This window comes from Psychrobacter sp. ANT_H3, assembly GCF_027919975.1.
Classification (GTDB): domain Bacteria; phylum Pseudomonadota; class Gammaproteobacteria; order Pseudomonadales; family Moraxellaceae; genus Psychrobacter; species Psychrobacter maritimus.
This window is the reverse complement of the sequence record NZ_JAQISM010000019.1, coordinates 57,672-143,638: the sequence shown is the minus strand read 5'-3', so window position 1 is coordinate 143,638 and position 85,967 is coordinate 57,672. Positions and strand designations below refer to the sequence as shown.

92 protein-coding genes, 1 tRNA gene and 1 pseudogene are annotated in these 85,967 nt (G+C 42.8%); 19 read left to right on the top strand and 75 right to left on the bottom strand.

What is annotated here, in order from left to right:
* Positions 1–251: 251 nt before the first annotated feature.
* From PG901_RS10705 to PG901_RS10695, 3 genes are all read right to left on the bottom strand, one after another.
* Positions 252–803 (bottom strand): hypothetical protein, encoded by a 552-nt coding sequence (locus PG901_RS10705; protein ID WP_271134393.1) that lies wholly within the window; start codon positions 801–803, stop codon positions 252–254.
* A 290-nt stretch (positions 804–1,093) separates the two neighbouring features.
* On the bottom strand, positions 1,094–2,041 hold the full coding sequence (gene pssA / locus PG901_RS10700) for a CDP-diacylglycerol--serine O-phosphatidyltransferase (protein WP_227671075.1): 948 nt from the start codon (positions 2,039–2,041) through the stop codon (positions 1,094–1,096).
* 10 nt (positions 2,042–2,051) lie between these two features.
* Complete coding sequence (locus PG901_RS10695) at positions 2,052–2,927, bottom strand: 23S rRNA (adenine(2030)-N(6))-methyltransferase RlmJ (RefSeq protein ID WP_201562574.1); 876 nt, start codon at positions 2,925–2,927, stop codon at positions 2,052–2,054.
* 140 nt (positions 2,928–3,067) lie between these two features.
* Between PG901_RS10695 and PG901_RS10690 the strand changes: the two genes are divergently transcribed.
* The 3 genes from PG901_RS10690 to dapE all read left to right on the top strand — a co-directional run bounded on the left by PG901_RS10690 (position 3,068) and on the right by dapE (position 5,652).
* The gene (locus tag PG901_RS10690) at positions 3,068–3,823 is read left to right on the top strand and encodes a 2OG-Fe(II) oxygenase (RefSeq protein ID WP_271134392.1); all 756 of its coding nucleotides are present in this window, start codon (positions 3,068–3,070) and stop codon (positions 3,821–3,823) included.
* 57 nt (positions 3,824–3,880) lie between these two features.
* Positions 3,881–4,345 (top strand): hypothetical protein, encoded by a 465-nt coding sequence (locus PG901_RS10685; protein ID WP_271134391.1) that lies wholly within the window; start codon positions 3,881–3,883, stop codon positions 4,343–4,345.
* A 107-nt stretch (positions 4,346–4,452) separates the two neighbouring features.
* Complete coding sequence (gene dapE / locus PG901_RS10680; RefSeq protein WP_271134390.1) at positions 4,453–5,652, top strand: succinyl-diaminopimelate desuccinylase; 1,200 nt, start codon at positions 4,453–4,455, stop codon at positions 5,650–5,652.
* Positions 5,653–5,802: 150 nt separating this feature from the next.
* Here dapE and PG901_RS10675 read toward each other — a convergent pair whose 3' ends face one another.
* From PG901_RS10675 to PG901_RS10645, 7 genes are all read right to left on the bottom strand, one after another.
* Positions 5,803–6,018 carry a hypothetical protein gene (locus PG901_RS10675; protein ID WP_201619975.1) on the bottom strand — a complete coding sequence of 72 codons (216 nt, stop codon included), beginning with the start codon at positions 6,016–6,018 and terminating at the stop codon, positions 5,803–5,805.
* 187 nt (positions 6,019–6,205) lie between these two features.
* Positions 6,206–6,706, bottom strand: a complete 501-nt coding sequence (locus PG901_RS10670; RefSeq protein WP_201562586.1) for a GyrI-like domain-containing protein — start codon at positions 6,704–6,706, stop codon at positions 6,206–6,208.
* Positions 6,707–6,783: 77 nt separating this feature from the next.
* A complete protein-coding gene (iscX, locus tag PG901_RS10665; RefSeq protein WP_011279849.1) occupies positions 6,784–6,993 on the bottom strand; it encodes a Fe-S cluster assembly protein IscX in 210 nt (69 codons plus the stop codon).
* 174 nt (positions 6,994–7,167) lie between these two features.
* Entirely contained in the window at positions 7,168–7,707 is a 540-nt protein-coding gene (locus tag PG901_RS10660) for an acyl-CoA thioesterase (protein WP_201630038.1), read from the bottom strand.
* 154 nt (positions 7,708–7,861) lie between these two features.
* Entirely contained in the window at positions 7,862–9,259 is a 1,398-nt protein-coding gene (locus tag PG901_RS10655) for an NAD(P)(+) transhydrogenase (Re/Si-specific) subunit beta (protein WP_372830299.1), read from the bottom strand.
* Entirely contained in the window at positions 9,256–9,603 is a 348-nt protein-coding gene (locus PG901_RS10650) for a proton-translocating transhydrogenase family protein (protein ID WP_201625636.1), read from the bottom strand. Before PG901_RS10650 ends, PG901_RS10655 begins: the two co-directional genes overlap by 4 nt.
* Before the next feature lie 116 nt (positions 9,604–9,719).
* Complete coding sequence (locus PG901_RS10645; protein ID WP_271134389.1) at positions 9,720–10,877, bottom strand: NAD(P) transhydrogenase subunit alpha; 1,158 nt, start codon at positions 10,875–10,877, stop codon at positions 9,720–9,722.
* 500 nt (positions 10,878–11,377) lie between these two features.
* On the opposite strand from PG901_RS10645, the gene yaaA reads away from it, so the two are divergent.
* Positions 11,378–12,178, top strand: a complete 801-nt coding sequence (gene yaaA, locus PG901_RS10640; protein ID WP_271134388.1) for a peroxide stress protein YaaA — start codon at positions 11,378–11,380, stop codon at positions 12,176–12,178.
* Positions 12,179–12,299: 121 nt separating this feature from the next.
* Here yaaA and PG901_RS10635 read toward each other — a convergent pair whose 3' ends face one another.
* The 3 genes from PG901_RS10635 to PG901_RS10625 form a co-directional block, all read right to left on the bottom strand.
* Positions 12,300–13,913, bottom strand: coding sequence for a glucosamine inositolphosphorylceramide transferase family protein (locus PG901_RS10635; RefSeq protein WP_271134387.1), 1,614 nt, complete (start codon positions 13,911–13,913; stop codon positions 12,300–12,302).
* Positions 13,914–14,451: 538 nt separating this feature from the next.
* On the bottom strand, positions 14,452–16,101 hold the full coding sequence (groL, locus tag PG901_RS10630) for a chaperonin GroEL (RefSeq protein ID WP_271134386.1): 1,650 nt from the start codon (positions 16,099–16,101) through the stop codon (positions 14,452–14,454).
* A gap of 127 nt (positions 16,102–16,228) precedes the next feature.
* Complete coding sequence (locus tag PG901_RS10625) at positions 16,229–16,519, bottom strand: co-chaperone GroES (protein WP_010196840.1); 291 nt, start codon at positions 16,517–16,519, stop codon at positions 16,229–16,231.
* A 603-nt stretch (positions 16,520–17,122) separates the two neighbouring features.
* On the opposite strand from PG901_RS10625, the gene PG901_RS10620 reads away from it, so the two are divergent.
* Positions 17,123–17,893, top strand: a complete 771-nt coding sequence (locus PG901_RS10620; RefSeq protein ID WP_201619969.1) for a DUF3108 domain-containing protein — start codon at positions 17,123–17,125, stop codon at positions 17,891–17,893.
* A 121-nt stretch (positions 17,894–18,014) separates the two neighbouring features.
* Here the strand turns inward: PG901_RS10620 and PG901_RS10615 are convergent, their stop codons facing one another.
* Together PG901_RS10615 and wrbA are read right to left on the bottom strand one after the other, a co-directional pair.
* Positions 18,015–18,512 carry a hypothetical protein gene (locus PG901_RS10615; protein ID WP_271134385.1) on the bottom strand — a complete coding sequence of 166 codons (498 nt, stop codon included), beginning with the start codon at positions 18,510–18,512 and terminating at the stop codon, positions 18,015–18,017.
* Between the two features lie 69 nt (positions 18,513–18,581).
* Positions 18,582–19,199, bottom strand: a complete 618-nt coding sequence (gene wrbA, locus PG901_RS10610; RefSeq protein ID WP_271134384.1) for an NAD(P)H:quinone oxidoreductase — start codon at positions 19,197–19,199, stop codon at positions 18,582–18,584.
* 418 nt (positions 19,200–19,617) lie between these two features.
* Here wrbA and PG901_RS10605 point away from each other — a divergent pair, with 418 nt between their 5' ends.
* From PG901_RS10605 to PG901_RS10595, 3 genes are all read left to right on the top strand, one after another.
* Positions 19,618–21,177, top strand: coding sequence for a YihY/virulence factor BrkB family protein (locus tag PG901_RS10605; protein WP_271134383.1), 1,560 nt, complete (start codon positions 19,618–19,620; stop codon positions 21,175–21,177).
* A gap of 262 nt (positions 21,178–21,439) precedes the next feature.
* Entirely contained in the window at positions 21,440–23,077 is a 1,638-nt protein-coding gene (locus tag PG901_RS10600; RefSeq protein WP_271134382.1) for a DUF2254 domain-containing protein, read from the top strand.
* A 163-nt stretch (positions 23,078–23,240) separates the two neighbouring features.
* Positions 23,241–24,515, top strand: coding sequence for a cation:proton antiporter (locus PG901_RS10595; RefSeq protein WP_201562608.1), 1,275 nt, complete (start codon positions 23,241–23,243; stop codon positions 24,513–24,515).
* Positions 24,516–24,633: 118 nt separating this feature from the next.
* Here PG901_RS10595 and PG901_RS10590 read toward each other — a convergent pair whose 3' ends face one another.
* From PG901_RS10590 to PG901_RS10580, 3 genes are read right to left on the bottom strand one after another with little or no spacing between them, the layout of a single operon-like run.
* Positions 24,634–25,191: a DUF2127 domain-containing protein gene (locus PG901_RS10590; protein ID WP_271134381.1), complete on the bottom strand. Its 558-nt coding sequence runs from the start codon at positions 25,189–25,191 to the stop codon at positions 24,634–24,636.
* Complete coding sequence (locus tag PG901_RS10585) at positions 25,184–26,395, bottom strand: dihydroorotase (RefSeq protein ID WP_442966889.1); 1,212 nt, start codon at positions 26,393–26,395, stop codon at positions 25,184–25,186. The genes PG901_RS10590 and PG901_RS10585 overlap by 8 nt, the downstream gene beginning before the upstream one ends.
* Positions 26,396–26,455: 60 nt before the next feature.
* On the bottom strand, positions 26,456–27,529 hold the full coding sequence (locus PG901_RS10580; protein ID WP_201619961.1) for an aspartate carbamoyltransferase catalytic subunit: 1,074 nt from the start codon (positions 27,527–27,529) through the stop codon (positions 26,456–26,458).
* Between the two features lie 428 nt (positions 27,530–27,957).
* Here PG901_RS10580 and PG901_RS10575 point away from each other — a divergent pair, with 428 nt between their 5' ends.
* A complete protein-coding gene (locus tag PG901_RS10575) occupies positions 27,958–28,941 on the top strand; it encodes a class 1 fructose-bisphosphatase (RefSeq protein WP_201624022.1) in 984 nt (327 codons plus the stop codon).
* 114 nt (positions 28,942–29,055) lie between these two features.
* Complete coding sequence (locus tag PG901_RS10570) at positions 29,056–29,850, top strand: TrmH family RNA methyltransferase (protein WP_271134380.1); 795 nt, start codon at positions 29,056–29,058, stop codon at positions 29,848–29,850.
* Between the two features lie 112 nt (positions 29,851–29,962).
* On the opposite strand, the gene PG901_RS10565 is transcribed toward PG901_RS10570, so the two are convergent.
* The 8 genes from PG901_RS10565 to PG901_RS10530 form a co-directional block, all read right to left on the bottom strand.
* Complete coding sequence (locus tag PG901_RS10565; RefSeq protein ID WP_271134379.1) at positions 29,963–31,171, bottom strand: cupin-like domain-containing protein; 1,209 nt, start codon at positions 31,169–31,171, stop codon at positions 29,963–29,965.
* Positions 31,172–31,502: 331 nt separating this feature from the next.
* The gene (locus PG901_RS10560; RefSeq protein WP_201619957.1) at positions 31,503–32,435 is read right to left on the bottom strand and encodes an electron transfer flavoprotein subunit alpha/FixB family protein; all 933 of its coding nucleotides are present in this window, start codon (positions 32,433–32,435) and stop codon (positions 31,503–31,505) included.
* Between the two features lie 139 nt (positions 32,436–32,574).
* On the bottom strand, positions 32,575–33,324 hold the full coding sequence (locus tag PG901_RS10555; RefSeq protein WP_201562624.1) for an electron transfer flavoprotein subunit beta/FixA family protein: 750 nt from the start codon (positions 33,322–33,324) through the stop codon (positions 32,575–32,577).
* An 848-nt stretch (positions 33,325–34,172) separates the two neighbouring features.
* A complete protein-coding gene (locus PG901_RS10550; RefSeq protein ID WP_057758834.1) occupies positions 34,173–34,385 on the bottom strand; it encodes a cold-shock protein in 213 nt (70 codons plus the stop codon).
* A gap of 368 nt (positions 34,386–34,753) precedes the next feature.
* Positions 34,754–35,179: a hypothetical protein gene (locus tag PG901_RS10545; protein WP_271134378.1), complete on the bottom strand. Its 426-nt coding sequence runs from the start codon at positions 35,177–35,179 to the stop codon at positions 34,754–34,756.
* 266 nt (positions 35,180–35,445) lie between these two features.
* Positions 35,446–36,462, bottom strand: coding sequence for a ketol-acid reductoisomerase (gene ilvC, locus PG901_RS10540; protein WP_201562628.1), 1,017 nt, complete (start codon positions 36,460–36,462; stop codon positions 35,446–35,448).
* Between the two features lie 163 nt (positions 36,463–36,625).
* Entirely contained in the window at positions 36,626–37,123 is a 498-nt protein-coding gene (ilvN, locus tag PG901_RS10535) for an acetolactate synthase small subunit (protein WP_183621152.1), read from the bottom strand.
* Complete coding sequence (locus PG901_RS10530; protein ID WP_201562782.1) at positions 37,123–38,955, bottom strand: acetolactate synthase 3 large subunit; 1,833 nt, start codon at positions 38,953–38,955, stop codon at positions 37,123–37,125. Before PG901_RS10530 ends, ilvN begins: the two co-directional genes overlap by 1 nt.
* Before the next feature lie 844 nt (positions 38,956–39,799).
* On the opposite strand from PG901_RS10530, the gene PG901_RS10525 reads away from it, so the two are divergent.
* Positions 39,800–40,300, top strand: a complete 501-nt coding sequence (locus PG901_RS10525; protein WP_201562632.1) for a DUF4124 domain-containing protein — start codon at positions 39,800–39,802, stop codon at positions 40,298–40,300.
* A 57-nt stretch (positions 40,301–40,357) separates the two neighbouring features.
* On the opposite strand, the gene PG901_RS10520 is transcribed toward PG901_RS10525, so the two are convergent.
* Positions 40,358–42,151 carry an NAD(P)H-hydrate dehydratase gene (locus PG901_RS10520; RefSeq protein ID WP_271134377.1) on the bottom strand — a complete coding sequence of 598 codons (1,794 nt, stop codon included), beginning with the start codon at positions 42,149–42,151 and terminating at the stop codon, positions 40,358–40,360.
* Between the two features lie 193 nt (positions 42,152–42,344).
* Between PG901_RS10520 and queG the strand changes: the two genes are divergently transcribed.
* Positions 42,345–43,592 carry a tRNA epoxyqueuosine(34) reductase QueG gene (gene queG / locus PG901_RS10515; protein ID WP_271134376.1) on the top strand — a complete coding sequence of 416 codons (1,248 nt, stop codon included), beginning with the start codon at positions 42,345–42,347 and terminating at the stop codon, positions 43,590–43,592.
* Between the two features lie 117 nt (positions 43,593–43,709).
* On the opposite strand, the gene lysM is transcribed toward queG, so the two are convergent.
* The 6 genes from lysM to PG901_RS10485 all read right to left on the bottom strand — a co-directional run bounded on the left by lysM (position 43,710) and on the right by PG901_RS10485 (position 48,297).
* Positions 43,710–44,219: a peptidoglycan-binding protein LysM gene (lysM, locus tag PG901_RS10510; protein ID WP_201562638.1), complete on the bottom strand. Its 510-nt coding sequence runs from the start codon at positions 44,217–44,219 to the stop codon at positions 43,710–43,712.
* Positions 44,220–44,559: 340 nt separating this feature from the next.
* On the bottom strand, positions 44,560–44,796 hold the full coding sequence (gene acpP / locus PG901_RS10505) for an acyl carrier protein (protein WP_025652201.1): 237 nt from the start codon (positions 44,794–44,796) through the stop codon (positions 44,560–44,562).
* Positions 44,797–45,079: 283 nt separating this feature from the next.
* On the bottom strand, positions 45,080–45,814 hold the full coding sequence (gene fabG / locus PG901_RS10500) for a 3-oxoacyl-ACP reductase FabG (RefSeq protein ID WP_265088596.1): 735 nt from the start codon (positions 45,812–45,814) through the stop codon (positions 45,080–45,082).
* The gene (fabD, locus tag PG901_RS10495) at positions 45,805–46,773 is read right to left on the bottom strand and encodes an ACP S-malonyltransferase (protein WP_271134375.1); all 969 of its coding nucleotides are present in this window, start codon (positions 46,771–46,773) and stop codon (positions 45,805–45,807) included. Before fabD ends, fabG begins: the two co-directional genes overlap by 10 nt.
* A 419-nt stretch (positions 46,774–47,192) precedes the next feature.
* Entirely contained in the window at positions 47,193–47,375 is a 183-nt protein-coding gene (gene rpmF / locus PG901_RS10490) for a 50S ribosomal protein L32 (RefSeq protein ID WP_079691010.1), read from the bottom strand.
* A 328-nt stretch (positions 47,376–47,703) separates the two neighbouring features.
* Positions 47,704–48,297 (bottom strand): YceD family protein, encoded by a 594-nt coding sequence (locus PG901_RS10485; protein WP_271134374.1) that lies wholly within the window; start codon positions 48,295–48,297, stop codon positions 47,704–47,706.
* Positions 48,298–48,548: 251 nt separating this feature from the next.
* Between PG901_RS10485 and PG901_RS10480 the strand changes: the two genes are divergently transcribed.
* Both PG901_RS10480 and PG901_RS10475 read left to right on the top strand, forming a co-directional pair.
* Complete coding sequence (locus PG901_RS10480) at positions 48,549–49,292, top strand: elongation factor P hydroxylase (RefSeq protein WP_271134373.1); 744 nt, start codon at positions 48,549–48,551, stop codon at positions 49,290–49,292.
* 284 nt (positions 49,293–49,576) lie between these two features.
* A complete protein-coding gene (locus tag PG901_RS10475; protein ID WP_201619949.1) occupies positions 49,577–50,197 on the top strand; it encodes an L-threonylcarbamoyladenylate synthase in 621 nt (206 codons plus the stop codon).
* 84 nt (positions 50,198–50,281) lie between these two features.
* Here the strand turns inward: PG901_RS10475 and rplQ are convergent, their stop codons facing one another.
* The 34 genes and pseudogenes from rplQ to PG901_RS10305 form a co-directional block, all read right to left on the bottom strand.
* Positions 50,282–50,641, bottom strand: coding sequence for a 50S ribosomal protein L17 (gene rplQ / locus PG901_RS10470; protein WP_183621142.1), 360 nt, complete (start codon positions 50,639–50,641; stop codon positions 50,282–50,284).
* A gap of 19 nt (positions 50,642–50,660) precedes the next feature.
* On the bottom strand, positions 50,661–51,668 hold the full coding sequence (locus tag PG901_RS10465; RefSeq protein ID WP_068408445.1) for a DNA-directed RNA polymerase subunit alpha: 1,008 nt from the start codon (positions 51,666–51,668) through the stop codon (positions 50,661–50,663).
* 81 nt (positions 51,669–51,749) lie between these two features.
* Positions 51,750–52,391, bottom strand: coding sequence for a 30S ribosomal protein S4 (rpsD, locus tag PG901_RS10460; RefSeq protein ID WP_011279807.1), 642 nt, complete (start codon positions 52,389–52,391; stop codon positions 51,750–51,752).
* A gap of 48 nt (positions 52,392–52,439) precedes the next feature.
* Entirely contained in the window at positions 52,440–52,829 is a 390-nt protein-coding gene (gene rpsK, locus PG901_RS10455; RefSeq protein WP_010196728.1) for a 30S ribosomal protein S11, read from the bottom strand.
* 20 nt (positions 52,830–52,849) lie between these two features.
* On the bottom strand, positions 52,850–53,206 hold the full coding sequence (gene rpsM, locus PG901_RS10450) for a 30S ribosomal protein S13 (RefSeq protein WP_021813384.1): 357 nt from the start codon (positions 53,204–53,206) through the stop codon (positions 52,850–52,852).
* A complete protein-coding gene (locus PG901_RS10445; RefSeq protein WP_201624038.1) occupies positions 53,185–53,394 on the bottom strand; it encodes a hypothetical protein in 210 nt (69 codons plus the stop codon). The genes rpsM and PG901_RS10445 overlap by 22 nt, the downstream gene beginning before the upstream one ends.
* 66 nt (positions 53,395–53,460) lie before the next feature.
* On the bottom strand, positions 53,461–53,577 hold the full coding sequence (gene rpmJ / locus PG901_RS10440) for a 50S ribosomal protein L36 (protein WP_010196721.1): 117 nt from the start codon (positions 53,575–53,577) through the stop codon (positions 53,461–53,463).
* Positions 53,578–53,609: 32 nt separating this feature from the next.
* Positions 53,610–54,941, bottom strand: a complete 1,332-nt coding sequence (gene secY, locus PG901_RS10435) for a preprotein translocase subunit SecY (RefSeq protein ID WP_201629504.1) — start codon at positions 54,939–54,941, stop codon at positions 53,610–53,612.
* 19 nt (positions 54,942–54,960) lie between these two features.
* Positions 54,961–55,401 carry a 50S ribosomal protein L15 gene (gene rplO, locus PG901_RS10430; protein ID WP_068034621.1) on the bottom strand — a complete coding sequence of 147 codons (441 nt, stop codon included), beginning with the start codon at positions 55,399–55,401 and terminating at the stop codon, positions 54,961–54,963.
* Entirely contained in the window at positions 55,401–55,580 is a 180-nt protein-coding gene (gene rpmD, locus PG901_RS10425; protein WP_068408453.1) for a 50S ribosomal protein L30, read from the bottom strand. Before rpmD ends, rplO begins: the two co-directional genes overlap by 1 nt.
* Before the next feature lie 20 nt (positions 55,581–55,600).
* Positions 55,601–56,116 (bottom strand): 30S ribosomal protein S5, encoded by a 516-nt coding sequence (gene rpsE / locus PG901_RS10420; protein ID WP_010196711.1) that lies wholly within the window; start codon positions 56,114–56,116, stop codon positions 55,601–55,603.
* A 2-nt stretch (positions 56,117–56,118) separates the two neighbouring features.
* A complete protein-coding gene (gene rplR / locus PG901_RS10415) occupies positions 56,119–56,469 on the bottom strand; it encodes a 50S ribosomal protein L18 (RefSeq protein ID WP_149490924.1) in 351 nt (116 codons plus the stop codon).
* An 11-nt stretch (positions 56,470–56,480) separates the two neighbouring features.
* Positions 56,481–57,014, bottom strand: a complete 534-nt coding sequence (gene rplF, locus PG901_RS10410; RefSeq protein ID WP_183621140.1) for a 50S ribosomal protein L6 — start codon at positions 57,012–57,014, stop codon at positions 56,481–56,483.
* Between the two features lie 224 nt (positions 57,015–57,238).
* On the bottom strand, positions 57,239–57,637 hold the full coding sequence (rpsH, locus tag PG901_RS10405; protein WP_201562649.1) for a 30S ribosomal protein S8: 399 nt from the start codon (positions 57,635–57,637) through the stop codon (positions 57,239–57,241).
* 11 nt (positions 57,638–57,648) lie between these two features.
* Complete coding sequence (gene rpsN, locus PG901_RS10400) at positions 57,649–57,954, bottom strand: 30S ribosomal protein S14 (protein WP_011279798.1); 306 nt, start codon at positions 57,952–57,954, stop codon at positions 57,649–57,651.
* 12 nt (positions 57,955–57,966) lie between these two features.
* Positions 57,967–58,503 carry a 50S ribosomal protein L5 gene (rplE, locus tag PG901_RS10395; protein ID WP_102077550.1) on the bottom strand — a complete coding sequence of 179 codons (537 nt, stop codon included), beginning with the start codon at positions 58,501–58,503 and terminating at the stop codon, positions 57,967–57,969.
* A 21-nt stretch (positions 58,504–58,524) separates the two neighbouring features.
* Complete coding sequence (gene rplX, locus PG901_RS10390) at positions 58,525–58,842, bottom strand: 50S ribosomal protein L24 (RefSeq protein WP_011279796.1); 318 nt, start codon at positions 58,840–58,842, stop codon at positions 58,525–58,527.
* An 8-nt stretch (positions 58,843–58,850) separates the two neighbouring features.
* The gene (rplN, locus tag PG901_RS10385; protein ID WP_010196702.1) at positions 58,851–59,219 is read right to left on the bottom strand and encodes a 50S ribosomal protein L14; all 369 of its coding nucleotides are present in this window, start codon (positions 59,217–59,219) and stop codon (positions 58,851–58,853) included.
* Positions 59,220–59,400: 181 nt separating this feature from the next.
* Positions 59,401–59,676, bottom strand: coding sequence for a 30S ribosomal protein S17 (rpsQ, locus tag PG901_RS10380; protein WP_201562651.1), 276 nt, complete (start codon positions 59,674–59,676; stop codon positions 59,401–59,403).
* Positions 59,673–59,870 (bottom strand): 50S ribosomal protein L29, encoded by a 198-nt coding sequence (gene rpmC / locus PG901_RS10375; protein ID WP_011279794.1) that lies wholly within the window; start codon positions 59,868–59,870, stop codon positions 59,673–59,675. The genes rpsQ and rpmC overlap by 4 nt, the downstream gene beginning before the upstream one ends.
* Positions 59,870–60,283, bottom strand: coding sequence for a 50S ribosomal protein L16 (gene rplP / locus PG901_RS10370; protein ID WP_183621137.1), 414 nt, complete (start codon positions 60,281–60,283; stop codon positions 59,870–59,872). The genes rpmC and rplP overlap by 1 nt, the downstream gene beginning before the upstream one ends.
* Positions 60,223–61,015: pseudogene (rpsC, locus tag PG901_RS10365) on the bottom strand (30S ribosomal protein S3). The gene rplP and the pseudogene rpsC overlap by 61 nt, the downstream one beginning before the upstream one ends.
* Positions 61,016–61,018: 3 nt before the next feature.
* Positions 61,019–61,348, bottom strand: a complete 330-nt coding sequence (gene rplV, locus PG901_RS10360) for a 50S ribosomal protein L22 (RefSeq protein WP_068408473.1) — start codon at positions 61,346–61,348, stop codon at positions 61,019–61,021.
* A gap of 10 nt (positions 61,349–61,358) precedes the next feature.
* Complete coding sequence (gene rpsS / locus PG901_RS10355) at positions 61,359–61,634, bottom strand: 30S ribosomal protein S19 (RefSeq protein ID WP_021813372.1); 276 nt, start codon at positions 61,632–61,634, stop codon at positions 61,359–61,361.
* Positions 61,635–61,646: 12 nt separating this feature from the next.
* Positions 61,647–62,474, bottom strand: coding sequence for a 50S ribosomal protein L2 (rplB, locus tag PG901_RS10350; RefSeq protein ID WP_149490928.1), 828 nt, complete (start codon positions 62,472–62,474; stop codon positions 61,647–61,649).
* 11 nt (positions 62,475–62,485) lie between these two features.
* Entirely contained in the window at positions 62,486–62,836 is a 351-nt protein-coding gene (rplW, locus tag PG901_RS10345) for a 50S ribosomal protein L23 (RefSeq protein ID WP_183621135.1), read from the bottom strand.
* The gene (rplD, locus tag PG901_RS10340) at positions 62,833–63,435 is read right to left on the bottom strand and encodes a 50S ribosomal protein L4 (protein WP_149490930.1); all 603 of its coding nucleotides are present in this window, start codon (positions 63,433–63,435) and stop codon (positions 62,833–62,835) included. The genes rplW and rplD overlap by 4 nt, the downstream gene beginning before the upstream one ends.
* A 14-nt stretch (positions 63,436–63,449) precedes the next feature.
* Positions 63,450–64,088, bottom strand: coding sequence for a 50S ribosomal protein L3 (gene rplC / locus PG901_RS10335; protein ID WP_201562653.1), 639 nt, complete (start codon positions 64,086–64,088; stop codon positions 63,450–63,452).
* Positions 64,089–64,136: 48 nt separating this feature from the next.
* Positions 64,137–64,448, bottom strand: a complete 312-nt coding sequence (gene rpsJ, locus PG901_RS10330) for a 30S ribosomal protein S10 (protein ID WP_010196670.1) — start codon at positions 64,446–64,448, stop codon at positions 64,137–64,139.
* A 434-nt stretch (positions 64,449–64,882) separates the two neighbouring features.
* Complete coding sequence (locus PG901_RS10325) at positions 64,883–66,475, bottom strand: Rne/Rng family ribonuclease (protein WP_271134372.1); 1,593 nt, start codon at positions 66,473–66,475, stop codon at positions 64,883–64,885.
* 119 nt (positions 66,476–66,594) lie between these two features.
* Positions 66,595–67,329 carry a Maf family protein gene (locus PG901_RS10320; RefSeq protein ID WP_271134371.1) on the bottom strand — a complete coding sequence of 245 codons (735 nt, stop codon included), beginning with the start codon at positions 67,327–67,329 and terminating at the stop codon, positions 66,595–66,597.
* A 63-nt stretch (positions 67,330–67,392) separates the two neighbouring features.
* Positions 67,393–67,878 carry a rod shape-determining protein MreD gene (mreD, locus tag PG901_RS10315; protein WP_201619945.1) on the bottom strand — a complete coding sequence of 162 codons (486 nt, stop codon included), beginning with the start codon at positions 67,876–67,878 and terminating at the stop codon, positions 67,393–67,395.
* A gap of 177 nt (positions 67,879–68,055) precedes the next feature.
* Complete coding sequence (gene mreC / locus PG901_RS10310) at positions 68,056–68,919, bottom strand: rod shape-determining protein MreC (protein WP_271134370.1); 864 nt, start codon at positions 68,917–68,919, stop codon at positions 68,056–68,058.
* 572 nt (positions 68,920–69,491) lie between these two features.
* Positions 69,492–70,529 carry a rod shape-determining protein gene (locus tag PG901_RS10305; RefSeq protein ID WP_201562784.1) on the bottom strand — a complete coding sequence of 346 codons (1,038 nt, stop codon included), beginning with the start codon at positions 70,527–70,529 and terminating at the stop codon, positions 69,492–69,494.
* Positions 70,530–71,469: 940 nt separating this feature from the next.
* Between PG901_RS10305 and gatC the strand changes: the two genes are divergently transcribed.
* The 4 genes from gatC (at position 71,470) to PG901_RS10285 (ending at position 75,073) form a co-directional block, all read left to right on the top strand.
* Complete coding sequence (gene gatC / locus PG901_RS10300) at positions 71,470–71,784, top strand: Asp-tRNA(Asn)/Glu-tRNA(Gln) amidotransferase subunit GatC (protein ID WP_183621128.1); 315 nt, start codon at positions 71,470–71,472, stop codon at positions 71,782–71,784.
* Between the two features lie 69 nt (positions 71,785–71,853).
* Positions 71,854–73,356 carry an Asp-tRNA(Asn)/Glu-tRNA(Gln) amidotransferase subunit GatA gene (gatA, locus tag PG901_RS10295; RefSeq protein WP_271134369.1) on the top strand — a complete coding sequence of 501 codons (1,503 nt, stop codon included), beginning with the start codon at positions 71,854–71,856 and terminating at the stop codon, positions 73,354–73,356.
* Complete coding sequence (gene gatB / locus PG901_RS10290; protein WP_271134368.1) at positions 73,356–74,882, top strand: Asp-tRNA(Asn)/Glu-tRNA(Gln) amidotransferase subunit GatB; 1,527 nt, start codon at positions 73,356–73,358, stop codon at positions 74,880–74,882. The genes gatA and gatB overlap by 1 nt, the downstream gene beginning before the upstream one ends.
* A gap of 114 nt (positions 74,883–74,996) precedes the next feature.
* Positions 74,997–75,073 (top strand) — tRNA-Pro (locus PG901_RS10285).
* Between the two features lie 81 nt (positions 75,074–75,154).
* Here the strand turns inward: PG901_RS10285 and PG901_RS10280 are convergent.
* Complete coding sequence (locus PG901_RS10280) at positions 75,155–75,457, bottom strand: monooxygenase (RefSeq protein WP_271134367.1); 303 nt, start codon at positions 75,455–75,457, stop codon at positions 75,155–75,157.
* 141 nt (positions 75,458–75,598) lie between these two features.
* On the opposite strand from PG901_RS10280, the gene PG901_RS10275 reads away from it, so the two are divergent.
* Entirely contained in the window at positions 75,599–76,555 is a 957-nt protein-coding gene (locus tag PG901_RS10275; protein ID WP_271134366.1) for a DUF1853 family protein, read from the top strand.
* Between the two features lie 66 nt (positions 76,556–76,621).
* Here the strand turns inward: PG901_RS10275 and PG901_RS10270 are convergent, their stop codons facing one another.
* From PG901_RS10270 to trpA, 7 genes are all read right to left on the bottom strand, one after another.
* On the bottom strand, positions 76,622–77,908 hold the full coding sequence (locus PG901_RS10270) for a hypothetical protein (protein ID WP_201562688.1): 1,287 nt from the start codon (positions 77,906–77,908) through the stop codon (positions 76,622–76,624).
* A gap of 92 nt (positions 77,909–78,000) precedes the next feature.
* Positions 78,001–79,461, bottom strand: coding sequence for a hypothetical protein (locus tag PG901_RS10265; RefSeq protein ID WP_271134365.1), 1,461 nt, complete (start codon positions 79,459–79,461; stop codon positions 78,001–78,003).
* 254 nt (positions 79,462–79,715) lie between these two features.
* Complete coding sequence (locus PG901_RS10260; RefSeq protein WP_271134364.1) at positions 79,716–80,246, bottom strand: DUF2726 domain-containing protein; 531 nt, start codon at positions 80,244–80,246, stop codon at positions 79,716–79,718.
* 328 nt (positions 80,247–80,574) lie between these two features.
* On the bottom strand, positions 80,575–81,783 hold the full coding sequence (locus PG901_RS10255) for an SPOR and LysM peptidoglycan-binding domain-containing protein (protein ID WP_271134363.1): 1,209 nt from the start codon (positions 81,781–81,783) through the stop codon (positions 80,575–80,577).
* 336 nt (positions 81,784–82,119) lie between these two features.
* The gene (folC, locus tag PG901_RS10250; protein ID WP_271134362.1) at positions 82,120–83,529 is read right to left on the bottom strand and encodes a bifunctional tetrahydrofolate synthase/dihydrofolate synthase; all 1,410 of its coding nucleotides are present in this window, start codon (positions 83,527–83,529) and stop codon (positions 82,120–82,122) included.
* Positions 83,530–83,830: 301 nt separating this feature from the next.
* Positions 83,831–84,784 (bottom strand): acetyl-CoA carboxylase, carboxyltransferase subunit beta, encoded by a 954-nt coding sequence (gene accD, locus PG901_RS10245; protein WP_271134361.1) that lies wholly within the window; start codon positions 84,782–84,784, stop codon positions 83,831–83,833.
* Positions 84,785–85,105: 321 nt separating this feature from the next.
* A complete protein-coding gene (gene trpA / locus PG901_RS10240) occupies positions 85,106–85,930 on the bottom strand; it encodes a tryptophan synthase subunit alpha (RefSeq protein ID WP_271134360.1) in 825 nt (274 codons plus the stop codon).
* Positions 85,931–85,967 lie beyond the last annotated feature (37 nt).

The window sequence follows — 85,967 nt, the reverse complement described above, 5'->3', positions numbered from 1 at the left end:
TTTGTTAAGTCAAGAAGTAAATTATTTTATTTTAAACTAGGTTAATCTAAAATGAATTTGCTCGGTTGGATGATTAAGTAGTAGCTTGGTTAAAACCCGCTATTGTTAATCAGTGGTAATCCACTTCCCAATCCGCCTTCCCTTGCGACTGGGTGGCATTATACGCGCTTTGATGTGAGGGTCAAGGGGGAATAGTGGTTTATTTCTGATTTTTTGATAATGCTAAATCTATCTCTCAATCCAAGACGCTATTAAGGGCAAAGATTCTTCGTCCATTTCCCTGCTTTGGTACCGCGAACGCATTGATATTGCACACCATACTGAACCCAATGCCAACTTAATTCAGATGGCGTACCTTTTAAGGTAAAGCTAATACGATAACGTTCTGCGCTAACACTATCATCCATGAGACCTGAACGGGTAATGACAACAACGGCTGTCTTGGGCTGGGCTTTTGATGGATAGAAGAAAGTTTGCGCCAAATCATAATCCGCAGACACCTCATTAATACTGCTATTGATGAGTTTGAGCTTTTCAAGACCACAAGAGATCAGCCCTGTTTTAATAGGACACGGCGCTGATGCATAAGTCACTGCGCGGCCATTAACGCTTAAATGCTTAAAGTTGGCTGGATTTGCAGCTTCAGCCCGAGATATGGGACTTATTGAGTTGCTAGTATTGGCATGTGAAGAGGCCGGAACCAATGATAATGAAAATAAAGCACTCGCTATCAAACCTCTTATCAAGTGTGTTGAGGTATTTGAGACCGGCAATAGATGATTAAAACTATTTAAGTGCAGCATAATAACCTCGACGTTTATTATCAAATAGCGTTATAAAAAGGCTAGTCATATAATGTTTATATAGCTATACCATACAATAACATATTAAAATTATTTAATAATAACTCCAACCATGTGTTATTTGTGTCTTTTTATTATAACCATCTCAGTTGTTATGATTATCTCTATTAGAGCCGTATATTGGTATGCAACTCACCACCCTAGCACGCAAATAAAAACCGCCTATTAAAAAATAAGCGGTTCGTATGTGCATGTCTTAAGCTAACATCTACTATAAAGCAATCATAGCGTTAACTGGTGGCTTTGCTTTTTAGCGTAGTAAAGATACCTGATAACGCATAGATGATACCAATGGCTAAGATGCCCACAGGGATATCATATAAGATGATACTCATGACCAATACGCCAATGATAAGCACCACAAAAGGTACTTTCTTCTTGTCGAACTCTTTAAAGCTATAATATTTGACGTTACTGACCATCAATAAACCACAGATAACGACCCACGCGGCAAATAAGAACATGACGGCAGTATCGTATTGTCCGATCCATTCGTTATGATCGACCGCAACCATCACCGCCGCCGTAACCAAGATAGCGGCAAGCGGACTTGCCAAACCGACAAAGTATTTTTTATCGACAATGCCAACTTGAACGTTAAAACGCGCGAGGCGGAAAGCGGCACAGGCAGTAAAGACAAACGCACACCCTAACCCGACACGACCTAAAGGTTCTAAAGCAAAGCTATAAATCAAAATGGCAGGTGCAACGCCAAAGGCCAGCATATCGGCAAGTGAATCATACTGCTCGCCAAAAGGGCTTTGCGCATTCAGCATACGCGCGACCCGCCCGTCAGCGCCATCAAGAATGGCGGATAAGAAAATCGCCAGTGATGCTTTATAAAACTCGCCTTGGGTACTGGCTAAAATAGAATAAAAACCCGATAGTAACGATAAGGTTGTGATGAGATTGGGCGCTAAATACACACCGCGACTGACCACGCGCTTGCCTTCTGCAACTTCTGCTTCAATCACCTCAAAGGTTAAGCCATCATAATTGTCATTATCCGCGAGACGAATATTGAACTCATGCTCATCGACAAAAGGCGGCTGAGTGGCGGCGCTATCTTGTAATAGTGGCTCTTTTACCAAACCGTCATTCATAACTTTATCAGTTACTAGACTGCTCTTGGCAAGGCCATCCTTTGCAATGCTACTTGATGATTGATCAGTCGTCATAACGATATCCTTATTCGCCAACCAGCCAGCGCACATTGGTGGCACTGTCTGCAGACAAGTCTGGCGCATCTTCAACTTTTAATACCGGCTGTAAGAAACGTAATATCTCACGCGCATGATTGTCAAACTGCCAAGGCGGATTGATAACCAGTAGACCTGTACCGTTCAGACCGACAGCGATATCATTAGGATAGATATTGAGCTCGCAGACCAATTGACGTCTCATCTCAGTACGCTTAAGCTTTTTATAGAACAGCTCAACCGCTTCGATATTTTTAATCGGATACCATAACGCATAAGTGCCTTGTGGCCATTTCTCATAAGAGGCGACCAATAGATTAATCAGACGGGTAAAGTCTTTATGCTCTTGCTCGTAAGGAGGATCAAGGAAAATCAGACCGCGCTTCTCTTTTGGCGGAATAACGGCAGCGATACCTTCAAAGGCATTGCGATGATGAATACCAATCGGCAATTTATGCAGCTGATAATTTAAGGCATCATATTCGCTGGCTTTGGCTTCAAACGCTTCACCGCGTACGCCCGCATCAGGATTTTTTTCAACATGATGGGCAATCCACCACGGCGAGCCGGGATAAACTTTTTTGTCATAAGTGAAACGGGCTTGCTTAATGCCTTCCATATAGTCTTTGACTGCCGTCGGTGCTTTTTCGACATCAGCTTTTACTAAGGCCTGGATACCACCTTTGGCTTCACCTGTTTTGCGCGCCTCTTCACTGCCGAGCGAATACAGTCCACGACCGCCATAAGCATCCAGCACATAAAAAGGTTTGTTTTTTTGCCCCAATTGATTCAGTAGTTGTACCAATAAAATGTGTTTAACGACATCGGCAAAGTTACCAGCGTGATAGGCGTGTTTATAATTCATAAGATCAAAAGTTTAAATAAGAAAAATTGCATCTATGGTAGCATAGACAGGGTAAAAGATAACGATGGTTTTGGTAAAAAGGCATGGATTGGCTGTGTATTGACAGCGAATGGCATGTTTATTGATAACGGCGAGACAAAATGACGCAGATTATTAGCAATCTTGAGGTGACAAAGCTAGTCGTCGATAATCCGATTGGACAGGATAATCCACCATTACTGTTTGCGCATAATGGCGACGATAACCAAAAGCCGCCGACTCAGCACGTATTAGCGTTATCCGACTTTGATATCGATTGGCAAAATAAGCTGACCGATGAACAGTTGGATAAGTTTGTAGATGATGGTTGGATGATTATTGACGGGGTGTTTGAGAATAAAGCACTATTAGCCTTGCAATCCGAGAGCGGTTTTATTGAGTATCGTGACGCAGAGTTGACGGCTGGCATTCGGGTCAGCGATATTCGCGGTGACCGCATCCGCTGGATTACGGAAAACTTCTTTGCCGGATATTATTATCTGCAAAGTATCAATGCGCTTGCTGCTTTATTCAATCAAAGCTTGTTTGCTGGTATTCGCCATAGTGAAGCACATTACGCTTGTTATCCGGTGGGTTTTGGCTATCAATGGCATAGCGACAATCCGGCTGGGCGTGATGAGCGCGTTATCTCGGCGGTGCTTTATCTTAATGATGATTGGAGCGATAGTGACGGTGGCGCTTTAGAAATTGTCGATAAGCATGGCATTCATCATAATGTCATGCCTGTTGCCAATCGACTGGTCATATTTGATAGTGACCTACAACATCAGGTGCAAATTGCTCATCGTCAGCGTTATTCTATCGCGACTTGGATGCGCCGTGATGGTCTGGTGCCTTTTGTTGAAGATAATATTTAACATTCATCAGCTATTACTTTTACTTTAAATAAGTCTTGTTAATTAAGGATAATGACAATGCATAAAACCTTATTTAGAAGCTTACTCTTACTTGTTATGTTCCCTCTAATTGTGAGCTGCGAGACGCTTAATCATCAAGCCGCTACTCAACAACACAATGAGTTATTTTTTACCTATTATTTGCCAAAATCCACTCCTGAAAAACCTCTAATAATTAATCCGACCGCTATTACTACTGAATTCAAATATGAAGATGGGTGTCTACTTGCATTTGATGGAAGCAGATGGATGACACCTGTATTTCCCGAAGGACATGCAACTTTTGATAGTCAGAATAAGACTTTAAAACTATTAGGAACAAGTTATAAAATGGGTGATGTCATTTCTGCAGGTGGCTATGTGCGCGCTTACAACCGTGACAAAGTTAAAAATTATAGTAATACGCCAGCCGAAAAGTGCATTACAGAGTATCTAGCAATATATTACGGCGATTATGAGAAAATTTACTTGGATAAAAACTAAAGTTATTTTGAGCATCAGAGTTGATAAACATCAGCATTAGATAAATCTTATAAAAATAAGCCAGATGTTATCACAAGAAATAGTAAATCAACTTATCTAGGACTGTCATGAGTTTAGAAAATAATAGTAAAACCCATCAACAACAAACTTTAGAATTGAGTATCGCCCTACTTGAGCGTCCTTCGGTCACACCAGATGATGATGGCTGCCAAGATATACTATCAGAGCGCCTGCAACAAGCAGGGTTTAACTGTGAGTTTATGTATTACGGTGATAGACAGGCAAAAGGCGAACAAGCGGAAGTCAAAAACCTTTGGGCGCGCCGTGGCACCACTGATCCCGTTATTTGTTTTGCTGGTCATACCGACGTTGTACCAACGGGCGATGAGAACAATTGGACCTATCCGCCATTTACGCCAACCATTGCCGATGGTTATTTATGGGCGCGCGGTGCAGCTGACATGAAAACCGGTATTGCAGCCTTTACCGTTGCCGCCGAGCGTTTTGTCGCCAATCATCCTGAGCACAATGGCTCTATTGCTTTTTTAATCACCTCAGATGAAGAAGGTCCGTCCATCAATGGCACGGTTAAAGTCATTGAAACCTTGGAGGCACGAAATGAGAAAATCACCTATTGCCTCGTTGGTGAGCCATCAAGTACCGACACCCTTGGCGATATCATTAAAAATGGTCGCCGCGGCTCATTGGGTGCAGAGCTTACCGTCACTGGTAAACAAGGTCATGTTGCCTACCCGCATTTAGCTTGCAATCCGATACATGCAACGATGGCAGCTTTAGCGGATCTGACAGCAGCGACTTGGGATAATGGTAATGACTACTTCCCTGCGACTTCCCTGCAAATCTCTAATATCAATGGCGGTACGGGCGCGACCAACGTCATTCCTGAAACGCTAAAGGTTGTCTTTAATTTCCGCTTTTCTACAGAAACAAACGCAGATGAGCTAAAAGCAAAAACCCATGCTATCTTTGATAAATATTTTGAGAACAGCAAAGCCAGTTATGATATTCATTGGAAATTATCCGGTCAGCCATTTTTAACCCCTGAAGGCAAACTCGTATCAGCCTGCCAGCAAGCGATTAAATCTGTAACCGATGTTGATACCACGTTATCTACATCAGGCGGCACCTCAGATGGACGCTTTATCGCGCCAACAGGTGCGCAAGTGGTTGAGCTTGGCGTGCGTAATGCCACGATTCATCAGGTCGATGAAAAAGTAGAAATAGATGACTTGGGGAAATTGGCACAGATTTATGAAGGGATTTTAGAGAATTTGTTGTTGGATTAATCATAAGTGATAAAAACAAAAAAGCGCCATCCGAGTTAGATTTGGCGCTTTTTTATTATGATTTTTAACTAAATAAACATTAAACCGCGTAATAGCTTAGAGTCTTAGCTAAGTAATCAATAAATCGGCAGTAGTCATTTAGATTTTGCTTTATTCAACTCTCTTTTCAATCATACTTCTGATTTTATCTTGAATATGCTGTACTTCCTGCTTAAATACCTCGATTTGCTGGCTCATTTCTATTGCTCTTTCTAAGTCCGGCGTTACCACATCTGTTCTAAACTCTTCTATCATCGCCATTCTTTTTCGCAAGGAATTTTGTATGATGCCCAACTCATAAGTAGAAAAAACTGGGTCGTCGCTCATTTTATATCCCTTAATATAAGGCTAGAGGGAATTGATGGAAATTTTCCAATCGTGAAATAAGAGAGCTCAATATACGGCAACGAAATAGATTATTAGTATAATTTTGGTAAACTCATTCTTAAGTAAACAGCGGCGACAGCAATCAGCATTATAAAAACTATCGCCTTAATGTTTTTACTTTCAGGCTTTACTCAATACCAATATAGAGATCTACTTGCCCATACTCTAAGTTGCCACCGATATAATGCTCAAAATCAACATTGTACGTTCGTACATGCTCACAGCTTCGGTCATTAAAATAGGTCCACGCCTTCTCCCAAGCGTTCATCACGGTGTTGGGCATTCTGCCTTCTTCAGAAAATACCAAATACTTACCTGCAGGAATATCTACGCTGACTAGAGTGCCATTCTTAGCACTAGCGCTATTATCTGACTGTTCTTGCTCGCTATCTACTTTCCAACCGGCCACAACATCAAAAGCACCGACCAAGTCATCGCTCTCATAGTTATGATAGATACCGTAAATATCTTCGCCTTCAGGAAGATTGCCCGCATGATTTTGATAAAACTTTTGCCATAAGCGACCTAACTTGGCTGTTTCGTGGCTAATTTCAGCATTATTGGTAGTGCGAACGCTAATGCCTTTGCACGCTATCGCTTCGGGTAGCTCTTTGATTTCTGATGTCATAATGCGGCCTATCCTATATATTGATGCTGTTTTGTGTTTAAAAAAATATTTAATAAGATTAACGTTGCAGTGTGCATCTAATCTGCTTCATCAATCCAGTTCATCTGAATGGCTTCTAAGATACCTTCATTTGAGCGCTGCGGGTCATCATCAAAGCCTTCAAGCTCAGTCACCCAGCGATGCAAGTCAGTAAAGCGAATATACTGTGGGTCGGTTTCTGGGAATTTCTCATAAAGCTCGATCGCGATATCTAAGCTGTCTGTCCATTTTAATTTCTGCGGGGTCATAGTAGCTCCTTAACTTATCATTATTTTATAAATGTCATCGAATTGAGGGTCATTTAAGCTGATTATTTGCTTGACGATTTTCTTGACCATTTCATAAGCCCTATCGTAGCAAAATTCGCCAGCTGATTATAGACAAGTTCGTTATAGAGCCTTTGTTGATTTAGCTTATTTTCTCTATTTAGCAAATTCAGAAGATTTAATCGCTACTTGATGCTGATTCCAAGAATCAATGACCTCATTTGTCTGCTCACCTGTCATATCCAATACCTCTGGCGCACACTTACCTTTTTTATTGGTCAATACAAACTTGGTCATACCAACGCCCATCAACTGACTTTTTACAAAGAAGCGCGTTTCAAAATAGACGTATTTTTTATCCCAACCGACAAGCGTACTATTTACCGTCATCTTACTCAGAAATTTAATCTCTTTCAGATAGACCATTTCTTGCATGGCAATAATCCAGCCGAGATTTTTAATATCCTTTTGATGACAGCACGCCATCAGCCATTTAGTGATATTTAACTCTATAAAAGATAAGTAGCGATAATTGGGCAGATGATCACGAAAGCCCATGTCATGTGGCAATACTCGATAGTGGCGCACAATTGGTGCGGACAAAGTTTCGACACTTAAATTTTCGCTAACCGCTTGCTGTTTAAGCTGCTGCTTTAATAAGCTGACCATAATAAAAAAACGTATCAACATGTTCATAAGGAAATCTCTTCACTATTATTATTTATTAATCATGATTGCATATAGTTGAATATAAATACTGGCTACCTTAACGCAAAAAAAGCCACCTCAGTGACTTTTTTATGGCAAAGCTTAGATTTAGTAATTTATATCTAAAAACCGACTTTAAAAATTAATGCGCACCATTGATACTACGCACCATCTCTTCAACCATTTTCTTAGCATCGCCAAAAATCATCATGGTTTTGTCCATATAGAACAAGCTGTTATCAAGACCTGCATAACCAGTATTCATCGAACGCTTGATGACCATTACGGTTTGCGCTTTGGTAACATCTAGAATCGGCATACCAAAGATTGGCGACGATGGATCATCTTTTGCAGATGGATTGACGACGTCATTGGCACCAATCACTAAGACCACATCGGTACTGGCGAAATCGGAGTTAATCTCATCCATCTCAAGAATATCATCATACGGTACATCGGCTTCCGCCAAGAGTACGTTCATGTGTCCTGGCATACGACCAGCAACTGGATGAATGGCAAAACGCACATTAACGCCTTCGTCTTTTAATAGCTCGTATAATTCTTTGACCGCGTTTTGTGCACGGCCCTGCGCCATACCGTAACCCGGTACAATGACCACACTACTGGCATTGGCCATAAGAAAGCCTGCATCTTCTGCTGAGCCTGCTTTGTAGTTCTTTGGTGCGCCATCATCGCCGCCTGCAGCAGCAGCTGTCGTACCCATACCGCCAAACAAGACATTAAGCAATGAGCGGTTCATGGCTTTACACATGATATAAGATAAAATCGCACCTGATGAACCGACGAGCGAACCTGCGATAATGAGCATCGAGTTGCCAAGGGTAAAACCAATACCGGCTGCCGCCCAACCTGAGAATGAGTTCAATAGTGACACAACCACTGGCATATCGCCGCCACCGATTGGGGCAATCCACATCCAACCAAAGATGACTGCTATCACTGCCATTGCATAAAATGCTGGCAACGAATCGGTCATAAAGTAGACGATACCAAAACCAATCATGGCAATAAATAACAGCGCCTGTACCGGTTTGACCCAGCTACCAACCAAGGTCTTCGCCCAGCTTTTCGCAGCCAGTTTACCAAAGGCAAAAACAGACGCTGAAAAAGTAATCGCACCGATAAAGCAACCGATAAACAATTCAACACGAGCAACCGCGCCATGCTGTTGTTCAGTATGCAGTACCGTTGCTAAGGCAATCGCTACCGCTGCCAAACCAACAAATGAATGCATCAAAGCCACGGTTTCTGGCATTTGGGTCATGGCGACGGTTTTTGCTTTCCACATACCGACGATAGCACCTAATACCATCGCACCGATGATTAACCATAGCACAGGGCCTTCCGCTAAGAAGAATGTCGTTGCTACCGCAATCGCCATCGCCACCATACCAAAGCGGTTACCGCGAATAGCGGTTTTTGGACTAGATAAACCACGTAAGGTTAAGACAAAAAGAATGGCACCGATTAAGTAGAACCAATCTGCATTTGCTGCAATCATATTTGTTAAATCGCTCATGCATCGCCTCCACTTTCAGTCGTCCCAGTTTCAAGAGCGGCTGCTTTCTTTACTTTAGGTTTAAACATTGCAAGCATACGTTCCGTCACAGCAAAACCACCGAAGATATTGATACTGGCTAAAAATACCGCAAAGGCACCTAGCAAACTGGTCGGCGTAAACATCGAACCATCGATAGTAACGGTCTGTAGCATCGCACCGACGATGACAATACTTGATAAAGCGTTGGTGACCGCCATCAATGGTGTATGTAATGCAGGGGTAACGCCCCAAACGACGTAGTATCCGACAAAAATAGCGAGCACAAATACGGTAAAAATCGCTACAAACGGTGTGCTACTCATGGCCGCACCGGCTGGCGCTGCAGCTAAAATAGTGGCAATCATCTAATCCTCCTAAAATTTTGTTCGTGTCTGGCAAATGTAGGGTAATGAGGTAGTCGAGACTTGATGTTCAAGGCTTAGCGTTTAGCAAGGCGTACTTGCTTGTCATGTGTCACTGCTAACGCCCCTTGAATCTCATCATTCATATCTAAATTTAGTGCCAGTGTATTTACTGAAGCGTCGTCTGTAGCTGCAGGAGCAATTAAAGTGGTGATAAAATTGACAAGGTTATTGGCATATAAGTCTGAAGACTGCGCTGCCAGTTGCGATGGAATATTGGCCGCACCAACGATACGCACGCCATTTGCCGTGGTAATGGTTTCATCTGGCACACTGCCTTCGACGTTACCACCGGTACCAGCTGCCATATCAATCAGCACTGAGCCTGCTTTCATTTTGGCAAGCGTCGCCCCGTGCACCAAACGCGGTGCGTTACGACCAGGAATTTGCGCTGTGGTGATAACGATATCAGCATTGCTTAATGCCTTGTCAACCACTGCTGCTTGATCTTTGACGTATTGCTCTGATGGTGTCCACGCATAACCACCTGTAGACTTAGCTGTTTCTGCTTCCTCTGCACTCATCGGCACATCAAGCCACTTACCACCTAAGGATTCTACTTGCTCACGAGCGGTCGGACGTAAATCACTTGCTTCAACGACAGCGCCTAAACGCTTAGCCGTTGCAATCGCTTGCAAGCCTGCAACGCCGACACCTAAGATGACCACTTTGGCAGGTTTAACCGTACCAGCTGAGGTCATAAACATTGGGAACGGACGCGAATATTCGTTGGCGGCTAGCAATACTGCTTTATAACCGGCAAGGTTGGCTTGCGAGGACAAAACGTCCATATTTTGTGCGCGTGACAAAGTACGTGGCAATAACTCCATCGCAAAGGCAGTCGCGCCTTTTGCCGCATAAGTATCTAGCTGGCTATTGCGATATGGGTCCAGCATCCCGATAACCACTTGACCGGCCGTTAAATGCTCAGTTACCGCCGCTGGCAAGTCGTTGACCGTGGTAATAATTTGAGACTGGTTAACGACCTCGGTACTACTATTGGCAATGTCAGCACCCGCCGCTTGATACAGCTCATCAGCATAATATGCTGCTTGACCTGCACCTGACTGAATGACGACTTCAAACCCTAGCTTACGTAATTTTTTTACCGCGTCAGGGGTTAGCGCTACCCGACTTTCACTTGCGCTATCTGCACTAATAACACCGATTCTCATACCGTCTCCTTACTTACGTCTAATGACTATACTCACGTCTAATGACTACCTTTTAACACCCTCAACGCACATTTAAAAAGCACAGGGGACAAAAAATCTTTGGTCATGGTTGGTTTAACACTTAAGACCAAAGATTATCAATTTAATAAATGATGACGCCTTTGCCATCATGCCTTTTTATTATAGAGATATCGTCTGCTAACTTTCATTGTCTAATGATGACCCACAAGTAAAATAAAAAGTTAGGCATTTACACCATCATCATAACTTTTATTGTTATATTAAAAACTTTTATTTTTTCCAAAAGCGCGCAAAGCCTGTAAGCTATTAGCTCTGAGCCAACGCATAAATTGTTTTAATATTTGACATATGTCTACGATGACGCTTAAAAATACAAAACAGCTACGACTAAGTCAAGATAAAATACTGTCTACCGTATAATAAGAAAACTTGACACTTAATTAGAACGCCCTTTAACTCATTATAAATAAGGAATAACCATGTATTTTTTACTTTCCCCTGCTAAATCTCTTAATGAGAAAGATGCAGTACCAGTCAATCTTGGCAATTACTATAGTCAGCCCGAGCTGATTGAGCACTCGCAAGTGCTAATGAAAAACTTAAAAGCAAAAGAGCCGATTGATTTGCAAGAGCTGATGAGCATCTCTGACGATTTGGCGCAGCTGAATGCTAAGCGTAATCAAGACTGGGCTTGGAGTGAGAATGAACCCTTTACGGATGACAACGCCAAACCGGCGGGCTATTTATTCGATGGTGATGTTTATAGCGGTCTTGATATGTATCACATGGACAAAGAAACCGCTATTTACGTCAATGAACATTTGGGTATTTTGTCAGGGCTTTATGGCGTGCTAAAACCGCTCGATTTAATCCAACCCTATCGCCTAGAGATGGGCACCAAGCTAAAAAATGAGCGCGGAGATAATCTCTATGAATTTTGGGGCGAGGCAGTGACAGACACTATCAATGCACGCATGGCGGATAGTGATGATAAAGTCTTGGTTAACCTTGCTTCTAATGAGTATTTTAAGGTAATAAAAAAGAAAGCGCTAAATGCTGAAATTATCACACCACGATTTGAAGATGAGAAAAATGGTCAATATAAAGTGATTAGCTTTTATGCCAAAAAGGCCCGTGGACTGATGGTGAAATATGCTGCTGATAATAAATTGACCAATGCGGAACAATTAAAGCAGTTTGATTTGGCGGGCTATTATTATGTCGATGAGTTGTCTGATGATAAAACGTGGACGTTTAGACGGGAGGAAGCAAGTCAGTAGTTTTTAAAACAATATCTAATTTGCATAAAAAAACCCCGATAGGCTCATAGGCTCATAGGCTTTGGCTTATCGGGGTTTTTTGACAAAGAATTATCACAGCTGCCATAAGATTTCTTAATAACTATACGGTAAAGCGAAACCTATCTCTTGAAACATCAAGTACGACAGTTTGATCATAGATATTATAAGTATGGAGACGATCGATATCAGTTGCCCAATTGGGTTCAATATAACGCACAAAGGTTTCTTTATAGGATATCGGCGTCAAATCTTCTACTAAGTATAAAGCTATCCTACGTCCGTACCTAATTGTACAGTCCTGGGCAGTACGAAACAACTGACCATTTTTCCGAAATAGTGCTCCTGCTAATCGTGATCCACGTACATCAATCTTGATAGGTGCAAGCGGATGGAGTGTCCAATCATCCGACATTAACTTGTCAGAAATATAAATCTGCAACTCTAAACCCGCTGTAATTTCTGATAGTGAACCATGAGTCGTGAAAAGATACCATAGTCCATTGTGTTTAATAACTGCACTATCTAATGCTTTCACCCCAACAACCAACTTATGAACCTTCTCCCACTTGTGAGGAAAGTTTGTCGCTTTCAATAGGTTAATGCAATTGGTCTCTGCAGCTTCTGGAATCATATATATTACATTGTTGTACTTAAATACATTAGGAAAGCTCAAATGAACGCTAATACCTAAATTTGTCGGTCCCGAATCAATAACTTGATTGCTTTCATTCAGTTCTACCCATTCTATACGACCTATATTTTCTTTGTAATTTAAGCTTTCAAAGAATATATAGCGCCTTGAGTCTTGTTCAATATAAAAAGGATCCGCCCAAAAGCATCCTTTTTCAGGTAATAGCTCCGTATATGTTTGTATTGATTGATCAACAGAGCCAATAAAAATACTCCATTGACTTAGATAAGAAATTTTATAAAATATTTCCACAGCATAATACTTTAAATAACCCGTCAAATGCCTTATAGCAGTTAAATATTTAGTGGTCTTATAGTTTGTACAGTCGTCAATTGAATCAGCAAATTTTTCACTCTCGACTCCAATATTATTGTTATGGAAATAACAATACAATATTGATGCTAGAACCCCATTTAATTTATGCTCAGTTAAGTTATAGTTCAAATAGAACAAAGTACAATAACCTCTCCCCACAACTTTGTCACCATCAAGGGAATCACTTAATAGGTGTAGACTAACTACGCTATGATCCCATCGTTCGGCAAACTGCCAATACAATGCTGGTTCACCTCGTTTTATGGTTTCGTCACCATAATGAAAAGAAAGAATACCTTTTTTTGTAATACCTAAGACTTTCTCAGTTAAGTTCTGGAAACCAATATTAAGAAGGTAATCTAGATCTGCTGCTCCAAGTTTCTCAATAACTGAGTCTTCAATCTCGTCAGTAGACTGATACTGTTTTGGTGTTGATATAATGATAGGTATCTTGCCGTTAGCTACCAAATCATGGATAGAATAACCCTTAACATCACTTTTAGTACGAGAAAGGAAAGAGAATATTCGTTGATTAATAAATGGAATAACCTCTGTTACATTAGATATGATAGATTTTGGTTTTACACTTCGTCGAACAGCGATACAAACCTCAACGATACCCTCATCAACTAGAAGTTTTAATGGTTCAAACATGTGCCATGCTAATGTTTCATCTTCTATTAGAATTCCAAGCCTAGTTTTTTTCATCTTTATCGCCTTAAATTGCACACAAGCTGTTGTAGCTATTAACCTACAGCACATGCCCAACTATTCCCTTGAATAAATTTTAAGTCCATTTAACCTATATTCTAATACTAGCATATAGTTAAAGAAATTTTATATACTTAAAAACTTATATAATTTTCGAATAGATTTACTCTACTCTAATAGTCTTTTAATTTTTAAACGATATAACATACGTTAAAGATTATGAGGTTAATAGAAGCGACTCAACCTAGATAACAGTTCAATATTTACCATAACTGTAAATCCTTACTCGGCACTATCAACTTGGGATATCTCAATCCATTTATAGCCTATTATCTAAATTAATTAGGCTACTACAACCAGACACAAAAAAGCCCTGCTATCTTAACGACAACAGAGCTTTCGGTAGTTCAAACACTTTTACAGAAATACTTACACTTCTGGCGAGAAGTATCTTATAGATTGACTAAAAAAGTACGGTTATTCAATTAAAGCAACCGAGGTCAATAACATCATACAAATTTAGTCGAGGCATAAATTACATCATGCCGCCCATTCCACCCATACCGCCCATGCCACCAGCACCGCCCATGCCAGCCATACCATCATCACCTTGCGGTAAATCAGTAATCATGACTTCAGTAGTAAGCATGAGGCCTGCTACAGAAGCGGCGTTTTCTAGTGCTGAACGAGCAACTTTCGCTGGATCAAGGATACCCATCTCTAGCATGTCGCCGTATTCGCCAGAAGCTGCGTTGTAACCGTAGTTACCGCTACCGCTCTTCACTTCGTTAACCACAACTGAGGCTTCTTCGCCAGAGTTGGTGACGATTTGACGTAATGGGGCTTCCATTGCGCGACGTAAGATATTGATACCAGCGTTTTGGTCATCGTTATCGCCACGTAGCTCAGACAATGCATTCATCGCACGAACTAGGGCAACACCGCCACCAGGGACAACGCCTTCTTCAACCGCTGCACGAGTCGCATGTAGCGCATCATCAACACGGTCTTTCTTCTCTTTCATTTCAGTTTCAGTCGCCGCGCCAACTTTGATAACGGCAACGCCGCCAGCAAGTTTCGCCATACGCTCTTGAAGCTTCTCTTTATCATAGTCAGACGTTGATTCTTCAGCTTGACGTCTGATAGATTCAACACGGTTTTCGATGTCAGCTTTGTTACCAGCGCCATCAACGATAACGGTGTTTTCTTTACCGACAGTGACTTTCTTGGCTGTACCCAATTGCTCAAGGGTCGCAGTTTCTAGGCTTAGGCCAATCTCTTCAGAGATAACCGTACCGCCAGTTAGTGTTGCAATATCTTCTAGCATGGCTTTACGACGATCGCCAAAACCTGGTGCTTTAACCGCACAAGTTTTTAAGCCGCCACGCATGTTGTTTACAACTAATGTTGCCAATGCTTCGTTTTCAACGTCTTCAGCAATGATTAGCAACGGTTTGCTTTGCTGCATCACTTGCTCAAGTAATGGCACGATTTCACGGATATTACTGATTTTTTTATCAACAAGCAAGATATATGGGTTTTCGAATTCTGCGGTTAAGCTGTCTTGCTTATTAGCAAAGTACGGGCTGATATAACCACGGTCAAACTGCATACCTTCAACAACTTCCAAGGTATCTTCAAAACTTGAACCTTCTTCAACAGTGATAACGCCTTGCTTACCGACTCTTTCCATCGCTTGTGCAATCAGTTCGCCAATTTTGGTGTCTGAGTTCGCAGAGATAGAACCAACTTGGGCAATCGCTTTTGAATCATCAGCTGGCGTTGATAGCAAATGGATTTGCTCAACAGCAGCGCGTACTGCTTTATCGATACCGCGTTTTAGATCCATTGGGTTCATGCCAGCGGCAACAGATTTCATGCCTTCTTGCAAGATTGACTGAGCCAATACAGTAGCAGTCGTTGTACCATCACCAGCAACATCGTTGGTACGGCTAGCAACTTCACGAACCAATTGCGCGCCCATGTTTTCAAATTTGTTTTCAAGCTCGATTTCTTTGGCAACTGAAACACCATCTTTAGTGATGGTAGGTGCGCCAAATGATTTATCGATAACCACGTTACGACCTTTAGGGCCTAAGGTTACTTTTACCGCATTTGCTAGAACGTTTACGCCGTCCATCATTTGTTTACGGGCATCAATGCCGAATTTTACGTCTTTTGCCATGTTAAATTACTCCACTATTATAAGTATGAGAATGCAATTAAATGTTTCAAAGAAATTTTTTATAAATGCTCTTGAGGTATAAATGGTGTCAGCTAAAAATAATTAGCTAAAATTGCCTTGTGGACAATTAGCCTTCTAGCACACCCAATACATCAGATTCTTTCATAATCAATAGCTCTTCGCCGTCAACTTTTACCGTTTGACCAGCATATTGACCGAACAAGACTTTATCGCCAGCTTTTACATCTAACGCGCGAGTTTCACCGTTGTCACGAATCTGACCGTTACCGGTTGCTAGCACTTCACCTTGTGAAGGTTTTTCTTGAGCAGAACCAGGAAGTAAGATACCACCCGCAGTTTTTGTTTCTTCTTCTATACGGCGGACGACAATACGGTCATGTAAAGGACGAATGTTCATCGATATGACTCCAAAATTTGGTTATTAAAAGTAAGGGTTTATTTGAATTAATGATCTCAATACCAAGTTCTATCAGAATGTCTGCTTAAAAACAGCATCTTTAAGATAAGCTTTGAGCTTGTATCAAAAAGTGGGGGCAAGGTGAGTTCGGTTCAAGTGTAAAGACCAAAAATTTACAAGAATTTTGCACATTGTCGCTTATTCAGTCAGTAATGATGTTTTAAAAAAATCATTTGATTGAATTGCACGCTATTAAAGGCCTCAGCATTGCTCAAAAACATCGGATTTACTATCGAATAGTGGCTGTAAATGCAAGCGGTGAGACGTGAGTGCATTTTGGTTATTGCTATCTATTACATTTACGCCGTCTTACTAGGATTACAGCAAGTTACTGCGCCTGTTTTATTTAGCAAAACCAGCAACATTAACTACATTAGCCAAACGCTTGATTCTGTCGCTGCCCTTGAAAATGTAACAGAGTATGACCATATATAAGACTGAGCACATAACAAGACCTATAAATAAAAGCTAACAGTCAAACAAAAGACAATATTTATAAATAAAAGCTGATAACACAGCCTGAAACCAAATTAAGGAATATCCATGAGTTTTTTATTAAACAATAAACAATCCCTAGCAACCGATTCTAATAACCCGAAACGCAGCCCATCTAAATTTTTTACCGCCTTAACCACTGGGGCGAGCATTGCTGCAATTGGAGCTTTAAGTATGACCGCACCTACCCTTGCCAGCGCCAAAAACATTGAACCATCAAGCGCCAATTACAGCTTTACTGTTGAAGACAAATACAAAGGGACAGCTACGCGTACGTTAAATAAAGCCGGTAATACGTGGAAATATAACGTCAATGCCCGGGTAGCCGGTGTCGCAAGTGCCGCGCAAGATAGTACCTTTAGCATTAACGGCAATAATGTCGTTCCAACCCAAGCAAGCACTACTTATAAGCTATTGGGTGTTGGTCGTACCCATAAACTGGACTTTAATCCAAGCAGTAAAAAGGTAGTGAGTAACTATCGCGGCAAATCAACGACCATGAATATGGCGCAGCAAGCCTTTGATGATTTGAGCCTTGAGGTGCAAATTCGCCAAGACTTGTTAAATGGTAAATTCTCTGGCAACTATTACATGGCGAAAAAAGACAAAGTAGAAAAAACGCCGTTTAAAAAATCAGGTAATACTAAAATTACCGTGCCAGCGGGTACCTTTGACACCGTGCGTGTCGACCGTGTCCATGATGACAACAGCCGCTCGACCAGTTTTTGGTTGGCGCCAAGCTTAGATTATCTGCCGGTTAAAGTCAGCCAGATTAACGACGGTAAAAAGATGGATTTAGAATTAACCAAGGTTAATTAAGCTATCACTTCTTAATTAATAGTTAACGTAAAAAAAGCGGCACTCTAAATGGAGTGCCGCTTTTTTGCTATCAATGTTGCTATCAATATAGGTTACAACAATACAAGATGCCAAGACTCATCTAGCGAGAACGTGGTTGCTTAACGACATTATTCATTGATGGCAGGCGCTTTAGTAGGATAAATAACCAAACGTTGATTGCCAGCAATAGCACAAAATCAAGTAGATATACCACTATCTCAGCCCAACTACTGCCATAGATGCGCGTAAACAGCACCACACCGCTCGCGCCGAGATAAACCAAGGTAAACATACTACCTATTAATAGCGCATAAGGCGAACGCCCACGTAATACCGATGGCGTCAAGACAAACGCCGGCACCAACCATAGCGCTTGCCAAGCAATACCGCCGATAATATCTGGATTACTGGGATTAAAGACACTGATTAAAATCGGCAGCGCCAATAATCTAAAAACCAGCCATACCAACCACGTCACCATCAAACGCTGACGAATAGGCGTTATCGGTTTTTGCGCCTTCACAGCATTGGCAGCCTGAGGTGTTTTTTTTGTAGGCGTTTGAATGTTATTGTCCTGATTGGAGCGATTATTAGCCATGAGAGATATTTATTTCCTAATTGATAGCAGCAAGCAGCAATAGTTAGAGGTCAATTAACTAGACAGCAATTAACGATTCCAATTGGCTTGGGCTAAGGCAGAAGCCGTAATCGCCAAACGACGCCCTTGAGCAATCGCCAGTTCACGCTCATCTGCTGATACAGGCTGATCATGTAAAGCACCGCTGACATGGCTTGCGCCATAAGGTGAGCCACCGCCACGGGTACGATTTAGGGCAGGCTCAGCATAAGGGACGCCCACAATCATCATGCCATGGTGCAATAGCGGCATCATCATGGTCAGCAAGGTCGTCTCTTGCCCGCCATGCATCGAACCGGTGGCGGTAAAGACGGCTGCTGGTTTGTTTTGTAGATTGCCTGCTAGCCAAAGCGTCACGGTATTGTCCCAAAAATATTTCATGGGTGCTGCCATATTACCAAAGTGCGTCGGACTACCAAGCGCCAGACCGCTACAGTCTTTTAAATCCTCCATGGTGCAATAAAGGTCGCCTTCATCAGGAATGGCAGGCTTACTTGCCGTGGTTTCAGGCGCGACTGTCGGCACCGTACGAATACGCGCCGTCATGCCAGCGTCTTCAATACCTTGGGCGATGGCATATGCTAATGTCTTAGTCGTACCATAATTTGAATAATAAAGCACCAAAACATAAGGGGTGGTCTGACTCATTAGCAAAACTTCCTTCTAAAATCATTGACGTTGTTATTTGCGCTATGTGTTATTTCAACTATATATGGCAGACAACAACCATTATAAATAGATGTGCACATTATGCCCGAGTCATTCACTGACATGCAAACAAAGCGCACTTAACACTCTAGTTTAAGTGCTGTTATATATAATCCATACTAATTGAATCGATTATGGTTATGACGGAGAACAGTGATGAATTTTTCTGGCTTGCTGTGCCTACGCAGACAGAGGCTGCAAAACATTCATCCCTGTTCTACTGCATCGTTTTTATATTTAATCCACTATAGAATGATATGAAAGTCGCTTAAATGCATTTCGACACAATTAAGCGGCAGATTCTCAATGCCCATTTTTGCTACACTATTCGCACTCTTATCCGCGTTAAATGGTCGTCATGGAAAACTTATTAAAAAAAATCCCTTTTTTACACCAAAGCTGGTTTCAATTTCTGCGTTTTTTGACGCGGCATTTTTTTGAAGATAATTGCCAACAAAAAGCCGCGTCGCTGACCTATACGACCTTATTATCCATTGTACCTATCCTAACGGTACTCCTGATGATTTTATCCTCTGTTCCAGCCTTGGCATCCGTCAGAGCGCAGATTTATGAGGTCATTTATAGCAATTTGCTGCCACAATCGAGCTTACAGGTCAGTAAATATATCAATACCTTTGCTGAGCAATCGTCAAATCTAACCATTATCGGCGCGATGGTTTTATTCTTTACCACCATCATGACCTTGACGACCATTGAGCGCGCTTTTAACCAAATATGGCGGGTAGAAAACCGCTCTGGTGGTATGAAAAGTATGCTGCGCTATTGGACCATCGTCACGTTAGGACCGTTAGTACTGGGTACGGCATTTCTTGCTTCAAGCGCAGTACAAAGCCTAAGTTTTTTAAACCGACAAATTGCTGGTTATGGTATCGATTGGTCGTTTTGGGTACAAGTCGTTTCCTTTACCATCACGGTAGCCGGCTTTATCAGTATGTATTGGTTTATTCCAAAAGCACGTGTCCCTGCAAAAAATGCCGCCATTGCCGGTGTATTTGTCGCCATTATCTTTGAGCTAATGAAGAATCTTTTTGGTACGGTGATGGCAAACTTTACCAGCTATGAAGTCATTTATGGTGCGTTTGCAGCACTACCAATTTTCTTATTATGGATATATCTGTCGTGGAATTTGATTTTATTGGGTGTTGAGATTAGCTATACCTTGACTATTTTTGAGACCGAAGAGGTCTATCCGCGTCACCCGCTCTTAAGCTTGCTCGATATGTTAAACCTCGTTTATACCCACCATCTAAAAGGCGAAGCGGTGAGCGAACAAGCATTGCGCAATGTCTTGGGGCGCAAAGAGCTGCCAAAATGGTATACCTACCTTAATTATCTACAAGACAGCAACTTGATTACCATGACGGAAGAAGAAGATTATGTGCTGAAAAAAGATTTGAGCAAAATGACTTTGTGGGACTTTTATCGCACCCTACCATATCCCTTGCCTATCAAAGATGAGCTTGATGAGATGAGCCCAGAAGACCAAAAACCGTGGCTAAGCTTGTTGGTCAATCGCTTTGAAAATACAGAAGCCTATGCCAAGCAGCAATTAAATATGCCGTTAAATACTATTTTTGCTCATAGTGAACCGCGAAAAAAATCAGCGGAAAACGAAGCCGATTTAGCTAAAAAAGAGCGCTCTAAACTCTTTCGAAAATCTAGCGCTGCTGATCCTAATCACTTATCTCAGGAAAATAAAGGAAGTAATGACGTCACGCCACGTTTTGAGCCGGTCGCTTATGATAAAGACAGCGACATAGAGTATGACGAGCATAATAATGAAATTATCCTTCCTAAAGATGTTGATATTGATAGTGACAAAGTGAATGCTGACAGCAGGCACGCTACCAATAGAAGCGATATCATTACTGAAGCGGATAATCCTACAGCAAATTAGCTCAATATAACTTTACTTATAACCGTAATGAGACATAAATAAGCCCCTACATATAGGGGCTTATTTTTTACTAAATTTTTAATCTTTATGGCTTATATGGTAAGGTAATTTACTTTTAAGAGATTTTATTAGCCAAATAGAATCCCTACTTGTTAATAACGATGGGATTATTCTTAGGTCGATTTCTAGGTCATTTGTGGAGCGCATTAAATTGGATAAACACCCTGAGAATGGCTGGCTTAAATCTGCATGGCTTACACTCATGCATAGATTAAAGCAATTTACCCAGCTCTGGTCGCTACAGACGCTGACCGATTTGCCTGAGCGCCTAAGAAATATATGGCAGCAACTTATTGGCTCTTATTGGTTTATTCCAACTGCTTGTGTGGTGGTAGGTATTTTACTGGCGCCTATATTGGTCACGATTGATGAACATTTCGACCGCGAGACGGTCAGAGAAATTACCTTTGCCTTTACGGGTGATGACGATGCCGCCCGCGCTATTATGACCACCATTGCCGGTGCCGTACTCGGTGTCGCTGGGACTACTTTTTCGATTACGATTGCCGTGTTATCGATGGCGTCTTCACAATTTGGCCCCAGATTGCTACGTAATTTTTTGACCGATACCCCCAATCAGTTTGTCTTAGGTGCGTTTATTGGCACTTTTAGCTATAGTTTATTGGTGTTAAAAGCGATTCATAAATATGATGTTGGTTTTGGGGTGCCGCAATTGGCGGTAACCTTTGCCATTATCATGGCGATTATTTGCGCGTTATTATTGGTGTATTTCGTGCAGCATATGGTACATGCGATTCAGGCATCGCATGTGATTCAAGGCGCAAGTAATGAGGCGATTAAAAATATTCACTACTGGTATAAAGACCGCTGCGATATTGAGCATCAACGTGACGTTAAACATCATGACGTCGAACAATTTCATACTTGGCCTGCCACGCCGATTTATCCACCGTGCTCAGGCTATTTGCAGCAAATTTATCTAGAGTCACTGATCACCTTGACCCAAGATTATGGCGGCGTGGTGCACATGAACACCAATCTTGGTGATTTTGTCACTGATAGAAATATTATTGGCTATTTTTATCAGCGTCCAGCCGACCATTCAGACAATCGCCATCAAACCAATACGCCAAATCTGGCTATCGTCCCGCGTGCGCCTGATGGGCTGTTCTGGCAACGCTTTGCTGGCTGTATACGTATTGAGCAACGCTTAAGCCACCCCAACGATATCGCTTATAGCTTAGGACAAATGACTGAAATCGCTGTACGCGCCCTCTCACCAGGGATTAATGATCCAAAAACAGCGGTCAACTGTGTGCAGTCTTTGACCGCTTGTTTAAGCATTATGATGCGTCGTCAGCCACCGAGCCCCTATCACTTCTATACATCAAGCCCAGATAATTCGACCTCAAATCAATCAACGTCAAAGCAATTAACGTCAAATAAACCTGCACCAGATAAAACAAACTCAGACAACAGCAATATTGAAAGCATAAACAATAAACCACGCGTCGCCATATTGGCCGTTGTGACTCATACCCCTAAAATATCCGACTTTATCGATGCATCGCTTGGCGAGATACGCCGTTACGCAACCGCAGATTTGATGGTATTAAAGGCGCTTTGTCAGGCATTGGTAGATCTCAATTATGCTAAAGTTAATAACGCCCAGCAGCAAACGCTACTACATGAGCTGACATTGATTGAACGTGCGGGACAAGACAATCTCAGCTATCAAGAATTGGTCGACGACTTAAGCGCCATGTGCCAACAAGCTAAGCAATTTATTCTCGATGATGATGCCCAGCATCAATACTTTGCTTATGTCCCTAAGTTTGATGCTCATATTCGTAAAGTGCTACAAGCGCAATCAAGGTAATCCCTAAAACAAGTTGCACTACTAAAACAAGTTGCACTACTAAAAATAAGTTTGCTATTCACAACTAGCATGCAAGCGCGAAAATAACTAAAATAAAAACCCAGTCAATCTTTATAAGTTCTAATCTTAGGACGATTTTTTATCATTATTTGAGACCTTTTTTATGGCTCCTACCAGCAGCTTGACCATACTAGAAATCAGCGCTATTTTTTTATCGATTACCGCCTTACTGACTTACGTAAATCATCGATTTATCGGTCTGCCAACGACTATTGGCGTGATGGTTATCTCCATTTTACTATCTATCGGTGCGATATTTTTGGGCTTTTTAGGTTTTGATGAGCTGATTGATTACGAAGTGAGTTTATTGGAGCAGCTTGATTTTACCGAAGTCTTATTAGACGGCATGCTGTCTATGTTGTTATTTGCCGGAGCGCTACACGTCAATATTGGCGATTTAAAACGTTATAAATTGCCCATTGGTATCCTTGCTTGTATTGGCACGATCGTATCGGCGCTATTAATTGCCGCTGCGCTATACTTTATGCTGCCGCTATTTGGTTTTGGGCTGCCGTTTTTGTGGTGCTTACTATTTGGTGCTTTGATATCACCGACCGATCCTATCGCCGTCATGGGTATTTTGGCATCGGCAGGCGCGCCAAAAAGTATTGAAACCGTCATTGCTGGTGAGTCATTATTTAATGATGGTATCGGCGTGGTTATTTTCGTGCTGCTGCTCGGTATTTTATCGAGCGGCGATATCCCAACGGCCAATTATGTCGCCCATACCTTAGCCGTTGAAGCCGGTGGCGGTATTGTCTTTGGTTTGATACTCGGCGGCATATTATATTATTTAATAAAAAGCATCGATAGTTATCAAGAGGAAGTATTATTGACGCTGGCAGGCGTAATAGGTGGTTATGCACTCGCCAGCCATTGGCATTTATCAGGTCCACTTGCGATGGTAATGATGGGGTTAATGGTTGGTAATCGCGGACGGGCACTGGCAATGAGCGATAAAACGCGCCATTATATCGACCTATTTTGGGAATTAATTGATGAGATTCTCAATGCTATTTTATTTGTGTTAATTGGTTTAGAGGTGGTGATGATAGCTTATTCGGGCAATTTGTTTATCGCCGCTGGTTTGACCATTGTTATTGCTCTACTTGCGCGCTTTATCGTGGTAGGTATGACCACCAAAACCTTTCACCGTCAGCTTGATTTACCGACAGGCGCGTGGAAAGTGCTGACATGGGGCGGATTACGTGGCGGTATCTCAGTTGCTCTGGTCTTGCAGCTGCCGGCAGGCAGCGAGCGTGATATTTTATTGGCGCTGACTTATGCGGTGGTGATATTCTCTATCTTGGTGCAAGGTTTGAGCGTCGGTAAAGTCGCCAAAAGTATTCGCACTGATGAGCCAGTAGCAGAAATATAGGCTTTAAAGAGTATTGATTTAGGCGTTTTAGTAAAATAAAAGCCAGTATAAGTATCATCGCTTATACTGGCTTTTTTAGGTCTATGGAACGCGTTTATTCATTTTTATAGCAGCCTAGTTATATCAAACCTTTGCGCTTCATATTACGATAAACCACGATCACAATAATAATATTGGATAGTAAGAGAGCAAGCTTAAACCAATCAAACGGGCTTGCAAACAGATAATAAAGCTCGATAGGAATAAATATCCCGTAGCCTAACACCCCAAACCAATATGCCCACGTTCTGTCTTGCCATAGACCATAGGCTTCAAGAAAGCGTAGACTGGCATAAGCAAAAATCAACAATAAAAATACTGGCCAATTTTTGCTTGCCTGCTGAGCAATGCGCACCGCACTATCAACTTGCGGTGCCAGTAGCTGTCCAAAGCTCTGTTGCCAAGAAGCGGTCGCTGTCGTAAGCCAATGCTCAAAGTCAGTATGCCATGACCATAAAGCTCCCGCCCCTAATAGCGCACCAACACCTTTGACCACCTCATATATTGCGACCGCTTTAATAGATTCGCTAGAGGTACTAGCACTACTGTGCGGTTTATGCTGCTGGCTGGTTAAATTTCGGTCGTTATCCTTCGAGGATGGTTGCAGATTATCATCCTGTCGGGGCAAGTTAGCCAAAGAAAGTCTCCACAACGCGGCCTTGCAATTGCTGATTAAAGAATGGCGTATTTTTACCATTTGACAGCATGGATTCTGTGGTCACTTGCCATTCGATATTTGGATCGACCAATACTGCGCCGCCGATACTTTCATACTGATCATTAATACCAGCAATTTTTGCTGGATTGAGGCATATTTTATCGACCAGCTGCTCAAGCGTTAGTACTTCATCACGTACCAACTGACATGCCAGCGCCATAAAGGTATCAAAGTTTGAGATACCGGGCGTACTCTCAGCAAAGGGTGCTTTTTTAGCGGTACTATTTAGCGGCTCATGATGGCTACAAATCGCATCAATGGTGCCATCTGTTAGCCCGCGGCGGATAGCTTGCTGATCGGTATTACTACGCAGCGGTGGTAGCACATAAGCTTGGGCATTAAAGCCTTTTAGATTATCATCGGTTAAATACAGCTGATGCATCGCCACATCACAAGTCACCGGCAGCCCTTTATCCTTTGCCCAACGCATCAGCTCAATCGAAGACTTACAAGATAACTGGCTAAAATGTGCTGCAATACCCGTTTCTTCCACCATCAATAACTGTGTTGATAAGGCGACGGTTTCAGCAATCCAAGGAATCCCTTGCAGACCATGATATGAGGCGATATAACCTTCATGTGCCACCCCATCACCAGACAAACTTGGCTCATCAGGATAAAAGAACACTTTCATATTAAAAGTAGCCGCATATTCCAAGGTACGCAGTAATACTAGGTCATTGCGAAAAGGTCGACGCGCATTAGATACCGCGATACAGCCGCCTTTTTTAAGCCCAGCGATATTTGATGGGCGCTCGCCTTCTAAGCCTGCGGTCAACGCACCTAAAATATGCAAATAAATACCGCCATCACCAAGCGCCCGCTCACGCAAGCCTTTTAACAGCGAGCCGTTTTCTAAAATAGGATTGGTATCAGGCGGAATCACCACATGCAAAAAACCATTGCCACGGGCAGCGCGTCCTTCTGACTCTAACGTACCGTGTTGTTGTTGTCCCGGTTCACGTAGGCGCGCGCACAAATCAACCAAAGGTGGTAGCAGCCACATCTCACCGCCCGCTGCAACTGCAGCTAATTTATCTGTTGCCCCGCTTGGTAGTGCGTCTTTAAATGCTTGAGGAAGATGGTTAATTATCGGTGCATCCGTATTTAACATAGTGGTCATGAGCGTTATTACCGTATCAATAAAATGGGATAAATAAATATAAAACAGCGCAGCAGAGGATTATTTACTTGCGGCTTGATGGGCGCGCTGACCTTCCATTGCCAGTGACAAGACCGCCATACGAATAGCGATACCGTTATTTACCTGCTTTAAAATCACAGACTGCGCCCCATCGGCGACGCTTGAGGCAATCTCAACACCGCGGTTCATCGGCCCTGGGTGCATCACCAAGGCGTCAGGTTTAGCCAGCGCCAGCCGCTCAGGCGTAATACCATAGTGCTTATAATACTCACTCGACGACGCCAGTAGCGGCGAGCCGATACGCTCATTTTGTATTCTTAATCCCATAATGACATCACAGTCCGTGACACAGTCATTCATATTTTCATACACTTGTACGCCAAAACGCTCAATACCTTTAGGTAACAAGGTACGCGGCGCGCAGACGCGAATGTCTTTCACGCCTAACGTTTGCAGGGCACTGATATCAGAGCGTGCGACCCGTGAATGCTTAATATCACCAACGATAGCCACTGACAATTCTTCAAATGGGCGCGGCGCTTCACGGTGAATGGTCAGCATATCGAGCATCCCTTGGGTTGGATGCGCATGCCAGCCATCACCGCCATTGATAATAGCAATATCCGGCGTCACTTCGGTTGCCATAAAATGGGCCGCGCCTGACGCTGAATGCCGTACCACAAAGATGTCTGCCGTCATCGCTTGCAGATTCCACAGCGTATCGCGCAAGCTTTCGCCTTTTTTGGTACTAGAGCGTTCGATATCGATGTTTAACACATTGGCACCAAGACGCTTTTCAGCGACTTCAAAGGTTGTACGGGTACGCGTTGACGGTTCAAAAAATAAATTCATCACCGTATAGCCTTCGAGCTCAGGACGGTTAATCAGCTGCCCATTTTCATCAAAAAACGTCTCAGCTTTGGCAATAATTGCCTGCAACTGCGCCTTATTAAGCCCTTCTACCCCTAAGAAATGGCGAATGCTACCATCGTTATTAAGCTGCGGAAGACTTAACGAGCTATTAAGCTTTTGATGAATGGTATCAGGGTCGAATTTAGCGTAATCCGTTGGCGAGACGGTCTGGGTTGAGCGACTATCGATAGAATTTGACATAATGGCAGGTCTTTATTGTTGGTTTATATGATTTGCTAAGCATCATTGATGCATTTTTTGGCGATTTATGGTCGATAAGCACAGAGACAAGGACATTTTGGCACTTATTTGCTACAATTTACCCCAGTGGCAGTGATAGACATAACACCGCAAAAAACAGCATTTGTCATCTTCTTGGGTAATAGCCATAGACCTGTCATAACCATCATTAAAATCCGCTTATCCAAACGATAAATAAATAATAATAGCGCTAGTGTAGCTGATTTTGTGGTCAGGACAAAGATGCCGTGTGGGGTATTTAAAAATTTACCAGATTTAAGGGCATTAAGTACGAGCTAAAATATTTCTCAAACGCTCATTTGTTCTTTAAATTTACCAGCCTTTATTTTAAATCATATTCATTTCAATAGCCTTTATCAGGAAGCATTATGACAACCTTAGCAAACTATCTAAACGCTCATGCAAGCAACCCTGCACTCAATGACGTGATTACTACCGTGACTGATGTCGGTAAGACCATCTCACAGTTATTAAGAAAAGGGGCGCTTGCAGATATCTTGGGTGAAGCGGGCAATCAAAACGTCCAAGGTGAAGAGCAGAAAAAACTCGACGTGTTGGCTAATGATTTATTATTAGACGCTTTGGCAAAAAACAGCCATTGTGCGGGCGTCGCTTCAGAAGAGCTCGACGATGCCACCCCTGCTAATGCCGATGGCAGTTTATTGGTATTGTTTGACCCGCTTGATGGTTCATCAAATATCGATATTAATATGGCCGTCGGTACCATCTTCTCTATCCTACCGTACCAACGCCAAGGTCAAACCAGTGAGAATAGCGACTTCTTACAAGCGGGCAACCAACAGCTAGCCGCCGGTTATTTGCTATATGGCACCTCTACGGTATTGGCGCTGACTATTACTGATAATGTTGTGATGTTTAGCTTAGACCCTGATACCAATGACTATGTGCTGATAGAAGAAAATGTCACCATCGATGCTGATACCAGCGAATACGCTATCAATGCTTCAAACTATCGTTACTGGCGCGCGCCGATGCAACAATATATCGACGAGCTCATCGCTGGCAAAACTGGTGTTCGTGGCCGCGATTTTAATACACGATGGGTGGCGGCGATGGTCGGTGATGTGCATCGTATTTTATGTCGCGGCGGGCTTTTCACTTATCCTTTTGATACTAAAGACGCCAATAAAGCGGGCAAGCTACGCCTTATGTATGAAGCCAATCCGATGAGCTTGTTGATTGAGCGTGCTGGCGGCGCTGCTACTGACGCGGTCAATCGTATCTTGGATATAGCACCAACCGATATTCACCAACGTGTCCCTGTGGTACTTGGTAGCAAAAACGAAGTCGAGTATGTTAAAAACCTACATGTAAATTATACTGATAAATAATTCAGCCGCGCCAATCTGCTAACCGTCATTATAAAGCGATATAATCGATATACCTTATATTGATAGGCCTTATAATGACGGTTTAAACTTTTTATTTTTTCTAAGCGATCCATTATGGTAGCAAATCCCACCGAGCTTATTACCTCAGATAAAAATACGACCGTCAAGCTTGTCAAAGGGTTATTAACGCAAGCGCGCCAACGCAAAAAGCAAGGTCAAACCGTCATTGAGGGTGTGCATCTAATCGATGCGGCGCTGCGTAGCGATTACCCGTTCGTGCAAATACTCCTTGCAGACTCAGCGCATCAGCATCCTGAGGTTCAGCAGATTTTGACGCGACTGCCAACCTACACGCCTATTTTGACTTTGTCAGATGCCCTGTATGAGAGTATTCGTAGTTTAGGTACGGGTATCGACATTATGGCGCTGATTACTATACCAACGCCCAGCTTAGCGGCCATTAGTGACGATTGTCTTATTCTTAATGATGTACAAGATAACGGTAATGTTGGCACGCTGTTGCGCACTGCCGCCGCAGTTGGCATACGTAATATCCTATGTACCAGTGGTACCGCGCAAGCATGGTCACCAAAGACGCTCAGAGCAGGTATGGGCGCACAGTTTGCCCTAACCATTTATGAAGATCTCAGTGTGCAAGATATTTTGGATTATGTGCAAACGCCGCTATTTGCGACCAGCTCGCATACAGATACCGTCATTTATCAACACGATTTAAAGCAACCTATTGCTTGGATTATGGGGCATGAAGGCCAAGGCGTATGTGATGAGCTGATGCAGTGCGCCACCCCTATCGCTCTACCGCAGCCTAATGGCCAAGAAAGTCTTAATGTCGCCATTGCTGGCTCATTATGCTTATATGAGACGCTGCGCCAGAGAAAATATACTTAGCATTAATGTTGGATATATTGATAAGCACTTATTAAAAAATGACTGATAGCACTATTTTGCGTTATCAGTCATTTTTAGTTTAAGAGTAAGCTCGGTTTTTTAATCCTGCCTCTCAACTCTGTGCTTTTTTAAAGCTTTCAGCATAGTTATTTGGTGCATTAAAGTTGGTGAAGCTGATGCTAATAGATTTATCCAGCCCTTCTACGCAATGCCACCACCCAATAGGAATAAATAACGCATCACCTGCATCAATAGTAACTTCAACTGGGGTCACATGCTGCATCAATGGATGTTTTTTCAAATCAAAATTGGGAAAATCTACTTCACTATACACGTGCAAATCATTATAGAGCCAAGGCACTTGCCAAGCTGGAATCAAAGTAACCTTCTTAGAGCCATACACTTGAACCAACATATTGTTAGTCAAGTCATGATGTAGCGGCGTAAAAGTACCTTTGGGTCCCATCCAAAAATACGTACTAAAGGCTGCATCACTGTCTAAAAGCTGGCGGTAGCCCTCACCAAAATCACCGATATCATCAAGTGCTGGTCTGATGGCTTCAACGTTTTGTTGCGTATTATTGGCAGTCATATAATAGTTATTACTTTCACCGTCATTTTCTATCATATTGACAAATTCAGACATCAGCATCGATTTGCGATACTTATCAGAATGCCGCTCAAAAAGCGTATCATTTTCGCGATCGAACTGCACCTCAATTTTTGCATCCCCTAAAACCTCAGCAAAGTATTGTGGACTCCACTTTTTAAGAGCAGGCCAATGATCAATGCCTTTTTTAAGTACTACAGGCTTGTGCTTACTATAATAATCTCTAATAAAGGTCTCAAACGCTGGCGTATCGATGACATCGAGCTGTTGGTTGTAACCGGCATCCAATCTAGCCAAGTGATCACAAGTTTCAAGTAGCCATTCTCGCTTTTTTAGCGTTTTGGCAGCCTTTATACCCGCTCGCAAATAGGGACTTTTTAAAGCCGTCTGTACCTCTAGGGCAATCTCTGCCTCACTAAATCCCTGCTGCACCAATACGTTCGCGATACTGCTTTTGCTCGTTCCCTCAAGTAGATTAGTAGCGACCCATTCTTTCCAATTATTCGGCAGCCTACGAATGGGTTGCTTGCTGTCATTCGCCACTGGCTCTAACTCGTCATTGAGAGCGGCTTTGATCTGAGCATCTGAAAAGCGATTGCTCTTTAATGTCTCAATGATTGTCTCTGTTTGAACACCGCGTATTATATTCGTCGCGACCCACTCATGCCATTCTTGAGGTAAGTGTACTGCCGCGTTTAATCCTGCACTCATTAGTATCTCCTAATCCCTTATGTACTAATTCATTGGTCTATAGCATCCAGTTATGAGTAGCCTCTCACGAGAATATATTCATAACAATCACCTGACTATCACTTAGCCCGCGGGCGCTATGATAAAGCTATTTATCCAAAATCCTGCTAAATTGATAGACTAAATTTTAGTCTATCATAGTGGATAGGCTAATAGAATCAAAATTAAATGTCGAAGTATAGACCGTTATGAGGATTTGAATTTTTACATAAAAAAAGCCTCCGATTCATTGAACCGAAGGCCTTCAAAACTCTCATAGATTAAGCAATATAAAATACTTAACCGTTAAGAACTAAATCTTGCTAGTCAGCTCAGGTAACGCTTCAAACAAATCAGCTTCTAAGAAGTAATCAGCAACGCTAGCGATGGGCGCTTCTGGGTCATTATTGATAGCAACGATGACTTTAGAATCTTTCATACCAGCCAAATGCTGAATAGCGCCTGAGATACCAGCCGCGATATAAAGCTGCGGTGCCACGATTTTACCCGTTTGACCGACCTGCATATCGTTTGGTACATAGCCTGCGTCAACAGCAGCACGTGATGCACCAACAGCAGCACCAAGCTTGTCAGCTAATGGTTCAATGTATTTAGTGAAGTTTTCACCATTTGCTAGGGCACGACCACCAGAAACAACGATGCCTGCTGAAGTTAATTCAGGACGGTCAGATTTGGCCATCTCTTCATTAACAAAGCTTGCTTTACCAGTCTCTTGTACGTTGTCGATAGTTTCAACAGTCGCTGAACCACCTTCACTTGCTACTGGGTCAAACGCTGTGGTACGTACTGTCATAACGACTTTATCTTCTGTGGTCTTAACCGTTGCCGTGGCATTACCTGCATAGATAGGACGCTCAAACGTTTGCGCGTCTACTACAGCTGAGATTTCTGACAACATGCTCACGTCAAGTAAAGCTGCCACACGTGGCATAAAGTTCTTACCAGTGGTGGTAGCAGGTGCAAGGATATGGCTATAATCACCAGCAATATCAGCAACCAATAGTGCAACGTTACCAGCCAATTGATGCTCATAAGCGGCATTGTCTGCTAATAATACTTTAGTCACGCCTGCGGCTTTAGCGGCTTCATCAGCTACCGCTTGTGCGCCACTACCCGCCACCAATACATGGACATCATCGCCCATTTGTTTAGCAGCAGCGATCGTGTTTAAAGTTGCCTTTTTTAGACTGGCATTGTCATGTTCTGCATATACCAAAATTGCCATTGTTTTTGTCCTTTATTTATTCGTATCATCTATTCATGCGGTTGTTTGTGTACAGCGTTATTTATCCATTTAGCTTAAATATTAAACTACTCAGACCTCATAACGTTGCACAGGATATGCCGTAACAAAGTATTAACAATTAAATAACTTTTGCTTCATTTCTTAGCTTATCGACCAACTCGTCAACTGAACCCACTTTGATACCAGCTTTACGCTCAGCAGGTGGCACGACTTTGATAATTTCTTGCTTAGATGCCATATCAACACCAAAATCAGCAGGCGTTTTCTCATCAAGTGGCTTTTTCTTCGCTTTCATGATGTTAGGCAATTTAGCATAACGTGGCTCATTCAAACGTAAGTCAGTGGTAATAACCGCTGGTAGGTCAAGCGCTAGAGTCTGTAAACCACCGTCGATTTCACGAGTGACATTTACTTTACCGCCATCAACTTTCACTTCTGACGCAAACGTACCCTGACCGATACCCATCAATGCCGCTAGCATCTGACCGGTTTGGTTATTATCATCATCAATAGCTTGCTTACCCAACAGGATAATATCGGTAGATTCAGCCTCTGCGATACTTTTTAGGATTTTAGCGATTTGTAGTGGATAAGGTTTTGCGTCAGTCACTACCAAGACACCACGGTCAGCACCCAATGCTAAAGCGGCACGAATCTGCTCTTGTGACTCTTTTGGACCAATTGATGCCACAATGATTTCATCAATCACGCCCGCCTCTTTTAGACGAACCGCTTCTTCAACAGCAATTTCATCAAAAGGGTTGATTGACATTTTAGTGTTAGATAAATCTACGCCAGAATTATCAGCTTTTACACGAACTTTTACGTTGTAATCAATGACACGCTTGACCGCTACTAATGCTTTCATACGTTCCTCGTTTATTAATGTTATGAATTAAAAATTGCCAGTTAAGAACCAGGGGTTCATCTTTTTCAAACTGTTGTTCAAATCGTCGTTCAAAATACCACTAAAGGTTATTACTACAGTAACAGAAATTTTAACTAAACACTCATAAGCCAATCACCAAAAGTGTCTTGGCATAATACTTGCTTTTTACCAATAATCAAAATTTAAAAGTAAAATATTAAAACCTGTTAAAGCTAAGCCAACCGTAATTATCAGACCCATCTATCTTGCGTGAGCACAGTGCTAAGGTCAAGGCAACGCCGTGAATAATGCGTCATAAATTTGTCACCACTGTTGCAAAAAGCGTCTATAAGCACATAAATGAACCATTTATCTTATTAAAAGCCGTCAGCAGTACAATATTTATCATGCTTTCTATGCTTTACGAATCACTTAACTGGATAATTATCTCTTGATTTAAGCTTCTATTACATTTAAAACCTACTATAGTCAGTCCTAAATAAAATAAGTACAAGTATTATAATGCGCTACTGGTATTCATTTTCCTTGCTTGCTGTGCCTACGCAGACAGAGGCTGCGCAAACTTAATACCAGTAGCTCTGTGTTCATTTTACAGCGGATCGCCTATATTGTATTTAAAATCAATGAGAACAAGCTTAGTGATATTAAATATTTAGTCTATTTTCTTAGAAAAATTGCATAAAAAAAGCAACCTGATGAGAGGTTGCTTTTTTTTAAAGTCTAAACAGTATTTTTATTGTTTTAACAAACAAAGGAATCAATGCTTATTAATAATCTTTCGCTATTAAGTAAACTGATAAATCAGTATGACTCAATAATCAGTAAGATTAGATAGCTTCGATTTGCTCAGCTTGTGGGCCTTTTTTGCCATCACCTAAGATGAAAGACACTTTTTGGCCTTCGGCTAGAGTTTTGAAACCGTTACCTTGGATAGCGCTGTAGTGAGCGAATACGTCTTGTCCGCCATTGTCTTGAGCGATAAAACCAAAACCTTTAGCTTCATTAAACCACTTTACAGTGCCTTCAACTTTATCTGACATAAATTTTCCTAACTCTTTAACTGTTGGCGAGACGTGTGTCATCACCGATTAATTGATATATACTCAAGTATTTTCTGCTGAATGCGTCGGCTTAAACCCTTGATATATCTAGAAGATATACTATCTGTTCTTGCCTCAAATCCTCTGAGTACAAGCTGATTATAACAGCTTTTCTCAACTGCAACAGGTTAAATTACTTTTTTTTGTAAATAATTCACTTCTTATGTAAAGGGAATGGTTAGGATGACGTTAATCTATCTAAGCTATTGATTTTCATAACTATTTGTTGTTATTTAGCAAACTATAACGAACACTCATCACGTTTTTCTTAATGATAAAATTAATAAATTAACTATTTAACTCGATATCTATTGCGGTAACGGTAGCCATGGTGACGATAATACCAGTAGACATAGAGCAAAAAATATCAAGGAAAACGATTGGCTATAAGCGATGTACTTAGCTGGAACCACCAAGTCTTTCGGTGAATCGGGTATGCCTTTACGTTTGAGTAGCCGTGTGCCGTATATCCAGCCATAAATAGTATAGATACTATAAGCAACCGGAACTGCGAGCGCTAATGGCGCTAGATCGATGACATATAAGGCAACTGTCGAGACAAAAAACCAAGCGCTATCAATCAAGGAGCTGATTTGGAAAAATTTTGACTTTGGCAACTTACCCTGATTGCTTTTGAGCATCTCCCCCTCTATCCATATCAAAACAGCCACGATAGCGCTCAGAGTAATATATGCGAATTGCGGCGTTAGCCAGTTAGGATTTGGTATTTGCACAACAGACAACCTGTAATCAAGAAAAAATAAGAATAAGAAGCGACATGAAATAACGCTTTAAATAAGACAAAGTCATTGATAAAAATGATGAAGGCTGTCTATATGAGGCAGAGATGATGCGTTTTCAACCAATATTAAAGCAATTGACATGAAAACCTTACTTAGCTTATTGAAATAATAGCTATTAAAAAACCCGTGCCATCAAGTGATAGCACGGGTTTTAAATTCTAGATGAGCGATTAATTACCTAATCGCTCACTAGCCAATTAGTTTTTGTCTTTATCGATGATTTTGTTGCCGCCAATCCAAGGCATCATGCCGCGCAATTTAGCACCAGTCACTTCAATTTGATGCTCAGCGTTGTTACGACGACGTGCAGTCATTGATGGGTAGTTGGTTGCGCCTTCACTGATGAACATTTTTGCGTATTCGCCAGATTGGATGCGTTTTAGCGCATTACGCATGGCTTCACGTGATTGCTCATTGATCACTTCAGGACCAGTCACATATTCGCCGTATTCAGCGTTATTACTAATTGAGTAGTTCATGTCAGCGATGCCGCCTTCATACATGAGGTCTACGATAAGCTTTAGCTCATGTAAGCACTCAAAGTAAGCCATTTCTGGTGCGTAGCCTGCTTCTGTTAGGGTTTCAAAGCCCATTTTTACTAGCTCAACAGCGCCGCCACAAAGTACCGCTTGCTCACCAAATAAGTCAGTTTCAGTTTCATCTTTAAACGTGGTTTCGATGATACCTGAACGACCACCACCAACACCAGCAGCATAAGACAAGGCTAACTGCTTAGCCTGACCTGATGCGTCTTGATAGATAGCGATCAAATCTGGGATACCGCCGCCTTTGGTAAATTCTGAGCGTACAGTATGGCCTGGTGCTTTAGGCGCAACCATAATAACGTCAAGATCGCTACGTGGAACGACTTGGTTATAATGAATCGCAAAACCATGAGCGAAAGCCAATGTTGCACCTTCTTTGATATTTGGTTCAATCTCATTTTGATAGAGCTCTTTTTGGAACTCATCAGGTGTCAAAATCATAATGACGTCAGCAGCTTTTACCGCTTCTTCTACTTCCGCAACTTTTAGACCAGCGTTTTCCGCTTTTTTCCATGAGCCAGAGTTGGCACGTAGACCAACGGTCACATCGACGTCTGAATCTTGTAGGTTAAGTGCGTGTGCATGGCCTTGTGAACCGTAACCGATAATAGCAACTTTTTTGCCTTGGATAATCGATAGATCACAGTCTTTATCATAATAAACGTTCATAAGTAGAGTCCTTTTCCTCAATCATGGCGGGCCATGGATAAATAAACGCCTAGATTACAGTCACTGTCGTAAAGTGATTTGCCATATAAGCGCTATGTTAAGTGTTGAATAAATAAGTTTAAAATACCAAGCTTAAAACCGTATATTTTGCAATAAACGCTGATTATAAGCTTAGCGTTTTTTCGCCGCGTGCAATACCAATCACACCCGAACGCACGACTTCCATGATACGTTCGCGGCCAATCACATCGATAAAGCCGTCAAGCTTGGCTTTGTCACCGACGATTTGAATGGTATAAAGGTTTGAATTTACATCAACGATTTGTGCGCGGAAAATATCTGCACTACGTTTAATCTCTTCACGTACACCGCCTGTCGCTCGTACTTTGATTAGCATAAGCTCGCGTTCAACGTGTACGTTATCTGATAGATTAAGCACTTTAACCACTTCAATCAATTTATGCAATTGCTTGGTGATTTGTTCAATTTTTTCAGGTGACGTAATAGTGGTTAACGTTAAGCGAGAAATACTCGGATCGTCTGTTGGGGCAACGTTCAAAGTTTCGATGTTGTAGCCACGTTGAGAGAACAAACCAACCACTCGCGACAACGAACCCGCTTCGTTTTCCATCAATACCGAAATCAGATGTTGTTGTTGCATTAGGTACGCTCCCCTTTTGTTAACCACATATCACGCATCGCTTGCCCAGCGATTTGCATCGGATACACATGCTCGTTACGATCGACATAAACGTCGATAAATACCAATTTATCTGTCATGGCCATGGCTTCCGCCAACTGTGCTTCCATAGTCGCAGGATCAGTAATCTTAATACCGACATGACCATAGCTTTCGGCCAATTTGACAAAATCCGGTAATGAATTCATATAGGACTGTGCGTGACGACCTTCATACAGCATGTCTTGCCACTGTTTTACCATACCTAACTGGGCGTTATTTAGGTTTAATATTTTAACTGGCAAATTATACTGTAGGCAGGTTGAGAGCTCTTGGATATTCATCTGAATAGAGCCTTCACCGGTAATACAAACCACGTCGCGCTCAGGATTGGCAAGCTTCGCCGCCATTGCGTATGGCAGGCCAACGCCCATGGTACCAAGACCACCTGAGTTTAGCCATTGACGCGGCTCATTGTAGGTATAGTAAAGCGCCGCAAACATCTGATGCTGACCGACGTCACTGGTGATAATCGCGTTACTATTAGTCACTTTATCTAAAGCTTGCACGACCGCTTGTGGCTTAATGCCATTGTCAGTGCTGGTGTCATAACGCAGGCCATGACGCTTACGCCACTCGTTAATTTGTGACCACCAATCTAACAATGCATGTTGTTCTAGCTCTTTATCATCACCGACAATCTCTATGATATCGGTAAGGACAGATTTGACATCGCCCACGATCGGAATATGCGCATTAATCGTTTTTGAAATAGACGTAGGATCAATATCAATATGAATAATCGTCGCATTCGGACAGAATTTTTTGACATTGTTGGTCACGCGGTCATCAAAACGCGCCCCAATTGCCAAGATGACGTCAGCATGATGCATGGTCATGTTGGCTTCATACGTGCCATGCATACCAAGCATACCTAAGAACTGACTATCAGAGCCAGGAAAGGCACCCAAGCCCATTAGGGTATTGGTTACTGGTAAATTCAAGCGATGCGCAAGATGAGTCAGCTCTTTATGTGCATTACCTAAAACGACCCCGCCACCAGAGTAAATGATCGGGCGCTTAGCAGCAAGCAGCGTTTCAACCGCTTTTTTAATCTGACCACTATGACCTTTTAATGACGGCTGATATGAGCGTATAAATACCTCTTTCGGATATTCATAAGCAAATTTCTCGCTAGGCGCGGTCATGTCTTTTGGCACATCGATGACCACAGGACCGGGGCGTCCAGACTGGGCAATATAAAAGGCTTTTTTGACAATCATAGGAATTTCGCTAGCATGGCGCACTTGAAAGCTATGCTTCACGATAGGACGCGATACACCAACCATATCGGTTTCTTGGAAGGCATCTTCACCGATTAGGCTACTAGGTACCTGACCTGCGATGACCACCATCGGCACAGAATCCATAAAGGCAGTGGCAATAGCCGTCACCGTGTTGGTAGCGCCCGGACCTGAAGTCGCTAAGACCACCCCTGTCTGACCTGTGACTCGCGAATAAGCATCTGCCATATGACCGGCTGCTTGCTCATGACGTACTAAAATATGCTCGATATTCTCTTGTTGAAACAAGGCATCATAAATATGCAGAACAGCACCGCCTGGGTAGCCAAAAATATATTTGACCCCTTCATCGGTGAGTGATTGTACCAACATCTCAGCGCCAGATAGCATCACAGGCTGATCGCTACCTTCAGCAAGGCGTTGTTGCTTCTCTTCAAAATTTTTGGCGGCATTACCCGTTTGGGTATGTCCAGTCATATTCGGACTTTGCGTGGTTTGCGTCACTGTCATCACCTTTTTTTGTGGCAAGTATTGGCGTTTATTTATAAGAGAAAACCACGATATTTACATAGGGTTGTCTGGCTCTTAAAATAAATACGAATCCTTGTCCATATCAAGAATGTGTGCCCACTATATTTAAGTAACGCTGTTTTATAAGACAGCAAGCCACTCAAACACAGCAATATATGTAAGGTCAGTATTGTGACAGGAGTTTATCGATAGACAAGTGACAAGATGCGAATGCATCTATAAAAGAAGCTTATTATTTGTGATGAATACGAGCTTACGCTAGTAATAAATAAATCGATAGCGCATGAAAAACAAATCTCAAAATGGTGACACGTTATAGGATCGCTAAATCTTATAACCTGTTTAATGAGTAAATGTTACAGCCACACATTATGCCCTATTTTTACTACAGCCAAATCTTAGCAAACACACTAATAATAAGTTTATCTTAGTCATTGTAGACGGATAAGTCCGGAGACAATAAATATAGCATCTGATAACCATTGCGATAATGACCATCTGTTTTATATTCTTGTCACAAAGAAAATACAGCTAAGCGAGCTACTGATAAGCAACCGCTAGTCCTTATTTTCAAGTGCCACGGCAATATCATAAAAGCCGCTCACTGACCAATCAACTGCTATTATATTCGGTGGTTTGGGCACCATTGTCAAGAAAAACTTCTAAACCCTAACCCTAACTATTAGTTATTAAATAATGTACATTTATAAGTATTATTTGCTAGAATCAAACACTAATGTATTTATATTGTTATTAAGACGTTTAAATATTATCCTTAACTGATAAATATATCCGTTTTTTACCTATTAAGAGGGTTGTTACCATGGCATATGCGTCTACGATAAATACCGCTGCCAAACTGCTTATGAGTATCAGCACGGCGTGTATGCTCATGCTACCAATCAATGCCAGTCATGCCATTCAGGTTTATAAGTCTATCGGCGCGCATGGTGAGGTAAAATACAGCCAACATGCCCCGCAAGATGGCAGAAATATCGAAGTGATTGAATTTCGCAGTGATGGTAGACAAAGTAACGCTGGGCAATTAGCTGGTAAAACTGAAGCCAACCAAGCGGCACCACAAAGCGCAGAAGAACAGCGGGTTGCGCAGTTAGAGGCGCGTATCAAAGAGCAAGAGGCGCAGGCCAATGCCCAGCGTTGCCAGTCATTACGTAACAATTTGACCAACCTCAATGTTGGCGGACGTATTTATGAGATGGATGCCAACGGTAAACGTCAATATTTAGATGGCCGTGAAATTGAGCTAAAGCGTGAGCGCGTACAGCAAGCCATCAACCAATATTGTAATGGCGCCAAGACCTAATTTTAATTATTTTTAACAATGTTAGCACCGCTCTATTTAATGCTTATCCGTTATTAGTTATTTAGTAATCAATTGCATAACATGACGAATAGCAGCGGGCATATCTTGCGCTTGTAAGCCTCGTTGACCGACCAATAATGACCTATCATTATTGGTCATACTTTTTAATTTCCCCGTTTGTTTGACTAAGCAGTCTCCTGCCAATCCATGAAGAAGCACCGCTTGGTGCAAACTACGCGCTGCTTGGTTTAAATCTTCTTGAGCTAGTAGACCTGCAATCACACCTGATAGCACATCGCCCATGCCAGCGCTTGCCATGCCAGCGTTACCGACGCCGCAAACATAAACATGATGCTCTGCTTTATCCTGTTCCAAAATTAACGACCCTGCGCCTTTTAATACCCAATCTCCACCATATATCTTGGCACACTGTTTTATCGCTGCTAACCTATCAGCTTCTAGCTCACTAATCTTTTTATTTAATAACTTAGCGGCTTCACCACTATGCGGGGTGAAACAAACCTGATGCTTAGCACTATGCTCTTTTAACTTCGCTACCAGTTGATGCTCATCGAGTTGTAATGCTGCCAAATGATACAGACCATCCGCATCAATGATTATCGGCTTACCTTCTCTTATCGCAGCTTCAATATAAGTGATAAACACTGCTTTTGCTTTCTGATCACGGCCTAGTCCCATACCGATAGCCATCACACTGGCTTCATTGATAAGGTTTTTTACCCCATCGGTATCATGTAAATTCATCGTCATTGCATCTGGTAACGACGTTAATAGCGCCCCATGAAATGCCTCGTGACAGGCGACAGTAATTTTACCAGCCCCTGTTGCCATCGCACTCGATGCTGAAAGGATAGCGGCACCGCCCATCCCTTGGGAGCCATCAATACGATTACCACCAATGATTAATACATGTCCATAGCTGCCTTTATAGCTGTTTTGCCGACGAGGATTTAAAGCATGCGCAGTCGTCATTAATTTGGCAACTGGCTTAAATGCCTCACTATCTATTTGATACGGTATCAGCGGTATATCCATCACTTCTCCGCTATAATCCATACCATCTTTAGTATGCAAACCAAATTTACGCGCAATTAAGCATAGTGTCGCATCAGCTTGCACCGCTATTTGGTCGAATACTTGACCCGTAGAAGCAACCAATCCGCTGGGAATATCAACCGCAATCGCCAAAGCACTATCATCCTGAATAGCAGCATTAAAAGCGCAAATTGCCTGCTTATAAATATCTGTAGGCGCGCGATCTAAACCAATACCGAATAGCGCATCGATATAAACATCCGCTTGCCACTGCTTATTTACTTTCTCATTGTTATTGTTATTGTTATTGTCATTATAATTACTGTCTTCAAAGTGCTGATAAGAGCAGTTAGCAGACAACGCTATCTGTAGCGCTTTTTGTGCATCCGATAGCGCACTTTCCTTATTAAGACATTGCGTTGTATTAGCTATCTCAAACTCATGACTATCAAAACCAACGGCTATGATCTCTACTTGCCAGCCCATTTGCTGCAAATAATAAGCAATCAGCCAACCGTCGCCACCGTTATTCCCCTTGCCCACCCAAATGCTGACTCGATGCGAATAAGCAGGACGACGGTAAAATTCAATATTATCTGATTCATGAATATTGATGGATTTTTGCTCATACAGCGCTGCAATATACTGTGCCATCTGCCATGCCGCTTGTTTCATCAGTCCAAAACTATCATGCCCGTCTGTAAACCATGCCTGCTCCATGGCATAAAGTTGTTTACTGTTATACAGCGCAATAGGCATAGTGCTATTTGCTAATAAATTGACTGGTACTGGCATGGTTGATTCTCGCTTATTTTATTTAATAGCTTTGTTATTTTAATAATAGGATGACGTATCATCCCTATGAGCTTATTCAAATGTTAGGTTCGATTAGATATCAGTATAAATCCAGATTTATTTATTTTGCTACTTGCGCTCTTAGCTCACTGGCTTATCATACAGCTATTCACATTATCATTTATAGCTCACTATGAATAGCAAATCCCAACCTACTCAGTCTCAGTCTCAGTCAATAGAGCCAAACACACAGACGTTAGCAGCGCAGACGACTACGCCCAATCATGTACGACAAACAAAAATTGATGTTAATAATGCCCCAACCTTTGCAACGCCAGCCGAGGTAAAGCAATGGATTAAAGCCCAATCCCAAGCTCTAGGCTTTGCTGACTGTGGTTTTTTATCGGTGCATCATCCTTTATTTGTTCAGCAGACTGAGCGACTACAGCAATGGCTAGCTAAAGGTTATGAGGGGCAATTGCAGTTTATGCATAATAACCATCATTTGCGTGCCCATCCCGAACAGCTGGTAGAAGGCGCGAAAACCATCATCAGCGTACGCATGGATTATTTAACCCAAACTCCAATCCCGCGGGCGGTCACTGATAATGCTTATCCCAATCAAGGTATCATCGCCCGTTATGCTCGAGGCCGTGATTATCATAAGACAATGCGTAGTCGCCTTAAGCAATTGGCATTAAAAATCGAAGCCATGCTTCCTGAATGGCAGCATCTTAATATCGGCTCAGAGCAAGATTTTATTTTTAGACCTTTTAGTGACTCTGCTCCTATCTTTGAGCGCCCTATTGCCGACGCAGCAGGTCTTGGTTGGACGGGCAAACATACCCTACTCATCAACAAACAAGCTGGCTCATTTTTTGTGTTGGGTGAGCTGTTTATGAGCCTCGAGCTGCCCGATGATGAGCCAGTCAAAGAGCATTGTGGCAGCTGCAGCGCTTGTATCGACATCTGCCCTACCCAAGCGATTATCGCGCCCTACGAGCTTAATGCCTCTGCCTGTATCTCTTATCTCACCATTGAGCACGATGGCATCATAGACACCAAATATCGCCGCGCCATTGGTAATCGTATCTTTGGCTGCGATGACTGTCAGCTTATTTGCCCATGGAATCGCTACGCCAACCTGACATCGGTAGAGGACTTTGCGCCGAGGCACAATCTTGATAGCAGCAGTTTACTTGAGCTATGGCAATGGCAGGAAGCAGAGTTTATGAAGAAGACCGAAGGTAGCCCACTGAGACGCACGGGTTACGTGAATTTTTTACGTAATATTGCCATTGCTCTTGGCAATGCGGATGGTAGCGCAGAAATAACCTTTCAACTTCAGCAAAAACTGGGCATCCATAATGCCATGCTCGATGAGCATATTACTTGGGCTATCAAAGAGCAGCAGGAAAAATCAGAAAGTTCTAAGCCATAACTTCTATAGCAAATATACCAAAAAAAATGCCTCTTATTTTAGTAAGAGGCATTTTTATTAGCGTGTAACTTTAAATATTTATGTTTAAAAGTCTATATTTTAATATTCAAAATCATCTTATGGCTTAGGAATACGTAGTACTTGACCAGGATAAATCTTATCTGGCTCAGAAAGCATCGGCTTATTGGCTTCGAAGATTTTCATATAATCGTTCGCTGAACCATAAACGTCTTTTGCGATTTTAGACAAGCTATCACCAGATTTTACCGTATACATGGTAGATTCAGGTGCATCTTCTTCGATATCGATATTATCGATGACTTTAGCAACATTTTGCACGTTACCGATAGCAATAATGGCTTTTTCACGGTCTGCTTGTGTTTTCGCTTTACCACTGATTTCAGCAGTATCGGTTGAGCCGTTGTATTTGATTTTTAAATCGCTGATATTCAGGTTTTGTTGCTGAATACGACGCAGTAAAATATTGGCAACAGACTGAGCTGAAGGCTCACTGCTTTGTACTGGAGTATTGGCATCCGCTTTGGTTTCTGCTTTAGCGTCATGCTTGGCATCATCACGGTTAAAGATTTTATCACCGATATCTTTTGCAAAACTGAACATACCCATATAACTGCTCCTTAAAATATTATTAATTATTATGCATGGTTATTTTTACGATGATAACGCCTAGCGGTTACCACCCTTTTTTGTTTACCATTATGAGTATAAGCAAAGGCATCAGCGATGAATAGTAATAGTATGTTGAGTAATGTTGATTTGGCGTAGCTTATGTTAACGTAATCGTTAATGGTAACGAGTAATGTATAAAAGCTATTACGGCAAATTAAGAAAGACGATAATAGTAGCCAGACGATATTTATAAAAATAAGCTATAAAAAATAAGCAAAAAAAACCGCTTATCTATCAAGATAAACGGTCATATCAAACGGTTTAAGCTAATCGCTAATTATAGCTGCGCTTGCACGTAATCAATCGCTTTTTGAACCGTGGTTAGCTCTGCTGAATCTTCATCAGGAATAGTGATGCCAAAATCGCTTTCAAATGACATAACCAATTCAACTAGGTCTAATGAATCAGCGCCTAAGTCTTCCATAAATGATGCATCGTTGTTGATGTCTTCAACATTCATACCCAATTGTTCTGCTACTGCAGCTTTAACTCTTAGCTCGGTATCATTACTCATGTAGATTTCTCCTTTTTGATCTATTATTTTGACAAATTGCTATAGTCCCGTATTGGGCACTATAGCATTATATATAAAATGGGATGTTCAGATTAATATGGCTGTCTGAGTGCACTATAACCAATTATACGTTTTGACTAATGTCTGGTAAAGCCTTGCTATCATACAGGGCTTTGACAAAAAAGTATCCGTCATTATAGCACCCTTTATTATAGTTTACACTCGTTCACAGAGTTTTTTATTATAAGTATGTAACGCTTAATTAGAATAATAAATCCTAATGCTACATATACATACCACCATTAACCGGAATAATCGCACCGGTGATATAGCTGGCTTCATCACTCGCTAGGAATGAGACCGCTGCAGCGATATCTTCTGGCTGACCAAGACGGCTAATCGGCACCGCATCGAGCATTGAATTTAGTAAGCGCTCATCGAGCTCATCGGTCATGTCTGTTTCAATCAAACCTGGGGCGACACAGTTAATGGTCACCTGTCTTGAGCCAATCTCGCGCGCCAGCGTACGGCTAAAACCTTCTACACCGGCTTTGGTCGCAGCATAGTTAGATTGGCCCGCATTGCCCATTTGGGCGACAACAGAGGTGATATTGATGATACGACCACGGCGCGCTTTCATCATACCGCGTACCGCACGTTTGCTCATACGATAAACTGAGGTTAAATTGGTATCAAGCACATTGTCCCAATCTTCATCTTTCATGCGCATCAATAAGCCATCTTGGGTAATACCGGCGTTATTGACCAATACTTGTACCGCGCCATAGACGCTTTCAATCTCTTCAAACAGCTTATCAATCTGCGCGGTATCACGTACGTCTAATACTCGACCAATACCGCCGCTATCGTGTAAATAATCATCAATAAGTGCCGCGCCTTTCTCTGTGGTCGCGGTGCCAATGACAAAATGGCCTTCTTTGGCAAAACGTTTGGCAACGGCTTTGCCAATACCGCGGCTAGCACCGGTCACTAATGTAATCGTACGGCTCATGATAATACCTCCATTAACTTATCTAGACGGGCGGGCTTGTCGGTAGGATAACTGGCAATAGGATGCGCTTGACGCTTGGCCAAATTGCTCAGGACATTACCACTGCCACACTCGATTAAAATATTAATTTGTTTATCCGCCAGCTCTTGCATGGTTTTTGACCATAGGACAGGTTCGCTTAACTGCTCGGTCAATGCCTGCTTGATGCCTGTGGCACTGGTTTCGACCCGTGCATGACGGTTTTGAATCACAGGAATAGTCGCTTGATCAAACTGAATAGCCGCTAGCTCTTCGGCCAAGGCACTGCTTGCAGGTTCCATAAGGGCACAATGCGATGGCACACTGACCTTTAAGGGAATGGCTTTTTTACCAGTATTTTGAACTTTATCAATGACGGCGTTGACGCCTGCGGCATTACCTGAAACCACCACTTGTCCGGGACTGTTAAAGTTTGCTGCCCCGACAATGGCATCATCAACATGCTCGGTAGCTTGTTCACACAAGTTCTCAACCCGGTGGTCTTCTAGACCTAGTACGGCTGCCATTGCGGTATCAATACCAACCACCGCCTCTTGCATCAATTGGCCACGTTTATGCACCAGCTTGACGGCATCAGCAAGCGTTATCACACCAGCCGCACAAAGGGCGCTATATTCCCCTAACGAATGACCCGCTAGGTAACAAGGCTTGTCTTTTATTTTTTGTTGTAAAATGCGCCACACAGCGATACTAGCAGTCAATAAAGCCGGCTGTGTGTATTGGGTTTGATTAAGCTTGTCTTCATCCTGACAAATTTCCCATAAATCTTCACCAAGCGCCGTACTCGCCTCAGCAAAGGTATCACGAATCTCAGGATAGGTTTCAGCAAGCTCACTCAGCATTCCGACGACTTGCGAGCCTTGTCCTGGGAACATGACTGCGATGCGAGTGGGTTGTTTCTTTATCATATCGGGTACAGAGGCCATAACCAATATTCCTTATTTAATTGGAAATACCCCTAAATTAATGGGGTGCATTATAGAATTAGAAAACAATTAGAAGATTTATGATATAAAGTGATGGCTATCATTATTCCTTTAAGACAGCTAACGGTGGTTAAACTATACACTGACGCAGGCCATTAGCATAGCTGCCAACAAGCCAATGGCGTAAAACGGTTTATTTATAATATTTACTGCTTAAATTTATAATATTTACTACTTAAAATGAATTACTGTTAAAAAACGAATAACAAAAAGCCAAGTTATCTAGCTACATAATATATGATAGCGAAATAACTTGGCTTTCGTTTGCTCAAACTGCTTGCCCAATAATAACTGTGTAAAATCATAGATAGTTATCGGAACTATCATCATTTTGCATCAACCATCAATTAGCAAATAACTTAAGCGTCTTGACTAACTTTAAACAACTGGCGACCACGATAGAAACCATCTTTAGTCATGTGATGACGGCGATGCTTTTCACCAGTGGTGGCGTCGATGCTTAACTCAGCGATTTCCATACGATGATGTGAACGGCGCATGTCACGACGAGAACGACTTTTACGACTTTTTTGAACAGCCATGATATAGCTCCTATACTTAAAAGGGATAAGCTTGAAATTCAGCTTTAATCGATACTGACAGAGGCTATATAATCACAACAACCTAAGTCTTACGCATCATTAGTTAAATAGATTGCCACACGTATTAAAGTGCTGACTACGTCTAAAATCTATAGTTCGTTTGCAAGGTCAGCTTCTCTCTGCCAGCGGCAGGTTGCTAGAATGCAATAAACGGGACATTATACGCATGTTTCGCGAATTAATAAAGCCCTGCTTTCCACTCTTCTGCAGAAAGCTGATAAAAGGTATAAAGCCGCCATTAATTTTGCCCATACTGCAAATTATACGACTACAACTTACCTTTTAACGAAGCTAACGCCGCAAAAGGATTTTCATTTTCTTCTTCTTCTGGTATTTCACCAAATTGCTCAACACTCATCTCGCAATCATCATGCTTTGGTGCCATAGGCGTTTTCAATAAAATCTCATCTTCGACCAGTTTTTTAAGCGGTAATAAACGCTCAGGAGCCGGCTCAGTGATAATTTCATCAAGCAATAAATAATCCTGCTCTTCACCGACCAAGCGCACTTGGCTTTCATTATCGAGCAATGCGATATCATAATCATCGGTCAAATCAATCGCAATCGGTTGCAAACAACGCTGGCAAGTTAACCATATCTCACCGGTTAAGGTAAAAGAGAGATGTAAAACATTATTACGGCGATAAAGATTGGCTTTAATCTGAAGGTCTGACTGTAGATGCTCGGTCGTCAGTAAGGCATTAAGACGCTCAAAAGAGCGCGGTGCGACTTGCCCTACCCATTCAAAACCACTGTCTTCCCATTTACTTAAGGAGATATGTTCTGGCAGATTCGCTGACGTAGGGGCTGATGCTTTATCAGCCTGAAGCGCTGAGGGCTTGTTTGTTGGGGTGCTTGACATGCGCGGCCTCATTCATCAAAAACGGTGTATAATATTGCCTGCCATACTAACGGAAAGCATGGATTAGCGCTAGCGCTAGTATGTTAAGATTTTTTGGCACTAACTTTAGTAATAGTTATAGCACTGGTTTTGATGCTAATTGTTGTACACTAATTTTCGCAAACGGGTTACCTCTTGCTTTGTTTTATCGGCGTGACTCTATTGTGCCTGTATAAAGCGCCATAAATCTCTTACTTGGTTACTATTTTAATATGATATCGCCTGTTATTGATCCTGATTTTTCTCACTTACTTTCTGCGCCTGACGCCAAACGTTTACTAAAACGTCTTCGGGCATTAGACAGTAAAAAACCCAATGATAATATTCAAAAAAAACCGCAGCTAAAAGCACTGGCGGAGCAATGGCAGCAGATTATCTGTGCTCAACATACAAAACCCTTTCCTGACAAGCCAATCATAGATGCACAAAGTGCAAATATCTCTAATGATAAAAATGAAGAAGCAGCGACTGATTGGCTGATAAGTTTATTCAATACCTTGTTTGCGGATCAAGAAGTTATCTTAGTGCGCGGCGCGGGCGAACCAGAGTATTTTCCTGCCAAAGACAATCAGCCAGCACGTATTGAATTTGCCCATGGTTTCTTTCAAAGTGCATTGCATGAATGTAGTCACTGGAGCCTCACTGGTAGCGAGCGTAGGAGCTTGAGCGACTTTGGCTACTGGTATGCGCCTGATGGACGCACGGCAGCGCAGCAGCAGGCATTTGAGCGTGTAGAGATTAAACCACAGGCACTGGAGTGTTTGTTTAGCTTGGCTTGCGGGCGTAATTTTCAAGTCTCACAGGACAATCTATTTGCAGACTTTGATACCAGCGCTAGCACCTTTGCTTATGATGTCTATCAACAAGCCAAAGCCTATATTGCTGAGCCTCATACGCTACCGCGTGATGCCAAAACGTTATTGCAGGCATTATTGACTATCTGTAGCGCTGCTTAGTTGCACAATACTGCTCACCTCATATTTGCTACTTATCAAAAACAATCCATTTTATAGCGTTAACGTTTCCCTACTCATAGTAACGCCGTGCCAATAAACTTATATTTGCTTTGCGCTATACTGGATAGGTAGCTTTAATTTTTTCTATGCTTAATTGTTTATTAGCATAGTTAGTCAGAAAAAAGTCTGATATTGAAATTGTTAGATTCAATCATGATGGATTAAATTTTTATATTAAAAAACCCTATATCAAGTAATCTATAATTATAAAATAAGGAATGATTATGCAAGTATTCTACATTCATCCAGAGAACCCACAGCCGCGACTTATCGAACAAGCGGCGGATTTATTACGCAGTGATCAGCTGCTTATCTACCCTACCGATACCAGTTATGCCTTTGGTTGCCGGCTAGGTGCCAAAGATGCACTAGAAAAGCTCAAGCAAATACGCGCGCTTGATGATAAGCATCAATTTACGCTGTTATGCCGCGACTTGAGTGAAATTGCCAATTATGCAAGCGTAGACAATGTACAATTTAAACAGCTAAAAGCCCATACACCAGCACCGATTACATTTATCTTAAACGCTACCAAAGATGTGCCTAAGAAATTGGCGCATCCTAAGAAAAAAACCATCGGTATTCGAGTACCGAGCAACCCTATTGCGCAGGCGCTGTTAGAAGCCATGGACGAACCTATTCTGACCAGCTCCTTAATACTACCCAATCGCGATGATATATTGGACGATCCCTTTGAGATCGAAGACTTACTGGGTCATCAAATAGATGGTTTGATAAATGCCGGTATTAAAACCACTAAGCTAACTACCATTATCGATATGACCAGTGGCCAGCCCGAGGTTATCAGACAAGGTGCGGCTGATGTCAGCTCGCTATTGTTATAAATAAAAACCTTTATAAATAAAAAACGCATAAAAAAAAGCTCCAATTAATTGGAGCTTTTTTTATCTTACAATTAGCGTGTAAAATTAGTCACGATCAACCAGTTCTACATAAGCCATTGGCGCATTGTCACCATCACGGTAACCGCATTTTACGATACGCAAATAGCCACCTGGACGAGCTTGGTAACGAGGACCAAGAGTACCAAATAGTTTGCCTACCATAGCTTTGCTACGCATACGGCTGAATGCCAAACGACGGTTAGCAACGTTGTCTTCTTTAGCCATAGTGATTAATGGCTCAGCAACGCGACGTAACTCTTTTGCTTTTGGTAAAGTTGTTTTGATCAGTTCATGCTCAAATAATGAGTTGGTCATGTTCTGAAACATTGCCTTACGATGACTGCCGGTACGACCCAGCTTGACTCCACTCTTACGATGGCGCATAGTCAAAAATCCTTAAAGTTTAACGGCTACGATAAGAAAAGCGATCATCAACACGAAGGTCAGCTGGCGGCCAGTTATCTAGGCGCATACCAAGCTCCAAATCTTTAGACGCTAATACGTCTTTGATTTCCGTTAATGATTTCTTACCAAGATTTGGGGTTTTTAGTAGTTCAGTCTCTGAACGCTGTACCAAATCACCGATATAGTAAATGTTTTCAGCTTTCAAGCAGTTGGCTGAGCGAACCGTTAGTTCGAGATCGTCCACAGGGCGTAATAGCACCGGATCAACCTCTTCTTTTTCTTTCACAGGCTCAGGCGCTTCTTCAGCTTCTAGGTCAACAAAGATAGAAATCTGTTGTTGTAAAATAGTGGCTGCTTTACGAATTGCTTCTTCTGGATCTATAGTGCCATTAGTTTCAAGCTCAATGATAAGACGATCAAGATCGGTACGTTGTTCTACACGTGCGTTCTCAACCTGATAAGCAACACGAAGTACTGGACTAAAACTTGCATCAAGCTTTAAGCGTCCAATCGCTTTAGTGTCACCATCTTCACGGCGCTGGTTAGCTGGCTCATATCCACGACCCATTACTACGCGCAAACGCATCTTAAGATGACCACGATCGCTTAATGTGCCTAATACCAATTCTGGATTGATAATGTCAACATTATGCGGCAAGGTGATGTCTGCAGCAGTAATAGTGCCTGGACCTTGTTTATCCAAGGTCAAAAATACTTCATTTTGGTCATGAAGGGTGATTGCCAAGCCTTTTAAGTTCAAAAGCAAGTCAAGCACGTCTTCTTGTAGCCCTTCAAGCGTTGAGTATTCATGGTCAACACCATCAATCTCAGCTTCAATGACTGCAGCACCAGGTAATGAAGATAACAAGATGCGACGTAAGGCATTACCTAAGGTATGCCCAAAGCCGCGTTCTAACGGTTCGAGCGTGACTTTCGCAATCGTTTCATTAACCGTATCCACGTTAATGGCATTCGGCGTTAGAAACTCAGTTGCACTTAGCATCATGATGTCACCTCGATTTATTAAACTGGTTTAATTAACGTCAATTGCTCAATGCTATTTTCATAACATCGAGCATCACGTTACTTACTTAGAGTATAGCTCAACGATCAAGCTTTCGTTGATTTCAGCAGGTAGATCAATACGATCAGGCGCTTTCTTAAACGTGCCTTGTAGTTTGCTGTGGTCAACATCTAGCCATTCTGGAATACCACGTTGTGTCGCTAGTTCGATAGCGTTTTTAATACGTAGTTGTTCGCGAGACTTCTCTTGGATAGCGATGACATCACCATCTTGCAACTGAATTGATGGAATGTTCACACGAACAAACTCATCACGGCCAGCTTTTTTCACCATCACAGTGCGATGGCTAACTAGCTGACGTGCTTCAGCGCGAGTTGAGCCGAAGCCCATGCGATATACTACGTTATCAAGACGGCTCTCAAGCATTGCTAACAAGTTTTCACCAGTAGCGCCACGCTTACGAGCAGCTTCTTTGTAGTAGTTTGCAAACTGACGCTCTAATACACCATAGATACGCTTAACTTTTTGTTTTTCACGTAATTGTAGAGAGTATTCTGAACTTTTATTACGGCTAACACCATGTTGACCAGGTGGACGAGCCGATTTTTTCGTTTTTACGTCGTATGGTTTAACACCAGACTTAAGGCCTAAGTCTGTACCTTCACGACGTGATAATTTGAGTTTTGGTCCAATATAACGGGCCATTGTTATGTCTCCTATAAGCTCTTATGATAAAAAGCTTCGTCTTTAATATTAGACGCGGCGCTTTTTCGGCGCACGGCAACCATTGTGTGGGATTGGGGTTACATCAGAGATGCTGTTGACTTTATAACCCAATGCACCTAGTGCTCTTACCGCAGACTCACGACCCGGTCCTGGTCCTTTGACCAAAACGTCGATATTCTTAACACCATATTCTTGAGCCGCTTTACCAGCGACTTCAGCTGCAACCTGAGCTGCAAATGGTGTAGATTTACGTGAACCACGGAAGCCTTGTCCACCTGAAGTGGCCCAAGCCAGTGCATTACCCTGACGATCGGTAATCGTAACAATGGTGTTATTAAAAGACGCATGGATATGGGCAATGCCCTCCGATACTGAACGACGAGCCACCTTTTTGCGACTGCGAGTGTCTTTTGCCATCTTTTAGCTTCCTAAGTTAATTATCTTTTGAGAGGGCGTGTCGGACCCTTACGAGTACGAGCGTTGTTCTTGGTGTTCTGACCTCTAACTGGTAAGTTACGGCGATGGCGGATGCCACGGTAACAACCAAGATCAACCAAACGCTTGATATTCATTGACACTTCACGACGAAGATCACCTTCAGTCATGTAATTTGCAACTTGTGCACGGATAGCATCTAACTGTGTATCATCTAACTGACTAACTTTAGTAGTAGGGGCAATGCCAACTGCTTCTAAGATTTTCTGAGCAGTGGTACGACCTACACCAAAGATGTAAGTTAGTGAAATAACAGCATGCTTATTATCCGGAATGTTTACGCCGGCAATACGAGCCATTGATTTCTCTCCATTAAAGAAAAATAAGCTTTATCTATAGATAAGGCGTTATTTTTCAGATTTGTTGCTGTCAATACTAAAGCTTTTATAATTATTATCGCTGTTTTGACTTGGTAACCAAGCCCATTCATTGACCATGTTATAAAAGATTTTGCATAAACTACGGCAAGTGGCGGATGATATCCCATCCGCCGTCATTTTTCAAGTATTAATTTAATTAGTAACTAAAGCTTAACACTTTAGAATACTAAATATTAACCTTGACGTTGCTTGTGGCGAGGTTCTGCGGTACAAATAATATGTACACGGCCTTTACGGCGCACAACTTTACAGCTACCACAAATCTTCTTAACTGATGCTTGAACTTTCATAGCATACTCCTTTGAGATATCGTACCGCTCATTTAAGGTTGAGTGGGCGATTGAATTAACGTCTGATCATGATATTGATGGGTCATCAAATGCGCTTGGATTTGCGAGATGAAGTCCATCACCACAACCACCATAATCAGTAACGACGTACCACCAAGTTGAAACGGTACACCAAACGATGACTGGACGACCATTGGCATTAAACAAATAACCGTCATATACATCGCGCCAATAAAGGTCAGTCGGTTTAATACATGATCGAGGTAACGCTGAGTTTGTTGTCCGGGGCGAATACCTGGGATATACGCACCACTACGTTTAAGGTTCTCTGCGACTTCACGCGGACTAAATACCAATGCCGTATAGAAGTAACAGAAGAAAATAATCATTGCGCCAAACAGAACCAAATATAGCGGTTGCCCTGGAGACAACACCAATGCCATATTCTGCAATACCTTTTGCGTTAAGGTAGGATCAGCCGATTGACCAACCCACTGCCCCAAACTTGCTGGAAACAACAATAACGAGCTGGCAAAAATGGCCGGGATAACCCCTGCCATGTTCAGCTTCAACGGCAAGTGTGACTGCTGCTGAGCATATATCTTGCGGCCTTGTTGTTGCTTCTGTGCATAGTTCACTGGTACACGGCGCTGAGCACGTTCAATATAAACGATACCAGCAGTCACCGCGATGCCTAGCAATACAAAGATAAAGAGTACAATCAAGTTCATCTGCCCTTGATTGACCTGTTCGATAGACTGCGAAATCATACCTGGCGTACCAGCCACAATACTCGCAAAAATGAGCATTGAGATACCATTACCTACGCCGCGCTCTGTAATCTGCTCACCAAGCCACATTAAGAACATAGCACCAGCTACCAATGAGGTAACCGCTGGAATATAAAAGGTCAGACCAGAAGATAAGGTAAGATTTTGACTGATTAAGCCAGCACACATTCCTAATGACTGTACTAGCGCTAACGCAAGTGTGCCCTGACGGGTGTACTTGTTTAGCTTACGTCGTCCCGCTTCACCTTCTTTTTTGAGGGCTTCAAGCGATGGCAGTACTGCAGACATCATCTGTACAATAATCGATGCTGAAATATATGGCATGATGCCAAGCGCCATGATGGACATACGCTCTAGTGCACCACCTGAGAACATGTTAAACATACTCAGAATGGTATTTTCGTTGCGCGAAAACAGATCAGCCAAGTTAACCGGATTGATACCCGGCACTGGAATATGTGACCCTAAACGATAAACAATCAATGCGCCGATTAAGAATAATAAACGCGTCCATAATTCATCATACTTACGTATAAATGCAAATGGATTGAGCGGTATACCAGCCGATGACATTGATTGTTTTGACACGTTACTACTCCTCGATGCTACCACCAGCAGCTTCGATTGCTTGCTTGGCACCTTTAGTCACTTTGATACCTTTAAAGGTATAAGCTTTAGTAACTTCGCCTGACAACATAATACGAGCGCGCTTCATGTCATGACGGATAAGGTTAGCAGCTTTTAATGTTTCAATGCTAACCACATCGCCTTCGATTTTGTTCAGTTCAGACAGACGAACTTCAGCAGTCGTCATGGCCATTTTACTGGTAAAACCAAATTTTGGTAGACGGCGATATAAAGGCATTTGACCACCTTCAAATCCTGAGCGAATGCTAGAACCTGAACGAGATTTCTGACCTTTTACACCACGACCACCAGTCTTACCAAGACCTGAACCGATACCGCGACCACGACGTTGGGCAGTTTTCTTTGCGCCAACACCTGGTGATAATTCATTTAATCTAAGTCCCATTACGCTTCCTCCACTTTTACCATGTAGTTGACGCGATTGACCATACCACGTGTTGAAGGAGTATCTTCTACTTCAACAGTATGACCAATACGGCGTAAACCCAATCCTTTCAAGCTCGCTTTGTGGCTCTTGAGGCGATGGGCACCCGATTTAAATTGAGTGACTTTCATTTTTTTCATCGTAACTCACCTAGTCTAAGTTAACCCAAGATTTCGTCTACAGATTTACCACGTTTCGCTGCCATCTTTTCTGGAGTTGACATATCACGTAAACCATTGAACGTTGCGCGAACAACGTTAGCGGTATTGGTAGAACCATAACATTTAGTCAAAACATCTTTGACACCAGCAACTTCTAATACAGCACGCATTGCGCCACCAGCGATTACGCCAGTACCTTCAGATGCAGGTTGCATATAAACTTTACTAGCACCATGACGTGCTTTGATTGGATGATACAAAGTTGCATCATTTAGCTCAACAGTAATCATATTACGTTTGGCAGCTTCTAGTGCTTTTTGAATAGCAGCTGGCACTTCACGTGCTTTACCGCGACCAAAACCAACACGACCATTGCCATCACCAACTACAGTTAGCGCGGTGAAAGAGAAAATACGACCACCTTTAACAACTTTTGCAACGCGATCAACGGTAACTAAGCGTTCTACTAGACCGTCAGTCTGTTCATTTTTATCATTTTTATCATTTCTAGCCATGATTAAAACTCCAATCCGTTTTCGCGAGCAGCTTCAGCTAAAGCTTTAACTCGACCATGATATTTAAAACCACTACGGTCAAAGGCAACTTTAGTGATACCAGCTGCTTTTGCGCGTTCTGCGATCAATTGGCCCACAGACGTCGCTGCATCAGCGTTACCAGTCGCGCCTGAACGCAAACTGCTGTCTAAGGTAGATGCCTGAGCAATCACTTCACCACCGTTCGGAGAGATAATCTGGGCATAAATGTGTTTCGGCGTACGGTTAACCGTTAGACGATGAACGCCCAAGAAACGGATATGTGCGCGGGTTTTCTTAGCTCGACGTAGACGAGCTGCTTTTTTATCAAACATTTCAACTCACCTTATTTTTTCTTGGCTTCTTTGCGAATCACATGCTCGTCACTATAACGAATACCTTTACCTTTATAAGGCTCTGGTGGGCGGAAAGCGCGGATATTAGCCGCTGCTTGACCAAGCTGCTGCTTATTGTTTGATTTCAAAACAATTTCAGTTTGCGTTGGTGTTTCAGCCGATACACCTTCAGGTAACGTATATTCTACTGGATGTGAGTAACCAACGTTTAGCGTTACTTTATTACCAGTAGCTTGAGCACGATAACCAACACCAATTAGTTGAAGACGTCTTTCGAAGCCTTCATTAACGCCTGTAACATAGTTGTTAAGCAGAGCGCGCATGGTGCCAGTGTGCATCATGGCTTCTTTTGAATCGACTGTAGGTGAGAAAATGATTGCATCATCTTCCTGTTTCAGCTCGACCAAATCATGCAGGCGTAAAGACAAATTGCCGTTCTTGCCTTTAACTTCGACCTGCCGATCGTTCAAAGTAACGCTTACGCCGTTTGGCAGCGTCACTGGGGCTTTAGCCACACGAGACATAGGAATATTCCTTAAAAAATTAACTTCTTTATATTAGCGAAAAAACTAACAGGCTAAAAAGCCTGCTAGTTTAGCATAATTGTTCCCAATAAACATCATTCAATTTTATCAATATCAAATGCTTAGCGTTCTTTGAGCTTCGTTAGCTCTATGCAGAGTTATCAGCAGCTCAAAGGGGTTCAAGTAGACTTTATCGTCTCATTACCCATAGCAACAATTGCTAATTAGGCAACGAATGCAACGACTTCACCACCGATACCAGCAGCGCGTGCAGCACGATCGCTCATGATACCTTGGCTAGTTGATACGATAGCAACACCCATACCTTGTTTAACAGTAGGGATAGCGTCTTTACCGCGATGCTGGCGTAAACCAGGACGGCTAAAACGTTGAATCGTTTCGATAACAGCTTTACCTTCGAAGTATTTCAATTCGATAGATAAGGTTGCTTTGTTGTTGTCTTCTTCAGTAACAACAGCGCTAGCTACATAACCTTCACTAACCAATAAGTCAGCGATTGATTTACGTAGTTTAGAGCTCGGCATTGCTACCGATACTTTATTGGCCATTTGTGCGTTACGAATACGGGTTAGCATATCCCCAACGGTATCTTGCATACTCATATAGTTACTCCTTACCAGCTTGCTTTACGAACACCAGGCACATCGCCTTGCATGACACGCTCACGCAGCATATTGCGTGATAAGCCAAACTTGCGGAAGTAACCGTGAGGACGACCTGTGATAGCACAACGATTGCGCAGACGTACTGGTGATGCGTTACGTGGTAGAGCTTGTAGCTCTAACATCGCTTCCATACGAGTTTCGTCACTTGCAGTCATATCACTGATAGTTTCTTTTAGCTTGATACGCTTGTCAGCGTACTTAGCAACCATTTTTTCGCGCTTTAATTCGCGGTTAATCATGCTCTTCTTTGCCATAACGTCTTTACCTTATTTAAATGGGAAGCCGAATGCTTTAAGCAACGCACGACCTTCTTCATCAGTACCAGCTGACGTGGTGATTGTCACATCCATACCGCGGATACGATCAATCTTGTCAAAGTCTACTTCTGGGAATACGATTTGTTCTTTGATACCCAATGAGTAGTTACCACGTCCGTCGAAGGCTTTAGGTGAAAAACCGCGGAAATCACGAATACGAGGAATTGCAATGGCAATGAGACGATCTAAAAATTCGTACATTTGCTCACCGCGTAGCGTTACTTTACAGCCAATTGGCCATTCTTCACGAATTTTAAAGCCAGCAACTGATTTACGCGCTTTGGTGACAACAGGTTTTTGACCAGCGATAGCGGTCATGTCAGCTACTGCACCTTCAAGCAATTTCTTGTCTTGAGACGCGCCGCCTACACCCATATTTAGTGTGATTTTAGTGATTTTAGGCACTTGCATCACGTTCGCCAAACCAAGCTCTTCTTTGATTTGCTGCTTTAATTCTTCGTTATATAAAGATTTTAATCTTGCCATTACCATTACACCCTTAGTGTCTTACGCAGTCGCCACTACTTCACCGTTCGAACGATAGACGCGTTGTTTCTTGCCGTCTTCGCCGAACTGATAAGTAATACGATCAGCTTTTTGGGTTTGCGCATTTAATATTGCGACATTTGAGATATGCAGAAAAGCTTCTTGCTTAAGAATGCCACCTTCAACGCCAGTTGCCTGATTTGGCTTCTGATGTTTAGTGACAATATTAATGCCTTCAACTTTAATACGATCATTTTTTACAGCTTGTACAGTACCTTGCTTGCCTTTGTCTTTCCCAGCAATCACGATAACTGTATCGCCTTTACGTAATTTTGACATGGATTACCTCACAATACTTCTGGTGCTAGTGATACAATTTTCATAAACTGATCACCACGTAGTTCACGAGTTACCGGTCCAAAAATACGAGTTGCAATCGGTGCTTTGTTTTGGTTCAACAATACCGCAGCATTGTCGTCAAAACGCAGAACAGAACCATCAGGACGACGAACGCCTTTTTTGGTACGTACAACTACAGCATTCATCACGTCGCCTTTTTTAACACGACCACGCGGAATGGCTTCTTTAACCGTTACTTTAATAATGTCGCCAACTGATGCATAACGACGATGAGAGCCACCCAGTACTTTAATGCACTGAACTCGTCTTGCACCGCTATTATCTGCAACTTCCAGCATCGATTCAACCTGAATCATAGCGTTACTCCACACGTATGAGCAATAAAAACCAGTTGCTGCCGCTAGCACAGTATGAGTAGTCGGCATTTTAATAATAATAACCGCTGCTACTCTTAATGTGAGTGATATACGCTCGGCGCAATCAGCATCCTTAAAAAGGCGGCTATTTTAACAGCTTCTGGCTTTTAATGCAATTTACTTAGATTTTTTCTACTTTTTCAACCACTTCAACCAAAGTCCAAGACTTGGTTTTTGAGATTGGACGCGTTTCTTTGATGCGGACAAGGTCGCCTTGTTGGCAAACGTTATTCTCATCATGAGCCTTGATTTTTGTAGAACGACGAAGCTGTTTGCCATACAAAGGATGACGAACCAGACGCTCAATCAAAACTGTGATGGACTTGTCCATCTTGTCGCTGACAACTCGTCCTGTCAATACGCTAGCATTGGTCGCTGTTTGATTGTTATCGCTCATGAGTCGCCTCGTTGTTTCTCGTTAATCAAAGTCTGAAGCTGAGCAATCGCACGACGATTGACACGCACTTCATGGGTATTCCCCAACTGACCAGTTGCTTTAGCCATACGAATACGGAAAGCATCAAGTTGCTTTTCATCAAGTAACTGGGTCAGTTCTTCTAATGATTTATCACGTAATTCACTGATCTTCATTACATTATCGTCCGCTTAACAATGGTAGTTTTAAAGGGCAGTTTTGCTGCAGCAAGCGTTAACGCTTCGCGAGCAAGGTCTTCTGAAACCCCTTCGATTTCATATAGCATTTTACCAGGTTTGACTTCGCATACCCAATATTCTACAGGACCTTTACCTTTACCCATACGTACTTCTAGTGGTTTATTGGTAATTGGTTTGTCTGGGAATACACGAATCCAAATCTTACCGCCACGCTTAATTTTACGAGTGATGGTACGACGTGCTGCTTCAATTTGACGGGCAGTCATACGACCACGAGTCAATGATTTTAGACCAATTTGTCCGAATGCAACGGTGCTTCCACGATGAGCTAGCCCAGTGTTACGACCTTTGTGCATTTTACGAAACTTGGTACGTTTTGGCTGTAACATAGTTTAACCTCTGTCTGTGTTTCGACGGTTTCCGTTTCCACGACCACGGCGTTTTGGCGCACGAGTCTGCTCTTCTTTGACGGGATTATATACACTGTTCATGCCGTCAAGGATTTCGCCACGGAAAATCCAAACTTTTACACCGATAGTGCCGTAAGTTGTCTCTGCACGTACTGACGCGTAGTCAATATCAGCGCGGAGTGTATGCAATGGCACACGACCTTCACGGTACCATTCAGTACGAGCGATCTCAGCACCGCCAAGACGGCCAGACAACTCAACTTTAATACCTTTAGCACCAGAGCGCATGCTGTTCTGTACCGCGCGCTTCATCGCACGACGGAACATAACGCGACGCTCAAGTTGGCTGCCGATACCATCAGCGACCAAACGTGCATCAAGATCAGGTGAAGTGATTTCTTCAATGTTGACCTGAGCAGGTACGCCCATAATTTTGGTCAATTCTTTTTGAAGTCTTTCGATATCTTCGCCTTTCTTACCGATAACAATACCAGGACGCGCAGTGGCGATGGTAATCTTAGCAGCACCAGTAGGACGCTCAATCATGATATTGCTAATCATAGCATTATCTAATTTTTTGCGTAGATACTCGCGGACTTGGATGTCGTTGATCAGGTATTCTGAGTATTGTTTAGGGTTAGCATACCAGTTTGCGTTATGCTTTTTGACAACACCAAGACGAATTCCGATTGGATGTACTTTTTGACCCATAACTTATTCTCCTACCTTTATAGTGATGTGACAAGTACGCTTACTGATACGATCAGCGCGACCTTTAGCACGTGGTAGGATACGTTTTAGCGTAATGCCTTCATCAACGTAGATGGTTGATACTTTAAGGGTATCAATATCTAAACCGTTGTTATGTTCGGCATTGGCGATGGCTGAGTCAAGACATTTCTTAACGAAGACAGCGCCTTTTTTATTACTATACGTTAGGATATCCAAAGCACGCTCGATAGATTTGCCACGAACTTCATCAGCAACGAGTCTAACTTTTTGTGCCGAAATGGCGGCACCGCGTAATTTTGCAGTTACTTCCATGGTAAGCACCTTATTTCTTAGCTTTTCTGTCAATGCCATGACCACGATACGTACGAGTCGGGGCAAATTCACCTAGTTTATGACCAACCATCTGTTCGCTCACGATAACCGGTACATGAGTACGGCCGTTGTGAACAGATAAGGTTAGGCCAACCATTTGTGGCAAAATCATCGAGCGGCGCGACCAAGTCTTAATTGGTTTGCGTGAGTTGGTGTCTAATGCATTCTCAACTTTGGCAAACAAGTGCGCGTCTATGAATGGACCTTTTTTCAATGAACGAGGCATGAAATTCTTCCTTTATTTCTTCTTGGCGCGGCGGCGGATGATCATACTGTCAGTACGCTTATTATGACGCGTTTTAAGTCCTTTAGACTTCTGACCCCAAGGGCTGGTTGGATGGCGACCTTTGTTACGACCTTCACCACCACCATGTGGGTGATCAACCGGGTTCATAGCAACACCACGAACAGAAGGACGAACACCACGCCAACGTGAAGCACCGGCTTTACCAAGTGATTTCAAGTTGTTTTCAGTGTTAGAAACTTCACCGATAACGGCACGGCAGTTCACATGTACGCGGCGTGTTTCGCCAGAACGTAGACGTAGAATAGCATAAATACCGTCACGACCAAGTAATTGAACGCTGGCACCCGCAGAACGAGCTAGCTGTGCACCTTTACCGATTTTAAGTTCGATATTGTGAATCACAGTACCCAATGGGATGTTTTTCAGCGGTAAACAGTTACCTGGACGGATTGGAGAGTTCTCTCCTGACATTACTGTATCACCAACTGCTTGTTTTTTAGCAGCAATGATATAGCGGCGTTCACCATCAGCGTACTTAAGTAAAGCAATGTGCGCAGTACGGTTAGGATCGTATTCAATACGCTCTACCGTGGCTGGGATATTGTCTTTAGTACGTTTGAAATCGATAATACGATAATGTTGCTTATGACCACCACCGATGTGACGAGTCGTGATGCGACCATTATTGTTACGACCACCTGACTTACTTTTTGATTCGAGAAGCGCTGCAAAAGGACGACCTTTGTAAAGGTGTGGATGCACCACTTTTTCAACAAAACGACGGCCTGGTGATGTTGGCTTTGCTTTTACGATAGGCATGAGTGTAATCCTTATTCGTTGTTCGCTGTTTCACTAGTAGAAGCAGTCGTTTTTGCGACGTCTTCACCAGCATCAGCCATTTGTACATCTTGACCAGCTTTTAAGGTAACGTAGGCTTTTTTATAGTCATTACGACGGCCGATATTCTTACCAAAACGCTTTGTCTTACCTTTAACATTCAAAGTGTTTACTTTTAAAACTTCAACGCCTTCGAACATCATCTCAACTGCTTTTTTGACTTCTAGCTTAGTAGCGTTAGAGTCAATTTTAAATACCTGCACACCAAGTGAATCGCCAAGCATTTGAGATTTCTCTGAGAATACAGGTCCTCTTAGGATCTGATAAAGTCTTGCGTTATTCATGCTAGTGCTTCCTCAAATTGTTTCGCAGCTTCAACTGACATGATTACTTTATCAAAAGCAATCAAGCTCACTGGATCCACTTCGTTTGTACCAAGTACATTGACGTGTGGAATGTTGCGAGCAGCTAAGTATAAGTTTTCGTCAACTTCTTTGGTGACGATTAGTGCACGAGGTGCGCCTAAGTCATTTAACTTTGCAATCAGCTCTTTGGTCTTAGGGCCAGAAACGCTTAGCTCTTCAACCAAAATTAGACGATCTTGACGAATCAATTCGGCTAGGATGCACTGCATCGCACCGCGATACATCTTACGGTTAACTTTTTGTGACCAATCTTGTGGTTTTGCAGCGAATGCACGACCACCAGAACGCCAGATTGGGCTACGAATAGAACCTGCACGAGCGCGACCAGTACCTTTTTGGCGCCATGGCTTAATGCCACCGCCAGAAACTTCGGCACGGGTTTTTTGAGCGCGTGTACCTTGACGAGCACCAGCAAGATATGCGGTGACGACTTGATGCACTAATGCTTCGTTGAATTCACGACCGAAAGCCGTATCAGAAAGCTCAACTGCCGCCCCTGTAACTGTTTTTAAATCCACGTTAATCCCCTTGCTTAGGCTTTGACTGACGGACGTACGATGACATCGCCACCGGTGGCACCTGGGATAGCACCCTTGATGACAAGTAACCCTTTTTCAACATCAACCGATATCACTTCTAGGCCCTGAACGGTAACACGTTTGTTACCCATCTGACCTGGCATTTTTTTGCCTTTGAAGACTTTACCTGGTGACTGGTTTTGACCAGTTGAACCAAGGGCACGGTGAGATACTGAGTTACCATGAGTGGCATCTTGCATGCTGAAGTTGTGACGCTTCACGCCGCCTTGAAAGCCTTTACCTTTACTCTGTCCTGTGACATCAACCATCTGACCTTGTTCGAACAAGTCAGCTAGGATCTCACCGCCAATTTCACGACCTTCAAGATCGCTTTCATTGGCACGAAATTCCCAAACACCACGGCCAGCTGCAACACCAGCTTTAGCGAAGTGACCTTTTTGAGCTGCTGTTACGCGGCTGTCACGACGGGTACCTGTGGTAACTTGGATGGCTTGATAGCCATCTACATCAGTATTTTTTACTTGAGTAATGCGGTTAGCACTGATCTCAACCACTGTTACAGGGATAGATGCGCCTGCTTCAGTGAAGACACGGGTCATGCCGCATTTTTTACCGACTAAACCGATCGCCATTTTAGACCTCTTTATATCTTATATTAATGGGTTGGGTGTTTATGTGCATTAACCCAAAGCAATTTGAACGTCAACACCCGCCGCCAAGTCAAGCTTCATTAGCGCATCCACAGTTTTGTCGGTAGGTTGAACGATGTCAACCATACGCTTATGAGTACGGATTTCGTACTGATCACGAGCGTCTTTGTTTACGTGTGGTGAAGTTAGAACGTTGAAGCGCTCAATGCGAGTCGGCAACGGTACAGGACCACAAACTTGCGCACCGGTGCGCTTTGCAGTATCAACAATCTCTTGTGCAGATTGATCAATCAGACGATGATCAAAAGACTTAAGACGGATACGGATTCTCTGGTTAGCCATGCCAGCAAGCTCCTAATATGTGCCTTTGTCATTCTTGCTTTGCAAGTAAATGAGCAAAAGCCGTTTGGTTAAATATTCACTTAAAGCGGCCTTCTGTTCTAAACCAGAATGAGTTCGTTAACGGAACTTATAGCGTACTAAAAGCAAAATAGTTTAAAGCCCCGCCGACCCTTCCATTATAGGATGTCAGCAAAGGCATAATGAAATAGTGCTAGAAACGATGCTCTAGCTGTCATAGCGCCAGCTGTTTGATTGGCTGCGCATATATAATTCAGTGGTGTGTATTATACATAATTTTTGACCCATTGCAAGGAGGTTATTTGCAATGATGTCAAATAGTGGTTGATATAAAACATTATTTGTAAAACACATCCCTACTCTTTATAGCAAAATAACTTATTAAATATGTATTTGAGGCAGTTAACAATCACATTTTAATCTAGAACAATATCATACTGCTCTTGGGTATAAAGATTTTCAACGTCAAAGGTAATTACCCGACCCAATAGGTATTCTAAATCTGCCACGGTGTCCGATTCTGAAGTCAGTAATAAATCTATCACGGCAGCGTGGGCGACCACGGTAAATTTCTTTGGTGAGTTATAAGTGCGAGCACAGCGCATGATTTCACGGAAAATCTCAAAGCAGACGGTTTCAGCGGTTTTAACAAAGCCGCGACCCTGACAGGTTGAACACGGCTCACAAAGCTGCTGACCGAGCGATTCGCGGGTACGTTTGCGCGTCATCTCAACCAAGCCAAGCTCACTGACTTGGGTGATTTTGGTTTTGGCATAATCTTGGGTCAGCTGTGCTTGCAAACTCTCTAAAATATCGTCTTTATGCTGCTGCTCAAGCATATCAATAAAATCTAGAATAATAATACCACCTAGATTGCGCAGACGTAGCTGCCGTGCAATAGCATGGGTGGCTTCGAGATTGGTTTTATAAACGGTATCTTCTAACGAGCGCGCGCCAACGAATGAGCCGGTATTGACATCAATCGTGGTCATGGCTTCAGTTTGATCGATAATCAAATAGCCACCAGACTTTAAGTCAACCCGCCGTTTTAGGGCGTCGCGTAAGTCGTCTTCGACACGGTGGACATCAAACAGTGATTGCTCAGCGGTATAATGCACAATGCGGTCATAGACAAAGGGGACAAATTCTTTGGCAAAGTATCTAACTTGCTCATAAATTTGTTCATTATCAATCACCACTTTTTCGGTATCGGCATGTACCAAGTCACGAATCGAGCGCAAAGGTAGCGATAACTCTTGATAGATAAGCTCGGAGCTTTGATTGGGCTTCATTTCTTGGCGACGGGCACAAATAGTGCGCCACAGCTGCAATAGATAGTAAATGTCTTCTTCGAGCTTATCGACAGGGACACGCTCAGCCGCTGTACGGGCAATGAGACCGCCTTTTAGGTTGACGGTTTGCATCAGGCTAGCAAGCTCAGTTTTCAGCCGTGTACGCTCTTCATCACCATCAATACGTTGCGAGATACCGATATGTTCACTTGATGGCAAATAAACCAAATAGCGTGATGGCAGCGAGATATTGGTGGTTAGACGCGCACCCTTGCTACCGAGCTGGTCTTTGGTGACTTGTACTAAGATACGTTGGCTTTCGTGCAGACGATGCTGAATCAGAGTTTTTGTAACGGGGACGACTTCAGTGCTTTGCGTACTGACAACGGGCGGTGTGATTGCTAATTCATCAGTAGCAGCGTCTATAATAGTGCGTTCATTATTGGTCGAGTCTTGGGCTTTGTTTTTCTTTTCGGCGACTGGACGCGGCTCACGCTGCATATCATTGACATGTAAAAATGCGGTGCGCGATTGTCCAATATCAACAAAGGCTGCTTGCATACCGGGAAGCACACGTACCACCGTCCCTAGATAGATATTGCCGACCAAACCCAGTTTATGATGACGCTCAATATAAATCTCGCCTAAGACACCGTTATCCAACACGGCGACCCGAGATTCCATGGGACTAATATTAATCAGCAGCTCTTCGGACATAATATTTTCTCTTATCACTCAGCTTTCTTGTGAAGCGTTCATAGTTTGGTAGCCTCACAGTGTACCAAATGCACCTTGCGTTTGCCCATCACCCTACCGTGTCATTATGTGCATAAGGGTTAGCCATCTACTTTTAGCGAATTGACAGCCTTAGCTTTATCCTCTGGTATTTCTTTTAGTTGCATGTCATTTATTTGCATCTTGTTTATAAGCGCCAATGTCTGTGCCAGCGGCAAACCAACCACATTGGTATAGCTGCCATTGATACGGCTCACCCATGCTGCACCCAAACCCTGAATGCCGTAACCACCCGCTTTATCAGCAGGCTCGCCGCTGTCCCAGTAATTACTCATCATTTCTATGGTTAAAGGTATAAAGGTCACTTCGGTACGCTCAGTAATTTTTTGCTGATTAACGACTTGCAATACTGGCTTATGATTTGGGCTGCTAGCATTCTCAGAGGAGAATGCTATATGGGTTGCTTGCACCGCTGTCCAGACTTCATGGACATTATCAGACATCTGCTGCCACATGCGATAAGCGTCTTCACGATTAGCCGGTTTAACCAGTACTGTCTTGCCGTCTGCTAAGACACCGATGGTATCAGCGGTTAAAACAATAATGGATTCGGGTAAATCAGCTTGTTTGTCGTTTAAGTTTTTATTCAATGCTCTATTTAATTGTTCGACTGCTGCCTCTGCCTTGGTGGCGACCATACGTTCAATATACGCTTTGGGCGCTTCGTCAATATGAGGCGTCTCATCGATATCGACGCTCATGACCGTGAAGTCCAGTTGCGCTCTGGTTAACAGCTCATGACGGCGCGGTGAGCCAGACGCTAAAATGAGTTTCATTGCTATTCTCTTATTTTATAAATTTATGACTTTTTATTGTTGCAGATTAATAAGCATCTAAAATCAGCGCGCAAATTTGCGTAATATAAATAGCACCAATGGCCAACTTATAATACTCATCAATAAAGATAAGGCAGATTGGGCGACAAAGGTATCTTGGATATACATCTGTAATATCCATAAAGTGACTTGGAAGATGACCAATCCTAGGCTGGCAATTAGCCACGCACTGATGGTATTCAGCTGTCTAATATAAATGCTAGTGACTTTTATCACCAATGCCACCATCACGGCAGCAAAGGCTTGCTGACCTAAGTGTGTGTCCATCAACAAATCAGCGATGATGCCAATGGTAAAGGCGGCAAAAACCCCAACATAACGCGGTTGAAACAGTAACCAAAAAATCAGCACCATCATCATAACCATCGGGCGCAATGTTGCCATGCTCGGGCTTAACGGATAAACACTGAGCGAGGAGGCGACAATAAAGCTCAGAACAATCACGGCAAGCAACAGCCCAGTTGCATTATCAGAATCAGGATATGCCATGAATACTTACCTTTAGCGAGTGTTTAGCGGCTGCTATTTGACTATTAATCTAGCATTGAGGGGAATAACACGGCGGTTAATGGTTAATAATATTTTTGGATATCATTCATTCATGTATCCATACATGCACGCTATGGATTATGACAAGCTATGCATGCTTATGAATAAGCTACTAAGCTATTGATTTTCACTGATGCCTGCATTGCGTTTATTGCTCAGCTTATCTTGTAGCACCAGCACATAAGCATTGTCGATAAAGTTTGCCGCTGGCGTGACTTCAATACTTCTAAAGTTATCGGCTTGCGTATCTTCAACATGAGCAATGCGCCCAACCCGATAGCCTGCCGGTATACGCCCGCCCAATCCTGATGACACTAGCTCATCGCCAACGCGCACATCTGAGGTTTTAAAGACGTAATTAAGGCGTAAAGAGGTCGGTATGCCCTCGCCGGTGACAATAGCGCGCTGTCCCGTACGCTTGACGGTTACGGCAACAGACTGCTGCTCATCGGTAATCAATAACAAGCGGCTGGTATTGGGATAGACATTAATAATCTGCCCTAAAATACCATCTTCATCGATGACCGTTTGACCCACTTGCACACCATCTTGCTCGCCTTTATTGAGCACCACGATTTGCCTGAGCAGATTGGTATCAGTACCAATCACTTGGGCCAAATTTAAATCAAACTGTTCGGGACGTGTGGTCGATAGGATACCTTGCAGGCGGGCGTTTTGTGCCAAGATATAATCTTGCTGCTGCAGCTTAGCTTGAGCATGGATAAGTTGCGACTTTAGTTGCATATTTTCGCGGCGTAGCGCTTCTTTAGATTGCAGACTGCCACTTGACCAGTGTTTTGCATAGCTTGGCAATAACGACAGCTCATAAATGGGCTGCATGGCGGCATGGGTGGTCGTACGTATGGGATTGAACCATTCTGGATTTTTGCTATCAAACCACATCAATATCAGCGCCACTATCAATACAATAGCAGTCTTACGAAGCGCTAGCGGTTGGCGAGCAAAAATACTTGGAATCATAGTTGGTCTAATCTAGAGGTTTTAATGTGAGCAATAACGGCTACTTGACATAACAATAGCAAATATCAAGATATAAAATATGACCCTATCAAAATTTTGTACTTAGCATCTCGATATAGTAGAACTACTTTACAATCGATACAATTTCAAAATCTATACCGTGCGACTGGGATGAATTTTTCGTAGCCTCTGTGATAACAGCAAGGAAGATTTATACCAGTCGCACATAGCTATAACGTCGCGCTTTTATTTTAAACTAACTATAGCAATGCTAAAAACCAATGACCAAAATGACCAAGCAAGTAATATCGTGCTGCTACTTAGTTTCAGCATGAATTTTGCCATAGGTTTTAGCATGGATTAATGTTATTAAAGGCAACCTGATTGGCTACCTTTAATAGAATAAAACGAATAAGAAAAAACGATTTTTATGATAAAGCGCCTACGCAATGTCATGCTAGCGTTCATCAAACAGAGCAAATATAGCCATGCCTGATTACTAACTATATAGGCAGTACGAAATAAACAGTACCAACTATATGAACAGCACCACCTATATAAGCAGTACCGATTTAGACAAAAATCATATTAAGACTTTTGTTATTGATAAAATCAAGCGAAATACCACCGCCACGGCTGACGCAAGTTAATGGGTCTTCAGCAACAGTGACAGGTAAACCGGTTTCTTTTGAAATCAGCTTATCTAAACCTCTTAATAACGCGCCGCCGCCAGTCAATACAATACCGCGTTCTGCGATATCTGATGACAGCTCAGGTGGTGTTTGCTCAAGTGCGGTTTTTACTGCGCTGACGATACCACTTAATGGATCGCTAAGAGCTTTTTGCACTTCTTCTGAATTGACCGTAAAGGTCTTTGGTACGCCTTCTGCCATACTACGACCGCGAACTTCAACTTCTAATTGGCTGTCTTCATTTAATGCCGAGCCAACTTCTTGTTTGATACGCTCAGCGGTGGTTTCACCAATCACGCAACCGTGGGTACGGCGTACATGAGTGATAATCGCTTCATCAAACATATCGCCACCGATACGAATCGACTCCGCATAGACGCAACCTGACAAGGCGATAACGGCAATCTCAGTGGTACCCCCACCGATATCAACGACCATCGAACCACTGGCTTCATGAACCGGCATGCCAGCACCAATTGCTGCCGCCATAGGCTCTTCTAGCAACAATACTTTGCTTGCGCCTGCTGATGAGACCGCTTCGCGAATCGCTTTACGTTCAACGAGGGTCGATTTGCAAGGAACACAAACCACCACGTTAGGCTGTGCCATAAAACGCTTGGCTCTTACCTTAGTGATAAAATGCTTGAGCATTTTTTGCGTCACTTCAAAATCCGCAATCACGCCGTCTTTTAACGGGCGAATCGCCGTAATATTGGCAGGCGTACGACCTAGCATTTGCTTGGCATCAATACCAACGGCAGCAACGGTAGGGTTCTGGGTACGATTACTTCGTAGCGCGACCACCGTAGGCTCGTCGAGCACCACGCCTTTACCAGGAATAAAAATAAGGGTGTTCGCAGTACCGAGGTCGATTGCGATATTATTTGATAAAAATCCAAACAGGTTCATGACTAATATATCCAGCGTCTTACAAATGAGGCGAATGAGGCGAACGAAATTGACTGAGGGGTTACTCGTCAGTGTTGAGCAGGTCGTCGTTAGACATGACCTGTGGCGAGAGTTTATCATCGCAACAAGTCAAACCGAAGCCATAATGATGAAATGCAAAAACTGAGCTAAATTATACCGATTTAGCTCAAAAAAAACACAGATATTTGCATCAGTACGCTAGGATTTTGCTCTTAAGCGCTAAAAGTTGTTACAAAGTTTGAAATGGCGGACAATACCACTTCATTTAATGAAACATCATTTAATTCAATAACTAACAAGGCGCTACAGCCATGTGACATTTCTGCTGAGTGTTTTGCTTATTAATTTGCTTAGCAGTGGGTGCATACTGTAACGTATTTCATAACCAAATAGTGACTAATTGATAATCAATCCATAACTATCCGGTCAATTTTGCAAATAGGGCTGTTTTCTAAAGTCAGCCTATAGGCGATCCGCTATAAAATGAACACAGAGCTACTGGTATTCATTTTGCGCAGCCTCTGTCTGCATAGGCACAGCAAGCAAGGAGAATGAATACCAGTAGCGCGTTATAATACTTGTACTTGTGTCATTTAAGATTGACTATATTAATAAAGACAGTTGCGCGCTTAGTAACAGCAAGGCTTAATAACAGCAGCGCCTCATAAAGCCAACGAGCAAAACATAAAAATGAATGAAGCATAAAGACCAATAAAGCATAGATAATAATGCAGCAATCAAAGCCCTGCTCTGTAATCTTGGCTGAGATGCTTTATAATAAGGACACTCTCTATAAAACATACAGATAGAGCCTGTGTTTTAATATTTTTTAACCTGTTTTAGTATGTTTTAACGATTATCTCTCTTAATACTGACCCATTTTAGTCATACCCTACTCTAATAAAAACTGTCCTTAACTGGAGAAATTATGTCACAGCCAACCCCAGCGACTGAAAATACTGTCAGCCGTCAAGAAATCTTAGAAGTTGCCCGCCTTGCGCGCTTAGGTGTTGATGAAGACACCGCCAGCAGCTACGCCGACGATATCACCAAAGTACTAAAGCTAATGCAAACGCTTGGTAATGTAGACACCACCGATATCAAACCCTTGTCAAACATTCATGAAGTTTGCCAAGATTTGCGCGCAGACGTCGCCAAACACGATATCAATCGCGAGCGCAATCAATCAATGGCGCCTGCTGTTGAAGCGGGTTTATACCTTGTGCCACAAGTGATTGAATAATTATTCTAATAATTTTTACCTTTATTTTATCCTATTTACTGCTACTCACATTTTGACGGACGACACCTTATGTCTGAACTTCACCTCTTAAGTACTCAGCAGCTTATTACGGGCTTGCAAGACAAACAATTTAGCAGCGCGGAATTAACTGAACATTATATAAAGCGCATCGACGCGCTCGACAGCAAGATTAACAGTTTTATCACTCATACCTCTGAAACCGCGCGCGCACAAGCACAAGCGGCCGACGAGATGCGTGCCCAAGGCGACAAGCGTCCGCTGCTTGGCGTACCGATGGCACATAAAGACATTTTTTGTACCCAAGGCGTATTGACGACCTGTGGTTCAAAAATGCTACATAACTTTATTTCACCTTATGACGCAACTATCGTCACCAATATCGATAAAGCGGGCATGATTAGCCTTGGTAAGCTCAATATGGATGAGTTTGCGATGGGCTCGGATAATGAGAGCTCGCATTATGGTGCGGTGCACAACCCTTGGAATCTAAATCACGTCCCCGGTGGCTCATCAGGTGGTAGTGCTGCCGCCGTCGCCGCAGGCTTTGTGCCCGTTGCTACCGCTAGTGACACGGGTGGTTCTATTCGTCAGCCAGCGTCATTTTGTGGTTTAACCGGTATCAAGCCGACTTATGGTCGTATCTCGCGTTTCGGTATGATTGCCTACGCCTCAAGTCTTGACCAAGCAGGTAGCATGGGTCGTAGTGCCATGGACTGTGCTTATCTGCTACAACCGATGATTGGTCATGATCCACGCGATGCCACTTCTATCAAACATGATATGCCAGATTATGTCCAAGATTTGAATGCTGCGGTCACTGCTGCTGGCGATAACGCGAAGCCATTAGAAGGCTTACGTATTGGCGTGGCAAAAGAGTACTTTACGAGCGGACTAGATACGGAAGTCGAACAAGCGGTACGTGTAGCGCTAAAGCAATACGAAGCGCTTGGTGCAACGATTGTAGAGGTCAATATTACTGACCCTGAGATTACCCTTGCGACTTATTATATGCTCGCACCAGCGGAAGCCTCATCGAACCTGTCACGTTTTGATGGCGTGCGTTTTGGTTATCGCTGTGAAAACCCAACCGACCTTCTCGACTTATATACGCGCTCACGCTCAGAAGGCTTTGGCCCTGAAGTACAACGTCGTATTTTGACCGGTACTTACGCGCTATCTGCTGGTTACTTTGATGCTTATTACACCAAGGCTCAAAAAGTACGTCGACTCATTGTCAAAGACTTCGAAGACGCTTTTGCTAACTGTGATGTCATCGCCAGTCCAACCGCGCCAACCGCGGCTTATAAGCTTGGTGAAGACCTTGACCCTGCGACGATGTATTTGGGTGACGTATATACCATCGGTGTCAACTTAGCCGGTTTACCTGCACTTAGTCAGCCTGTTGGTTTAACCTCAAACGGTCTACCAATTGGTTTGCAATTGATTGGTCAGTATTGGCAAGAGAGCAAGCTGCTCTCTACCGCGCACCTATTCCAGCAGCATACCGACCACCATTTACAACACTCTACCATCGCGAAGGAGACGGTATAATGAACACAGCAACTAATACTGATAATGCCGCTCACCAAGAAATCGTCCGCAAAGAGCTGTTCGTCGATGGCTATGAAGTGGTCATCGGGATTGAGATTCACTGCCAGCTCAATACCGAAAGTAAGATATTTTCCAGCGCGCCGACTGACTTTGGTCATGAGCCAAACACCCAAGCCAGTATCGTCGATTTAGGTCTGCCGGGTGTCTTGCCCGTATTAAACAGTGGCGTGGTCGATCGCGCCTTAAAATTCGGCATTGGCGTCAATGCTGAGCTGGGTTTATTTAATACGTTTGACCGTAAAAACTACTTCTACCCTGATTTACCAAAAGGCTATCAAATTACCCAAATGGCCAATCCTATCGTTGGCAAGGGTTATATTGATGTCGTGGTCAATGAAGGCGATAAAAACGAATACCCTAAACGTATGGGTATCACCCGCGCCCATTTAGAAGAAGATGCTGGAAAATCGGTGCATGATGCTGTCGATGGCATGACGGGCGTGGATTTGAACCGCGCTGGTACGCCATTAATCGAAATTGTCTCTGAGCCTGATATGCGCTCAGCCCATGAAGCCCTTGCTTATATCAAAGCCATTCACCAGCTGGTCACATGGCTTGGTATCTCAGATGCCATCATGGCAGAAGGCTCATTCCGCTGCGACTGTAACGTCTCTGTGCGCAAGCCAGGAAGCGAGCTTGGGACTCGTACTGAGCTGAAAAACCTCAACTCATTCCGCTTTATCGAGCGCGCTATCAACCGTGAAATCGAGCGCCAAATCGATATCATTGAGGACGGCGGTAAAGTCATCCAAGCCACGATGCTGTACGATCCAGAGCGCGATGAAACTCGCACCATGCGTACCAAAGAAGACGCCAACGACTATCGCTACTTCCCTGACCCTGACTTGCTGCCTGTCCGTATCGAGCAGCATACCGTTGATAGCATTCGCGCAGCGATGCCTGAATTGCCTGTTGCCCGCCGCGCCCGTTTTGAAGAGGCACTTGGTCTATCAGAATATGACGCTCGTATCTTGACTGGCAGCCGTCCGCTAGCCGATTATTTCGAAGATGTCGTCGCTGAGGTTGGACAACAAGATGCCAAAATGGCCGCTAACTGGGTCATGGGCGATCTGCTCGGTGCACTTAACAAAGATGATAAAGACATCATCGACTCGCCTATCAGTGCCAAGCAATTGGCTGGTATGCTAGCGCGTATTAAAGACGATACCTTATCTGGCAAATTGGCTAAAAAAGTCTTTAGTGCTCTCTATGAGCGTGAAGGCGGCGACGCTGATGACGCCGCTGATAAAATCATCGAAGAAAAAGGTCTTAAGCAGGAAACCGATACCGGCGCTATCAAAGCCATCGTTGAAGAGGTCATCGCGAAAAATCAAGCGATGGTCGATGAGTATCGCGGCGGTAAAGAAAAAGCCTTTAACGGTCTGGTCGGGCAAGTGATGAAAGCCAGCCGTGGTAGTGCCAATCCACAACAAGTAAACCAAATCCTAAAAGAGCTATTGGGTTAAGGTTAACTGCTCATTGGTTATGCTGACTATGATAAGTAAAATGCGACTCTAGATTTTGGCTAAAATAAATAGCCCTTGCAATATGCATAATTTTGCGTAAAATAGTCAGTCATTCGGGGCGTAGCGCAGTCTGGTAGCGCACTACACTGGGGGTGTAGTGGTCGCAGGTTCAAATCCTGCCGTTCCGACCAAACATAGTAGTTAAGTATAAAAAAGCCAATCATTATTTTTAATGGTTGGCTTTTTTATACTTAACTATTCTTCATTAAGTATTACAAAGATGCTTTAGTAATCGTACTTAGCGCTTCATTGATGACAAATACTTTAGATTTAATGTCTTTAAAACCAAATGAAGTCAGCCTTTGGGTATGCTTTTCTAAATATCTGTTGGCATCGTCCAGATTATCAAATACATAAATGCCGCCCGCTTCTTGCGTCTTTTCATTTTCTGTCCATAGCTTATAGACCAGACCGTTCTCGGTTGCGATGTCTTCGGCCAGCTCTTTCATGGCGTCAAAAAACGCACTGCCAAAAGGTCCGCTATAAGGAAAGTCGACTTGCAAAAGATATTTCATTTTTTAACCCTCATTATTATTAAATAGTCGGCAAAATACATGCCGCCAGATGACCACAATCTTAACATATTACGATTGCCTATAGACTTTTAGCAATTGAGCCGCTAGGGTAAATACTTTATATTTATTCTGATTTGACCTATGTCTGAGCTTAGCGCGCCACGCCCTACAACTCTCGCAACTCATGCCAATTATGCGCCTTGGGAAGCGTACCAGCGACCTTATGTGCGCGATTTGGCGTATGTGCTTGCCTGCCCTAACGTCTTGACGAAGTGGCTAGATGTAGCACCGTACCAAAACACCCATGCTATCTTCGTACATAGCGCAAGCTTTTGGCAACAGCAGTTTGAAGCTTATCAGCAGCGTTTAAAAGAGTTGGATACCACCAATGACTATCAGGCGCTGACTCGCTATTTATTAAAACGTCCTAGCCCCAATCGCTTGGGTTTTCACTTTGAAGGCTTATTGTCATTTTGGCTAGAAGATGGCTTTGCGCGCAAATTGCATCCGTATGAGAAGCTTGCTAATAACGTGCAGTTATACAATGGCAAACAGACGATTGGTGAGCTGGATTTGATTTTATATAATCATGAGGAAAAGCTCACTGAACATTGGGAATTGGCGATTAAGTTTTTTATGGGTGCCGCACCTTTTGAGCCGATTAATTGGGTTGGGATCAACTCCAACGACAATCTACAGCGCAAAATGACCCATATGCAAACCAAGCAGTTTTGTAGCATTTGGGTGGATACTGAGAAGCAGGGACACGTTAAGATTGATAAGCGTTATGGTGTCATAAAAGGGCGATTCTTTTTGCCAATGAACATCGCTAATTTCGTCTATCCTCACTGGCTAACACCCAGCTTCCCCATGCACGAATGGTGCGATACCACTGATAGCGCTAGTCTTGCGAGGTTTGATATCAGCGTATTGCGCGCTGCCCATTATATCGAATGGTTTAGCAAGCGCGACTTCTATGATGGTCGTCAGCTACCACTTATCAATTCCGAAAACGGAATCTTAAAAACAGGACTCTACTTTGAAGGTGATAGACCGATTGTCATTTATCCTCGACTGCGAGATTGTGTAGATAATTGACTTGCATAGCTTTTATTTGAACAGTTATTTTTCTTGATAACTAATGAGATTGACTTAATTGAACCCTTACCAAGCATAACGTCCATATAGACTAATCTCGCTGCGTTTGGCTTTTTCTGAATCAATATCATCCGTTAATAATTTTATACCGCCGTATTTACTATCTAACGCTATACCTAATGCTTTAGTCTGTGGCTCCATCAATCCAGTGATGGTCATGGGATAATTATTAGCGGTCAGCTGATAACCTGCCGATAGTTGATACAAGTCTTGAATATCATTGACTTGCGCATGTGCCCCAAGCTGCCACTGATTATTTAATTGATGTATTAGACTACCTTCAACTCGCCATGGTAGCGTCTGTGTGACATCCTTAGTGCTAAGCTGACCCTCAATCGTATATAAAGGTCGACCATTGGCATCATAATCTAACGCATAGCGCGTGCTTGGCATATTCTTCCAGTGCATACGCCCAAATATATCGTAGCCACTAAGTGTCAACTGCGTTTTATCAGATAGTTTTCCTGCCAGTTGTAAATCTAAGGAATAGCCATAACCAGATGGTTTAGCAGGATACCAGTTTAGATTTTCTTCACCCAGTGCAGGCTCATCATAGTAGTAATCGACATAGGCATCGGCTTTATCAACGCTGTCCCTTAGATTATTTACTTCAGTATCAGGCAACACTCTTGTGGTCAGATTGCCCGAAACCTTACCTTCAAGTGCATGTAATCCTTGCCATATATTGGCATGAGTCGTTAACTGCCAATTAGGACTTAGTGGCTGGGTAAAACCGACATTAGCGCCAAATCTCTCATTATGCTTAGCATCTAAAAATAATGGGTATGATTGGCTAGTGCTCGATGGCTGTTTGTTTTCATATTGCCAATATACCTCTGCTGTCTCTTCGCTAAACGTCATTAAGTAATCGTAGCGCCAGCCTAAACCATAGCTCATTACGCTACCAGCAGGGCGTACCTTTAAATCTGCACGTCCTTGTAAATACGCGTGCTCACCTGAGTCTAATGGGGCATCCCAATCACCAATAAAAGCAGCAATAGGCTGTGCGGGGCTGTGGGCGGTTGCCATCACTGTCCAATCCACCTGAGACTTTTCGTTTATATTCTGATTATTCAATAAATCTGTAGTAGGATTAGATGGCGAGTTGAGATTAGAGTATAAGTTAGGATTTTCACTCTGAGCTGAAGTAGACGTTGAGGCCATGATAGCGATTGTTGTTGGAACAATAAATGACAGCTTACGTTTAGCGAAAAACGCTAAATCCTGTTGTGAAAATATATAGATAGCTTGGCTAAAGAATGACATAAATTTCTCACGTATATTAAAAGGCATAAAAAAGAGACAGTACTTACTGCCTCTTTTTTCGATATTGCTATCGCTCAATCGCTACTAACCACGTTTGAGAACTGACATGATTACTATATTTATAGAATAATAGTGTCAACTGAACCATTACTATTAGGGAATACAGCAGTAATTTTGCCTTTATTATCCATTAAATCACCGTAATCTTTGCCATTAACCATGATATCGCCTAGCTTGCCCATTTTATCTTTAATGAAATCACCATTGGCATCGACACTTAACTTAATCGACGCTTTATTTTGCTCAACGATAAACTGAGTACTTACTGCATTATAATCATTATCTAAATTAGTCTTACCGGTGACAAAAAGTGTTTTGCCGTCTACACTAGCCGTTAAACCGCGAAGCTCTACAACGTTACGTGCAGTACGTTTAAGATTGGCTTGAAAATCAAGCGGAATCGTCGCCGTTGCACCCTCTTTAGCTACTTTACCTTGAAGCGCCAATATAACTTCCATACCTACATATTTATTGGCTGTCTCTTCAATATTACCGTTGTCAGTGACTGTTAGAAAGTTTTTGATATCTGCATCATTAGCAGTAGCATTAAGTGTAATGGTGACATCCGTGCTAGGTTTTTGCTTGGTCATCTTACCTGTGACAGCAAATTTATAAGGTATGGTTCTAACGACCAATTGGCCATCTTTCAGCTTTTTACTGATATCCAGCGCGGCAAACTCAAAGTCTTTCGCTTCAATTACGCTATCATTAGCCGACAGCTTCAAGTTGCCTAATTTTATAGTAGCCTTCTCTAAAGTGATGCCCGCTCGGTTGACATCATTAAGATCAAATTCGTCATCGACCACCACTTTGTCACTGAACTGACCATTGACCGTAAACCCTTTGGTTGTAGAGCTTAGAGTGACGGCGTCAGTTCCAGACCCTATTTTTATACTCTTAAACCCAATACCACCATTGAAACTAGTATTGCTGGTATTAGAACTTAATGCATTTTCAAAACCATCAAATGCACTCGTGAAAGTATCTTGACTAACAAGTGTTTCGTTATATACACCAGTATTTGGATTATAGATATAATCGTATTCTTTAACCACGACCTTAGTAGTACCTGATAGCTTAAATTGTCCATCAGCATTTAATATTGCTAAAAAACCACTCTCTGGCGTCAGTACAAAATCACCTAAAGTATTATTAAACTCTTGATCATTATCCAAAGCGATAATATCAGTCGCCTTTAATTGTGATAAACCATTTTCCTGCATATAATAATGCAGGCTATTTGGCACATCAAAGGTATAGCTAAGACGTGCTTCTTGCTTTTCTGTTAGGATATCACTCGCACCTTTATAAGCCTCTGTGACTGCCTTATTGTCACTGACAAAAAGCTTGGCCGTGCGAATCATCTCTTTTGCCTGCTCACTCTCAGAAAGACCGTTATCGACAGGAGGTTTAGTAGGAACAGTTGGAGTATTAGAGCCATTGTTGTCGCTATCACTACCACAACCCGCCAATGCCAAAGTGCTAGCAAACGCTAATGCTGTTAATTTAAAAACCTTCATAACATAATCCTTATATTTTAAATATCTTCCAAAAAACAGTGATAGAAATGAACCTATGAATCTAAGTTATGAAGATCCACTTAAGACCATAGACTGCACTCCATTCTAAGAAACTTAAGTTTACTCCTTATTAAAAAAAATAAGCTATTTATTTTTGGAATCTATCTATAAAGTAAAGAAATATATAATTAATATTACAAAAAAACGAAGATTTATTTTTTAAATATACTTGCCTGATAATAAAATAATTTACACTAATAACTCTCAATCACCTGCATCAGCTCATATCTCAGCATATCAGCACTTGGCATACGCTCGGCGTGAAAGCGCACGATAGCAATACCCGCACTGGCAAGCGCTTTATCCTTTTTATCATCGGCCTTTTGCCGCGCTTTACTGCTATGCGTCCAATCATCAAGCTCAATGGCGAGCAAAGTAGTCTGTGCATCGACATCAACGATGACATAGTCAACGCTTTGACGACAAATACGATTAAACCAAAAACTGCGTTCTGAGGTTTCACTGCTATTGGCTTCGATGATACGTGACAGCTGAACTTGGACAAAAATATGATATTCCGGCAAAGCATTTTTTAACTTATTAAAAAATATCACTTCCGTGTCCGTCATAATGGGCATCGGCGCGAAGGGCCAAATAGCCAGCTCATCACCGCGCACAGGTGGCGGTTCAGGTTCAGCAACTTGCTTAGGAGAAAACAGTTTTGGCAGGGTGATCAGCCCTACAAATCCAACCGCCAATATTAAAAATATAACGCCAAATGACATGGTTTTACCTTATACATAATGAAAGCCGTCAGCTACGTGTGCTGATGTCACTAAAAAAAATGACAACACATGGCCAACCGCGACAGGGCAGCCTTTGTAGGCTGACAGGTTATACAGTACAGAGAGGGACAGAAAGAAATAGGAAAGAGCGGCGCTCATCGTAACCAAGCTTGCACCAATCGGCAAACGATAAAACAAAAAACACGACAATAGATGTCGTGTTTGAATAAAATTAGTGAGAACGATAAAAATACCAATGACCCTAATTAAAATTGTGCGGTTTATTTAGCAATAACTAGCATCGATTTGCAGTACTATAAACGCTACTCTAGCGCCAGTATAAGACCCAAGCACTTGTCGTATTAACTTTGGGGTCGCTATTAATCTTATCTTTTAAGGCCAATGCCGCAACTTTGCCGCGCTCAGGACCAACGATAACGCGTACACCGCGACTGGTAGGACTGGTCTTTACTTGATAGCCGGCAGATTGGAATTTCTTTGCCAACTCATCCGCTTTGGCTTGGTCATTTGCCAGTGCCACTTGCACGCCAAAGCTACCTTTAGCATCGGTTTCTTTCACTTCTTTGCGCGCCTCACTAAGTTTCTGCTGCGCCTCACGCTTAGCATCGGCCGACTTCTTGGCTAACGCTTCTTCTTTTTGACGCTTGTCTTCACGCGCCTGCTCAGCTGCCGCTGCTTCACGCGCTAAGCGCTCCACCTGCTTACGCGATGGAATGGTAAGGCTTTGACCCAGTTGTAGTGATGTTGAAGGTGATAGATTATTCGCTTGTGCCAAGACTTCTACCGGCATATTGTATTGCCGCGCCAGTTTAATCAGCCCGTCACCTTTTTTTACTTGGTAATCAGAAGGCGACTTTGGTGGCTCATTTTTAGCTGCTTCTGCTGCCTCTCGCTTTTTCTCAGCGGCAGCTTGCGCTTGTTTCTTAGCATCAGCCTGCTTTTTTGCCTCAGCTTCCTTTTTACTATCTGCTAATTTCTTAGCAGCCGCTTGTTCTTTAAGGGCGGCTTGGCGCTGAGCTTCTTGTTGCGCTTGAGTAGCTTTTTGCTGCTCGCGAGCGTTTGCATCATTTGCAGCTGAAGCAGTAGTGCTGCTGTTGCTATCAGTACGAGGCTTTACCGTTGGCGTGGCAAGGTTGTTTTTTGCAGCCTCTGACTCTTTAATTTCTTCAACAGCTGGTGCGCTACTGGCCATATATTGCTGACTTTCCGCACGGGCTTTTGCCAATGCTTGTGCTTCAGCCGCTTCTTGTTCGGTTAAGAACTGCTGAGCACGCTTTTCTTGTTCTGCAACACGAGCGGCGCGCTCTTTTTGTTTTTGTGCCAAGATGCGCTTTTCAGTCTCGATATCAGTCGTCAATGGCTGCGGAGACTCTTGTGCGGGGCTTGGCTTATCTATCATCGCTGACGCTGGTTGGGGTTTGTTGCTATCGCCAATTTGTTGCACCATGGCGTATAGCATCACGCTACCGCCTATAATCATCCCAATGCCCAATAAGGCTTGTCTCGAAAAGTTCATCCGTTTACGTCTCTTAGTTGGTAATAAGGTTGATTGAGCGGCGCAACTGTCGTTTCAAAAACTGTTATTTCAAAGCTGTCGTCTCAAAAACTATCATGTCAAAAACTATCGTCTTAAAACTATACTTAAATAGTTTAAATCGCTTTAATCAACAGCCTTGATAGTTAAATAGTTGCCATTGCCGCCGGTTACGTCCATCCATTTATAAAGGTTATGCCGAGCATCTATCTCATAGCATTGTATAGCAGGATGCTAAATCAATTTGATTATAAAGCATATTTTTCATACTGTCTGCCATCATGCTACTGCTAAGATTAACATTATATAAATACGATTTTAACTTAAATTATCAATCGCAAGTGCCGCTAGCGCCTCACCAATCGTATGGAACGAGCCACATACCACGATTAAGTCTTGCGCTTGACTGTCATTTATAACGGCATCGGTGGCTTCTGATAAACGTTTAAACTCATGTATTTGCGCACTATCGACATAGCTTGCTAAGATACTTTGCAGCTGCTCAGTGCTCGCCGCCCGTGGATAATCAATCTCAGCGATAAACCAATCGCTAATAGGCAAGCCCGCTTCGGTCAAACGCTGTACGACTTTATTGATATCCTTATCGCCCAACATAGAAAACAGCATTTTAATGCTAGCAGGTTTACGGTTGGCTTGATTCTCTTGGCTGCTGTTTTGACTACTGCCTTGATTGAGAGCATCAGCGCTATTTTGCCTTGCTAAGTGCTGCTGCCAAAGCGGTAATAATTGCGCCAATAAAAACTCAACGCCTTGCTCGTTATGCGCCACATCAAATAACCAATGACGGCTATGCGTCTCACGGTAATCAAAACGACCAGCGAGCTTGACCGTCTGCAATGCCTGCTCGATAGCCTTTTTATCAATATTTAATGGGCTTGCCAACACCGCTGATAAAGCATTGGCGGTATTGGTCAACGATAGCGCTGGGCGTGGTAACTGCATAGTGACAGCGGCATTACTATATTGCCAAACGTCGGTATCCACTTCACGATAATCAAAGTCTTGCCCAGCTTGATAACAAGTTGCCTGATGCGTATCAATCGCTTGCTGTACACTAGCTGGCATCGCAGTAGCGCCATAAACCAAGGTAATGCCATCACGTAAAATACCTGCTTTTTCACGGCCAATATCTTCGACATTATCCCCTAGCCAATCGACATGATCGATAGCGATATTGGTAATCACTGCCATATCAGGGTCAATAATATTGACCACATCAAGGCGACCGCCGAGCCCAACTTCTAATACCCAGACATCGCAATCTGCTTCGGCAAAGATTAATAATGCAGCAAGCGTTGTCATCTCAAAAAATGACAAGGTCAGCTTACACGCCAACCGTGCTGCCTCTACTTTACTAAACGCATCAATTAAGGTCTCATCACTGACCATCTCGCCATTGATACGCACGCGCTCGTTAAATACGCTCAGATGCGGTGATTGATACAGTGCTGTCTTATACCCTGCCGCTTGGCACATTTGCGCGATGACCGCAGTCGTTGAGCCTTTACCATTGGTACCCGCCACGGTAAATACATAAGCATCGTCTTTGGCTGACTGTACCACGCCTAACGCCTCAGCAACCGGCAATACTCGCGACAACCCCATATCTATCGCCGAGACATGAATCTGCTGCATATAATCAAGCCATTCGGTCAAACTCGAGTGCTCAGTAGGAGTGGTAGAGGTAGAAAGTGAAGAGTCAGACATGGGCGGAACCTATATAGAATTTTTCGAATAAAAAATAGAGGATTAGAAAGCATTCATTAAGAAAATAGAGACAGTATATAACTACCTGACCAAAAAGCAAAAATAGCATTTACCGTTATTAACGATAAATGCTATTAGTAATTTTTACTTAGTCGATTTAATTTAAAAAGTATACAGTTTAAAAAGAATACAGTGCTGCTGGGATAAATTTTGCAAAGCCTCTAGGGTGCGAAGCGCATAGCAAGCGAGGAAAATTTATACCAGCAGAACGCTATTTCTAACGTTCTTATTTACTAAGCAGTTAAGCAGCAACATTCGGTACGCGGCATAGCTTTGCAAGCAAACGATAAATGGTATCAATCAATTGATGACGATGTACCACTTCATCGACCACGCCATGCTCTAACAAGAACTCAGCACGCTGGAACGGCTCTTCTAGCGTCTCACGCACCGTTTGTTCAATCACGCGCTTGCCCGCAAAGCCAATCATGGCTTTTGGTTCTGCTAAATGGATATCACCTAACATAGCAAGCGATGCCGTCACCCCGCCATAAACAGGATTGGTCAATACCACAATATATGGCACGCCAGCAATTCTTAAGCGTTCAATCGCCGCCGCAGTACGAGCCATTTGCATTAATGATAGCAAACCTTCTTGCATGCGCGCACCGCCAGAAGCAGCAAAGCAGACTAAGGGCACTTTATCTTTAAGGGCTTTTTCAGCGGCCTCTACAAAACGGTCGCCAACCACCGAGCCCATAGAGCCGCCCATAAAGCGGAAGTCAAAGGCGCAAGTAACGATATCAAGATTGCGCAATTTACCGTACATCACAATTAGCGCTTCAGACTCACCGGTCTTGTCCTGTGCTTCGGTCATGCGCTGCGGATACGGCTTGCTATCCACAAAGCTCAATGGATCTTTGGCAGTAAACTGTTGTCCTAGCTCACCCTCTACTTGATCGAGTAGCCAGTTTAAGCGCTCACGAGCACTCATCGGTAAATGATGGTCACAATGCGGGCAGACATAGCAATTAAAAATCAGCGCGGTATTGGTAATCATTGAATGACAACTGCTACATTTGGTTGACGGTTCGGTCTCTACCGCCGTTAAAGGTGCGGTCAGTTGCTGCTTAATACCTGGTATCGGGCGGTTAAACCACGATTGTCCTGCGGTATTATTTGGCGCAGCGCCGTTATTGGCAGCATTATTATTTATAGTGTCTGGTGTTATGGTATCAGTCATATTATTCGCCATTATCAAAGGCTTATCGACAAGTTGGCTTAGTTACTTGTCCCTAAGAAGTCCGTTTATAAGAATCAATTTAAAAGTCACATAGCCTTATAACATGAGCAGTTATAAAGCACGCTTACGCGCAACTGTAACAATTTAGATGTGATGTTAGTTTACACACGTAAACTAACTTTAGCAAAGTCATTTAACCGTGTCTTTATAAACATTGTTATAAAAGTTACGATAACCTTTTCTATAAAAACAGCTATCGCCCCTCTTATAAATAGTAAGATAATGACGTTGCTGAGCCATACACACGTTGATGCCAATACGTTCGATATAATATTAGACCGTTAAACTATCGAGTGCGCCGCGTAGCTCGTCCATTTTTGCCATGATTTTTTGCTGAGCGCTTGCAACCGCAGAGGCATCTTTAGCATCGATATCAGCAAAGTTTTGTACTAGCGCACTTCCTACAATAATACCATCGGCATGCTTACCGATTGCTTTGGCTGACACTGCATCACGAATACCAAAGCCGACACATACTGGCAAATCGGTCTCCGCTTTAATCGCTTGCACTTGGGTCGCAACATCATCGGTATCTAGCGTCGCCGAGCCAGTCACGCCCTTAAGCGACACATAATAAATATAACCACCGCAATGGGTCAGTACTTGCTCACGGCGCTCAGGTAAAGTGGTCGGCGATAATAAGAAAATCTCATTCATCGCATGCTCAGTCAAATGCTGAGTAAAGCTGCCCGCCTCGCTTGGTGGCAAATCAACCATCAAAATACCATCTACGCCTGACTGCTCACATAAAGCGACAAAGTTGTCATAACCAATGATTTCAACGGGATTGAGGTAGCCCATTAGGATAATTGGCGTCTGCGTGTCTTGTTTGCGGAATTCTGCCACCATTTTTAGTGCATCACGCGTACTGGTACCCGCTGCTAAAGCGCGCTCACCAGCCAATGCAACGGTTGGGCCATCGGCCATTGGGTCAGAAAATGGTAAGCCTACTTCAATCATATCTGCGCCGTGCTTGACTAAGTCATGTAGTAAGCCAACAAAGTTATCAGGGGTTGGATCGCCCGCCATCACGTAAGGAATCAGGGCTTTTTTATTTTGGGCTTTTAGGGTTTCAAAGGTGCTTTCAATTCGGGTCATAGTATTCTCTACAATTAATTCAAACTGGCTATATTGA

Excerpts from the sequence above, each read along its gene's own strand:
- PG901_RS10705 (WP_271134393.1), bottom strand. The coding sequence starts at position 803 with ATGCTGCACTTAAATAGTTTTAATCATCTATTGCCGGTCTCAAATACC.
- pssA (WP_227671075.1), bottom strand. The coding sequence starts at position 2,041 with ATGACGACTGATCAATCATCAAGTAGCATTGCAAAGGATGGCCTTGCC.
- PG901_RS10695 (WP_201562574.1), bottom strand. The coding sequence starts at position 2,927 with ATGAATTATAAACACGCCTATCACGCTGGTAACTTTGCCGATGTCGTT.
- PG901_RS10690 (WP_271134392.1), top strand. The coding sequence starts at position 3,068 with ATGACGCAGATTATTAGCAATCTTGAGGTGACAAAGCTAGTCGTCGAT.
- PG901_RS10685 (WP_271134391.1), top strand. The coding sequence starts at position 3,881 with ATGCATAAAACCTTATTTAGAAGCTTACTCTTACTTGTTATGTTCCCT.
- dapE (WP_271134390.1), top strand. The coding sequence starts at position 4,453 with ATGAGTTTAGAAAATAATAGTAAAACCCATCAACAACAAACTTTAGAA.
- PG901_RS10675 (WP_201619975.1), bottom strand. The coding sequence starts at position 6,018 with ATGAGCGACGACCCAGTTTTTTCTACTTATGAGTTGGGCATCATACAA.
- PG901_RS10670 (WP_201562586.1), bottom strand. The coding sequence starts at position 6,706 with ATGACATCAGAAATCAAAGAGCTACCCGAAGCGATAGCGTGCAAAGGC.
- iscX (WP_011279849.1), bottom strand. The coding sequence starts at position 6,993 with ATGACCCCGCAGAAATTAAAATGGACAGACAGCTTAGATATCGCGATC.
- PG901_RS10660 (WP_201630038.1), bottom strand. The coding sequence starts at position 7,707 with ATGAACATGTTGATACGTTTTTTTATTATGGTCAGCTTATTAAAGCAG.
- PG901_RS10655 (WP_372830299.1), bottom strand. The coding sequence starts at position 9,259 with ATGAGCGATTTAACAAATATGATTGCAGCAAATGCAGATTGGTTCTAC.
- PG901_RS10650 (WP_201625636.1), bottom strand. The coding sequence starts at position 9,603 with ATGAGTAGCACACCGTTTGTAGCGATTTTTACCGTATTTGTGCTCGCT.
- PG901_RS10645 (WP_271134389.1), bottom strand. The coding sequence starts at position 10,877 with ATGAGAATCGGTGTTATTAGTGCAGATAGCGCAAGTGAAAGTCGGGTA.
- yaaA (WP_271134388.1), top strand. The coding sequence starts at position 11,378 with ATGTATTTTTTACTTTCCCCTGCTAAATCTCTTAATGAGAAAGATGCA.
- PG901_RS10635 (WP_271134387.1), bottom strand. The coding sequence starts at position 13,913 with ATGAAAAAAACTAGGCTTGGAATTCTAATAGAAGATGAAACATTAGCA.
- groL (WP_271134386.1), bottom strand. The coding sequence starts at position 16,101 with ATGGCAAAAGACGTAAAATTCGGCATTGATGCCCGTAAACAAATGATG.
- PG901_RS10625 (WP_010196840.1), bottom strand. The coding sequence starts at position 16,519 with ATGAACATTCGTCCTTTACATGACCGTATTGTCGTCCGCCGTATAGAA.
- PG901_RS10620 (WP_201619969.1), top strand. The coding sequence starts at position 17,123 with ATGAGTTTTTTATTAAACAATAAACAATCCCTAGCAACCGATTCTAAT.
- PG901_RS10615 (WP_271134385.1), bottom strand. The coding sequence starts at position 18,512 with ATGGCTAATAATCGCTCCAATCAGGACAATAACATTCAAACGCCTACA.
- wrbA (WP_271134384.1), bottom strand. The coding sequence starts at position 19,199 with ATGAGTCAGACCACCCCTTATGTTTTGGTGCTTTATTATTCAAATTAT.
- PG901_RS10605 (WP_271134383.1), top strand. The coding sequence starts at position 19,618 with ATGGAAAACTTATTAAAAAAAATCCCTTTTTTACACCAAAGCTGGTTT.
- PG901_RS10600 (WP_271134382.1), top strand. The coding sequence starts at position 21,440 with ATGCATAGATTAAAGCAATTTACCCAGCTCTGGTCGCTACAGACGCTG.
- PG901_RS10595 (WP_201562608.1), top strand. The coding sequence starts at position 23,241 with ATGGCTCCTACCAGCAGCTTGACCATACTAGAAATCAGCGCTATTTTT.
- PG901_RS10585 (WP_442966889.1), bottom strand. The coding sequence starts at position 26,395 with ATGACCACTATGTTAAATACGGATGCACCGATAATTAACCATCTTCCT.
- PG901_RS10580 (WP_201619961.1), bottom strand. The coding sequence starts at position 27,529 with ATGTCAAATTCTATCGATAGTCGCTCAACCCAGACCGTCTCGCCAACG.
- PG901_RS10575 (WP_201624022.1), top strand. The coding sequence starts at position 27,958 with ATGACAACCTTAGCAAACTATCTAAACGCTCATGCAAGCAACCCTGCA.
- PG901_RS10570 (WP_271134380.1), top strand. The coding sequence starts at position 29,056 with ATGGTAGCAAATCCCACCGAGCTTATTACCTCAGATAAAAATACGACC.
- PG901_RS10565 (WP_271134379.1), bottom strand. The coding sequence starts at position 31,171 with ATGAGTGCAGGATTAAACGCGGCAGTACACTTACCTCAAGAATGGCAT.
- PG901_RS10560 (WP_201619957.1), bottom strand. The coding sequence starts at position 32,435 with ATGGCAATTTTGGTATATGCAGAACATGACAATGCCAGTCTAAAAAAG.
- PG901_RS10555 (WP_201562624.1), bottom strand. The coding sequence starts at position 33,324 with ATGAAAGCATTAGTAGCGGTCAAGCGTGTCATTGATTACAACGTAAAA.
- PG901_RS10550 (WP_057758834.1), bottom strand. The coding sequence starts at position 34,385 with ATGTCAGATAAAGTTGAAGGCACTGTAAAGTGGTTTAATGAAGCTAAA.
- ilvC (WP_201562628.1), bottom strand. The coding sequence starts at position 36,462 with ATGAACGTTTATTATGATAAAGACTGTGATCTATCGATTATCCAAGGC.
- ilvN (WP_183621152.1), bottom strand. The coding sequence starts at position 37,123 with ATGCAACAACAACATCTGATTTCGGTATTGATGGAAAACGAAGCGGGT.
- PG901_RS10530 (WP_201562782.1), bottom strand. The coding sequence starts at position 38,955 with ATGACAGTGACGCAAACCACGCAAAGTCCGAATATGACTGGACATACC.
- PG901_RS10525 (WP_201562632.1), top strand. The coding sequence starts at position 39,800 with ATGGCATATGCGTCTACGATAAATACCGCTGCCAAACTGCTTATGAGT.
- PG901_RS10520 (WP_271134377.1), bottom strand. The coding sequence starts at position 42,151 with ATGCCAGTACCAGTCAATTTATTAGCAAATAGCACTATGCCTATTGCG.
- queG (WP_271134376.1), top strand. The coding sequence starts at position 42,345 with ATGAATAGCAAATCCCAACCTACTCAGTCTCAGTCTCAGTCAATAGAG.
- lysM (WP_201562638.1), bottom strand. The coding sequence starts at position 44,219 with ATGGGTATGTTCAGTTTTGCAAAAGATATCGGTGATAAAATCTTTAAC.
- acpP (WP_025652201.1), bottom strand. The coding sequence starts at position 44,796 with ATGAGTAATGATACCGAGCTAAGAGTTAAAGCTGCAGTAGCAGAACAA.
- fabD (WP_271134375.1), bottom strand. The coding sequence starts at position 46,773 with ATGGCCTCTGTACCCGATATGATAAAGAAACAACCCACTCGCATCGCA.
- rpmF (WP_079691010.1), bottom strand. The coding sequence starts at position 47,375 with ATGGCTGTTCAAAAAAGTCGTAAAAGTCGTTCTCGTCGTGACATGCGC.
- PG901_RS10485 (WP_271134374.1), bottom strand. The coding sequence starts at position 48,297 with ATGTCAAGCACCCCAACAAACAAGCCCTCAGCGCTTCAGGCTGATAAA.
- PG901_RS10480 (WP_271134373.1), top strand. The coding sequence starts at position 48,549 with ATGATATCGCCTGTTATTGATCCTGATTTTTCTCACTTACTTTCTGCG.
- PG901_RS10475 (WP_201619949.1), top strand. The coding sequence starts at position 49,577 with ATGCAAGTATTCTACATTCATCCAGAGAACCCACAGCCGCGACTTATC.
- rplQ (WP_183621142.1), bottom strand. The coding sequence starts at position 50,641 with ATGCGCCATCGTAAGAGTGGAGTCAAGCTGGGTCGTACCGGCAGTCAT.
- PG901_RS10465 (WP_068408445.1), bottom strand. The coding sequence starts at position 51,668 with ATGATGCTAAGTGCAACTGAGTTTCTAACGCCGAATGCCATTAACGTG.
- rpsD (WP_011279807.1), bottom strand. The coding sequence starts at position 52,391 with ATGGCCCGTTATATTGGACCAAAACTCAAATTATCACGTCGTGAAGGT.
- rpsK (WP_010196728.1), bottom strand. The coding sequence starts at position 52,829 with ATGGCAAAAGACACTCGCAGTCGCAAAAAGGTGGCTCGTCGTTCAGTA.
- rpsM (WP_021813384.1), bottom strand. The coding sequence starts at position 53,206 with ATGGCTCGTATTGCCGGCGTAAACATTCCGGATAATAAGCATGCTGTT.
- PG901_RS10445 (WP_201624038.1), bottom strand. The coding sequence starts at position 53,394 with ATGGGATATCATCCGCCACTTGCCGTAGTTTATGCAAAATCTTTTATA.
- rpmJ (WP_010196721.1), bottom strand. The coding sequence starts at position 53,577 with ATGAAAGTTCAAGCATCAGTTAAGAAGATTTGTGGTAGCTGTAAAGTT.
- secY (WP_201629504.1), bottom strand. The coding sequence starts at position 54,941 with ATGTCATCGGCTGGTATACCGCTCAATCCATTTGCATTTATACGTAAG.
- rplO (WP_068034621.1), bottom strand. The coding sequence starts at position 55,401 with ATGGGACTTAGATTAAATGAATTATCACCAGGTGTTGGCGCAAAGAAA.
- rpmD (WP_068408453.1), bottom strand. The coding sequence starts at position 55,580 with ATGAAAAAAATGAAAGTCACTCAATTTAAATCGGGTGCCCATCGCCTC.
- rpsE (WP_010196711.1), bottom strand. The coding sequence starts at position 56,116 with ATGGCTAGAAATGATAAAAATGATAAAAATGAACAGACTGACGGTCTA.
- rplR (WP_149490924.1), bottom strand. The coding sequence starts at position 56,469 with ATGTTTGATAAAAAAGCAGCTCGTCTACGTCGAGCTAAGAAAACCCGC.
- rplF (WP_183621140.1), bottom strand. The coding sequence starts at position 57,014 with ATGTCTCGTGTGGCTAAAGCCCCAGTGACGCTGCCAAACGGCGTAAGC.
- rpsH (WP_201562649.1), bottom strand. The coding sequence starts at position 57,637 with ATGAGTATGCAAGATACCGTTGGGGATATGCTAACCCGTATTCGTAAC.
- rpsN (WP_011279798.1), bottom strand. The coding sequence starts at position 57,954 with ATGGCAAAGAAGAGCATGATTAACCGCGAATTAAAGCGCGAAAAAATG.
- rplE (WP_102077550.1), bottom strand. The coding sequence starts at position 58,503 with ATGGCAAGATTAAAATCTTTATATAACGAAGAATTAAAGCAGCAAATC.
- rplX (WP_011279796.1), bottom strand. The coding sequence starts at position 58,842 with ATGTCAAAATTACGTAAAGGCGATACAGTTATCGTGATTGCTGGGAAA.
- rplN (WP_010196702.1), bottom strand. The coding sequence starts at position 59,219 with ATGATTCAGGTTGAATCGATGCTGGAAGTTGCAGATAATAGCGGTGCA.
- rpsQ (WP_201562651.1), bottom strand. The coding sequence starts at position 59,676 with ATGAGCGATAACAATCAAACAGCGACCAATGCTAGCGTATTGACAGGA.
- rpmC (WP_011279794.1), bottom strand. The coding sequence starts at position 59,870 with ATGAAGATCAGTGAATTACGTGATAAATCATTAGAAGAACTGACCCAG.
- rplP (WP_183621137.1), bottom strand. The coding sequence starts at position 60,283 with ATGTTACAGCCAAAACGTACCAAGTTTCGTAAAATGCACAAAGGTCGT.
- rplV (WP_068408473.1), bottom strand. The coding sequence starts at position 61,348 with ATGGAAGTAACTGCAAAATTACGCGGTGCCGCCATTTCGGCACAAAAA.
- rpsS (WP_021813372.1), bottom strand. The coding sequence starts at position 61,634 with ATGCCTCGTTCATTGAAAAAAGGTCCATTCATAGACGCGCACTTGTTT.
- rplB (WP_149490928.1), bottom strand. The coding sequence starts at position 62,474 with ATGCCTATCGTAAAAGCAAAGCCAACATCACCAGGCCGTCGTTTTGTT.
- rplW (WP_183621135.1), bottom strand. The coding sequence starts at position 62,836 with ATGAATAACGCAAGACTTTATCAGATCCTAAGAGGACCTGTATTCTCA.
- rplC (WP_201562653.1), bottom strand. The coding sequence starts at position 64,088 with ATGGCGATCGGTTTAGTCGGTAAAAAATGCGGCATGACCCGTGTCTTC.
- rpsJ (WP_010196670.1), bottom strand. The coding sequence starts at position 64,448 with ATGGCTAACCAGAGAATCCGTATCCGTCTTAAGTCTTTTGATCATCGT.
- PG901_RS10325 (WP_271134372.1), bottom strand. The coding sequence starts at position 66,475 with ATGTCCGAAGAGCTGCTGATTAATATTAGTCCCATGGAATCTCGGGTC.
- PG901_RS10320 (WP_271134371.1), bottom strand. The coding sequence starts at position 67,329 with ATGAAACTCATTTTAGCGTCTGGCTCACCGCGCCGTCATGAGCTGTTA.
- mreD (WP_201619945.1), bottom strand. The coding sequence starts at position 67,878 with ATGGCATATCCTGATTCTGATAATGCAACTGGGCTGTTGCTTGCCGTG.
- mreC (WP_271134370.1), bottom strand. The coding sequence starts at position 68,919 with ATGATTCCAAGTATTTTTGCTCGCCAACCGCTAGCGCTTCGTAAGACT.
- gatC (WP_183621128.1), top strand. The coding sequence starts at position 71,470 with ATGTCACAGCCAACCCCAGCGACTGAAAATACTGTCAGCCGTCAAGAA.
- gatA (WP_271134369.1), top strand. The coding sequence starts at position 71,854 with ATGTCTGAACTTCACCTCTTAAGTACTCAGCAGCTTATTACGGGCTTG.
- gatB (WP_271134368.1), top strand. The coding sequence starts at position 73,356 with ATGAACACAGCAACTAATACTGATAATGCCGCTCACCAAGAAATCGTC.
- PG901_RS10280 (WP_271134367.1), bottom strand. The coding sequence starts at position 75,457 with ATGAAATATCTTTTGCAAGTCGACTTTCCTTATAGCGGACCTTTTGGC.
- PG901_RS10275 (WP_271134366.1), top strand. The coding sequence starts at position 75,599 with ATGTCTGAGCTTAGCGCGCCACGCCCTACAACTCTCGCAACTCATGCC.
- PG901_RS10270 (WP_201562688.1), bottom strand. The coding sequence starts at position 77,908 with ATGCCTTTTAATATACGTGAGAAATTTATGTCATTCTTTAGCCAAGCT.
- PG901_RS10265 (WP_271134365.1), bottom strand. The coding sequence starts at position 79,461 with ATGAAGGTTTTTAAATTAACAGCATTAGCGTTTGCTAGCACTTTGGCA.
- PG901_RS10260 (WP_271134364.1), bottom strand. The coding sequence starts at position 80,246 with ATGTCATTTGGCGTTATATTTTTAATATTGGCGGTTGGATTTGTAGGG.
- PG901_RS10255 (WP_271134363.1), bottom strand. The coding sequence starts at position 81,783 with ATGAACTTTTCGAGACAAGCCTTATTGGGCATTGGGATGATTATAGGC.
- folC (WP_271134362.1), bottom strand. The coding sequence starts at position 83,529 with ATGTCTGACTCTTCACTTTCTACCTCTACCACTCCTACTGAGCACTCG.
- accD (WP_271134361.1), bottom strand. The coding sequence starts at position 84,784 with ATGGCGAATAATATGACTGATACCATAACACCAGACACTATAAATAAT.
- trpA (WP_271134360.1), bottom strand. The coding sequence starts at position 85,930 with ATGACCCGAATTGAAAGCACCTTTGAAACCCTAAAAGCCCAAAATAAA.